The 115343-nt window shown below is 57.7% G+C and carries 98 protein-coding genes, 1 tRNA gene and 3 rRNA genes (2 of these 102 running past the window's edge); 56 read left to right on the top strand and 46 right to left on the bottom strand.

The features are described from left to right. From glmM to HSW_RS03220, 4 genes are all read left to right on the top strand, one after another. On the top strand, positions 1-277 hold the final stretch of the coding sequence (glmM, locus tag HSW_RS03205) for a phosphoglucosamine mutase (RefSeq protein ID WP_044000805.1). 1112 nt of this gene lie to the left of the window's left edge; the window shows 277 of its 1389 coding nt (coding positions 1113-1389); its start codon lies beyond the left edge, outside the window; its stop codon occupies positions 275-277. Positions 278-456: 179 nt separating this feature from the next. Further along, positions 457-1602: a cysteine desulfurase family protein gene (locus HSW_RS03210; RefSeq protein ID WP_044000806.1), complete on the top strand. Its 1146-nt coding sequence runs from the start codon at positions 457-459 to the stop codon at positions 1600-1602. Positions 1603-1747: 145 nt separating this feature from the next. Continuing rightward, positions 1748-2392, top strand: a complete 645-nt coding sequence (locus HSW_RS03215) for a hypothetical protein (protein ID WP_044000807.1) — start codon at positions 1748-1750, stop codon at positions 2390-2392. Between the two features lie 39 nt (positions 2393-2431). Then, positions 2432-2914, top strand: coding sequence for a PRC-barrel domain-containing protein (locus HSW_RS03220; protein WP_052346060.1), 483 nt, complete (start codon positions 2432-2434; stop codon positions 2912-2914). A gap of 174 nt (positions 2915-3088) precedes the next feature. On the opposite strand, the gene hemH is transcribed toward HSW_RS03220, so the two are convergent. After that, a complete protein-coding gene (hemH, locus tag HSW_RS03225) occupies positions 3089-4132 on the bottom strand; it encodes a ferrochelatase (RefSeq protein ID WP_044004053.1) in 1044 nt (347 codons plus the stop codon). A gap of 216 nt (positions 4133-4348) precedes the next feature. On the opposite strand from hemH, the gene era reads away from it, so the two are divergent. The 4 genes from era (at position 4349) to HSW_RS03245 (ending at position 7617) form a co-directional block, all read left to right on the top strand. Then, the gene (era, locus tag HSW_RS03230) at positions 4349-5248 is read left to right on the top strand and encodes a GTPase Era (RefSeq protein ID WP_044000808.1); all 900 of its coding nucleotides are present in this window, start codon (positions 4349-4351) and stop codon (positions 5246-5248) included. Between the two features lie 166 nt (positions 5249-5414). Then, positions 5415-6737, top strand: a complete 1323-nt coding sequence (gene der / locus HSW_RS03235) for a ribosome biogenesis GTPase Der (protein WP_044000809.1) — start codon at positions 5415-5417, stop codon at positions 6735-6737. Between the two features lie 25 nt (positions 6738-6762). Then, positions 6763-7122, top strand: a complete 360-nt coding sequence (locus tag HSW_RS03240; protein WP_052346061.1) for a hypothetical protein — start codon at positions 6763-6765, stop codon at positions 7120-7122. A 225-nt stretch (positions 7123-7347) separates the two neighbouring features. Next, on the top strand, positions 7348-7617 hold the full coding sequence (locus HSW_RS03245) for a hypothetical protein (protein ID WP_044000810.1): 270 nt from the start codon (positions 7348-7350) through the stop codon (positions 7615-7617). A gap of 107 nt (positions 7618-7724) precedes the next feature. Here the strand turns inward: HSW_RS03245 and HSW_RS03250 are convergent, their stop codons facing one another. The 4 genes from HSW_RS03250 to HSW_RS03265 all read right to left on the bottom strand — a co-directional run bounded on the left by HSW_RS03250 (position 7725) and on the right by HSW_RS03265 (position 11010). Next, positions 7725-8291: a hypothetical protein gene (locus HSW_RS03250; protein WP_044000811.1), complete on the bottom strand. Its 567-nt coding sequence runs from the start codon at positions 8289-8291 to the stop codon at positions 7725-7727. A gap of 362 nt (positions 8292-8653) precedes the next feature. After that, positions 8654-9457 carry an N-acetylmuramic acid 6-phosphate etherase gene (gene murQ, locus HSW_RS03255; RefSeq protein ID WP_044000812.1) on the bottom strand — a complete coding sequence of 268 codons (804 nt, stop codon included), beginning with the start codon at positions 9455-9457 and terminating at the stop codon, positions 8654-8656. 48 nt (positions 9458-9505) lie between these two features. After that, the gene (locus tag HSW_RS03260) at positions 9506-9796 is read right to left on the bottom strand and encodes a cytochrome b5 domain-containing protein (protein WP_052346062.1); all 291 of its coding nucleotides are present in this window, start codon (positions 9794-9796) and stop codon (positions 9506-9508) included. A gap of 29 nt (positions 9797-9825) precedes the next feature. Next, on the bottom strand, positions 9826-11010 hold the full coding sequence (locus tag HSW_RS03265) for a formimidoylglutamase (RefSeq protein ID WP_044000813.1): 1185 nt from the start codon (positions 11008-11010) through the stop codon (positions 9826-9828). 204 nt (positions 11011-11214) lie between these two features. On the opposite strand from HSW_RS03265, the gene HSW_RS03270 reads away from it, so the two are divergent. From HSW_RS03270 to HSW_RS03305, 8 genes are all read left to right on the top strand, one after another. Beyond that, positions 11215-13014 carry an AMP-dependent synthetase/ligase gene (locus HSW_RS03270; protein WP_044000814.1) on the top strand — a complete coding sequence of 600 codons (1800 nt, stop codon included), beginning with the start codon at positions 11215-11217 and terminating at the stop codon, positions 13012-13014. 135 nt (positions 13015-13149) lie between these two features. Continuing rightward, the gene (locus tag HSW_RS03275; RefSeq protein WP_081768236.1) at positions 13150-13911 is read left to right on the top strand and encodes a carboxypeptidase-like regulatory domain-containing protein; all 762 of its coding nucleotides are present in this window, start codon (positions 13150-13152) and stop codon (positions 13909-13911) included. 149 nt (positions 13912-14060) lie between these two features. Further along, positions 14061-14537: a MarR family winged helix-turn-helix transcriptional regulator gene (locus HSW_RS03280; RefSeq protein ID WP_044000816.1), complete on the top strand. Its 477-nt coding sequence runs from the start codon at positions 14061-14063 to the stop codon at positions 14535-14537. A gap of 182 nt (positions 14538-14719) precedes the next feature. Beyond that, complete coding sequence (locus tag HSW_RS03285) at positions 14720-17128, top strand: 3-hydroxyacyl-CoA dehydrogenase/enoyl-CoA hydratase family protein (RefSeq protein ID WP_044000817.1); 2409 nt, start codon at positions 14720-14722, stop codon at positions 17126-17128. Between the two features lie 39 nt (positions 17129-17167). Beyond that, a complete protein-coding gene (locus tag HSW_RS03290; protein ID WP_044000818.1) occupies positions 17168-17536 on the top strand; it encodes a four helix bundle protein in 369 nt (122 codons plus the stop codon). Positions 17537-17582: 46 nt separating this feature from the next. After that, entirely contained in the window at positions 17583-18761 is a 1179-nt protein-coding gene (locus HSW_RS03295; RefSeq protein WP_044000819.1) for an acetyl-CoA C-acyltransferase, read from the top strand. 372 nt (positions 18762-19133) lie between these two features. Then, entirely contained in the window at positions 19134-20921 is a 1788-nt protein-coding gene (locus tag HSW_RS03300) for an acyl-CoA dehydrogenase family protein (RefSeq protein ID WP_044000820.1), read from the top strand. 400 nt (positions 20922-21321) lie between these two features. Then, positions 21322-22746 carry a Glu/Leu/Phe/Val family dehydrogenase gene (locus HSW_RS03305; RefSeq protein WP_044000821.1) on the top strand — a complete coding sequence of 475 codons (1425 nt, stop codon included), beginning with the start codon at positions 21322-21324 and terminating at the stop codon, positions 22744-22746. Between the two features lie 106 nt (positions 22747-22852). Here the strand turns inward: HSW_RS03305 and HSW_RS03310 are convergent, their stop codons facing one another. Then, positions 22853-24037: a hypothetical protein gene (locus HSW_RS03310; RefSeq protein ID WP_044000822.1), complete on the bottom strand. Its 1185-nt coding sequence runs from the start codon at positions 24035-24037 to the stop codon at positions 22853-22855. Between the two features lie 695 nt (positions 24038-24732). Between HSW_RS03310 and HSW_RS03315 the strand changes: the two genes are divergently transcribed. Next, positions 24733-24972: a hypothetical protein gene (locus HSW_RS03315; protein WP_155832802.1), complete on the top strand. Its 240-nt coding sequence runs from the start codon at positions 24733-24735 to the stop codon at positions 24970-24972. Between the two features lie 128 nt (positions 24973-25100). Here HSW_RS03315 and recG read toward each other — a convergent pair whose 3' ends face one another. The 4 genes from recG to mutY form a co-directional block, all read right to left on the bottom strand. Further along, on the bottom strand, positions 25101-27200 hold the full coding sequence (gene recG, locus HSW_RS03320; RefSeq protein WP_044004056.1) for an ATP-dependent DNA helicase RecG: 2100 nt from the start codon (positions 27198-27200) through the stop codon (positions 25101-25103). Positions 27201-27286: 86 nt separating this feature from the next. After that, on the bottom strand, positions 27287-27883 hold the full coding sequence (gene gldD / locus HSW_RS03325) for a gliding motility lipoprotein GldD (RefSeq protein ID WP_044000824.1): 597 nt from the start codon (positions 27881-27883) through the stop codon (positions 27287-27289). Positions 27884-28029: 146 nt separating this feature from the next. Next, positions 28030-28455 carry a single-stranded DNA-binding protein gene (locus tag HSW_RS03330; RefSeq protein WP_044000825.1) on the bottom strand — a complete coding sequence of 142 codons (426 nt, stop codon included), beginning with the start codon at positions 28453-28455 and terminating at the stop codon, positions 28030-28032. 99 nt (positions 28456-28554) lie between these two features. After that, entirely contained in the window at positions 28555-29646 is a 1092-nt protein-coding gene (gene mutY, locus HSW_RS03335; protein WP_044000826.1) for an A/G-specific adenine glycosylase, read from the bottom strand. 199 nt (positions 29647-29845) lie between these two features. Between mutY and HSW_RS03340 the strand changes: the two genes are divergently transcribed. From HSW_RS03340 to HSW_RS03355, 4 genes are all read left to right on the top strand, one after another. Next, positions 29846-30148, top strand: a complete 303-nt coding sequence (locus HSW_RS03340) for an HU family DNA-binding protein (RefSeq protein WP_044000827.1) — start codon at positions 29846-29848, stop codon at positions 30146-30148. Positions 30149-30230: 82 nt separating this feature from the next. Next, the gene (locus HSW_RS03345; protein WP_231501349.1) at positions 30231-31154 is read left to right on the top strand and encodes a tetratricopeptide repeat protein; all 924 of its coding nucleotides are present in this window, start codon (positions 30231-30233) and stop codon (positions 31152-31154) included. A 406-nt stretch (positions 31155-31560) separates the two neighbouring features. Then, positions 31561-33168 carry an Rne/Rng family ribonuclease gene (locus HSW_RS03350; protein WP_044000828.1) on the top strand — a complete coding sequence of 536 codons (1608 nt, stop codon included), beginning with the start codon at positions 31561-31563 and terminating at the stop codon, positions 33166-33168. A gap of 229 nt (positions 33169-33397) precedes the next feature. After that, positions 33398-35734, top strand: coding sequence for an ATP-binding protein (locus HSW_RS03355; RefSeq protein WP_071883055.1), 2337 nt, complete (start codon positions 33398-33400; stop codon positions 35732-35734). Positions 35735-35737: 3 nt separating this feature from the next. Here HSW_RS03355 and HSW_RS03360 read toward each other — a convergent pair whose 3' ends face one another. Beyond that, positions 35738-36460, bottom strand: coding sequence for a LytR/AlgR family response regulator transcription factor (locus tag HSW_RS03360; protein WP_044000829.1), 723 nt, complete (start codon positions 36458-36460; stop codon positions 35738-35740). A gap of 398 nt (positions 36461-36858) precedes the next feature. Between HSW_RS03360 and HSW_RS03365 the strand changes: the two genes are divergently transcribed. After that, a complete protein-coding gene (locus tag HSW_RS03365; protein WP_044000830.1) occupies positions 36859-37050 on the top strand; it encodes a hypothetical protein in 192 nt (63 codons plus the stop codon). 271 nt (positions 37051-37321) lie between these two features. Here the strand turns inward: HSW_RS03365 and HSW_RS03370 are convergent, their stop codons facing one another. Further along, positions 37322-38002, bottom strand: a complete 681-nt coding sequence (locus HSW_RS03370; protein ID WP_044000831.1) for a porin family protein — start codon at positions 38000-38002, stop codon at positions 37322-37324. A gap of 91 nt (positions 38003-38093) precedes the next feature. On the opposite strand from HSW_RS03370, the gene gldB reads away from it, so the two are divergent. Then, complete coding sequence (gene gldB / locus HSW_RS03375; protein WP_052346064.1) at positions 38094-39119, top strand: gliding motility lipoprotein GldB; 1026 nt, start codon at positions 38094-38096, stop codon at positions 39117-39119. Between the two features lie 90 nt (positions 39120-39209). Further along, the gene (locus HSW_RS03380; protein ID WP_044000832.1) at positions 39210-40409 is read left to right on the top strand and encodes a glycosyltransferase family 4 protein; all 1200 of its coding nucleotides are present in this window, start codon (positions 39210-39212) and stop codon (positions 40407-40409) included. Positions 40410-40465: 56 nt separating this feature from the next. On the opposite strand, the gene nth is transcribed toward HSW_RS03380, so the two are convergent. From nth to HSW_RS03405, 5 genes are all read right to left on the bottom strand, one after another. After that, entirely contained in the window at positions 40466-41176 is a 711-nt protein-coding gene (gene nth, locus HSW_RS03385) for an endonuclease III (RefSeq protein ID WP_044000833.1), read from the bottom strand. Positions 41177-41297: 121 nt separating this feature from the next. Then, complete coding sequence (locus HSW_RS03390; RefSeq protein WP_044000834.1) at positions 41298-41528, bottom strand: hypothetical protein; 231 nt, start codon at positions 41526-41528, stop codon at positions 41298-41300. Beyond that, positions 41467-42102, bottom strand: a complete 636-nt coding sequence (locus HSW_RS03395) for an RNA polymerase sigma factor (RefSeq protein ID WP_044000835.1) — start codon at positions 42100-42102, stop codon at positions 41467-41469. The genes HSW_RS03390 and HSW_RS03395 overlap by 62 nt, the downstream gene beginning before the upstream one ends. 319 nt (positions 42103-42421) lie before the next feature. After that, positions 42422-42997 carry a DUF6799 domain-containing protein gene (locus tag HSW_RS03400; RefSeq protein ID WP_044000836.1) on the bottom strand — a complete coding sequence of 192 codons (576 nt, stop codon included), beginning with the start codon at positions 42995-42997 and terminating at the stop codon, positions 42422-42424. 60 nt (positions 42998-43057) lie between these two features. After that, the gene (locus HSW_RS03405; protein ID WP_044000837.1) at positions 43058-43477 is read right to left on the bottom strand and encodes a hypothetical protein; all 420 of its coding nucleotides are present in this window, start codon (positions 43475-43477) and stop codon (positions 43058-43060) included. A 213-nt stretch (positions 43478-43690) separates the two neighbouring features. Here HSW_RS03405 and HSW_RS03410 point away from each other — a divergent pair, with 213 nt between their 5' ends. Then, on the top strand, positions 43691-44971 hold the full coding sequence (locus HSW_RS03410) for an MFS transporter (protein ID WP_052346065.1): 1281 nt from the start codon (positions 43691-43693) through the stop codon (positions 44969-44971). A gap of 91 nt (positions 44972-45062) precedes the next feature. Here HSW_RS03410 and HSW_RS22470 read toward each other — a convergent pair whose 3' ends face one another. The 3 genes from HSW_RS22470 to HSW_RS03425 all read right to left on the bottom strand — a co-directional run bounded on the left by HSW_RS22470 (position 45063) and on the right by HSW_RS03425 (position 48161). After that, positions 45063-45809 (bottom strand): copper resistance protein NlpE N-terminal domain-containing protein, encoded by a 747-nt coding sequence (locus tag HSW_RS22470; RefSeq protein ID WP_052346066.1) that lies wholly within the window; start codon positions 45807-45809, stop codon positions 45063-45065. A gap of 201 nt (positions 45810-46010) precedes the next feature. After that, positions 46011-46619 carry a hypothetical protein gene (locus HSW_RS03420; protein WP_044000838.1) on the bottom strand — a complete coding sequence of 203 codons (609 nt, stop codon included), beginning with the start codon at positions 46617-46619 and terminating at the stop codon, positions 46011-46013. A 108-nt stretch (positions 46620-46727) separates the two neighbouring features. After that, the gene (locus HSW_RS03425; RefSeq protein WP_197031933.1) at positions 46728-48161 is read right to left on the bottom strand and encodes an alpha/beta hydrolase family protein; all 1434 of its coding nucleotides are present in this window, start codon (positions 48159-48161) and stop codon (positions 46728-46730) included. 403 nt (positions 48162-48564) lie between these two features. Between HSW_RS03425 and HSW_RS03430 the strand changes: the two genes are divergently transcribed. Next, positions 48565-49257, top strand: coding sequence for an SGNH/GDSL hydrolase family protein (locus HSW_RS03430; RefSeq protein ID WP_071883056.1), 693 nt, complete (start codon positions 48565-48567; stop codon positions 49255-49257). A gap of 133 nt (positions 49258-49390) precedes the next feature. Here the strand turns inward: HSW_RS03430 and HSW_RS03435 are convergent, their stop codons facing one another. The 5 genes from HSW_RS03435 to HSW_RS03455 form a co-directional block, all read right to left on the bottom strand. Beyond that, positions 49391-50398 carry an acetate and sugar kinases/Hsc70/actin family protein gene (locus tag HSW_RS03435; protein ID WP_044000840.1) on the bottom strand — a complete coding sequence of 336 codons (1008 nt, stop codon included), beginning with the start codon at positions 50396-50398 and terminating at the stop codon, positions 49391-49393. Positions 50399-50543: 145 nt separating this feature from the next. Next, on the bottom strand, positions 50544-51572 hold the full coding sequence (locus tag HSW_RS03440) for a hypothetical protein (RefSeq protein WP_044000841.1): 1029 nt from the start codon (positions 51570-51572) through the stop codon (positions 50544-50546). A gap of 90 nt (positions 51573-51662) precedes the next feature. Then, positions 51663-52328 carry a hypothetical protein gene (locus HSW_RS03445; protein WP_044004063.1) on the bottom strand — a complete coding sequence of 222 codons (666 nt, stop codon included), beginning with the start codon at positions 52326-52328 and terminating at the stop codon, positions 51663-51665. A 178-nt stretch (positions 52329-52506) separates the two neighbouring features. Further along, complete coding sequence (locus HSW_RS03450; protein WP_044000842.1) at positions 52507-52908, bottom strand: hypothetical protein; 402 nt, start codon at positions 52906-52908, stop codon at positions 52507-52509. A 19-nt stretch (positions 52909-52927) separates the two neighbouring features. Then, on the bottom strand, positions 52928-53452 hold the full coding sequence (locus tag HSW_RS03455) for a hypothetical protein (RefSeq protein WP_044000843.1): 525 nt from the start codon (positions 53450-53452) through the stop codon (positions 52928-52930). Positions 53453-53692: 240 nt separating this feature from the next. Here HSW_RS03455 and uvrA point away from each other — a divergent pair, with 240 nt between their 5' ends. The 4 genes from uvrA (at position 53693) to HSW_RS03475 (ending at position 58921) form a co-directional block, all read left to right on the top strand. Continuing rightward, on the top strand, positions 53693-56545 hold the full coding sequence (gene uvrA, locus HSW_RS03460; RefSeq protein ID WP_044000844.1) for an excinuclease ABC subunit UvrA: 2853 nt from the start codon (positions 53693-53695) through the stop codon (positions 56543-56545). Between the two features lie 201 nt (positions 56546-56746). Further along, positions 56747-57574 (top strand): tryptophan-rich sensory protein, encoded by an 828-nt coding sequence (locus tag HSW_RS03465; protein ID WP_052346067.1) that lies wholly within the window; start codon positions 56747-56749, stop codon positions 57572-57574. A gap of 68 nt (positions 57575-57642) precedes the next feature. Next, positions 57643-58407, top strand: a complete 765-nt coding sequence (gene tpiA / locus HSW_RS03470; RefSeq protein WP_044000845.1) for a triose-phosphate isomerase — start codon at positions 57643-57645, stop codon at positions 58405-58407. A gap of 133 nt (positions 58408-58540) precedes the next feature. After that, on the top strand, positions 58541-58921 hold the full coding sequence (locus HSW_RS03475; RefSeq protein ID WP_044000846.1) for a DUF6150 family protein: 381 nt from the start codon (positions 58541-58543) through the stop codon (positions 58919-58921). 97 nt (positions 58922-59018) lie between these two features. Here HSW_RS03475 and HSW_RS03480 read toward each other — a convergent pair whose 3' ends face one another. Both HSW_RS03480 and HSW_RS03485 read right to left on the bottom strand, forming a co-directional pair. Continuing rightward, positions 59019-59345, bottom strand: a complete 327-nt coding sequence (locus HSW_RS03480; RefSeq protein WP_081768237.1) for an OmpA family protein — start codon at positions 59343-59345, stop codon at positions 59019-59021. A gap of 14 nt (positions 59346-59359) precedes the next feature. Continuing rightward, complete coding sequence (locus tag HSW_RS03485; protein WP_044000848.1) at positions 59360-60061, bottom strand: hypothetical protein; 702 nt, start codon at positions 60059-60061, stop codon at positions 59360-59362. 168 nt (positions 60062-60229) lie between these two features. Between HSW_RS03485 and prmA the strand changes: the two genes are divergently transcribed. From prmA to HSW_RS03510, 5 genes are all read left to right on the top strand, one after another. Next, positions 60230-61066 (top strand): 50S ribosomal protein L11 methyltransferase, encoded by an 837-nt coding sequence (gene prmA, locus HSW_RS03490; protein ID WP_044000849.1) that lies wholly within the window; start codon positions 60230-60232, stop codon positions 61064-61066. Between the two features lie 208 nt (positions 61067-61274). Then, positions 61275-66494 (top strand): hypothetical protein, encoded by a 5220-nt coding sequence (locus HSW_RS03495; RefSeq protein WP_155832803.1) that lies wholly within the window; start codon positions 61275-61277, stop codon positions 66492-66494. Between the two features lie 244 nt (positions 66495-66738). Further along, positions 66739-67380 (top strand): glycerol-3-phosphate 1-O-acyltransferase PlsY, encoded by a 642-nt coding sequence (plsY, locus tag HSW_RS03500; protein ID WP_044000851.1) that lies wholly within the window; start codon positions 66739-66741, stop codon positions 67378-67380. A 5-nt stretch (positions 67381-67385) separates the two neighbouring features. Continuing rightward, positions 67386-67874 carry a DUF2199 domain-containing protein gene (locus HSW_RS03505; RefSeq protein ID WP_044000852.1) on the top strand — a complete coding sequence of 163 codons (489 nt, stop codon included), beginning with the start codon at positions 67386-67388 and terminating at the stop codon, positions 67872-67874. 64 nt (positions 67875-67938) lie between these two features. Beyond that, positions 67939-69303, top strand: coding sequence for a dipeptidase (locus tag HSW_RS03510; RefSeq protein ID WP_044000853.1), 1365 nt, complete (start codon positions 67939-67941; stop codon positions 69301-69303). Positions 69304-69502: 199 nt separating this feature from the next. Here HSW_RS03510 and HSW_RS22475 read toward each other — a convergent pair whose 3' ends face one another. The 3 genes from HSW_RS22475 to HSW_RS03525 all read right to left on the bottom strand — a co-directional run bounded on the left by HSW_RS22475 (position 69503) and on the right by HSW_RS03525 (position 71824). After that, a complete protein-coding gene (locus HSW_RS22475; protein WP_052346070.1) occupies positions 69503-70099 on the bottom strand; it encodes a porin family protein in 597 nt (198 codons plus the stop codon). A gap of 137 nt (positions 70100-70236) precedes the next feature. Then, complete coding sequence (locus HSW_RS03520) at positions 70237-70905, bottom strand: porin family protein (RefSeq protein ID WP_052346071.1); 669 nt, start codon at positions 70903-70905, stop codon at positions 70237-70239. 175 nt (positions 70906-71080) lie between these two features. After that, positions 71081-71824, bottom strand: a complete 744-nt coding sequence (locus tag HSW_RS03525) for a porin family protein (RefSeq protein ID WP_044000854.1) — start codon at positions 71822-71824, stop codon at positions 71081-71083. Positions 71825-72098: 274 nt separating this feature from the next. On the opposite strand from HSW_RS03525, the gene HSW_RS03530 reads away from it, so the two are divergent. Then, the gene (locus tag HSW_RS03530; protein WP_081768238.1) at positions 72099-73205 is read left to right on the top strand and encodes an acyloxyacyl hydrolase; all 1107 of its coding nucleotides are present in this window, start codon (positions 72099-72101) and stop codon (positions 73203-73205) included. Between the two features lie 201 nt (positions 73206-73406). Then, complete coding sequence (locus HSW_RS03535; RefSeq protein WP_044000856.1) at positions 73407-74057, top strand: DUF2306 domain-containing protein; 651 nt, start codon at positions 73407-73409, stop codon at positions 74055-74057. Positions 74058-74101: 44 nt separating this feature from the next. Here HSW_RS03535 and HSW_RS03540 read toward each other — a convergent pair whose 3' ends face one another. From HSW_RS03540 to HSW_RS03570, 7 genes are all read right to left on the bottom strand, one after another. Continuing rightward, the gene (locus HSW_RS03540; RefSeq protein WP_044004067.1) at positions 74102-75133 is read right to left on the bottom strand and encodes a quinone-dependent dihydroorotate dehydrogenase; all 1032 of its coding nucleotides are present in this window, start codon (positions 75131-75133) and stop codon (positions 74102-74104) included. A gap of 107 nt (positions 75134-75240) precedes the next feature. After that, entirely contained in the window at positions 75241-76779 is a 1539-nt protein-coding gene (locus HSW_RS03545) for a YifB family Mg chelatase-like AAA ATPase (RefSeq protein WP_044000857.1), read from the bottom strand. A gap of 187 nt (positions 76780-76966) precedes the next feature. Beyond that, positions 76967-77554: a D-sedoheptulose 7-phosphate isomerase gene (gene lpcA, locus HSW_RS03550; protein WP_044000858.1), complete on the bottom strand. Its 588-nt coding sequence runs from the start codon at positions 77552-77554 to the stop codon at positions 76967-76969. 15 nt (positions 77555-77569) lie between these two features. Beyond that, positions 77570-77971, bottom strand: coding sequence for a hypothetical protein (locus HSW_RS03555; protein WP_044000859.1), 402 nt, complete (start codon positions 77969-77971; stop codon positions 77570-77572). Between the two features lie 110 nt (positions 77972-78081). Further along, positions 78082-79926, bottom strand: coding sequence for an ABC transporter ATP-binding protein (locus HSW_RS03560; protein ID WP_044000860.1), 1845 nt, complete (start codon positions 79924-79926; stop codon positions 78082-78084). Between the two features lie 151 nt (positions 79927-80077). Continuing rightward, positions 80078-80437 carry a hypothetical protein gene (locus HSW_RS03565; RefSeq protein WP_044000861.1) on the bottom strand — a complete coding sequence of 120 codons (360 nt, stop codon included), beginning with the start codon at positions 80435-80437 and terminating at the stop codon, positions 80078-80080. Positions 80438-80449: 12 nt separating this feature from the next. Beyond that, the gene (locus tag HSW_RS03570; protein WP_052346072.1) at positions 80450-82351 is read right to left on the bottom strand and encodes a hypothetical protein; all 1902 of its coding nucleotides are present in this window, start codon (positions 82349-82351) and stop codon (positions 80450-80452) included. Between the two features lie 120 nt (positions 82352-82471). Between HSW_RS03570 and HSW_RS03575 the strand changes: the two genes are divergently transcribed. The 3 genes from HSW_RS03575 (at position 82472) to HSW_RS03585 (ending at position 84666) form a co-directional block, all read left to right on the top strand. Beyond that, positions 82472-83404, top strand: coding sequence for a GNAT family N-acetyltransferase (locus tag HSW_RS03575; protein ID WP_044000862.1), 933 nt, complete (start codon positions 82472-82474; stop codon positions 83402-83404). Further along, positions 83392-84102, top strand: coding sequence for a uracil phosphoribosyltransferase (gene upp / locus HSW_RS03580; RefSeq protein ID WP_081768239.1), 711 nt, complete (start codon positions 83392-83394; stop codon positions 84100-84102). The genes HSW_RS03575 and upp overlap by 13 nt, the downstream gene beginning before the upstream one ends. Positions 84103-84207: 105 nt before the next feature. Continuing rightward, on the top strand, positions 84208-84666 hold the full coding sequence (locus HSW_RS03585; protein ID WP_044000863.1) for a hypothetical protein: 459 nt from the start codon (positions 84208-84210) through the stop codon (positions 84664-84666). 89 nt (positions 84667-84755) lie between these two features. Here HSW_RS03585 and HSW_RS03590 read toward each other — a convergent pair whose 3' ends face one another. Further along, entirely contained in the window at positions 84756-86186 is a 1431-nt protein-coding gene (locus HSW_RS03590; RefSeq protein WP_044000864.1) for a DEAD/DEAH box helicase, read from the bottom strand. Positions 86187-86419: 233 nt separating this feature from the next. Between HSW_RS03590 and HSW_RS03595 the strand changes: the two genes are divergently transcribed. The 3 genes from HSW_RS03595 (at position 86420) to HSW_RS03605 (ending at position 87970) form a co-directional block, all read left to right on the top strand. Further along, a tRNA-His gene (locus HSW_RS03595) sits at positions 86420-86493 on the top strand. A 164-nt stretch (positions 86494-86657) separates the two neighbouring features. Continuing rightward, a complete protein-coding gene (locus HSW_RS03600; RefSeq protein ID WP_044000865.1) occupies positions 86658-87590 on the top strand; it encodes a PfkB family carbohydrate kinase in 933 nt (310 codons plus the stop codon). Between the two features lie 137 nt (positions 87591-87727). Next, positions 87728-87970 (top strand): hypothetical protein, encoded by a 243-nt coding sequence (locus HSW_RS03605; RefSeq protein ID WP_155832805.1) that lies wholly within the window; start codon positions 87728-87730, stop codon positions 87968-87970. A gap of 111 nt (positions 87971-88081) precedes the next feature. Here the strand turns inward: HSW_RS03605 and HSW_RS03610 are convergent, their stop codons facing one another. Together HSW_RS03610 and HSW_RS03615 are read right to left on the bottom strand one after the other, a co-directional pair. After that, positions 88082-88888, bottom strand: a complete 807-nt coding sequence (locus HSW_RS03610; protein WP_044000867.1) for a hypothetical protein — start codon at positions 88886-88888, stop codon at positions 88082-88084. Between the two features lie 172 nt (positions 88889-89060). Further along, a complete protein-coding gene (locus HSW_RS03615) occupies positions 89061-90794 on the bottom strand; it encodes a M61 family metallopeptidase (RefSeq protein WP_052346073.1) in 1734 nt (577 codons plus the stop codon). A gap of 233 nt (positions 90795-91027) precedes the next feature. Here HSW_RS03615 and rpmH point away from each other — a divergent pair, with 233 nt between their 5' ends. The 13 genes from rpmH (at position 91028) to rrf (ending at position 106235) form a co-directional block, all read left to right on the top strand. Then, positions 91028-91186: a 50S ribosomal protein L34 gene (gene rpmH, locus HSW_RS03620; RefSeq protein WP_044000868.1), complete on the top strand. Its 159-nt coding sequence runs from the start codon at positions 91028-91030 to the stop codon at positions 91184-91186. Positions 91187-91223: 37 nt separating this feature from the next. Beyond that, positions 91224-91658 (top strand): ribonuclease P protein component, encoded by a 435-nt coding sequence (locus HSW_RS03625; RefSeq protein WP_052346074.1) that lies wholly within the window; start codon positions 91224-91226, stop codon positions 91656-91658. A 96-nt stretch (positions 91659-91754) separates the two neighbouring features. Then, on the top strand, positions 91755-93467 hold the full coding sequence (locus HSW_RS03630; protein ID WP_044000869.1) for a S41 family peptidase: 1713 nt from the start codon (positions 91755-91757) through the stop codon (positions 93465-93467). Between the two features lie 76 nt (positions 93468-93543). Beyond that, complete coding sequence (locus HSW_RS03635) at positions 93544-93864, top strand: DUF6678 family protein (protein ID WP_155832806.1); 321 nt, start codon at positions 93544-93546, stop codon at positions 93862-93864. A 38-nt stretch (positions 93865-93902) separates the two neighbouring features. Beyond that, entirely contained in the window at positions 93903-94604 is a 702-nt protein-coding gene (tsaB, locus tag HSW_RS03640) for a tRNA (adenosine(37)-N6)-threonylcarbamoyltransferase complex dimerization subunit type 1 TsaB (protein WP_044000871.1), read from the top strand. A 24-nt stretch (positions 94605-94628) separates the two neighbouring features. Continuing rightward, the gene (locus HSW_RS03645; RefSeq protein ID WP_044000872.1) at positions 94629-95150 is read left to right on the top strand and encodes a DUF2480 family protein; all 522 of its coding nucleotides are present in this window, start codon (positions 94629-94631) and stop codon (positions 95148-95150) included. 258 nt (positions 95151-95408) lie between these two features. Further along, positions 95409-96725, top strand: a complete 1317-nt coding sequence (locus HSW_RS03650; protein ID WP_044000873.1) for an APC family permease — start codon at positions 95409-95411, stop codon at positions 96723-96725. 17 nt (positions 96726-96742) lie between these two features. Then, complete coding sequence (locus tag HSW_RS03655; RefSeq protein WP_044000874.1) at positions 96743-97585, top strand: ion transporter; 843 nt, start codon at positions 96743-96745, stop codon at positions 97583-97585. A 59-nt stretch (positions 97586-97644) separates the two neighbouring features. Continuing rightward, on the top strand, positions 97645-98934 hold the full coding sequence (locus tag HSW_RS03660; RefSeq protein ID WP_044000875.1) for a hypothetical protein: 1290 nt from the start codon (positions 97645-97647) through the stop codon (positions 98932-98934). A gap of 253 nt (positions 98935-99187) precedes the next feature. Next, entirely contained in the window at positions 99188-100480 is a 1293-nt protein-coding gene (locus HSW_RS03665; RefSeq protein ID WP_081768240.1) for a serine hydrolase, read from the top strand. 891 nt (positions 100481-101371) lie between these two features. Next, positions 101372-102884: ribosomal RNA gene (locus HSW_RS03675) — 16S ribosomal RNA — on the top strand. Positions 102885-103116: 232 nt separating this feature from the next. Beyond that, a 23S ribosomal RNA gene (locus tag HSW_RS03680) occupies positions 103117-106023 on the top strand. 100 nt (positions 106024-106123) lie between these two features. Further along, a 5S ribosomal RNA gene (gene rrf / locus HSW_RS03685) occupies positions 106124-106235 on the top strand. The 16S, 23S and 5S rRNA genes sit together here, the layout of an rRNA operon. 845 nt (positions 106236-107080) lie before the next feature. Here rrf and HSW_RS24070 read toward each other — a convergent pair. The 6 genes from HSW_RS24070 to HSW_RS03710 all read right to left on the bottom strand — a co-directional run. Next, positions 107081-107236 (bottom strand): hypothetical protein, encoded by a 156-nt coding sequence (locus HSW_RS24070; protein ID WP_155832807.1) that lies wholly within the window; start codon positions 107234-107236, stop codon positions 107081-107083. A 504-nt stretch (positions 107237-107740) separates the two neighbouring features. Beyond that, positions 107741-109153 (bottom strand): alpha-amylase family glycosyl hydrolase, encoded by a 1413-nt coding sequence (locus HSW_RS03690; protein ID WP_044000877.1) that lies wholly within the window; start codon positions 109151-109153, stop codon positions 107741-107743. A 93-nt stretch (positions 109154-109246) separates the two neighbouring features. Then, positions 109247-111361 carry a glycoside hydrolase family 97 protein gene (locus HSW_RS03695; protein ID WP_044000878.1) on the bottom strand — a complete coding sequence of 705 codons (2115 nt, stop codon included), beginning with the start codon at positions 111359-111361 and terminating at the stop codon, positions 109247-109249. 36 nt (positions 111362-111397) lie between these two features. Further along, positions 111398-112801: an alpha-amylase family glycosyl hydrolase gene (locus tag HSW_RS03700; RefSeq protein WP_044000879.1), complete on the bottom strand. Its 1404-nt coding sequence runs from the start codon at positions 112799-112801 to the stop codon at positions 111398-111400. A 170-nt stretch (positions 112802-112971) separates the two neighbouring features. Beyond that, the gene (locus HSW_RS03705; protein WP_081768241.1) at positions 112972-114177 is read right to left on the bottom strand and encodes a T9SS type A sorting domain-containing protein; all 1206 of its coding nucleotides are present in this window, start codon (positions 114175-114177) and stop codon (positions 112972-112974) included. A gap of 120 nt (positions 114178-114297) precedes the next feature. Beyond that, on the bottom strand, positions 114298-115343 hold the 3' portion of the coding sequence (locus HSW_RS03710) for a T9SS type A sorting domain-containing protein (RefSeq protein ID WP_044000880.1). It continues 118 nt past the right edge of the window; the window shows 1046 of its 1164 coding nt (coding positions 119-1164); its start codon lies off the right edge, out of view; the stop codon is at positions 114298-114300.

Below are 115343 nucleotides of genomic sequence, written 5' to 3' on the forward strand. Positions count from 1 at the left end.
CTCGTACCCGAACTACTTTATCTCGAAAAACAAGATTGAGCTGACGCCCGAAATCAATACCGATCAGGTGCTGGTGGAAATGGAGAAACGTTACGCCAAGCAGCCGGTAAATACCATCGACGGCGTGAAAATTGAGTTTGACAAAGAGTGGGTGCACCTGCGCAAGTCGAACACCGAGCCGATTATCCGCATCTACGCCGAGTCGGACTCCAACGCCACGGCCGACCATCTGGCCAATAAAATCATCGGCGACATCAAGGAGATTATCAGCAAATAGCGGCTGTAGCGCTACTTTTAGTACGAGAAGTGAGTTGTTTGCCAGGGCCCTACGGGGCCGGGGCAGATGGCTCACTTCTCCGCTTTTAGGCAGGCTTATGGCGGCGCAGCCCACCGGAATCCGCTATTTTTGCGGCACCATTTCCTTTCCATTGGTTTTCACCGCTTTTCGCCCTGCTCATGAACGTGTATTTCGATAACGCCGCTACCACGCCGCTGGACCCCGAAGTGCTGGATGCCATGCTGCCGTTTCTGCAAAACCACTTCGGCAACCCCAGCAGCATCCACGGCCACGGCCGGCAGGTGCGGGCGGCCATCGAAAATGCCCGGAAAACCATTGCGCACCTGATCAATGCCGCCCCGGCCGAAATCGTGTTTACATCCTGCGGTACCGAGGCCGATAATTATGCCGCCTTCGGGAGCGTATCCACGCTGGGCCTTACCCATGGCATTACCTCCGCGCTGGAGCACCATGCCGTGCTACACACCATGCAGGCGCTGGAAAAGCAGGGCATGCAGTTGAGCTACCTCCGGCACGATGCCCAGGGCCGCCTCGACCTGGCCCATCTGGAAGAGTTGCTGGCTACGCACCCGCGCACGTTTGTGAGCCTGATGCACGCCAACAACGAAATCGGCAACCTCAACGATATTGCTGCCATCGGTGATATCTGCGCGCAGCACAATGCCGTGTTCCACACCGATACGGTGCAGACGATGGGGCACTATAAGCACGATGTGCAGCAGCTGAAAGCCAACTTTCTGGTGGGGTCCGCGCATAAATTTCACGGTCCGAAAGGCGTGGGGTTCCTGTACCGCCGCTCGGGCCAGACGGTAAATGCCCTCATCCACGGTGGCTCGCAGGAGCGCAACCAGCGCGCCGGCACCGAAAACGTGTACGGCATTGTGGGGCTGGCGAAGGCCCTGGAAATTGCCTACCGCGACATGGCCGCGCATCAGCAGCACATTCAGGGCCTCAAAGACCGGTTTATGGCGAAGCTGCGCGCCGAAATTGACGGGGTAGAATTCAACGGCACCTCAGCCGAATCCGACCAGAGCCTGTACACGGTGCTGAGCGTGAGCCTGCCACCCTCTGACCTGAACGAGATGCTGCTGTTCAACCTCGACATCAACCACATATCCTGTTCGGGCGGCTCGGCTTGTACCAGCGGTGCCAACGCCGGCTCGCACGTGCTCAACGCGCTGGGCTGCGACCCGAACCGGGGCACCATCCGCTTCTCCATGAGCAAGTACAACACGGCGGAGGAAGTTGATTACGCCGTAACGCAGCTGGCCAAAATGTACCGCAAGGAGCCGCTGAAAGTATAGCCGGAATTCCAAAAAAACGTCGGTGCCCCGTCTTGCTTGCAAGGCGGGGCACCGACGTTTTTTGATTTGCCGATACGGGGAGCCCGCATCATATTGCAGTCTGCCCGCGTAAGGCACCTTCAACTACTTCCTGCATCCCGCTTCTATGGCCGACATCAACATTCAACGCAAGAAATCAACTCCCAGCCGCTGGCTGATTCTGCTGCTGGTGCTGGCCGCGCTGGCCGTGGCGGCTTACTTCCTTTTCCGGGCCGAAACCGCGCCGCCTACCGATGTGCCCGCCCCGGCCGGCTCCGGCATACCCGCCCCGCCAGATAGTACCACCGGCGCCGAAACCGGCCCCCGTCCGGCCACCGATGCCGTAGCCGACCTGGCCGCTGCCCCGGCCACGCCGGAGGTGCTGGCGGCCTTCGCCCAGGGCGATGCTGCCCAGCCTACGTATGGCCGCGAGGGGCTGCGCCTGCTGGCGGCCAACCTGGTAAGCCTGGCCGACCGGGACGACCTGCGCCGGCCCGCCATCCAGACCCGCCGCGACGACCTGACCAGTGCTATTAGCCGCCTGGATGAGGCCGGTACCAGCCTGCGCCCCGGCTATGTGGCTGCCGCGGCATTGGCTCAGGCTATGCAGCAGCAGAGCTATCCGGCGCTTGAAACGGAAGCCCGCGAACTGTCGGCTTTGGCTGGGAGTCTGAGTGGGCGTACTACCACGGCCGCCGAGCAGCAGCAGGTGCAGGACTACTTCACGCGGGCGGCGCGCCTTGCCCGGGCGCTCAACGAACCGCCCCAGTAAGCGTACCTGGCCTTTATTCTCTGCTTTTTCTTTGCTTCTATGGAACCCTCCACCGACCCCATTCCCTCCAGCCAGGGCCGGCACCTGCGCCGCCTGCGCGACCTAACCGAGTTTGAAGTAGCCGACGGCAACCCCGATGTGCGCGGCTGGGCCGTGCGCGGGGCCGACGGTCAGCAATTCGGTCAGGTGTTTGAGTTGATTGTGGATGCCGATGCTCTGAAGGTGCGCTATCTTGATATCGAACTGGACGAAAGCCTCAACATCAACGAGCGGGACCGGCATATTCTGCTGCCCATTGGAGTAGCTGCTCTCGACGAAGAAGCCGACAACGTATTTGTGCCTTCGCTCACGGCCCGGAGCGTGCTGGAGTATCCGCCCTACGTCGAAATTCAGATTACCCGGGAGTACGAGCAGGCCATGCTACGCGCCCTCAACCTGCCCCTGGCCGAAACCACCGAACCGGACTTCTACAACCAGCCCGGCTACGATGGCTCCCGCTTCTACCAGCGCCGGCTTCGGTAACAAGTCAACGGGATAAAGTCAAAGCCCAGCTGTCAGCCTGAGCCTGCGAAGGACCTTATTCCAATTGGACGGAAATCGTAATAACGACTCGTGCCAACATGATAAGGTCCTTCGCAGGCTCAGGCTGACAGCCGGGCTTTGACTTTTGACTTTACACCTTTGACTTCAAAAAGCCTAGTGCTGGCGCAGCATGTCGGCTACGGTTTCTACCCATTGCGGGTGGGTGTTGAGGCTGGGTACCAACTGCCAATGCTCTCCGCCGGCTTCCTCAAATAGCTCCTTAAATTCCTCGCCTACCTCAATGGTCGTTTCCAGGCAGTCGGCCACGAAGGCGGGGCTGAAGGCCAGCACGTTCTTGATACCTTTGGCCGGGAACTCCTTAATTACCTCATCGGTGTAGGGCTGCAGCCATGGGTCGCGGAGGCGGCTTTGCAGGCGACTCTGGAAGCAGGTGGTGTATTGTTCGGGCGAGAGTCCCAGAGCCTTACCCAACTGCCTCGACGTTTCGAAGCACTGGGCGCGGTAGCAGTAACGGTTGCTTTTGGTGTAGCTGGCGCAGCAGGAGCCCAGCTTGCAGTGCCCGTTGTGGCTGCCCTTCAGCACGTGCCGCTCCGGAATGCCGTGGTAGCTGAACACCACGTGGTCGTAGTCGTGCTTGGCCATTTCCTCCTTGCCCAGCGTGGCGAACGTGCCCACGAAGCCCGGCACCTCCACAAACGAGCTGATAAATGAGATGCTGGGCACTACCCACCACTTGCTCACAATCTCCATCACCTTCTCCTGTACCGAGCCGGTGCTGGCCGAGGCGTACTGCGGAAACAGCGGCAGCACGATGATGCGGTCTACGGCCGCGTCGCGCAGTTCCTGCAGCGCCTTCTCAATGCTGGGGTTCTGGTAGCGCATCCCGAAGGCCACCAGGTAGTTCTTGCCAAGCTTTTCCTGCACCAGCTTCTGCAAATCGAGGCCGTGGAACAGCAAAGGAGAGCCCCGTTCCGTCCAGAGTTGCTGGTAGATTTTGGCTGATTTGGGCGCGCGCAACGGTACCACCAGTCCCTGAAACAGCGGATACCGGATGGCGGCCGGCATGTCTACTACCCGGCCATCGGTCAGAAATTCGTTGAGGTAGCGGCGCACGTCGCCGGTCTGAGGCGAATCGGGCGTACCCAGGTTGACGAGCAGAACGCCGATGCGGCCGTTGGTAGGGGAGGTAGAAGGCATTTTATTGATCTGTTGGCTGTTAACCGCGGAGTGCAAGCCGGTGGCAGGAGAAAAAAGCCAGCGGGCCAGAAGCTCCAGCATCGGTTGATTGCGTCATTAACCGGCAAATCGGCTTTTTGACTTTAAATCGACCTGCAAAAGAAGCTAATAGCTGACAGCTAACCGCTAATGGCCTAAAATTACCGTACCTTTGCAGCCCAAATTTCAGATTCTGAAATGAATACATCTTCCAACCCGCACCGCGCTGGCTTCGTGAGCATTATCGGTAAGCCCAATGTGGGCAAGTCCACGCTCATGAATGCCCTGATGGGGGAGCGGCTCAGCATCGTCACCAGCAAGGCCCAGACCACGCGCCACCGCATCCTGGGCATCCTCAACGGCGAGGATTTCCAGCTGGTGTACTCCGATACGCCCGGCATCATCCAACCCAAATACGAGCTGCACAACGCCATGATGTCGTTCGTGTACTCTTCTTTGGAAGATGCCGATGTGATTCTGTTCGTGACCGACATCTACGAAAAGCACGACGAGGAGCCGGTGGTGGAGCGCCTGCGCAAGATGGTGGATACCCCCATTCTGTTGCTCGTCAACAAAATCGACCAGGCCGACCAGGCTGAGGTAGAAGCCAAGGTAGAGTACTGGCGCGAGCACCTGCCCAACGCCACCCGTGTGCTGCCCATTTCGGCCCTCGAAAAGTTCGGGACCGGCGAGCTGCTGGATCTGGTGCTGGGCTACCTGCCCGTGCACCCGCCCTACTACCCTAAAGACGAGCTGACCGATAAGCCCGAGCGGTTTTTTGCGGCCGAGATGATCCGAGAGAAAATCTTCAAGCTCTACAAAAAGGAGGTTCCGTACAGCTGCGAAGTTGAAATTGAGGAGTTCAAGGAGGATGAGGACATCATCCGGATGCGCTCCATTATTTACGTGGAGCGGGCCAGCCAGAAGGGCATCATCATCGGGCAGCAGGGCGCGGCCCTGAAGAAAGTGGGCACCTGGGCGCGCGAGGAAATGGAGAAGTTCTTCCAGAAGAAAGTCTTCCTCGAAATCCACGTCAAAATCAACGAAAACTGGCGCACCGACCCCAAAGCGCTGAGCCGGTTCGGGTACAATCAATAATATATGGTGCTTGGTTGTTAGTGCTTAGTGCCTGGGTCGTTCAGAGAAAGTAAAAACGGCCCAGGCACCAAGCACTAACAACTAAGCACTAAAATCCGACCTCACATTCACTTAACTACTCCGGGCACTGCCGAAACTGGTCGGGCCGGCGGCTGGAGTCAGACGCATGAAAAATACCATTGCCATTGTGGGCCGCCCGAACGTGGGCAAATCCACCCTGTTCAACCGCTTAGTAGGCCAGCGTAAGGCCATCATGGACAACGAGTCGGGCGTCACGCGCGACCGGCACTACGGCTACGGCGACTGGACGGGCAAGTACTTCACCGTGATTGACACGGGTGGCTACGTGCACAACTCCGACGACATCTTTGAAGGCGAAATCAACAAGCAGGTAAAGCTGGCTATTGACGAGGCCGACGTGGTGCTGTTCATGGTAGATGCCGATACCGGCGTGCATCACCTCGATGAGGAGTTTGCCAGCGTATTGCGCCGCTACCAGGGCAAAAAGCCCATCTACATCATCGCCAATAAGGCCGATACCAATGCCCGCGCCCACGCTTCCGGCGAGTTCTACACCTTGGGCGTTGGCGACGGTGAAATTTTCCCCATCAGCTCCCAGAGCGGCTCGGGCACCGGTGATTTGCTGGATGCTGTGGTAAGCCACTTCGAGGAAGAAGGCGTGGAGGAGCCCGACCTGGGCATTCCGAAAATTGCCGTGGTGGGCCGCCCGAACGTGGGCAAGTCCTCGTTCGTGAACCTGCTGCTGGGCACCGACCGTAGCATTGTGACGGATATTGCCGGCACCACCCGCGACTCTATCCAGGCGCGTTACAACGCCTTCGGCAAGGAGTTCATGCTGGTGGATACGGCCGGTCTGCGCCGCAAAACCAAGGTGCACGAAGACGTGGAGTTCTACTCCGTGCTGCGCTCCATCCGGGCGCTGGAGGAAGCCGATATCTGCGTGGTGATGCTGGACGCTACCCGGGGCATTGAGGCTCAGGATGTGAACATCATCGGTCTGGCCGATAAGAACCGCAAGGGCATCGTGATTCTGGTGAACAAGTGGGACCTCATTGAGAACAAGGAAACCAACACGGCCAAGGAGTTCGAGGCCAAAATCATGGAGAAGATTGCGCCTATTGCGTATCCGCCCGTGATTTTCGTGTCGGTACTCACCAAGCAGCGCGTGCACAAGGCCATTGAGACGGCCATTGAGGTGTACGAGAACAAGCGCCGTAAAATTCCGACTTCAGAGCTGAACGAGGTGATGCTGAAGGAAATTGAGAAGTATCCGCCGCCCATCCAGAAGGGCAAGCTGGTGCGCATCAAGTACGTCACGCAGCTGCCCACGCACAATCCGGTATTCGCCTTCTTCTGCAACCTGCCGCAGTACGTGAAGGAAAGCTACACCCGCTATCTGGAAAACCGCCTGCGTGAGAAGTTCGACTTTACCGGCGTACCCATCGGCATCGTGTTCCGCAAGAAATAGCAGGTAACTGATTGGGCTGGTGGAAATGAAAATTTCTTCCGCCAGCCGGGTTACCTTCTGCGGAAACTTCTATAAAGCTTCGATTTCCAGCATAAGCCACGAAATCGAAGCTCTTCAAACTGACATTCATTCTATTACATCCCCCATCATGAAAAAGGTATTGTTCCTCGCCCTGGCTGCTGTTTCGTTCTCTTTCGCTTCGTGCGACAGCAAAACCGAAAACGCTCAGGAAGCTCAGGCTGAAAATGTAGAAGACGCTGGCGAAGCTAAGGCTGACGCTATGGAAGATGCTGGCAACGAAGCCGGTGCTGACTCGGTAGAAACCACTACCGAAGCCAAAGCCGACGCTATGGAAAACGCTGCTGACGCAACCGACGCCAAGTAAGCTGGCGCGCCGCTCGGCGCCCACAAAAAAAGGCTGTTTCCCTCGCGGGGAGCAGCCTTTTTTTGTGTTGCAATGCGTGCGAAAAATAAGGATAAAAGAAAAGCCTGAAAAAAGTTAAGCATCGTCGGGTTACCTTTTCTGGTAGCGGCTTATAAAGCTCCGATTGACGGTGAAAGCCGGCCAATTACTCCCAACTGAATTTCCATCTCTCACATCCCCCTGATCATGAAAAAAGTACTGTTCCTCGCCCTGGCTGCTGTTTCGTTCTCCTTCGCTTCGTGCGATAGCCAGAAAGAAAACAACATGGAGCAAGCTGCTGACAACGTAGAAGCTGCTGGCGAAGAGAAAGCCGATGCTATGGAAGCTGCTGGCAACGAAGCTGGTGCTGACTCGGTAGAAAACGCTACCGAAGCCAAAGCTGACGCTATGGAAGATGCCGCTGATGCCCAGCCCAGCCAGGCTACTCCTGCTCCCGCTACTACTCCTGCTCAGTAATTACTGCAGCGTCTAGGACGCAAAAAGAGGCTCTCCGCTTGCGGAGAGCCTCTTTTTGTTTGTGGTGCCAGAAACTGGACCAAGTGTTGATAAGTTTGGCTATCAGCTTAGCCCAGGCGGCGCTGTAATAGGCTGTCTACTATTTCAAATAGCTTGCGCGGGGCATAGGTACGCCAGGGCATCTCGTCCAGCTGGCCGCCAAAATTGAGGTAGGAATCCACATTGTACTGGCGCATCTCGCGGATAACGTGCTCCTGAAAGTTCACGGCCGCAATCCAGCCGTCTTCTACATCCTCAAACCATTCCTCGTAATAGGAGTCATCGGAGCCGTGGAAGTTGAACACGTTTTCGCCGATGAGCACGAACTTGCGGATGCCTTCGTGCGTCATCAGGTCGATAATGTTACGCTTGAGCAGCATGATATCGTTTTCAATGGCGTCGTTCCACTCACCGATAAACTCCAGCACGGCCGTACCCAGGTCGTAATCCACGAACAGGATTTTCAGGTACAGCGTCTCCGAGTCGAGGCTGTCCCACTGCGGATGAATGTAGTAACCGTAAATAGTATTGACGTAGCTGTCGAGACTGTTTTCAGCTTCAAACAAAGGGGAGCGAGGGTCTTCGCTGGCCTGATATTGATCCAGCCAGGCGTAATGCGGCTCGAGAGTGTGCATAGAGAAACAGATTGCTTACAACACGAAACGGTAAGCAATGGCAATGTGTTCGGCTACGAGAATGTTCCGCAACAGAATAGCAGGTAAAGAGACACACCGCCAACAAGCAGTCCGAGGAAGCTGATAAGCAAAGCGCACACCCCCAGAGTCCAACGTTTGGCCCGCCAAGCCGACATACTGATGATAACTAGCACAAAAGCCAGAGGTAAAAGGATAATTCCACCGTCGCCCAGACTCATCAACGCATCACTCGGCTCTATTTTTAGGATAAGATAAACTAGTCCCGTTTGCGCTAAAGACAACGCAACAATAAGCCAAAGTGTGGTGGGACTGTAAGCTGGAATGACGCGCATACGTTGCGTTTAATCATTATACGCCACCAGCGCCGCCCGCACCGAGCCATGCTGCCGCAGCAGGGCGGCGGCTTCAGGTTGCGCAATACCCAGTTCGTCCATCAGCATTTTTTCGCCCCGGTCTACCAGCTTGGCGTTGCTGAGCTGCATATCCACCATTTTGTTTCCCTTCACGCGGCCCAGGCGAATGAAAGTGGCGGTAGTCAGCATGTTGAGCACCAGCTTCTGGGCGGTGCCGGCTTTGAGGCGAGTGCTGCCGGTGACAAATTCCGGGCCCGTCACTACTTCCACCGGAAACTCCGCCACGGCCGCCACCCCGGAATCAGCGTTGCACACAATGCAGCCCGTGGCTACGCCGTGCCGACGGGCCTGTTCCAGGCCGCCAATCACGTAGGGCGTCCGGCCGGAGGCAGCAATACCGACGACGATATCCTGCGCAGTGATGCTGTATCCCTCTAGGTCACGCCAAGCCTGCTCCGCGTCGTCCTCCGCATTTTCCACGGCCTTCCGGATTGCCGTGTCGCCGCCGGCAATGAGGCCGATAACCACGCCGTGGGGCACGCCAAATGTGGGCGGGCACTCCGAGGCATCCAGAATGCCCAGTCGCCCGCTGGTGCCGGCGCCAATGTAGAATAACCGGCCGCCAACTACCAAACGGGCCACGGTGGCTTCTACCAGGGCCTCAATCTGGGGCAGGGCCTTCGCCACAGCCTGCGGCACGGTTTGGTCTACGCTGTTAATGCCCGCCAGCAACTCCGCCGTCGAAAGGGTTTCAAGGTTGTTGAAAACGGAAGGACTTTCAGTGGTACTCATACGGGCAGAACAGGGAAAGGAAAACAGACTAACAGGCGGCCGGATGGATCAGATCAGCCGCCCGATAACTGGGAATTTATCAAAAACATTGGGGGTATGTGGGGCGTCTTGGTCCAGTTCCTTGGTCAGGTCCTGGCCGGCCCAGTGTTCGTAGTGGTTGCCGCGCTTCCAGAGGCGGGAGCGGCTTACATCGTAAATATTGCCGTGGTACGCTACCCAGATTTCGTCCCGGTCCTGCCCGTTGCGCAAAGCCAACTGGCTGCGGGTGTAGGTAGGGAGGTCGTTTTCTGTTTGCCGTTTTTCGTTGTGCGGACTGTTGGTAAAAGAGTGGTCATCCATGAAGCGAGCAACAAAAAGCGAAATACGAATCAACCCAGCAGTGCCTGCGTCAGAATCCAGCGGTGCGGCACGTCTCCCTGTGCCGCGTGCAGGTAGTCTTGGTAGCTACAGGGCACAATGCGTTTCATACTGCCCGTCATGTTTACCACTTCCATCCACCACCGGTCCGTTTGTTGCGACTTGTAGAACACAATCCGGTCGGGGCCTTCCTGCTCACTGTCTCCCAGCGGACTATAATCAGGCGGTCCGTGCAGGCCGGCCGCATAGCGCACAAAATTGGGGCCGCGGAAATCGGTTTCCCGGCGGCGGTAATAGTAACCCTCCACAAAATACCAGAGCATGGTAGCCAGCACCATGGATGCTAGTCCATGCGTGTCGTAATCGGGGCGGTAGCCGTAAAGGCCGAACGAAGTAAGCTGATCGTTGCAGCCCGCGTACCAGGCCAGCTTGGCCGCTTCCTCGTTGGTCAGCCCAAACGGATTGGCCGGGTAATAGCCGGGAGCATCATTCCAGCGCAGGGCCGCAATATCAAAGCTCACAAAATCAGCCTGCCGCAATAATGGTTCGGCCTGCCGGATATCGTCGCGAATCTGGCCTACACGCAGCGTTTCGAAGTGCAGCTTTTCCAGAGCCGTCAGTACATCGGGCGCCACTAGGTACTGCTGGTGGGCCAGTTGGGCGAAGTTGAACAGGAAGCTGGGCTCGTGCAGCAGCATCCGCCGCAGGTGGCTGTCTTCGGGAAAAGCCGAATCGGGTTCGGCCATGTCCACGCGCGCATCAATAGTGGCGAAGCATACGGGCCGATCCAGAGTTTCGTACGCCAGGAACTGACCATAATCCAGGTCGTGGGAGCCACCTAGCAGCAGCGGCACGGTGTTGTGCTCCAGCAAAGCCGCAATAATTTCGCGCAGACGCTGATATGTGTCTTCCAGCGTGAGGCCGGGTCGTAGGTTGCCCAGGTCCACTAAGCGGCAGGGTCCGGTGCCTTTCTGCAACCGGTAGAAGTGATGACGCACGGCATCGGCCCCATGAGCGACCGGAGTCCCGGCGGCACTGCCCCGCCATTCATCCAGCCCGATCAGGGCCAGATCAGCTGACCGCCAGTCCGGAAACGCATCCAGAAAGGGCGTGACGTAGCCGGCCAGGGTGGTGGGAGAGGAGGCGGATGCTACCAGCTCTTCGGCGAGCGGGTCAAAAAAGATGGCCAGATTCATCGTGCGCGGAGGGGGCGAACTCCGACAAAGCTACGCAAAAGCCCGCCACGGCCCTATCGGGGTTTTGCAGACAATAGGAGTTTTCCCGCGAAAAAAGTAGTTATTTAAGCGGTAGTTCCTGTCCGGCTTGCTCCCTGGCGCCGTAAGCAGGCTACTGTTGTTCTTATCTCCAGTTGCCCATCCCACCAACGTCTCCACCACCATATGGACATCCGCCGTACGTTCGACTTGCTGCCCCAGCTGCAGCAAAAGTATAACAAGCCTGACTGCTTTGCCTACAAGCTCAACGGCCAGTACACCCCCATCAGCACCGATACCGTCATTGAGAAAGTCAACCAGGTAAGCCTGGGCCTGCGCGGCCTCGGCATCGGCAAAGACGATAAGGTAGCCATCATTTCGATGAACCGGCCGGAGTGGATGTTTGCCGATTTTGGGATTGCGCAACTGGGCGCTACCAGCGTGCCTATGTACCCCAGCATCACGGTGGAAGACTACAAGTACATCTTCACCGACGCCGGCGTGAAGGCCATTTTCGTGTCAGATCAGAAGCTGTATGATAAGGTGAAGGAGGCCACTGAGGGGTTAGATATTCCCACCCAGAACGTTTTTACCTTCGATGAGGTCGGCGGCGCCCGCCACTTCAACGAGCTGCTGGAACTGGGAAAAAAAGGCAACCCCGCCGACTTGGAACCCCTGAAGGCCGCCGTGCAGCCCAACGACCTGCTCACGCTGATTTACACCTCGGGCACTACGGGCCAGCCCAAAGGCGTGATGCTGAGCCACAACAATATCCTCAGCAACTGCCGCAACGCCCAGCGCTTCGTGCCCGTCACGGAGAATGATAAGGCCCTGAGCTTCCTGCCGCTCTGCCACATATTCGAGCGCATGGTGACGCACATCTACCTGCTCAATGGCGTCAGCATTTACTACGCTGAGAGCATGGAAAGCATTGCCGAAAACTTGCGTGAGGTGAAGCCCGAAATCTTCACCACCGTGCCGCGCCTGCTGGAGAAGGTATATGATAAGATTGTGGCGAAAGGCCACGAGCAAACCGGCGTCAAGAAAAGCCTATTCTTCTGGGCCCTTAACCTAGGCCTGAAGTACGACAACCAGAAGGACGGCGGCTTCTTGTATAATACGCAGCTGGCTCTGGCCAACAAGCTCATCTTCAGCAAGTGGCGCGAGGCGCTGGGCGGCAACTTGCGCTGCATCGTGAGCGGGGGCGGAGCTCTTCAGCCGCGCTTGGCTCGCGTGTTCTGGGCCGGTGGCATCCGCGTGATGGAAGGCTACGGCCTCACCGAAACCTCGCCGGTAATTGCTGTGGGTGGCTATGAGCCCGAAAACAACATGATTGGTACGGTAGGCCCTATCATCGACAACACCGAGGTGAAAATTGCCCAGGACGGTGAAATCCTCACTAAGTCGGAGTCGGTAATGCTGGGCTACTACAACAAGCCCGAGCTAACGGCCAAGGAATTCGACGCCGACGGCTGGTTCCATACCGGCGACATTGGGGAGATGGTAGAAGGCAAATTCCTGAAAATCACCGACCGTAAGAAGGAGATGTTCAAGACCTCGGGCGGCAAGTACATTGCCCCGCAGGTCATTGAAGGTAAGCTCAAGGAGTCGCCGCTGGTAGAGCAGTGCATGGTAGTAGGCGACGGTCAGAAGTTCGCCTCCGCCCTCGTCATCCCTGCCTTCGACGACCTAAAGGGCTGGTGCAAGCGCAATGGTGTGGACTGCAACTGCTCCAACGAGGAGCTGGTGAAGAACGAGAAGGTGGTGAAGATGTACAACGAGTTGGTCAACAAGTACAACACCGGCTTCGCACAGTGGGAGCAGGTGAAGCGCATTGCGCTGCTGCCCCAGCTCTGGACCGTGGAAACCGGCGAGATGACGCCCACCATGAAGGTAAAGCGCAAAATCATCACCCAGAACAACCAAGAAATCATTGAAGGCCTGTACCAGAACGCCGAGAAGCCGGCCGGCGCCGGCGGCCACTAGGTCCGACGGCCGCAACTGCCTGGCCCCGAACGGCCCGCCTACCGCGTTGCGGTGGGCGGGCCGTTCGTTTTGGTGGGAATTGGCACGGTGTTAGATAAAGGATGAATAGTTCCTCATCCTCTAACTTTATTTTTTATGTCGCCTATGTTTCGCCCCTTCGTTACTCTGTCAGTGCTAGTTATCGGTGGTCTGCTGACTGCCTGCAATAATGAAAAAGAAGTGCCCGCGCCCACACTCGCGACGCTGACGGGCCAGGTGAGCGTAGTTGATGAGCTTGCCCAGCCCACGATGGCCGCGGGCGTCATCGTCACCGTCGGGAGCGGCGCGCAGCAGCGCACAACCACCACAGACGCCACCGGTGCCTACAGGCTGGCCGATCTGCCCGCGGCCAGGTACACGCTGGTCTTCACCCGCCCCGACGTCGGGACTCTCTATGCGCCGGTAGAGCTGAGTGAGCAGCAACGCAGTGCCACGCGCAATGTTGAGCTGGGGCAAATGTCCAGTACCCGCGTCAACTCCCTGACCTTCCAGGGTATCAGCATGGTCGGGTCGATGCAGGTAGTAGAGATTATGCGGGACGCAACGTGCAATGCGCAGAAGTATCCGGATGGGTACTTCGTGGATACGTACTTCGGTGACACTCCTACCGTTAGCTCTTCTAACTATAAAATCAGATTCGGGGGCGGGGCCAACGTCAACCCGGCGCGTTCCGCCTTCTCCATCAGCTCGCTGCGCGCAGCCGGCTTCGCCAGCGGCACTACGGTGTACGCTATATCCTACGGCGCCGCTAAACGCGACATCCGCTACGAGGCAGCGGTGCCAGCCAACGCTCCGAATGGTGTCACGTCCAACCTCAACGCCACGCCTTCCAACGTCGTGAGCTTCACGATGCCCTAAGCCCGGCCGCTGCCGCCCAATCCGGCCCGCCTACCGCCCTGCGGTGGGCGGGCCGCTTGCTGGATAGGGGAGTGCCAAATTTTTTTGGCTAACTTAGTATGCAAGCATAACAGTTTTCTGTATGTTTACCGGACTTGCAGTACCTCCCCATGACTCCCGAAGAAACCGTCGATTATAACATCAAGGTTGCCTGGCACGCCATTTCGCGTATGTATAATACGCAGGCCGCCAAGCACGACATCACCACGAGCATTGGCTTCGTGCTGCTGAACATCGACCAGGAAAACGGCACGCCCGCTACCAAAATTGCGCCGCTGCTGGGCCTCGAAACCCGCTCCCTGACGCGCATTCTGCGCTCGATGGAAGAAAAGGGCCTCATCTATAAACAGGCCGACACCCAGGACAAACGCTCGGTGCGCATCTTCCTGACCGAGGAAGGCCTGCGCGGCAAGGAAATTTCCCGCCAGACGGTGCGCCACTTCAACCTGAAGGTGCGCGACAAAATTCCGCAGAGCGAGCTGAACGTGTTTTTCAAAGTAGTAGCTCAGATTACGGGCATGATTGAGGGCAAAACCCTCTACGACGACTTCAAACTGAAACCCCTGCGCTCCGAGTCGCCGGCCTAGCCGAGCGGTTAGCTATTGGCCCCTGGCTGATAGCTTTCTTGTTTTCCACCGGTATTGCCCGTGGAAACGTAGAAGCAACAACTCGGCATGACGAGTACTTTCAACCAGACGCTGGCGGCTTGTGGCTGACAGCCTGGAGCTTACATAAAACTTATTTCTTCCCACCTCATTCCTCCCCACGAATGAACCGTACCATCAAAAAAGTAGCCGTATTGGGCTCCGGGGTGATGGGCTCGCGCATTGCGTGCCACTTCGCCAACATCGGTGTGCAGGTACTGCTGCTCGACATTGCGCCCAAGGAGCTGCTGCCCGCCGAGGAGGCCAAAGGCCTGAAGCTGGACAACCCGGCCGTGAAGAACCGCATCGTGAATGCCTCTCTGCAGGCGGCCGTGGCGGCCAACCCCTCGCCGCTCTACCGCAAGCAGGACGTGAGCCGCATCAAGACCGGCAACTTCGACGACAACCTCAAGGACATTGCCGGCTGCGACTGGACGATTGAGGTGGTAGTGGAGCGTCTTGACATCAAAAAGGGCCTGTTTGAGCGCGTAGAGCAGTTCCGCAAGCCCGGCACGCTCATCACCTCAAACACCTCGGGCATTCCGATTCATATGATGACGGAAGGTCGTTCCGACGACTTCCGCAAGCACTTCTGCGGTACGCACTTCTTCAACCCGCCCCGCTATCTGAAGCTGCTCGAAATCATCCCGACGCCGGAAACCGACAAGTCGGTGGTGGATTTCCTGATGCACTACGGCGACCTGTACCTGGGCAAAACCACGGTATTGGCCAAGGATACCCCGGCCTTCATTGCCAACCGCGTGGGCGTATTCGCCATCATGGACGTGGTGCAGGTGATGAGCGAGCTGGGCCTGACGGTGGAGGAAGTGGACAAGCTGACCGGGCCGGTTATCGGCCACGCTAAGTCGGCCACGTTCCGCACTTCCGACGTGGTGGGTCTGGATACGATGATCAACGTGGCCAACGGCCTCGCCCAGAATCTGCCCAACGACGAAGCCAAGCACGTGTTCCAATTGCCCGACTTCATCAAGAAGATGGCCGAGAACAAGTGGCTGGGCGATAAAACCGCCCAGGGCTTCTACAAGAAAGTGAAGGGCGCCGGTGGTAAGTCGGAAATTCAAGCCCTCGACCTGAATACGCTGGAATACAAGCCCAGCGCCAAGGTGAAATTTGCCACCCTGGAAGCCACCAAGCCGATTGAAAAGCTGGCGGACCGCTTCAAGGTGCTGGCCGCCGGCAAAGACAAGGCTGGGGACTTCTACCGCAAGACCTTCGCGGGCCTGTTTGCCTACGTGAGCAACCGGATTCCGGAAATCACCGACTCGCTCTACAAGATTGACGACGCCCTGCGCGCCGGCTTCGGCTGGGACCTGGGCCCCTTCGAAACCTGGGATGCCCTGGGCGTGCAGAAGGGTCTGGAGCTGGCCAAGGCCGAAGGCAAAACCGTAGCGCCGTGGGTAGAGGAGATGGTAGCCGCCGGCCACACCGCCTTCTATAAAGTGAGCGAAGCGGGCGTGAAGCAGTTCTACGACATCGAGTCGAAGAGCTACCAGGCCATTCCGGGCATGGAGAACTTCATCATTCTGGATAACCTGCGCGCCACGGGTAAAGTGCTGTGGAAAAATGCCGGGGCTTCGGTGCTCGACATGGGCGACGGTATCCTGAACGTGGAGTTCCACTCGAAGATGAACGCGCTGGGTTCCGACGTAATCCAGGGTTTGCTGAAAGGCGTGGAGCTGGCCGAAAAGGACTTCCGCGGCCTCGTGGTAGGCAACGACGCGCCGAACTTCTCGGCCGGTGCCAACCTGGGCCTCGTGTACATGTTTGCGCTGGACCAGGAGTACGACGAGCTGAACCTGATGATTGCCCAGTTCCAGCAGGCCATGATGCGGATGCGCTACAGCAGCATTCCGGTGGTGGGCGCGCCCCACGGCCTGGCCCTGGGCGGCGGCTGCGAGCTGAACCTGCACTGCGACCGGGTGGTAGCGGCGGCCGAAACCTACATGGGCCTCGTGGAATTCGGCGTGGGCCTGATTCCGGGCGGCGGCGGCACCAAGGAAATGACTTTGCGCACCGCCCTCAAGTACGAGGAAGGCGAGCCGGAGTACAACCTGCTGCGCAACGCCTTCATGACGGTGAGCACCGCCAAAGTATCCACCTCGGCCCACGAAGCCTTCGACCTGGGCTTCCTGCGCCGCGGCGACGAAGTGGTGGTGAACTCCAACCGCGTACTGGCCCAGGCCAAAGCCGCCGCCATTGAGCTGGCCGAGGATGGCTACACCCAGCCGCTGCAGAAAACCAACATCAAGGTGCAGGGCAAAGGCGCCCTGGGCATGTTCCTGACCGGCGTGCACGCCATGAAGGAAGGCCGCTACATCTCCGACCACGACGTGAAAATTGCCAACAAGCTGGCCTACATCATGTGCGGCGGCGACCTGAGCAGCCCCACCGAAGTATCGGAGCAGTACCTGCTGGACCTGGAGCGCGAAGCCTTCCTCAGCCTCACCGGCGAGCGGAAAACGCTGGAGCGGATTCAGTCGATTCTGACGACCGGCAAACCGCTTCGTAATTAGAACTGAGAATTGAGAGCTTAGAACTTAGAGTTGTTCTGTATGGTAAGTCGGCATCGTTTTCGGGATTTAAAAATCTGGCAGAAGGCGATGCTGATTACCAAGCTCACTTATCAATGCTGCGTGCTGTTTCCGCCTGACGAACGGTTCGGGCTAACCTCGCAGATGCGCCGGGCTGCTGTTTCTATTCCTTCAAACATTGCTGAAGGAGTTGGGCGTGGTTCAGCAAAAGATTTCGGACAGTTTCTTTCAATTGCCACCGGTTCAGCCTACGAGTTAGAAACCCAGTTTCTGCTGGCGGCTGAGTTCGGATACTTAGATGAAACCCGATTACAAGCCGTGGTAAGTGAGTTGGTAGAACTGCAAAAGATGCTCTACGGCTTTCAAAAAAGTCTTCAATCTGAGAACTAACCACCAGAGTCTAAGCTCTAAGTTCTCACCTCTAACTTCTACTAACATGAACGCATATATCGTAGCCGGTTACCGTACGGCCGTTGGCAAAGCCAACCGTGGCGGTTTCCGCTTCACCCGTCCCGATGACCTCGCCGCCGACGTCATCAAGCACTTGGTGGCCTCGGTGCCCCAGCTGGACCCAACCCGCATCGACGACGTGATTGTGGGCAACGCCGTGCCGGAGGCCGAACAGGGCCTGCAGATGGGCCGTCTGATTTCGCTGCTGGCTTTGCCGATGAACGTGTCGGGCCTCATCGTGAACCGCTACTGCGGTTCCGGCGTGGAAACCATTGCCATGGCCGCCGGTAAAATTGCCGCCGGCATGGCCGACTGCATCGTGGCCGGTGGTACCGAAAGCATGAGCCTGGTGCCCACCGTGGGCTGGAAAACCGTGCCCAACTACAAGCTCGCCCAGCAGCATCCTGATTACTACCTCGGTATGGGCCTCACCGCCGAAGCCGTGGCCCAGGATTACGGCATCACCCGCGAAGACCAGGACCAGTTTGCCTACAACTCGCACCAGAAGGCCATCAAAGCCATCCAGGAAGGCAAGTTCAAGGAGCAGATTGTGCCCGTAACCGTGGAGGAAACCTACCTCGACCAGGCCACCGGCAAAAAGAAAAACCGCTCGTTCGTAGTCGATACCGACGAAGGCCCCCGCGCCGATACCTCCCTGGAAGCCCTGGGCAAGTTGCGCCCCGTGTTTGCCGCCAACGGCTCGGTAACGGCTGGTAACTCCTCGCAGACTTCCGACGGGGCCGCCTTCGTCATTGTGATGTCGGAGCGCATGGTGAAGGAGCTGAACCTGGAGCCGATTGCCCGCATGGTGACCTACGCCACCGAAGGCATCGACCCGCGCATCATGGGCATGGGCCCCATTAAGGCCGTGCCGAAGGCGCTGCGCCAGGCCGGCATGAAGCTCCAGGACATCGACCTGTTTGAGCTGAACGAGGCCTTCGCCTCCCAGAGCCTCGCCGTGATGCGCGAGCTGGACATGGACCAGAGCAAAGTGAACGTGAACGGCGGCGCCATTGCCCTCGGTCACCCGCTGGGCTGCTCCGGTGCCAAGCTCAGCATCCAGCTGTTCCACGAGCTGCGCGCCCGGGGCCAGAAGTACGGCATGGTAACCGCCTGCGTAGGCGGCGGCCAGGGCGTAGCTGGCATCTACGAATTGCTGAAGTAGCACACGCTTTAGCTTGTGCCGTGGGCGGCCCGAAGCCCAGCTTCGGACGGAAAACTCAGCCGCTCACGGCACAAGCCAAAGTTCCGGTAACTGATTTGTCATCCTGAGCGGAGAGAAGGACCTTATCACGCCAGAACGAATCGTTATAATGCGATAAGGTCCTCCGCTCCGCTCAGGATGACAGACGGTTGACAAAGATTTCCCCGCTGATCCGGGGTTTTCTTTTCGTGAACTAGTCGGCAAGCATAACAAATTTTTGTATCTTTCGGTACGACAAAACAACGGAGCTTACTTGCCGGTAAATAGTAGGTAAGCCGAGTAGTTCCTCTTCTTTTTGACTTCGAATTTTCCCACATCAACCCTCACCCGGTCATGGAAGTAACCAACCAACTTGTGAAAGGCGGCGAGTTTATCATCAAGGAAACCGACGCCCAGGACGTATTTACGCCCGCCGATTTTTCGGAGGAGCAGAACATGATGCACCAGACCGCTCTCGACTTCGTGGAGAAGGAGGTGACGCCGCTGCTGGACCGCCTCGATAACCACGAGGAAGGCCTCATGCGCGGCCTGATGGAAAAGGCCGGCGAGCTGGGCCTGTTCGGCGTGAGCATTCCCGAGCAGTACGGCGGGTTGGACATGGACTTCCCCACGTCGCTGCGCGTGACGGAGGGTGTGGGTGGTGGCCACTCGTTCCCGGTGGCTTTCGCGGCCCACACCGGCATTGCCATGCTGCCTATTCTATACTTCGGCAACGAGGAGCAGAAAGCCAAGTACCTGCCCGGCCTCACCAACGGCGAGCTGATGGGTGCCTACTGCCTCACCGAGCCCGGCTCCGGTTCCGACGCCCTAGGCGCCAAAACCAAAGCCATGCCCACCGAGGACGGCGAGCATTACGTGCTCAACGGCCAGAAAATGTGGATTACGAACGGTGGTTTCGCCGACGTATTCATCGTGTTTGCCCAGGTGGACGGTGATAAGTTCACCGGCTTCATCATCGAGAAAGAAACGCCTGGCCTGAGCCTCGGCAACGAGGAGCACAAGATGGGTATCAAGGGTTCCTCGACCCGCCAGGTGTTCCTGTCCGACGTGAAAGTGCCGAAATCGGCGGTGCTGGGCGAGATTGGCAAAGGCCACCTCATTGCCTTCAACATCCTGAACATCGGCCGCATCAAGCTGGCGGCCGCTTGCCTGGGTGCTACCAAAATGGCTTCCACGCTGAGCGTGAAATATGCCAACGAGCGGGTGCAGTTCAAGCTGCCCATCAGCAAGTTCGGCGCTATCAAGTACAAGCTGGCCCAGCAGGCTGTGCGGATCTACGCCGTAGAATCGGCTATTTACCGCGCCGGCATGGACATCTACCGCATGGAGCAGGAGCTGCTCGGCAAAGGCCAGAGCCACAACGAGGCTCTGCTGGGTGCCGCCCGCGAGTTTGCCGTGGAGTGCGCTCTGCTGAAAGTAGAAGGCTCGGAAGTGCTCGACTACGTGGTGGACGAAGGCGTGCAGATCTACGGTGGCTATGGCTTCTCGGCCGACTACCCGATGGACCGCGCTTACCGGGATTCGCGCATCAACCGCATCTTCGAGGGCACCAACGAAATCAACCGCATGCTGCTCGTGGACATGATCCTGAAAAAGGGTCTGAAAGGCGAGCTGGATCTGATGGGCCCGGCCCAGGCCGTGCAGCAGGAGCTGATGGCTATTCCGGACTTCAACTTGGAAGAAGAAACCGGCCTGTTCGCCGCCGAGAAAAAGACCATTGCCAAGCTGAAAAAGGCCATCCTGATGGTAGCCGGTACGGCCGTGCAGAAGTACATGAACTCGCTCGCCAAGGAGCAGGAAGTACTGATGAACATTGCCGACATGGCCATCAAGGTGTACACCGCCGAAAGCACGCTGCTGCGCGTGGAGAAAGAAGCCGCCGCTAAAGGCGAGGAGGCCGTTTCGACGCAGATCGACATTGCCCGCGTGTACCTCTACGACACCGTGGATCAGGTGAATAAGTTCGGCAAGGACGCCATCGGCACCATGACCGAGGGTGACGAGCAGCGTCTGCTGGCCATGGGCCTAAAGCGCTTCACCAAAGCCGACCTCTACAACGCCAAAGAAGCTCGTCGCCGCATCGCCGACAAGCTGATTGCCGCCAACGAGTACGCCTACTAAATCACGGATTTAGCCGGATTCATCGGATTTCGCGGATGTTGCGGGCGGTGCTGGCAGGCGCTTCCTGCGAACCGTGAAACCGATGAGAATCTGAGAAACCGCAAGCCGCTCCCGTTTCGGGGGCGGCTTGCTGCGTTTTGGGCCGGTTGTCATTCCGACCGAAGGGAGGAATCTGGGTGGGGCCGCCAGAACGAGGTAGAGACGCGACACTTCGCGTCTCGTCGTTGCTGACTTTGTTACGGTCGCTGCCTAGCTGGCGGTATTCCGGTCGTTCAACGCAGAGACGCGAAATGTCGCGTCTCTACCTCGTTCTGGCGGCCTGAAAAACATGACTCAGCACAACGCCAGCGGCCGGGCTGCCGTTTGCTGATACATCTCCCACCTTCAACTCCATCCACTTATGGCCAACGAACAGGTACAGGGCAAAGACTTTTACGAGAGCGTGCTGCGGTTTTACGACCACGCAGCCAGCTTCTCCAAGCTCGACCCCGGCATTATCGCCCAGATCCGGGCCTGCAACAGCATCTACAAGGTCAACTTCCCAGTGGAAGTAGACGGCCACGTGCAGGTGTTCGAAGGCATCCGGGTGCAGCATAGCCACCACAAGCTGCCCAGCAAGGGCGGCATCCGCTACAGCGTGTACGTGGATGAGGAGGAGGTAATGGCCCTGGCGACCCTGATGACGTTCAAGTGTGCCCTGGTGGACGTGCCCTTCGGCGGTGCGAAAGGCGGCGTGAAAATCAACCCGCGCACCACGCCCGTGAATATCTTGGAGCGCGTGACGCGGCGCTACGCCACGGAGCTGATCAAAAAGAACCTCATCGGTCCCGGCATGGACGTGCCGGCCCCCGACTACGGCACCGGCAGCCGCGAAATGGCCTGGATTGCCGATACCTACCAGACATTCAAGTATGGCGACACCAATGCGCTGGGCTGCGTAACCGGCAAGCCGGTGGGGCAGGGGGGCATCCGGGGGCGGACCGAGGCCACGGGCCTGGGCGTGTTCTACGGCCTGCGCGAGTTGCTGCTGGACGAGCCGATGCTAGCCAAAGTGGGCCTGAGCAGCGGCGTGGCCGGCAAGCGTATCATCGTGCAGGGGCTGGGCAACGTGGGCTACTACGCGGCCAAGTTCTGCCAGGAAGCCGGCGCCCTCATCATCGGTATTGCCGAGCGGGAAGGCGGCGTGTTCAGCGAAGCCGGCCTCGATGTGGAAGCCCTGTTTCAGCATCGCCAACAAACGGGCTCGGTACTGGGCTTCGCCGGGGCCGAGGACGTGGCCGAGTCGCTGGACCTGCTGGAGCGGGAGTGCGACGTGCTGATTCCGGCTGCGCTGGAAAACCAGATCCACGAAGGCAACGCTGACCGTATCAAGGCCAAAATCATTGCTGAAGGCGCTAACGGCCCCACCACCCAGGCCGCCGAGCAAATTCTACTGGCCAAGGGCGTCATCATTCTGCCCGACCTCTACCTCAACGCTGGCGGCGTAACGGTATCGTACTTCGAGTGGCTGAAAAACCTGTCGAATGTGCGCTTTGGACGCATGGGCAAGCGGGCCGAGGAAGGTGCAATGCGCCGGCTGGTGGAAACCATTGAGCGCACCACCGGCAAAATCATTAGCCCCCAGGAGCGCCAGCTCATCGTACACGGCGCCGACGAAATCGACTTGGTACACTCCGGCCTCGAGGACACCATGATTACCGCCTACCAGTCCATCCGCAAGGTGATGGACGACGTGGAGGGTATCACCGATCTGCGCACCGCCGCCTTCTACAGCGCCATCGAGAAAATCGGCGTCAGTTACCAGTCGCTTGGCATCTTCCCGTAAGCCAACAGGAACATCCGCTCACGAAAAAGCCGCTTCTGAAGAATCAGGAGCGGCTTTTTCATTGGAACAGATCTGCGGCATCAGTGCCATCTGCACCATCTGTGATTTATTTAACCACAATCTTATTCAGCATGAGGGCCGCTGATTTTTTGCTGGGGCGGCTCACGCCGATGAGGGTTTTGGCATCCAGCCAGGCCGTGAAATCCTTCACATAGGAGGGGTTCTGGTCCGAGGCCACGTTCAAACCCAAGCCTTTCGGCTCCGATACCACGCCCGTCTGCACGTTCACGCGGCGCAGGTACAGGTCCGATTTGTTCTTGAGCTTCTCCCAGGTCACCACCTGCACCTCGGGCCCGAACACGGCCGCCCGGTAGCCAATGCTGCTGTAGCCTTCCGTGGCGGGAGCTACCTGGTCCTTACCAATGATGCTGTGCCAGGTGGGCGTCTGAAACTCGTTGTAGCCGAATAAATGCAGTTCGCGGGTGTGGCCGGGTGAGTCGTCGCCGCCTTCCTCATACTTCTTCTCGGCCGCCACCACCAGCTGCTTGTCGTCGGTGAGCAGCAGGTCGGTGAGGTACACGTCTTCGAGGCGCTTGGCGGTGCTGCCGTTGGCTTTGTTGACTTCGGCCAGGTACTCGGGCGAGAACTTGAACTCGGGTGCGAATTTCATGTCGCCCTCAGCCGAGAAATCAAACTTCACCACTTTCAGGCTGTGATAAAGGCCGGTTTCCCGCTCGTTGCAGATGGCAGCGGCGTACAGCGTGTTATCGGGTAGCAGGCGGAAGCGGGAGTCAAACACGTTTACCACCTTGCCTCCGAATGTACCGCCTACCGATACCGACATCACCTTCACGTCGGGCGAATCGTTGCGGTAGCGGCGTACGGTCAGCTTTTTCATCTCGTCACCTACCAGCGTAACCAGTTGGGAGCCGTCGTTGCCCACGTGTACGGTGGTAGAAAAGAAGCCGCCTTGGTCGTGGAAATCATAGGTGCGGTCCTTCAGCTTGGTAAGTTTCTCGTCGTATACGCTGGCGCTGATAGCTTTGATTTGGGCACCCTGCGTGAGGTAGCGCCATACTACTAGCTTGGTGCCATCGGGGGAGAAGCCAGCACCCGGACGACGGTCACGCGCCCCGGCTTCCGTGAGTTTTTTGACCGGGGCCTTCTGCCCGCTGGCTATGTCCAGGGAGTAGCCGATGAGTTGCTGCGCGGCACCGGTATTTTGGTGAACCAGTACCGTGACCTGCCCATTACCCCGGCCGAACCCATCAATAGCTTCGCCGGCCGCCAAGGGTAAGGTTGTGCTCCACAGGCGTTTTATATCTGCATCATACCGTTCAACGGCATACTCCGTGGCCGACTTATGCGCTAGGATTACGAATCCTCCCCCTGGCAAAGCCAGCGTCTTGCTGCTAACTCGTTGGTTGTACCGGTCCTCAGTCTGCTCTGGTAAATAGCTGAAGGCAGCTGACTTAACTCGTTGTGCTAAAGCCTGAGTCCCATTAGAAAACAACGTGGCCAGACAAAAACCAGACGTGAACAAAAACGAAAAACGCACGGGCAAAGACAGTTAGGTGAATGAGCGGACTCAGCGCATAAAAATGTACTCTCCAAAGGTATCCAACTTCGGCCGCACTCCGTACACCCCCCGCTTTGCAACGATATTCAAAGGCCTACAAAGAGAATATTCATGCTTTTTTAATGCCTAAAAGGCTTTATGTGAGGGCTAAATAGATTCTTTTTGCCGGAAATAAAGCCTGTGGCTCGCTTTCCGAATAGTGGAGAGAAAAGGAAAATATGTATATATAAAATGTAAATTTTATATATACATTGTCCTGTTTTCCCGCTCATTATAAAGCCGCTGATAGTGTTGTAAAGGCTTTTTTCTTGTTTTTTTTGTATTTGTTTCAGTCGTTTCTAGGATTCCAGCCTTCTTGGTCTGAAATTTGTCGAACGCCCGGAACTGCTTAAAACCGGTAGCCCTCTATGAAGTCTTTACTACGTTTCTCTCTTATGCTTTCGCTTGTTGTGATAGGTAAGATCAATCAATCCGCCTCTGTAACTGCTTCTGTAGCCAAGGCCGGTAATTCCACCCTGCAGCTGCCTGTGCAGAACGCTTCATTCTTTCACCACACTACTTCCGTCAAGCGAAAGATTGAGGGCGGTGGATCGCGCTTCTGGCAAGCTACCGCCCCGGCTGCCGTGACAGCAAACACCATGGAATAGGGTCCACATCAGGCGAATTTTTGTAAAAGCCGCCTTTTTCACGGCTCACTGTTTTCAACAACGGCCCGGCTCCAACTACAACAGTTGGTCGCCGGGCCGTTGTTTGCACGTAATACTTACGGTGGCGCTTAGCTGATGCGGCTCCAGTTCACAGCTGTAGCAGGTAAACTCTCGATGTGGCGGCGGATGGCCTGGTTTTCGGGCTTTACCAGCTCGGGGTCCTCGGTCAGGATGGCTTGGGCAGCGGCGCGGCTTTCGCTCAGGATGCGGCCATCCTTGGCCAAATCGGCAATGAGCAGGTCGAGGACACCGCTTTGCTGGGTACCCATCAGGTCGCCGGGGCCGCGCAGCTTCAGGTCGATGTCGGCAATTTCGAAGCCGTTGTTGGTGCGCACCATCGTTTCGATGCGGGTGCGCGAATCCTTGCTGAGCTTGTAGCCGCTCATCAGGATGCAGTAGCTCTGGTCGGCACCCCGGCCTACGCGGCCGCGTAGCTGGTGCAACTGCGAGAGGCCGAACCGCTCGGTGCTTTCAATCACCATCACGGAGGCGTTAGGTACGTTCACGCCTACCTCAATTACGGTGGTGGCGACCATAATCTGGGTTTCGTTTTTCACGAAGCGCTGCATTTCCGCGTCCTTCTCGGCGGCGCTCATGCGGCCGTGCACGATGCTGATCTGAAACTCGGGGAAGGCCCGCGCAATGCTTTCGTAGCCGTCCATGAGGTCTTTGTAGTCGGCCATCATTTCGCTTTCCTCAATGAGCGGGTACACGATGTACACCTGCCGGCCCAGCTTGATCTGGTCGCGCAAAAAGCCGAACACCTTGAGGCGGTTGGAATCGAAGCGGTGCACCGTGACGATGGGCTTACGGCCGGCCGGAAGCTCGTCAATCACTGACACGTCCAGGTCGCCGTAGAGCGTCATGGCCAGGGTGCGCGGAATGGGCGTGGCCGTCATCACCAGCACATGCGGAATAACGTGGGGGTTTTTCTGCCAGAGCTTGGACCGCTGCGCTACCCCGAAGCGGTGCTGCTCGTCCATGATGGTGAGGCCCAGGTTTTTGAACTGCACTACGTCTTCGAGCAGGGCGTGCGTGCCCACCAGCATATTCATCTCGCCAGAGCGTAGCTGCTCGTGCAGCACGCGTCGCTCGGCGGTGCGGCTGCTGCCCGTAAGCTTCCCGATTTTCAGCCCCAGCAAGTCGGCAAAGCCCTTCAAGCCCACGTAGTGCTGGTCGGCCAGGATTTCAGTGGGGGCCATCAGGCAGCTTTGGGCGCCGTTGTCGGCGGCCATGAGCATGCTGATAAAGGCCACAATGGTTTTGCCCGAGCCCACGTCGCCCTGCAGCAGCCGGTTCATCTGCTGGCCGGCGCAGAAGTCTTTATAGATGTCGTGGATGACGCGTTTCTGGGCTCCGGTAAGGTCGAAGGGCAGCACGTTTTTGTAGAAGTGCACCAGCGTGGGTACTTCCTTGAAAACCTGACCGGCCAGCGTGACTTTGCGCTGGTCGCGCTGGCGTAGCAGCTTAAGCTGCACGTAAAACAGCTCCTCAAATTTGAGCCGGAAGCGCGCCGTCTGGAGCAGTTCGGTGCTCTGCGGAAAGTGAATCTGCTGAATGGCCGTGGCCTTGTCCATCAGCGCATACTGCTGAATCAGGGCCGGTGACAGGGTTTCCTGTACCTGGGGCAGGGCAATCTTCAGCAGATCGGCCACCATGCGCATGATGGCCTTGCTATCGACGCGGTGGTAGTTCTTGAGCTTCTCGGAGGTGTTGTATACTGGCTGGAGGTAACTCTGACCAACCTTCTGCTCAGCTACTTCCTCCATCTCCGGGTGCGCCATCTGGGGGCGGCCATTGAACATCGTGGGCTTGCCGAACACGATGTACTCTTGGTGGTTCTTAATCACCTTTTCCAGGTAGTTCACGCCTTTAAACCACACGAGCTCCAGCTCGCCACTGGCGTCGGCTACTTTGGCTACCATGCGCTTCTTGGGGCCCTCGCCCACCACTTCGCGGTTGCGCAGAATGCCCTTCACCTGCACAAACGGCAGGTCGTCGTGCAGGTCACAGATGTTGTAGAACTGGGTGCGGTCGAGGTAGCGGAACGGGTAGCGCTGGATCAGGTCGCCGTACGTGAACAGATTAAGTTCCTTTTGCAGCAACTGCGCCCGTTGCAGGCCCACGCCCCGCAGATATTCTAGTTTGGTCTGAAAGAAGTTACTCAAGGGAAAATGGCTGGATTGCTGAATGGCTGAAGGGCTTTCGCCCTCTATCAGGTAGGCAGCCATTCACCAGTTCAACAATTTGACAGTTACTTGTATTTCAGCGTATTCAGCAGCCGTACCACATCCTGCTTCACGTACTCAATCACCGGGGCCAGCGAGTCGTTGGCGGTGGCGGTACGGAAGTAGAGTGCGCCCCGGAAGAAATGGCGGGTGCTATCGGTGGTATAAAACTGAAACTGGCTGGGTACCTCACCCTGCAGCTCAAATACGGCTACGCGCATACCGTGAGGCGTTTTGAGCATGGTTTCATCAATGGCCGTAGCCTTGATTTCGTGCTTGCTGGTGAGTTTGCGGGCGTCTTCCAGCAGCTTGCTGTACAACTGCGGCCGGCCCTTCAGGTCGGCGTAGGTAATCTGCACGTTGGCCTTGAGCTGCGGGTAGTACACATTGATCCAGTTTGGCTGGGCCAAGTAGGAGGAGTCGCGCAGAATTTTGGCGTGGCGCGAATACTCGAACGTGTACGGCCGGCCGGGGGCCAGCTGCTGGTAGGCATGCGGCGGCAGGTCGATGCGGTTGTAACCTTTGGGTTTGGGCGTGAAATCGGGTGCCGATGTGCAGCCGGCGGCCAACGTCAGCAACGTGCTTACCGCTGCAGCGGCGCGCAAAAAGAGGGAAACGGCCATGCGGAAGCGGGACGAATGAAGCAGTAAAGGTAGCCAAGAAACTGGCGCAACGCCCATCCGTTTTCGTCGGCCCAGAAAACTCCGCGCAACGAAAACCCCGCCAGAACGCGTAGTTCCAACGGGGTTGTTGATAAAAAAAAGGCTGATTAAAACGGCAGTTGGTCCAACTCCGGCTCCTGCTGGAAAGTAACCGGTGCTTCGGCCGCCGCTGTTGTAGCAGCTGGCTGACCCTCGGTGTGCGGGCGGCCCCCGAGCAGGGAAATCTCCTCGGCCACAATTTCCGTCACGTAGCGTGTCTGGTTGTCCTTATCCTGGTACTGGCGGGTGCGGATGCGGCCCTCCACGTACACCTGCTGACCTTTGCGCAGGTACTTTTCGGCCAGCTCAGCCAGTCCACGCCAGGCAGCAATAGTGTGCCATTCGGTGCGCTCCACGCGGTTGCCCTGCTTGTCCTTATAGTACTCATTGGTTGCCATGGTAAAGTTAGCTACCGAGTTGCCACCTTCCAGATGCCGTACTTCGGGGTCTTTGCCCAAATGGCCAATCAGGATGACTTTGTTTACGCTTGCCATACGCTTTACGGAGAAGTAGTTGAGAGTAAAAAAATAGAATTTGGGTACTGTCCTATAAAGATAGTAAATGTGATATTATTTGCCAAATATATTAGATGCTTAAATGTCTAAATTGCTAATGTAATTAGTTATAAGAATGGACTTAGGGAGTTCCTCAATTTCTGTCGCACGGTATGGTGCCAGGCTGGTTGCAGCTAGGCTAGCGGGTGGCAGCGGTTCGCTCAGCCACACCGTGTGAAACTTCGCCTCTACCTTCTGGTGGCTCAGGACGTGACGCAGCGCGCCCGTCGGCTCCTCGGCCCAGTTGGCGGCCACGCAGCCACCAAGGTTTTCCACTACCTGCACCACGTCCACTACCGGCAGCTCCGCCGATTCGGTTTCGTGCAAAGCAAAGTCATAGAGACCCTCCCAGATATCCTTGGGGCCGCGCTTACGCAGGTATATCGTATCGGCGTAGCGGAGCACCAGGTAGTGGAAGTAGCGGGTGCGTGCGGCCTTGGCTTTGCTTTTCACCGGCAGTTCCTGTACCATGCCGTGTTGAAAGGCAAAGCACTGCTGTTGCAGCGGGCAAAACAGGCAGTCGGGCTTAGCTGGGGTGCACTGAATGGCCCCAAATTCCATAATAGCTTGGTTGAACTCCGCCGGTTGATCGGCCGGAATCAGCGTATCGGCCAGTTGCTGAAACACTTTGCGGCTGGCCGGCGCGGCAATATCTTGGGTGAAGCCAAACACCCGCGCTAGCACCCGGAACACGTTGCCATCAAGCACCGCCACCTGTTCATCGTAGGCAAAGGAGGCAATGGCCGCGGCCGTATACTGGCCCACGCCCCGCAGCTTCAGCAACTCTTGGTACGAGCCGGGAAACTGCCCGCCGTATTCCTGCACCACCTGCTGAGCTGTATGGTGCATGTTGCGGGCTCGGGAATAATAGCCCAGGCCCTGCCAATGGCGCAGCACCTCATCCTGTGGGGCAGCTGCCAGGTCCTGCACGGTAGGATAAGTCGTGACGAAATCCAGGTAGTAGGGGAGGCCCTGTTTCACGCGGGTTTGCTGCAGAATCACCTCCGATAACCAGATGGAGTACGGGTCGCGGGTGTGCCGCCAAGGCAGGTCGCGGCGGTGGCGGGGGTACCAATTGAGCAGAGCGGCAGCAAACCAAGAAGTAGGAGCGGCTGTTAAGAGAGAAGGCAAGGCTTTGAGAAAGAATAAGTTGGATGCAACGCAGAGGTTAAAGCGGATTGCAGGAAAACGGTTTGTAAAACCAAAAAAGGGGACTACCTTTGTGCCCCTCAAAACGTAGGCAAACTCTTACCGGGCAAGTGCTTACGTTTTAAGGATGGCATGATTTTGCCGAACAGAATATTTTTCACTCCCTAGTACACTTACCAGCGTGACTAAAGCAGAAGTAATTGCCGAAATTGCCGACAAGACCGGCATCGAGAAAGCAGACGTTTCGGCTACCGTAGAAGCCTTCTTCAAAGTCGTGAAGGACTCCATGGCAGATGGCAACAACATCTACGTGCGTGGCTTTGGCTCTTTCGTAAACAAGAAGCGCGCTAAAAAAGTAGCCCGCAACATCTCGAAAAACACGTCGATTATCATCGACGAGCATTTCATCCCCAGCTTCAAGCCGTCAAAGACCTTCATCGGGAAGATCAAAAACAGCAAGAAGATCAAAGAACTGGCTGCCTAAGCACCCATTGTTGTAATATTGCCGGCTGTGCCGCCGGGAATTCCCTTTTGGAACCTCGGCGGCCAGCTTTTTTTTCGTGCTGATGGCAACTACCACTTCTTCTTCCAAGCATCAAGTACTTGTGCTGGCCCTGGCGTTTGCGCTGGTGGCCGGTTTGTTTTTGTTGCCGAAGGTAATTGTGAAGCCAAAGGAAGGGAAGGGCACCCTGGCTCAGACTGCGGCCCGTACCGCCAACCGTGACAATGGGGCGGCTGCACCATCCACGGCTGGTAGCGGTCTTGATGAGCACGGCCACCCGGCCGGCAGCCACGACGAAGGCGGTACCGCCGAACAGCCCCACATGACTATGCCTGCCGCTCAGCGCCGCGAAATCAGCACGCTGGTAGGTAAGTTTACGACCGAGGCTGATCAGACGGCTAAGTTGCGCCTGGCGCAACAGCTGGCTGAGAAGTATAAGGCCGTAGAGCGGTTCGATAGCGCCGGGTACTACCTGGAGCAGGTGGCTATGGTTCGCCCCGGTGAGCAAACTTGGAAGCGCGCTGCCGATGAGTATTTTGAAGCGTATAGCTTTGCTACCACCGAGGAGCGCCAGAAGCTGCTGGGGTCGAAGTGCATGGAGCTGTACGAAAAGGTGTTGAAAAACAACCCCGACAACCTCGATGCCAAGACCAATCTGGGCATGGCCTACATGTCCAGTGCCAATCCGGTGCAGGGCATCACGCTTATCCGGGAAGTTCTGACAGCTGACCCGCGTAACGAAAAAGCCTTATACAACCTTGGCTTACTGGCTATTCAGAGCGGACAGTTCGATAAAGCCGTCGGTCGTTTTCAGGAGTTAGCGAAAGTAAACCCCGAAAACGTCAACGGACAGTTTTATCTTGGCGTCACGTTAGCCAAAACCGGCGCGAAGGAAGAGGCCAAAAAAGCCTTCCTGAAAGCCAAAAGCATCAGCCCCGATCCGGCCTTGGCCGCCTCGGTGGATGAAGAGCTGAAAAAGCTGCAATAAAGTAGTTGTCGGCTGCTGATTGGCAGTTGTTAGATTTTTCCGACAACTGCCAACCAGCGACTACCAACTAGCAAAACAAATCATTCAACCACTTAACCCACATCAACATGCCCTGCGGTAAAAAGAGAAAGCGTCATAAGATTGCCACTCACAAGCGGAAGAAGCGTCTGCGCAAGAACCGTCACAAGAAGAAGTAAGCCCTCCCGGGGTTTGCTGGCGGAATTTTTTCAGTAGAAAACAGCTCCGTCTATCTCTCACTTAGGTTCTCTGAGAGTGGCCATAAGTTTGCTTTCCCCGTGGCTTGGAAGGGAAGCCGGTGCCTTGCGCGCTGGCTTCCCTTTACGGGTTTCGGGGGCAGCGGCAACAGGTGCACTCTTGGCAGCAGCCATTCTAACCGCTTAATCCATTGAGTAACGAATTAATCATTAATTCTACTCAGGACGGAGAACGGATTGCCCTGCTACAGGACAAGCGGCTCATCGAATATCATTTCGACCGCAACGACACCGCCTACTCGGTTGGTGACATTTTCCTGGGTACGGTCAAGAAAGTTATGCCCGGTCTGAACGCCGCGTTCATTGACATCGGGTACCAAAAAGATGCCTTTTTGCACTACGGCGACTTGGGGGAGAATTTTCCTTCCTTGGTGAAGTGGGGCAAAGGCGTCCAATCGCAGAAAATACCCGTCGGCCCCCTGAAAACTTTCGAGTTTGACGGGACGCTCGACAAAGTCGGCAAAATCGACAATGCCTTGAAGAAGGGCCAGCAGCTGCTGGTACAAATAATCAAGGAGCCGATTTCTACCAAGGGGCCGCGCCTGTCCATGGATATTTCCATGGCCGGCCGTTACCTAGTGCTGGTGCCGTTTTCCAACACCATCAGCGTATCCAAGAAGATTGTCAGCAAGACGGAGCGGGAGCGGCTCAAGCGGCTCATTGCTTCCATCAAGCCCGACAATTTTGGCGTGATTATCCGCACCGTGGCCGAGGGCCGCGAGGTGGCTGAGCTCGACCGGGATATGCAGAATATGGTAGAGAAGTGGAACACCTTGTTCCAGAACCTGAAGGCGGGGAAACCTAACGACAAGATTCTGGGTGAGTTGGGCCGCACCTCCTCCATGCTGCGCGACATGCTCAACGAGTCGTTCGATGCCATTACCGTGGACTCGGCGCCGATGTATGAAGAAATGCGCAGCTACCTGCAGCAGATTGCGCCCGATAAGTTGGGACTCCTGAAGCTGCACACCGGCAAGGTGAAAGTCTTTGAGCAGCACGGTATTGAGAAGCAGCTGAAAACGCTGTTTGGCAAAACCGTGACGGTGCCCAGCGGCGGTTATCTAGTCATTGAACATACGGAAGCTCTGCACGTTATCGACGTAAACTCCGGTAACAAGAGCAACCAGGAAGGCGACCAGGAGGCTACAGCCCTGCATGTGAACCTCGCGGCCGCCAAAGAAGTAGCCCGACAGCTTCGGCTGCGTGACATGGGCGGTATCATCGTGGTCGATTTCATTGATATGAAGTCGGGCGAGAGCCGCAAAAAGGTAGAGGATACCGTGCACAGCATCATGAAACATGATAAGGCCCGGTATACCATTCTGCCCATCACCAAGTTTGGCCTGCTTCAGATTACCCGGCAGCGCGTGCGGCCGGCCGAAGCCATTGTAACCGGCGAGGTGTGCCCCACCTGCGGCGGTACGGGCAAGATTTCAGCTTCCATCCTCGTGACGGACGAAATCGACAACAGCATTGACGACCTGCTGGTAGCTCAAAACCAGTCGGGTATTACGCTTTCGGTGCATCCTTTCCTACATGCATACTATACCAAAGGGTTAGTAAGCCGGCAGATGAAATGGTACCTGAAGTATTACAAGTGGGTGAAGGTGATGAAAGACACCAGTCTGGGGCTCACCGAGTACCGCATCGAGGACGAGCACGGCGAGGAAATCGAGCTGCATTCGGCCGCGGCGGCCATGAGCCGGTTGCAGGACCGGGAACTGGAAATAATTGACTGACGGATTTTTTCTGCGAGAAAACTCCTCCTGATAGAAGAAAAGCCCGCTTTGCTGGATGCAAGGCGGGCTTTTTGTTGTTCTGCCGAGCCGTTACCGAGAGAAGGTGGTGCTCCCGTCTTTCAGCCATTGGAAGCGGATATTAGGATAGCAAAACGGTTCATTCAGCCAGAAATGCCGGCCGTTCGGCGAGGTTAAACGTACTTTCGACGTAGCACCTTACCCTTCTGCAATGGATTCGTTACTCCCGGTATCCCCTGATCTTCTAAACGCGGCGCAAGCGCACGAGCGGATTCAGGCGTTGGAACAGGAGCTGCGCCAAGTGAGAGCAGAGGCTCGCACAGTCGAAGCCCGTTTGGGGCAACTGGTAAACCACCTGCAGGAAGGAATTCTGCTGACCGATCATACGGGGCATATTGCGCTGGTTAATGAACGGTTCTGTGCGCTGTGGGAGTTAGAGGAACCGGCCGACTACTGGTTAGGTCGTAGGTGGGAGGAAATGGCCGCTGTGATGTTGCCGCTGGCCGCAGACAGTGTCATGTTTGAGCAGCGGGTGCATGCCTTGCGGGCGGCTGGACAGCCAGTGTTTAATGAGCTGATAGAACTGCAGGACGGCCGTGTGCTGGAGCGTGATTTTGTGCCGGTGCGGCAGATAGATGGGCTCAATGCCCGGACCCTGATCCGGTTGCGTGATGCTACGGAGTACCAACGAGCCACGGAGCAGCTACGGGCGGTAGCCAGTATTCCAGGGCAGAACCCCAACCCTATTTTCCGCATTGACGCCGACGGGCAAGTACTGTATAGCAATACGGCGGCCAATGTGCTGCACGCCAGTCTAGAGGAGAAGGACCAGAACCGCCTGTTTACAAAAGCCCAGCGGCTTGCAGCGGCAGCCCTAAGCCAGAATACGCCCTGGCAGGTAGATGTTCCGGTGGGAGCCAGCTTTTATGCGGTATTTGTGGCTCCTTTCCCGGAGGAAGGTTACGCGAACCTGTATCTGGTGAACATCACCAAGCGTATGTTGGCGGAGCAGGAGCTGAACCACGCCAAGGATGAAGCCGAAGCTGCCGTGCGGGCCCGGGAAAACTTCTTGGCCAACATGAGCCACGAAATCCGGACACCAATGAATGGGGTGCTGGGAATGGCTGCCCAGTTGGGCAAAACCCGCCTCGATACCCGGCAGCAGGATTTGCTGCGTATCATCCGGACTTCCGGCCAGCACTTGCTCAGCATTATCAATGACGTGCTGGACATGGCTAAAATCACGTCGGGTAAGCTGGAATTCGAGCAAACGGCTTTCAACCTCTGCGACTCAATGAATGAGGCGCTACAGCCGCTTATGCACCAGGCCATTGAGAAGGGAATTACTGTATCGGGCACTTTACTGAAGGAGTCGTGCCCGCTGCCGTGGGTGCTAGGCGACCCATACCGCATCAACCAGATCCTGATAAACCTCATGGCCAACGCCGTGAAGTTTACGGAGCGTGGCGGGCACATTAATGTAGTAGGCCGTCAGGTAGACTCAACGCCAGAAACATTGACGGTAGAGTTTGCCGTGACAGATACAGGTATCGGTATACCAGAGTCGCAACGGGCCCGGATTTTTGAGGGCTTTACCCAAGCCTATGCCGATACTACCCGGCACTTTGGCGGAACCGGACTGGGGCTTAGTATTTCGCGGGCCATTGTGGAGCAGCTGAACGGGGTGCTTACCGTGGAAAGTGAAGTAGGCAAGGGCAGCACATTCCGGTTTCAGCTGGCTCTGCCGCGCACGCCCGCCGTGGTGGAAGCTCCTGCTATGTCATCTTACAATACCGGCGCGTTGCATGGTCGGCGCGTGCTGCTGGTAGAAGACAATCAGATTAACCGCGACGTAGCCCGTATGCTGCTGGAGGAATGGGGCGTTGTGGTGGATGAGGCTGAGAATGGCCAGCAGGGCGTAGATATGTATCAGCAGCAGCTCTACGATGCCGTATTAATGGACATTCAGATGCCGGGTATGAGCGGCTTGGATGCTACAGCCATTATCCGGCAGCTGCCCGATGCCCGGCAGGCTAACGTCCCGATTCTGGCCCTTACGGCCAATGCCTTTCGGGCTGATAATGCGCGGTACTTGGCAGCTGGTATAAACGCCTGCCTGGCCAAGCCTTTTGAGGAGGCAGAGTTGTACCAAGAGCTGAAAAACCTGCTACAAGAGCCAAACACGCCCGCTGTTACCACGCTCAGCTATGACCTTACCAAGCTCCGCGCTCTGTCGCACGGGCGGGAGGCGTTTGTGGGGAAGATTATCCGCTCCTTTCTGGCGAATGTACCTGTCAGCATCGCACAGCTGGAAGCTGCCGCCGCCAGCGGCGACTGGCAGCAGGTTGCTGCCCTCGTGCATCACATCAAGCCCGGGATAGAATCATTGGGCGTACGGGAGGTAGCCGGGGCACTGCAGCAGCTGGAGCAGTTGGAAACCGGTCACGGAACAGAGGCCCGGCCTTTGCACGAAGCGGTGGCGCGCCTCGTGGCCCAGGTAAAGCGTGCGTTACACGAACTACGCCAGGAGTTGCCTGCCAACTCGTAACGCCTACAGCCCCCGCAACTGGCTGTAAAATGCCTCCTGGTACGATTTGCCCACGGGTACTTCGTATTTCCCGAGCGCCAGCATGTTATCTTCAATGGCATCGATGCGCTGGGTGTTGATAATATAGCTACGGTGAGCCCGCACGAAATGCGCGAACGGCAGCCGGTCGGCCAAGGCTTTGAGCGTGAGGTACACAATGTGCTTTTGCGTGTCCGTGACCAGAATAGAGTAGGTCGACATGGCTTCGATGAATAGTACGTCATCGAAATTGAGACGGAGCATGCGCGTGCCCACTTTAATGAACAGTTCGGAGCCTTTCGCTTCTACGGAGGCAGCAGGGGCGGGGCCGGTCTTAGGCTTCTGTCGGTCTAGCACCCGGATAATGGCCTGCGTGAAACGGGGCAGATTTACAGGTTTTACCAGGTAGTCAGCTACCTGCAGCTCGAAAGCATCCACGGCAAAATCCCGGTGGGTGGTAACCATAATAATGGCTGGGGCTGGTTGAGGCAGCAGGCGGGCCAGTTCCAGGCCAGTCAGGTGGGGCATTTCTATATCGAGTAGCAACAAATCGGCGTTGCCACCCTCCCGGAAATACTGTAAGGTTTCCAGGCTGCCAGGTAGCGAGGCCACGAGTTCCAGCTCCGGTGTGAGCTCCACCAGATGCTCCAGCGTCAGGCGGTTGATTTCGTTGTCATCAACGATGACACAGGCAAAAGGTGCGGGCATATGCGCATAACTAAAAGGACGCGAAAAGAGCCTGATGGGACCGGGGAAAATCTCAAAAAAGAATAGTTGCCAGCTCTTTACTATATGGCTTGCAAGATAAGCTCAGCGGGACACAGGAGCCGACTAAGGCTCGACGCATCTGGCTGAACCCAGATGTTAGCTCGATGAATGCCGCTTGATTCTGGGTTGCGCACAGGTCCCGTCAGCCCTGTTGATTGATGAATAGCGAAAATCTTTCGGAGAGAAAAGACGGCAGTTCGGTAAGCTGGGCTCCGCGTTGGGCTGCTACCGGCAAAACAGGGCACGGCTAGCGGGTAAAGTTGAGACGTCTTCCACCTTGAAGATGCTCGCTACTCCCTTATGCACCTGCTGCCACGAAACAAATTCTCTACGCCTTATTGCTGCCTTTCTCGCTGATCTGCAGCGCCCAGACGGCCCTGCTGCCGGTGCCCCAACGCGCGGCCCTTGTCGCCGCCAATGCGGCACTCAATGCTCGTTTCCTGCAACTAACCTGCTACCTCACCGACGTACTCCGGTTGTCCGGCAAGCAGGCCCGCGAGGTCCGGCGCGCCACGCTCACGGAGCTGTAACAGCAGAAAACCACAACCTCTGAGCGGGCCGTAACAAAATATGATGCTGCGCTGCTACGGATTATGAACGCGGGCCAGTACAGGGTCTTTCGGTGGCTGTAGGACCGCCAGCCGGTCGCAAATCTGCTCCTCACCCCCATTGCTGCTAAAGTCGCGCAGCGGTAAGAAACCATTGCTTTCAGATACTCATCCGCCACTTACTGCAACACCCCGCCCGCAGTGCTGGAAAGCAGCTGCGGGCGGGGTGTTGCAGTAAGTGGTTAAAGTCGGATTAGAATTTAATCCCCAGATCCAGCGCAAACTCGCTGTTCTTTAGCTCCACGTCCTTGAAGCCTCGCTCGTCACCGAAGTAGTTGTCGATGTTGAGCAGGCCCCGGTGGTAGCTCAGGCCGGCCAGCACTTTGGTGCTCTGGCCCAGCTGATACTCCACGCCGAAACCCGCCCGCAGACCGGCATCCGGCACGATGACGTATTTAGACGCTTTGGTTTCGACGTTAGGCGTGTTGGATCCAGGGTCGGTGAAGCGCTTTTCTCCATCAATACGGCCGGCAATGGCAGCGTTGAGCGAGCCGCCTAGCTGGAAATACAGCTTGGTGTCGGTAGCAATGTCGTTGGTGAACAGTTTTACTGTGAGGGGCACCTGCAAATACTGCAGCCCGACTTTCTGCTCCACCCGCACGTTGCGGGCCGGATCAAAGTAGCTGATGGTGCCGCCTTTGCCCGTAAGTTCCAGGCCGGTGCTGAAGGCGTAATTCTGGCCGAAAAAGTAATCCACTATAATCCCGCCCCCGATGCCGAGCTTGGATTGCTCGTTCTGGAAGCCGTAGGCGGCGGGCGAGTCGGTGCGCAGGTGCGTAACCGATGGAGAAACCTTTAAACCAATTTCAACCTGTGCGGAGGCCGCACCGATGGTGACGCCGCTAACAAAGAGGGCAAGCAGGGCTTTTTTCATGATAGCTACGGAATTACGATGAGGGGAAACACGAAGCCATGGCACTCGGCCGTTGGGATTTGGCTAATTTCGCCCCAAAGATAGAAGCGTGATGCATATTCCTGCCCGTTTGCGTACCCTGGTGGCCGTACTGGCCGCCACCACTGGGCTGCTGGCCTGTAGCCGCAGCCAGGAAAGCTGTGAATTGAACCCCGAAGTAGCCAAAGTTTCGGCCCCGGTAAACCTGGAGCGACTGGAGAAACCTTTCTTTCAGATCAAAACTACAGCCGATGCTGACCGCTTTTTGCGGGACAATGGCCTGTTTGCCCGGCAGTTTCTGCAGAGCGGACAGTATCCGGTGGGGGTATTGGCTGCCACGCTCACGCGGTTGGCCACCAATGTAAAGCTCCAGCAGCTGGGCACTCAGGCAGATACTACTTTCAAGGCCACTCAGCTGGAACAGCAGCTACGGCCCATGTTTCAGCACATTCGCTACTCCTTCCCGAAGTTTCGGGTGCCGCCCGTCAAAACCTTCGTGAGCGGCCTGAGCCAGGATTTGTTCGTAAATGACAGCCTCCTGGTACTCAGTACCGATTTTTTTGTGGGTCCTAAAGCCAGCTACCGGCCCAATGTGCCAGAGTACATCAAGCGGCGCTATACCAAGGAGCATCTGGTGCCTACCGTGGCGCTGGCTATCAGCAGCAAGTACAACCAAAAGCAGCTTACTAACCAAACCATGCTGAGTGAGATGGTGCAATTTGGCAAGTCGCTCTACTTTGCTGAGCAAGTGCTGCCCTGCACGCCCGATTCGCTTATCATTGGCTACAGTGACCGGGAAATGGCCGGCGTGCATTTCAACGAAGGGAAAATCTGGGCGCATTTTATTGAGAAAAACCTGCTCTATAATACCGCCCCATTCACCATTCAGAAGTACATCGGGGAGCGGCCCAACATTCCGGAAATCGACAAGACTTGCCCTGGCCGGGTAGGGGCGTGGATTGGCTGGCAGATTGTGCGTAAATACATGGCCGAAAACCCTGGTGTAACACTTCCGCAGCTCATGGCTGAGAAGAATGCCCAGCGCATCCTCAACGCCTCCCGTTACCGGCCCAAGGTGAACCGGGGCAAGGTGAGTTAGCGCGCAGAATGAGACTCAACGGGAACCGTATTTTAGCGAGGAGAAGAGCTGCTCACAATCCATAGCTCAGCATTCAGCCCTCACCAGTAGATGCACATTGCCGTTTTCAGCCAGTATCATACCAACCCCGACTGCCCCGCTACCAGTCGGCATTACTCGTTGCTGACGCAGCTGGCTAAAACGCACCGCATCACGCTCATTACCACCCGTACCTGGGAGCAACAGCGCCTGACCCGAGAATTTCCGTGGGTGCCGGAAGGGGTGGAAATGCGGGCCGCTGCGGTGCCCTATGACAACCGCATGGGTGTGGCCCGGCGGGCTTTATCATTCGGGCAGTACGCGGCGTATGCGCTGCGGGAAGGACTGCGGATAGACAAACCCGACGTTATCTGGGGCATTAGTACGCCCCTGACGGCGGCGTGGGCGGCCGCTCAGGTGGCCCGCTGGCGGCGTGTACCGTGGGTGTTTGAAGTGCAGGATCTATGGCCTTCTTTTCCTATTGCTATGGGCGCGGTGCCCAACCGGCTGGCGCAGCGCAGCCTGTATGCCCTGGAGCGCGGCCTGTATCAGTCGGCCCAACATATTTTGCCCCTTTCGCCTGACATGACCGAATACGTGCGGCAGTCAGGCATTCCTGCCGAGAAGCTTACCACCGTGCTGAACGGCACCGATTTGGATCTGGCGGCGCAGGCAACGGACGTGGCCGTGGAGGAATTGCGCCGGCAATGGGAGTTGCAAGGGTGCCGGGTAGTGCTCTACGCCGGCACCTTCGGGCGGGCGAATGATATTCCGCTACTGATAGATGCCGCTGTTCAGTTAGCTCCGATGTGCCCTGAGGTAGTGTGGCTATTCATGGGGCACGGGTTTTACGATGTGCTGCTGGAACAGGCTGCGCTGCGCTATTCATTTATCCGGGTGGTGCCGCCGCAGCCGCGCCACGCAGTTTTCACCTGGTTTAAGTTGGCCGATGTCTCAGTGGCTTCCTTTCTGGGCCTCCCAGTACTGGATGCTAATTCACCCGCCAAGTTCTACGACAGCCTAGCCGTTGGTACGCCAGTTATTGTCACGAACCCCGGCTGGACGAAGCGTCTGGTAGAGCAACAGCAGTGCGGCTGGTATTCTCCCGCCAGTGATGCTACCGCTTTAGCGAAGAAGCTAGCCCACCTGTTTCAAGTTCCTGAGGAACTGCGGGCGGCCGGTGCGCGGGGCCAGCAAGTAGCCAGTACTGACTTCGACCGCCAACAGATAGGCAGAACGGTGCAGCAAATTCTGGAAGCAGCCTACCTATAAAGGGAACTTATAAACTTGCTATGACTACTTATATACTAAGTTGTGCCTTTGGATAATTAATGCTGACTTTCAGAGGGCTTTATGGCTTTTTTGACCGGAAGTTTAGCAGGTAAAGTATCCTGCTTACTCACCACATCCGCGTAGTATTTGCACCAGCTGGTGAGCGGGCATACAGCACATTTGGGCGAGCGGGCCACGCAGATGTACCGGCCGTGCAGAATCAGCCAGTGGTGCGCCTTGGGCACCAGGGCCTCGGGGATGTAGCGCACTAATTCCTTTTCCACCGCCAGCGGTGTGGTGGCCGTTTTGCTTACGAGGCCCAGCCGGTGCGACACCCGGAATACATGGGTGTCCACAGCCATGGCGGGCTGGTTGTAAATCACCGAGACGACTACATTGGCCGTTTTGCGCCCCACTCCAGGTAGCCGCTGCAACTCCTCAATCGTGCTGGGTACCTCACCTCCGAAATCCTGCACCAACATGCGGCCCAGCCCCGCCAGGTGCTTAGCCTTGTTGTTAGGGTACGATACGCTGCGGATAAACAGAAAAATATCTTCTGCCGAGGCCGCTGCCAACTCGGTCGGTGTGGGAAACTGTTGCAGCAATGCTGGCATTACCTGATTTACCCGTTTATCGGTGCATTGAGCGCTGAGCACTACGGCTACAATCAGTTCATAGGGGTTGGAATACAGCAGTTCGGTTTCCGGCTCAGGAAAATGCGTGGTGAAGTACTCCAGGAAATGACGAAACCGTTCGGGCTTGCGCATGAGGATAGCTAAGGGACGTGAAGCAGCCAATGAAGCCGGCAGAGCGCAAAAAAACGCGCCGCAAAGTTACCATCCTAGGTAGCTTCGCGGCGCGTTTCCTCTCGTAAGTAACTATAGCAGGCTATTCTTTTCGCAGAAAGGTGCGGGAATATTGAAGTAGGGCGTCGGTAGTACGCTGGCTGGGCGTTCTGGACAAACCGTTCAGGGCACGCTGGGCCAGCAACAGGTCGGCACAGGAAGCGGCTAATTCGGCGTCGTGTAGCAAGGCGTTTTCTACCTGCTGCTGCTCCTTAGCTGGCAATTCGTTGTACACGTACCGGAGCAGTGTCTCGTGGGTAAAGGTTTTGATCATAGAAAACGGGTTGTGCGGCCATTTTTTTCCGCAGGTTGATCAGCGCATAACGCATCCGCCCCAGCGCAGTATTAATGCTGACCCCCGTTGCATCGGCAATTTCCTGGAAGCTCATGTCGCCGTAATGGCGCATAATCAGGACTTCTTTCTGCGCCGCGGGCAGCTCCTGAATCAGTTCCCGAAGCCGGGCGTGGGTTTCATCCCGCGTCATGGCAGCTTCGGCTCCCTCTTCTGCCAACGACAACGAGTTGAACGCATGACTTGTTGTATCAAGGTTCAACAAAGGACTGCGTTTTTCACGCCGGAAGCAGTCGATGGCCAGATTGTGCGCGATGCGGCAAATCCAGGACGAAAATTTCCCTTCCTCATTGTAGCGGCCGCTCTTCATGGTATGAATGGCCTTGATGAAGGTATCCTGCAACAGATCTTCCGCCACGTCTTCGTCGCGGACAATGAGCATGATAGTAGTGAATACGCGGGCTTTATGCCGCTCAAGCAATTGAGCGAAGGCATTCTCCTGGCCGGCAATATAAAGCGAGATGAGAGCGGAGTCGCTCGGCTGCATGGTTTCCATAAAGACTACGAGAAGTAAGGGACGTAGAGCTTTAGGCCATAGAGTGCAGTTGCTGGTAAAAACCAGGGTGAAGAAAGAATGAAGAACTCGCTGAAATCAAATGTAGAGAACCGCGAAGCGAAACACAATGGGTAAGCGCGGGAAATGCCGGAATTTTTTTGGGTAATCGAAAAACTGAATAGTAGGTATCCTGAATTTAGGATATACTATTGCTACTGTCCCGGCAGCCAGCAGGCCGGTAACGAGGCAAAAAAGGCTGGTTTTTACCGGGAGAGGAAAAACCAGCCAGTGCTGAAACACCAAAGCAAGAACCGTGCTTCTATGGCCGGAGCTGTTGGCTGAGCTGTTGAATGCGGACCTCTGATTCGGGGGTGGGGGCAGTACTGGATGCGGCGGCAGTGGCCCGCTCATTCAGTAGTACACTGAGCTGGCGCAGCTGCTCCAGCCGCTGGGCAGTGCGCTGCAGCATTGGGGCCAGGGCCGCCAGGTTGGTAGCCGTTGGAATACTGACGATAGTGGTGCCCGCCGAACCGGTCGTTTGCTCATCGTGCCGGGAAATAGCTTCGGGCGTCATCATATCGTCGCGGTAGATGACTACGTCGCCCTGCATATTCACGGCCTTGCCGTTCTCCAGCAGTTGGCGGGTCCCGTTCCTGCCCACCATGATACCATCGGGGCGCAGTGTGAGGCCGTTAGGGAAGCGCAAGGGGGCTGAAAGGGGCGACGTTTGCCCGGCTTGCAGGCGGAAAATCTTGCCGTTGCGCCGGAAGGCCCCATCCTTAAGCTGAGCGGTGGCAGCAACGGCAGGCGCGGTCTGGGCGAGGGTCGTTGCTTCGGCCGCCAGCAGTAGCCCGCCCAGCAGGGCATATCGAAGGAAAGTGGAAGGGTGCAGCATACGTGAAAACAATACGGGAGTGGGGTATGAACCAGACGCAATGAACTACTTCCGTAGGTATCAGGCGCTGTCGTGATGCTGGCGGCCGTTGAGCCAGGCCAGCGCGGTAGTTTCTTCGGTGAATAGGCGCACATGTGCTGTTTCATCGAGCACCATAGGGGAGCCGGTTGCCTGTTCCTCGGGGCTGAGATGCCCGGCGGCCACCAGAAACGCCAGATACACGCGGCCTCCCAGCGTAGCTGCCAGGCCGGGCACAAATTCGGTGAGTACCCAGTGCGTATCATCTTCGCTGGCAGGACCCCGCCTGCGCAAATCGAGCAGCCAGTACCGTGTGGGGCGGGCTGCCGCCAGAGCCTCATAGCTCTGTTGCAGCTCCCGGGCCGAAACCGGCCGCAGCCACCGCCCGGTCAGTACTCCCTGTTCAGGCCGGTAGTGGAACTCAACAAACTCGGCAATGGATGTGGGAAAGGAGGCTGGCATAGCGGTAAAATGAATGAGACACCCAGGCACCACGCATACTGACGCGTAATTGAGCGACGTACATGGTACATCGGTATACGTCAAACAGCCTGCAACGGCTTGCCGGGCTTACGAAGCGGGTTCCCGTGCTTTACAAAAGTGCCGTGGTTGAGCTTAGCGGGCGGGTGGGGCGGCCTACCTTTGCAAGGCCGCTGCTTCCCGGCTCTCCGCTTCATGTCAGTACCCGCCTCCGATACCCCTCGCCACGACCCGTACGCCGCCCTTCACATTCCGGACTTTCGCAAGCTGATTTCGGCGCGGGTGTGCCTCACGGTTGCCACCCGGATTCAAGGGCTGGTTATCAGCTGGCAGATTTTTCGGCTGACCGATGATCCACTGGCGCTTGGCCTGATTGGGCTGGCTGAGGCCATTCCCAGCATCGGGGTATCGCTCTACGCCGGTCACGTAGCCGATTCAGTTCGCCGGAAGAACATTATCATCGCCTCGGTGGCTACGCTGTTGCTGTGTGCGGTGGCCCTGGCGTTGCTTTCGTCTCCTAGAGGGCTGCAGCTGCTGGCGCGGGATTCTTATTACACGCTGCCGCTGTATAGTGTCATCTTTGTGAGCGGTATTGCGCGGGGCTTTCTGGGGCCGGCCTTGTTTTCCTTTATGCCCCAACTGCTGCCCGACCGGGAGCGGCTAGCCAACGCCGTAACCTGGAACAGCACCACATATCAGGCCGCCTCGGTGCTGGGGCCGGCCATTGGGGGGTACCTAGTGGCGCATCTGGGGGTAGCCAACTCTTATACGGTGGTTGTAGTGCTGTTGGGTCTGGCTTTGCTGCAGTTTGCAGCTATTGCCTCGCGGCCGTTGCCGGAGCGGGTAGGGGAGAAGCTGGGCCTGCGGGATAGTATTCTGAGCGGTCTGCGTTTTATCTGGCATAACCAACTGGTGCTGGCAGCTCTTTCGCTGGATTTATTCGCGGTGCTTTTTGGGGGTGCGGTGGCCTTGCTGCCGGTATTCGCGGTAGATATTCTCAAAGTAGGCGCGGCCGGACTGGGGCACCTGGAGTCGGCGCCGGCGGTGGGCTCGGTACTGATGGCTGCTTTCCTGACCTACTTCCCGTTGCGGCGTCATGCCGGCCGCAAGCTGCTGTGGGCGGTGGCGGGCTTTGGGTTGGCCACCATTGCGTTTGCGCTGTCTACCAACTTCTGGTTGTCGCTCTTCCTGCTGTTCCTGACCGGTGTTTTCGATTCAGTTTCGGTGATTGTGCGTTCCACCCTGTTGCACACTTTCACCCCAGAGCACATGAAAGGCCGTGTGTCGGCCGTCAACAATATCTTCATCGGCTCTTCCAACGAAATCGGCTCCTTTGAGTCGGGCTTAGCGGCACGGCTGCTGGGAGTGGTCAATTCCGTCGTGTTCGGAGGGATTATGACTATTGGCGTAGTTGGCCTCACGGCACTGCGGGCCGACAAACTGCGCCAACTGGATATGACACCTGAGAAAAAATGATAACCTGAAATGAGGCTCCCCTTCAACGCAACCGGCCCTGACACCACCATATGTCAGGGCCGGTTGCGTTGTTAAGCGGTAATTCGGTGCTTTATCTTACGGCCTGCGGGCAAACAGGATCAGGCTTCATTTCCAAAACCTTGTCGACTACCAGTGCTTCCTCCGTACCGGTGCCGAATTGGACCGTTTGTGTTTTTACAGTAGCTGAAACGCGCAGAAATACCGGCTGGCCGGCCTCCTTGCGGGTGTTGCCGTACTGGCGCTGCAAATCGGGGGTGAGGCCGGTAGGCGCTAGGGCGTATTGTTTGTCGGAGCCGCATTCCACAAAAACGGCCGCGTTAGCCTCGGCCGTGTAGAGGCCCGTGAACTCGCGGGTGGTGCCTGCTTCATTCAGGTTGCCATCAGACTGGTAGTTGAGGGTGTAGTCGGCGTTGGCGGCCTGCATGAGCTTGCCATCGGCATCCAGCAGCCGCAGCTTACGAGCCGCCTCTACCTGGTAGCGACGCACCGGGTTGTTGCCGCTCGGGGCCAGCGTGACTACCTGCCCGCGCACCCGCCACGGCCCCCGGCGGTAATTGGTCGGATCGGGGCGGCCGAGGTAGACTTCCTGAAGCTCGTAGAGGCTGTCGGGCTTGAGCGTGAGACGGGTGGCAATGCCCCGGCAGTCGTTGCAGGGAACCGTATCGGTGTAGACTCCTGCCAGGGGAGTGGCTGCCGCCCCGGTGTCTTTGTCGGCGGCCGGATTATCGGGACCGGTACCGTAGGGCTGCTCGCGGCCCTGGCAGGCACTAAACAGCAGGCATATGATGGCGGGTACAAAAAAGCGGGAAGGTTGCATAAAAATCGGCTGGTGAAGGAATCAGTTCCTACGCAGCCACCTTCTGAATAGATGCACAAGGAGGAAAGGCCGTCTTACGCAAGCTAAATGTGGATAAGTATGTGGATAAGTGTGTTCTTATGCACATTTCTGGAATTATGCAAGTTGCTTTTGCTGAAACTTGTGGGTATCAGCCAACTGCAACCTGTGTAAAACGGGCAGCTAGGCCCGCATCGGAACCAGAATAAAGGTGCCCCGTAGGCAGCGCATAAAGCCGTGGCGGCGGTTGTCCTGATTAAGGTCGCGGCGTTGGTAGCGTCCGTTCAGAGAAACCTGCCCCAGCACGAGAATGGTGTAGCCTCGGCGTCGGACTAGGTAGCGCCGCTGGCCGTCGGCCCGAACCGGCAGGTAGCGTTGCTCGAACTGCTGAGTGGCTTCCCAAGCAGCCAAGAGGGATTGTGCATCGGTGCCGGCTGCGCGTGCCTGCTGGTAAAGGGCCGCCAGGCGGATATCAGTAGTGTAATGGGCTTCCGGATGCTGACGCACCACCAAATCGTGGACCTGCCAAAGATGTTTCATAGCATTTTTCTGCAATAGAATCTCGCCGCAGTGCCGGCAGATGTGTTCCTCAGCGCTACATACCAACTGGCCCGGCTCCCGTGAATTGGGGTGCCGCTCCGGTAGCACGCGCCGCTCCCGCAGTACCTGCATCAGGCCAGAGAATAACTCGCCCTCACTCACGCCATACTTGTGCCGCAAAATGTCGAGCGTGTGCCGGCTGAGCATTTCGAAGGAAAGTAAATCGTGCAAATCGGCGCGCAGATCAGGCATAGCAGGGTATAAACCCAGCCAGCAGCGCTGGGTTCCGTTGGGGCTACCAAAGGGCAAAACAAAAGCGCCGAAGCTTGCTTCGGCGCTTTTGTTTTGCAGTAGCTCTAGTTAGCGACTAGCCTGAGCAGTTTTAGCCGATTTCCTGGCTCCTTTGGGCGCGGCAGTCGTTTTTTCGGGTGTGCCGCCCGTGGTGGGCAGAGCCTGGGGCTGTTCCGTATTGGCGAATATCCATTCTCGGACCACATTCAGGGCCTTGGGCGAAAACACGGGTTGCTGCTCACCATTTACCAGCGGCCAGTCCTTCATTTCGGGCTGATACCAGTGATTAACGCCGGTGAGCTTTACGGATTTTACTTTGGCATTTTTCAGGCCCTGTTTCAATGGCGCCATGTTCCGCTGCGGATCAACCTGCAGATCAATGGAGCCGCCCAGCAGCAGAACCGGGCACTTCACAGCGGCCAGGGAGCGGGTGGGGTCAAAATCAAGAAAGTAGCGCGACCAAGGCGAGGTAAGCTGGATGGCGCGGGCCCGCGCCATGTGCGGGTCGAGGTCGGTGTTGTTGAAGCGTAGAGTGGCGGCTACTTTGCCCCGGGCCTGATTGTCGTTGGGGGTCTGGCGGATGATTTCCACCATCTCCTTGTGCAGGTCCAGCGCCGCTTTTACCTGGGCCGGGTTAGAGCCAATGAGGCGCATGATTTCCATCTGCTGGCGCATAATCACGTCGCGCCCCGTAATACCGTAGCCTGACATGGACACCACAAAGGCCGGAGTGGCGGTGGCCTGCTCGGCAGCGGCAGCCAGCAGGGCTACGTTAGCTCCTTCGCCGTGGCCCATCAGCCCCACGTAACGGTTGTCGATGAGCGGGAGGGCGCGTAGGTATACCATGGCGGCCTGGGCATCTCCCACCAGATCCACGGTAGTAGTAGAAAAGTAGTTGCCCTGTGATTTGCCCATTCCCCGGTCATCAAAGCGCAGGACGGCAATGCCCCGCCGGGTCAGGTAATCGGCTAGTGACCCGAACATGCGGTAATCCTGCTGCTCCACGTCACGGTTCTGGGGGCCATTATCGGATAGTAGCACCACGGCCGGGAAGGGGCCGGGGCCAGCCGGAATGGTGAGAGTACCAGCCAGTCGGATGTTGGCTTCCAGGTTGCTGAACATCACGTCCTGCTCGCGGTATGGCGGGGTAAGACGGGGCTTGGTGGGAGCGGCGACTGGCTTGCTGGCGGTGAGGCGGGTGAGGGTCAGCGGAGCCGTAAGGCCCGGCTGCGTCCAGGTACCCTGAAGCACAGTGCCCCCGTTCTTGATTTTGCCCACAAAGCGGCTGCCGGCCTGCTCAATACTCACCTTCAGATCGAGGCCCTTCACGGTTACCTCGGCGGGCATCCGGCTGATGCGCTGTTGGGGTGCATCGAGAGCGGCGTAATATGCGCCATTGGAAAGCGGCACAATGGTAATAATAAGCGTGAGCTGACCGCCAGGAACCTTGAGCGGACCTTGCCACTGCCCGTTCAATACGGTAGGCGGATCAGCGGCGGCCAAGGCGGCCGCTGGTAACCAACAAAGCAGCCCAAATAAGAAAAATATGAGTATGAATTTCTTCATAAAGTGAAAATCAACAAGGGTATTCTACTGCCGTAGAGGCAATAAGAGAATGAAAATATCAAACTTGACGCATACATCCCAACCCGGGTTACGCTGGCCGTTCAAGAATGTGCCGCAGAAGATAAAAAAGCATAAAAAACTTTTGAACGGCGCTCAGTAAAAGGCCCAAAAAGTATTCGGCGGTGCCTATACTCAAGCAAGCGCAACGGTAACCTGGTGCGGGCCGGTTTTCGTAGCACACGGAGGGTTGGCGCAACCTGTTTCCGTTGGCCTCCGACCTTACCCAACGCCTGCTTGCCGGCCGCAGCCGCTTTATAAGCTTTCCATCCTTTTGTTTGCAATGTCCACTACCGCTTTCCACCGCTTTCTGTACACCGGCCTGCTGCTGGCCGTAGCCAATTGCACTACCACTGTCCAAGCCCAGGTGCAACCCGTTAACCCTGCCCAGTGGACCGCTGAGCTGCGCGCCTTTGCCCACCAAGACAGCCTCACGCCGCCACCTGTTCGCCCCATCCTGTTCTACGGCAGCTCCTCGGTGCGCAAGTGGGAAACACTACGGCAGGATTTCCCGGGCCGGCCGGTGCTTAACCGGGGCTTTGGCGGCTCCCGCTTCCCCGATGCGCTGTACTTCTTCGATAACCTGGTAGTGGCCTACCAGCCCCGGCAAGTGGTGCTCTACGAGGGCGACAACGACATTGGGTCCGGAGCCACGCCGCAGGAGGTATTTCAGTCGTTTCTGGCGTTCGAGAAGCTGATGCAGCAGAAGTTGCCTAAGGTGCCGCTGGTGTTTCTGGCCATCAAGCCCAGTCCGTCGCGCTGGGCCCTCTACCCCAGCGTGCAGGAAGCCAACCGGCTCATCCGGGACTACATTGCGGCTCACCCAATGCATCTGCGGTACGTGGATACGGCCACGCCCCTACTCGGCCCCAACGGCAAGCCCGGCCCGCAGTTCTACGTGTCCGACAGCCTGCACATGACGCCCGCCGGGTATGCGGTGTGGCAGCGGGTGGTGAAACCAGCATTGAAGAAATAAGGCAGCCCAGTTTTACTTCCTACGAGTTGGATGTATGCTATCAGAGTATAGTCGTCACTTTTGCCCGGCTAGCATACAAACGAGAAGGGCCGACAGCTACAGCTGCCGGCCCTTTCTGTTGGGGAAAAGAAGTCTATTTGCTTAGCAGAAACCCAATGGTGAAGTTGGCGTCCCAGTCGAAGACGAACTGCTGGCAGCCGGTGGCTTCCTGCACAGACCGGTAGATGTTCTGACCGGCCTTCGATTTGGCGTTATCGAGCTTGTAGGCGTCGGCGGCGTTGAGAACGGTGTACCGTTCGTCGCCTTTACGGGTCTGCTTAGCCAGTTCATACGGAATGCCCCCGATGATAAAGCAGGTTTTCCGTAGTCCGGCAGGCACCTGGCCGGCTTTGGCTTTCACGTCGGCGGCCACCGCCGCGTCGTCGGTACCGTTCTGGAAGTATTTGGCACCATAAGTTTCCAGGGCCTTGGGTGTACCGTTTTCCAGCCAGGAGATTTTCGTGTTGCCGGAACCGATATCCACCACAAACGACTTATCGGCGTAGTCACGGGGGAGTACGGAGCGCAGGGCCAATTGGCCTTCGCGCTCCGGCGTTACAGTGTTTACCACGTAGCCCAGCCCCTTCAGCGCCTTGATGATTTTCTGGGTTCCTTCCGCTTTCAGTGCGCCCGAGCTGACCACGAACTGAATGTCGCGGCCGGGTACGCCAAAGTCCAGCATCTTGGCAATGTAGGCTTTCAGGCCTGTGCGGATATCGTTGTCGGAAGCCATGTTTTCGATGGCCAAGCTGGTGCCGAACTCCGCCTTTTCCAGCTTCCAGTTCTTCTGCTCATCAATGCGCACAATGAACGAGTTGAAGCCGCTGGCCCCCAGTTCCACCACGCCTTTCAGCTTGCCATTGACGGGCGCCGGAGCCGCGTAAGTGAAAGTCGTCGGTGCGGCTGCGGTGGTCGTGGTGCTGATCGGGCTGCCGTCGGCCGCCGTTGGGGTACTGCCCGGCGTGGTTATTTCGGTGGTCGTGGCCGTGGCAGGGTCCGGCTTCAGCATTTTGTCGCCGAGGAAATAGCGGACGCCGAAATACGCGGCCACCAGCACAATGGCCGTGATAATGAGCCGGCCGGCTAACGTTAGTCGTTGCATAAGTAGGAAGGGAAAGAGTGGTGTTTGGCTTGTCATGTCGAGCAGAGCGAAACAGCTCGCGTGCTGACGTTGTACTGGTGGTAAGTAGTGCTGCGGATGAGATGCTTCGGCTGCGCCTCAGCATGATGTTCTGGTGCCAACAAGCTCAGTCCAGCAGGCTGCGGTAGTTGGCGTCTTTGGCGGGGAAGGTTTCGCCGGGGCGTGGGGCGGTAGGGGAATTAACCGGGTTGGTATCCAGGCTCACTAGCTTGAATTCGCCTTTGTTGTAGGCGTCCAGCATAGCTTCGCCTTTGTCGGAGAGGATGCCGTTCTGCACGTCCACGGAGTTGATGAAATCCATCGATAAATCCATGGCCCGCTTCATCTCGCCCAGCTTCTGGCTCATGTCGTCCTGGATGTATTCCATCGACTCATCGAAGTAAAACTTCTTGTCCGGGTCGCCCTTGAAGATGCTCACGGCGGTGCGCAGGGCGCTGGAGCTTTCCTTCACAATCTTGTACTCCACCTCCTTCAGGCGCACCTTGATTTCGGTTTCCTTGATGATGTAGTCGGCGCTTTGGTTCACCTTTTCCATGAAGGCCAGTACCATCTGCATGTTGCGCTGCAGGGGGAGCAGCTTCTGGTTCATGTCCTGCAGGCCGGCGCCTTCGATGGTGGCCAGGGAAGCCGTTTCCTTCATACCGGGCCGGTCGAGCATGGTGCTGGCTTTGTTGGCCTCTGCGAATTTCTGCTTGATTTCGGCGTTGTTCTCGTTAATTTTCTTGTTCAGTTTCACCAGTTGACCGGCCAGGGTATCAATCTGTCCCTGCATCTTCTGACGCTTCTGCTTCAGGTCATCAATGTAGATCTTGAGGATGGCAATGGGGTTGAGCTGAATCACGAGGCCGGCAATTTTGCGCATCAGCGTCTTGAACAGGAAAAACGTGGCCGTGCGCACGTCGCGGCTCGTGACCAAGAACACCACCACGCCCAGCGCCCCCAGCAGAAACGCCAGGTGCAGCGTGTTGGTAGCCACTTTTATCAGGAACTCTACAATCTGGTTGAAATAGAACAGGCCCGTGCCCGCCAGTCCGGCCAGCACCACCAGCCCCAGAATACCCTCAGGGCGCGACCAGAACGAACGTTTTTCCACGTCCGTCCCACCGCCCAGCTGCGAAAAATCAGGAGTTGCCATGAAGAGGTGAAATGGTGAGTTAAGGTTGAGATGGCGCAGGAGTCGTGCGTTTGTCATTGCGAGGCGGAGCCGAAGCAATGACAAACTCTCCTACCGCAGGTGCTGCGCTATTTTGGTGAGGTCGTCCTTGATTTGCTGGGTGAAGTGGGCGTAGGTGGCCTCGTAGTTCTGGCGGTTTTGCTGGAGCTTGCCGCTCTGCTCCGTTATTTCGCCCCCAATGGCCGTGAGCCGCTCCGTGTTGGCGGCCACCTTCTGCTGAATCTCAGTGAGCTGCCGGGCCAGGGCCTCGTTTTCGGTCTGCAGCTGCTGCTGCTCGGTCTGGAGGCCTCCCACGCGTTCCGCAATGGCGGCTTCCACGCTCTTGCCAAACGCCTCCCGGTCCTGGTTCAGGGTGGTGAGGTACTGGTTGGCGGTGCTGCTGAGTTGGTTTACATCCGTGGAGCCGCCCAGCGCCTTAAAGCTGGCCCAGGCTGCCTGAAACTGCTTACTCTCACTCAGCTCCAGGCCCGCCAGCCCTCGCAGCGCCTCCCGAAACTCAAAGTAATCGGGGCCGGGCAGGTTGTGTTTGGCTAGTACGTTGGCAAAATGCTCGGCAAAGCGCGGGTCGATGGTGCCGGGCGGGAGGGGCGCGCGGGCCGGAGCCGCGCCGGCCGGGGGCGCGGGGCTACCGGCAGCCGGCTGGCCGAGGGTGGTAGGTTCGTCCTTGAGGAAAAAGCCCAGGATTTTGCGCCCGAGGGTATCGTCAGCTTCTGCCATGTGCATCCGGCGTGAATAGTGGATACACAATGTTACAGGTTTGGCGGATTAGTTGGCCAGAAGATAGAACGCATGGACGGTTGGAGCCACAGTGGAGGCCATGGCCGTGTCAGGCGTGAAGCCCCTTGCCGGTGAGGATCTGCGGCCGGCATTGTGCAAAGCGCCCCGTCTGCTTTGGCTACCGGCTAATTGTTCGGCCCGCGTGGGTGCCGCGCCACGTCTGGTGTAGTTCGTAGCGTTCCGGGTCTGTGTGGGGGTAATCGGCCCCGCCTTTATTCCAGATTTCTACGTGGTGTATGAGGCCGTCCTGCAAATGAATGGTGGCGTCCGCAAGCAGGGATAGTTCGATAGAGCATATTTCAACTTCGTCCAGCATTTCGGTTGAAGTGCCTGCGGTGTCGCCAGGAATAGCCAGATGAGGTATCGGGCGGTCGGCTTCCATATAGAAGAAGGCTCCCATGCCCGTATGCTCGGTACGCAGCAGGGTAAGGTGCGTGACTTGTTGCCTCAGCAGGCTGCCCGCCGGGTGTTCATCAAACGCGAGGTCGAAAATATCCAACAGGTAGCGGGAGGTTAGCATGTCAAGGGCTGGGCACGAGTTACGCTGCGCTAAACTCCCGCCAGTTGGTGGGGCTGGGCGTAAAGTGCTCGTTTGTGCCGAAGTGAATTTCGTGTTCGTGAAAAAATAGGAGCGCCCAAGTCAAGGATTGATCAAATACAGTTAAGTCATCTGCAATAGGGTAGTAAAAGCTGTCGAAGTATTTGATGAAGATTTCCCAGGGAACAATCATAGCGTCCTCCTGTGACCACGTCAGAAAGACAAGTTGGTCAAAAGGAAGTCCTCGCTGGTAAAGCCACTTCTTGATTTCCTTCTCATTGTCTGTCAGCACTTCAATACTATGGGCCGTTCGGAAAAATCCTTTCTTGAAAGGTATGTCGCCGTGCAGGTCTATCATGTCAATATAATCTGATAAGAATTTTGCTGCTGCTTTACTCAGTGGCCGCAGTAATTCAAGATGCTGATCTGGAAGCTTATTATACTCCTCTTCGGTGAAACGCCACTTCAACTGAAAGTTATCCAGCGGAATAATGTGCTCGTGAATTGTATCAAAGTCTACTTTCATACTGTAATGTCATTATTCTAAACTGACCGTTGCTAGCTGGCTACTTAGTTGTTCCATCTGGTGTTAGCCCTGCGTACACAAGGTAGTAGCGCAAAGTGTACAGACAGCAGTGTGCTTGTTGTTGCTCGGCGTCTTTGCTCATATTACGTCAACCATCCCAGCCGGCCCCGCCGTACCTTCGCCTGACCTAAACCGCGCCCAGGGAAACCAAACCCCGGGCGGCGGCTGTTTACCCGTTCTATGGCTGACAACTCCGCTCTGCAAGTAGCCGCCCCCGCGGCCGACCCCATTGACCAGCTCGACCCGCGCGAGTTTATCCTCATCAAAAACGCCCGCGTCCACAACCTCAAGAACCTGAGTGTGGCGTTGCCGCGCAACAAGTTCATTGTGGTAACGGGCCTGTCGGGCTCGGGTAAGTCGAGCCTGGCGTTTGATACGCTGTACGCCGAGGGCCAGCGCATGTACGTGGAGAGCCTCAGCAGCTACGCCCGCCAGTTCCTGGGCCGCATGGACAAGCCCGACGTGGACTACATCCGGGGCATCTCGCCGGCCATTGCCATCGAGCAGAAGGTCAGCATCAAGAACAACCGCTCCACCGTGGGCACCAGCACCGAAATCTACGACTACCTCAAGCTGCTGTTTGCGCGGGTGGGCCGCACCTACTCGCCCGTGAGCGGCGAGCAGGTGAAGAAGGACAACGTGGCCGACGTGGTGGATTACCTCATGCGCCTGCCCGCCGATACCCGCGTGATGCTGCTGGCTCCCCTGCAGCCTGCCCAGGACGGCCGCCCGATGAGCAAGGAGCTGGATTTGCTGCTGCAGAAAGGCTACAGCCGGGTAGTAGTAAACGGCGAAACCGCCTTCATCGAAGAACTCATTGCCGAGGGCCAGCCCGAAGTGAAAGGCGAAGTCTTCATCATGATTGACCGCGCCGTCATCATCCCCGGTGACGAGGACCTCACCTTCCGCCTCGCCGACTCCGTGCAAACCGCCTTCTTCGAGGGCCACGGCAGCTTGCTGGTCAGCGAGCAGGCCAGCACCGCCACGGAGCCGACCACCAAGCAGTTCTCCGACCGGTTTGAGCTGGATGGGGTGGTGTTCGAGGAGCCGAGCGTTAATTTCTTCTCCTTCAACAACCCCTATGGCGCCTGCCAGACCTGCGAAGGATTCGGCTCGGTGCTGGGCATTGATGAGGATTTAGTAATCCCAGACAAGAGCATGACGGTGTACGAGGGCGCCATTGCCCCCTGGCGCACCGACAAGCAGAGTGAGTGGCTGAAGCCGCTGCTCAAAAACGGCATCCGCTTCGATTTCCCGATTCACCGGCCCTACAACGAGCTGAGCGAAGCCGAGCGCACCCTGCTCTGGAAGGGCAACAAGTACTTCGACGGCCTCGATACCTACTTCAAGTGGGTGAGCGAGCAGACGCACAAAATCCAGTACCGCGTGCTGCAAAGCCGCTACCGGGGCCGCACCACCTGCCCCGACTGCCGCGGCACGCGTCTGCGCAAAGACGCCCAGTACGTCAAAATCCAGGGCCAGAGCATTACCGATCTGGTACTGCTGCCGGTGAGCCGGGCGCTGGAGTTTTTCCAAACCCTCGACCTGCCCGAGCACGAAGCCAAAGTGGCCGAGCGCCTCGTGACGGAAGTCACCAACCGCTTGGAGTACCTGAACCGGGTGGGGTTGGGCTACCTCACCCTCAACCGCCTCAGCAGTACGCTCTCGGGCGGGGAAAGCCAGCGGATTTCGTTGGCTACTTCGCTGGGTTCGGCGCTAGTGGGCTCCATGTACATTCTCGATGAGCCTTCGATTGGCCTGCACCCCAAGGACGCCGAGCAACTGATTGGCGTGTTGCGCTCCTTGCAGCAGCTCGGCAACACCGTAATTGTGGTGGAGCACGAGGACAAAATGATGGAGCAGGCCGACCAGATTATCGACATCGGGCCCGAGGCCGGCTCGGGTGGCGGTATCCTGCAGTTCCAGGGCACCTACGCCGAGGTCTTGACCTCCGACACCTACACCGGCCAGTACCTGAGCGGCCGCATGGCGGTGGAAGTGCCCGAAACCCGCCGCCCCTGGCGCAACGCGCTGGAGCTGACCGGCGCCCGCGAGAACAACCTCAAGAACGTATCGGTGAAGTTTCCGCTGAACGTGATGACGGTGGTAACGGGCGTATCGGGCTCCGGCAAAAGCACGCTGGTGAAGCGGATTCTGGCCCCGGCCCTGCTCAAGCAGCTCGGCGGCGGCGCGGGCGAAGCCACTGGCAAGTTCGACCGCCTCACCGGTGTAAACGGCCAGGTAACGCACGTCGAGTTCGTGGACCAGAACCCCATCGGCAAGAGCAGCCGCTCCAATCCCGTCACCTACGTAAAGGCCTACGACGCCATCCGGACGCTGTTCTCCGACCAGCCGCTGGCCAAAGCGCGCGGCTTCAAACCCTCGCACTTCTCGTTCAATATTGATGGGGGCCGCTGCGAGGTGTGCCAGGGCGAGGGCCAGGTGAAGATTGAAATGCAGTTCATGGCCGACATCTACCTGACCTGTGAGGCCTGCGAGGGCCGCAAGTTCAAGCAGGACGTGCTGGACGTGAAGTTCCAGGACAAGGCCATCAACGACGTGCTTGACATGACCATCGAGGACAGCATCGAGTTCTTCAAGGGCCAGCCCAAAATCGTGGAGCGCCTCAAGCCGCTCGACGACGTGGGACTGGGCTACATCCGGCTGGGGCAGTCGGCCAATACGCTGAGCGGCGGCGAGGCCCAGCGCGTGAAGCTGGCCTCATTCCTGACCAAGGGCAACACCCTGCAAAACGATAAAATCCTGTTCATCTTTGACGAGCCCAGCACCGGCCTGCACTTCCACGACATCAACAAGCTGATGACGGCTCTCAACGCGCTGGTGGAGCAGGGCAACTCGGTCCTCATCATCGAGCACAACATGGACATCATCAAGTGCGCCGACTGGGTTATTGACCTTGGCCCCGAGGGTGGCACCAACGGCGGCCACCTGCTCTTCGAAGGCACACCCGAGGACATGGTGAAGCTCAAAGACACCAACCACACGGCGCGCTTCCTGGTAGACAAGCTCTAAATCACAGACGGTGCAGATGCAGCCGTAGATGCCGCAGATTCGTTCCGGCGTATTGGATAGGTGATAAAAAGGATTCGGGCATAGTCAGTTCAGCACTACCAGTACTGAATTGGCTATGCCCGAATCCATCCGACATCTTTACAGCAAAACCGTAGAGCGACTCAGCGCTATCTGCGACTTCATCTGCACCATCTGTGATTTATGAATACTACCACTTCTACCACAGCTGCTTTTGATGCCCTGACGGCTCCTACCGAAAGCTGGGCTTGGCGTTGGGCCGCTTCGGCGGCCATTGTGGGCAACATTGCGCTGAACTATGTGTCGCAGCGGTTTCCCTTTAACGGGCAGACCAATGCCGATGTATCGGGCAAGTACCCCACGCCGCTCACGCCGGCCGGCTACGCGTTCAGCATCTGGGGCGTGATATTTCTGAGCCTGCTGGTATATGCTGTGTGGCAGCTGCTGCCGGCCCAGCGCCGCCACCCGCTCCCCGATGCCGTGGCCCGGCCGCTGGTGCTGGTGAACGGGCTGACAGGCCTGTGGCTGGTGGTGTTTGCCTATGAACTACTGCCGCTGAGCGTGGTGGTGATGCTGGGCATTCTGGCCGGCCTGGCGGTGGTGTACGGCCGCGTGCGGCACTTTGCGCGCCGGGGCGAGGCTCCGGTTTGGGTCAATATCCCCTTCGGCTTATACTTGGGCTGGATTTCGGTGGCGCTGGTGGTGAATGCCACCGTGGCGCTGGGCACCCGCTGGCAGGTGAGTGAGGCGAAGGGTATCGAAATAGCAATTATTCTGGTTGGCATTGTGGCCGGGCTGGCCCTGAATGTAACCAAGCGGTTCCGGGAGCTGGCCTACCCGGCGGCCGTCACCTGGGGACTGGTGGGTATTTGGGCCGCCCGCCGCGCTGCCGATGATACCCTGGTATTGTCTTGGATGGCGCTGGCGGCGGCCGGGCTGGTAACCGTGGCGGCGCTGGGGCTGGTGTGGTGGGGTAGGGAGAATAAGGCGGTAGTTGTGGGTAGTAGGTAGTGAGAACAGGAACGTCATTCCGCATTCCCTAACTTGCGGGCCAACCCCCAACCTCAACCCTTTCCGCAATGCGTAAGAATATTGTCGCCGGCAACTGGAAAATGAATACTACCCTGCAGGATGCGCAGGCCCTGATTTCTGAAATCGTGCACATGGTGCAGGACGAAGTAACCGGCTCGGCCGTGGAAGTGGTGGTGTGTCCGCCGTTCCCATTCCTGTCGGCCGTGGGTAAGCAGCTGCCCGAGGGCGGCCGGTTCCACCTGGGGGCCCAGAACTGCCACCAGAAGGAAAGCGGCGCGTTTACCGGCGAGGTGTCGGCCAAGATGCTGCAGTCGGTGGGGGCGGAGTACGTGATTCTGGGCCACTCGGAGCGCCGCCAGTATTTTGGTGAGGATGATGAACTGCTGAGCCAGAAGCTGAAAGCCGCTTTGGCCGCCGGCCTCAAACCCATTTTCTGCGTGGGCGAAACCTTGGAAACCCGCGAGGCTGACGAAACCTTCAACTACATCAGCAAGCAGTTGAAAGACGGCCTGTTCCACCTCAGCAACGAGGAGTTCGACCAGGTAGTTATTGCCTACGAGCCCATCTGGGCCATCGGGACCGGCAAAACGGCCACCAGTGCCCAGGCCCAGGAAGTACACGCCTTCATCCGGGAGCAGATAGCCCGCGCCTACGACGCCGAGGCGGCCCTGAACACGAGCATCCTCTACGGCGGCTCGGCCAACGCCCAGAACGCCCGCGAGCTGTTCAGCCAGCCCGACGTAGACGGCGGCCTCATCGGCGGTGCCGCCCTCAAGTCCCGCGACTTCACCGAGATTATCAAGTCGTTTTAGGGGTCATTGCGAGTGAAGCGAGGAATCTGAGTTCCCCTCTTGTGAGAAGCTCAGATTCCTCGCTTCACTCGCAATGACAACGAACTTATTTCGGCCGGATAATTGTCCAAGGCATACTCCCTAGCCATCTGCTATGCTTTCAACCTTGCTTCTCTCCGGCCTCTTGGCTCTTAACCCGTTTGCGCCCGCGCCCCATGCGCCGCTGACGGCTTCGGCCGTTGTGGCTTCCGTAGATGGGTGCCGGATTTTCGGCTCGGTGTTTCTGGAAACTGACCCACGCCGGAAGGGCCAGTGCTTCGGGGTAGTGTACCTGGAGCCGGAGGAAGCCTTTGCCGACGTGCTCATCTATCCGGAAACCAACAAGCTCTTCGCCGACAAAGCTGGCCTCTGGTACTTGGCCGATTCGCCTCACTTCGCCGATTACGCCCTGTTCGTGACGGATAACCGCAACCTGGCTGACTTCTCCATTCACTACACGAAAGTGCGTAGCTACGCCGGTTGCCGGAAGCAGTGAGTTAGCAGTGCGCTATAAGAAATGAGAGGTGAGACGTTTGTTCTGAAACCCAGTTGGGCCGACAGAACGAATGTCTCACCTCTCACTTCTACAATAGCTACAGCTTCACCAGTTCCACCCGGCGGTTTTTGGCCCGTCCTTCTTCCGTGGAGTTGTCGGCCAGCGGTTTGGTCTGGCCGAAACCGGCAGTTTGGAGGCGACCAGCCGCAATACCTGCTTGGGTAAGCTCGGTCACTACGGCACTGGCGCGGTCATCAGAAAGCTGCTGATTACGAGCCGCAGTGCCCACGTTATCGGTGTGGCCCTGTACGGCCAGGCGCAGCTGCGGATTCTGCCGGAGCAGCGCCAGCACCTCTGCCACCGTGGCCGCCGACTCGGGCTGGAGGGTGGCTTTATCCGTGTCGAAGTTGAGGTAGAGGGCTATGTGGCCTTCCGTATCTAGTTTTTTTTTAGCTCCTCGGCCGGTAGTACCGTGGCCTGTTGCGGCATAGCGGCGCGCTCCGTCACAGTGAGGTTATAGTCCCCGTCGCTGCCCAGCGGCGTTACCTGCGCCCATACTTCTTTGTCCTTCTGTCGGATGACGTAGGTGCTGGTTTCGTGGTCGGTGCTGACGCTCCATTTGCCGTGCTTGTACACCGCATCCGAGCCGATTTTGTCAATGGCTTCCTGGGGCACTTTGCCCGCAAATACCTTCACGGCTCCCAGACCGGTGAGCAGGGTTTCATAATTGCGCTGAATCATCAGCTCGGACGCCTTTTTCTCGCCGTTGCTTTCGTCGAACAGCCGCTGCGACACTTTGCCTTCTATCGGCACCAGGTTCTTGCCATCATACACGTAGGCCATTTCGAAGTCGTAGTCCTCGCTGTTGCTGGTGTTGACTTCGTAGCCTTTCAGCGCGCTCAGGTAAGGAAAGCCGCCCAGGTTGGCCGCCGAAACGGGTACAGTATTGATGTCGAAGGTGGCTGCCGTAGCCGTAGCGGGCGTGGCCTCGGGCGTTTCTTCGGGTGCCGGAGCCGCAGTGCTGGTGGTAACGGTTTGCGTTTCGGTGGTGGTTTCCTCGGCTTTGTCTTTGCTGCCGCAGGCAGAAAGCGTGGTGGTAACGGCGAATACGAAGGAGAGGTAGCGCAGTGTGCGTTTCATAGGAGGGGAGTGGACTTGGTTGCTCAAATAAAGATATTTTTATATTAAAATAGTCTGATGCAAACCGGTGGCGGGCGGTGGCGGGTATGGGTAAGCCGGTTTTTTGGCCGAACTTTACCCGCCCGGTTCAGCCGGTTTCCCCGATTTTGCCTTTTTACCGAACGACTGATGGATTACGTTGAAGTGCGCGTGCAGGCTCCCCGCGAGCTGTCGGATATACTGGTGGCCGAGCTGGCAGAAGTGGGCTACAATACCTTCGAAGACAACGACGAAGGCTTCTGTGCCTACATTGATGAGGACCAGTTTTCGGCCGATAACGTGGCCGAAATCATGAGCCGCTATGAGGGTATGGGCTCCGTGGGCTACGAGCACCGCGTGATTACCCGCCAGAACTGGAACGCCGAGTGGGAGAAGAATTTCCAGCCCCTGGTTATTGCCGACCAGGTATCGGTGCGCGCGCCCTTCCATGAGGCCCGGCCCGAACTCAAGCACGAAATCGTGATTATGCCGCGCATGTCCTTCGGCACCGGCCACCACGATACCACGGCCCTGATGATTACCAACCAGCTCCACATCGACCACCAAGGAAAGCGGGTGCTGGATATGGGCTGCGGAACCGGCATTCTGGCCGTCATGGCTGTGCAGCTGGGTGCCGATTACGTGCTTGCCGTAGATGTGGAGCCCTGGACCGCCGAAAACGCTGCCGATAACGCCCTCGAAAATAACGTGCAGGACAAAGTGGAAGCCCGCCTCGGCGACGTAACCGCTTTGGAAGGAGAGGAGCCCTTCGACCTGATTCTGGCCAACATCAACCGCAATGTGCTGCTGGAGGATATGGGCGCATACGCGCAGTACCTCAAGTCCGGCGGCCCCATCCTGTTCAGCGGCTTCTACGAAGATGATCTGCCGCTTATTCGCGAGGCTGCCGAGAAAGCCGGTTTTCAGTATGAAAGCCATCTGGTGCAGAACCACTGGGTATCGGCCGTGTTCCGGCAGCCTGCCTAGCAGTCTGGTCCGGATTTTGAGGCATATCGCGCAGCCTGGGTTTTATAGCCCGGGCTGCGCTGTTTCTGGGGCAAACCGGCTGCTACTCAGAATTGAACGAAAGCCGGGCAGAGTATGATTGTGAGGAGGCGGGCATCCGAAGCCCTCGGAAAGTGCCGGGTTTTCCTGAAATTGTAGGCGAGTAATCAGGTTTCTGCGAAATAATTATATGAAGCACTTTGCTTTTAGATGGGTTTGCGCGGTGGTGTTGGGCATGGGGCTGAGTGCGCCGGCTTGGGCCCAGCAAAAGCCCCAGGCTACTAAGCCCGGCACGGCCCCGGCGGCTCCGGCCCTTCCCAAATTTGCCGGTAAGCTCAGTGCCGAGCCCGCTCAGTTTCTGGTGGATGTGCAGTCGATGATGGCTACTACCAACAACGCGGCGGCCAAAACGGCAGGTGCGCGGCTGCAGCAGGCCTGGGCCACCAACAAGCTCACGAGCGTGCAGCAGGGCTACATCATTTCCCTGAGCCAGTACATGCTGGGGCGTAAGTTCCGGCCCAAGCCCCACTTCGAGCAGTTTTACACGGCCATTGCGGCCGGGGTATTGGTGCAGAACTTCACGGAGCAGCAGATGACGGAGTTTCTGGACGTGACGGGTAAAACCCTGGAAAAGGAGCAGCCTGCCGATGCCGAGAAATTCCTGGCCAGCGCGTCGCTGTTTCTGGATACCAGGTTTCTGCACCGCTCCCGGTACAGCACCCTGCAGGTAGTGGGCGGCTCGTTCAGCTTTGCCTACAACAAGCAGGATATGCCCCCGATGGCCCCGCCGGCTCCCGCGCCGGTTGCGCCAACCACGCCCGTGGCCACTACGTCTAAGCCCATCAACACCAAAAAGAATAGCGGCTGGGGCAACGAAGACCCCTGGGCCAGTGCTGACGACGGTTGGGGCGGTACTGCCAAAAAGCCGGCCGGTACGGCCGCCAAGCCCGCCGACTCCGGCTGGGACGCCACGGCGCGGCCTTCCTATGATACCTACCTGACGCCGCCTACCCGCGGGCCGGTTATTCTGCTCAAGGACGCCGACCTGTTTCTGGCTTCACCCTCTGACTCCGTGTATATCCGCAAGACCAGCGGCGCGGTGGTGGGTACTACCAATCGGTTTGTGGGCTACGGCGGCGAGTTTGCTTGGCAGGTGAACGGCAACCCCGCCTCGGTAGCGTTGGCCAGCTACGATTTTGACTTGGCCAAGTCGGAATTTGTGGCGAATCCCGTGACACTGACTTACGCGGCCGTGCTGGAAACGCCTATTAAGGGCTGGTTTGCCTACAAAAGTGTGCAGCGCAAGCCCGGCGCGAAAGATATGGCGTATCCGCGCTTTATCTCCAACACCAACGATGCGCGGGTGAAGAACATCGGAGACAATATTCGCTACTTCGGGGGCTTCTCGCTCACGGGCAACCGGGCCTTGTCGGCGTCTTTGGACGGGGCGTTGTCGCGCATTATTGTGGACGTGGATGGCAAGCCCAAGTTCCGGGCCTCCTCCCGGGCCTACGTGCTCGGCGACTCGGTTATTACGGCTCAGCACGCGGAGGTTTCCATCTTTCAGGATAAGCAGGACTCGCTTACCCACCCCGGCGTGCAACTCAAGTATAACAAGACCAAGCAGCTACTGCAGCTGACCCGCGAGGCCGGCCTCTACAAATCGACGCCGTATTACGACTCCTACCACCAGATGGAGGTAGCCACCGAGCTGTTGACCTGGCCCGTGCGCACCCCTTATATCGACTTCAGCATCCTGACCGCCAAAAACCAGGTCACGGCTAACTTCGAGTCGAAGGAATTCTACACCAACACTCGCTACCAGCAGATAAAGGCCATTAACAAGCTGCACCCGCTGCAGATGGTGGTAGGCTACAGCATGGAAAACGGCAACAAGCGGTTGTTTACGGTGCAGGACGTGGCTACTTTCCGCAAGCTCAAGCCCGATAACGTGCGCTCGGCCGTAGCTGGCCTAGCCCGCGACGGGTACGTGGCCTGGTACCCGCAGACGGAGCAGATTGTGCTGCTGCCCAAGGCCCTGCACTACGTGAATTCCTCGCGCGGCAAGAAGGACTACGACCACATTGCCATCAAGAGCCTGTCGCCCTCGGGTAAAAATGCCACGCTCGACCTGAACACTAACGACCTCATTGTGCGGGGCGTGGACCGCTTCAACTTCTCCGACGACTCCGTGACGGTGTTCGTGAAGCCGGATTCCAGCATTATCCGCATCCAGAAAAACCGGGGCGTGCAGTTCAACGGTACGGTAGTGGCCTCGGCCTTCATCTTCAAGGGCAAGGAGTTCAAGTTCGATTACGACGGCTTTTACATTGATCTGGTCAAGATTGACTCCATCATTGTGAAGGGCAAGGGCTCGAAGGGCTCGGTGATGAAGGCCCGCAAGGACGTGGACTGGACCCTGACCAATAAGAAAAAGAACTCGGCCGGCCGCCTCTACATCAACGCGCCCAACAACAAATCGGGCCGCAAGAAGCTGGGCGCCTACCCCTCGTTCGATGCCAGTACCGGCGCGTACGTGTTCTTCGATAAGCCGGAAGTGCTGGGCGGGGCTTACGATACCACCATGTACTTCGATATTCCGCCCTTCAAGCTGGATTCGCTCAACAATAAAAACCGGGCGGCCGTGGGCTTCAAGGGCACCTTCGTAAGCGGGGGCATCGTGCCCAACTTCAACACCAAGCTGAGCATGCAGGATGATGGTTCGCTGGGCTTTGTGTACAACGTGCCCAAGGATGGCTTCCCGCTGTATGGCGGCAAGGGGCGACTCTTCAACAAGGTGGCCATGAGCAACAAGGGCTTCCAGGGCATCGGCAACATCAAGTACCTGACCGGCGACTTCCAGAGCGACCAGTTTATTTTCTATAAGGACTCCGTGGTGACGGTGGGCAAAACGGCCACTATTCTGCCCGGTCCGCTTAACGGGACGGAGTTTGCCAAGGTGAACTTCCTGCCCGGCTACCAGATGAAATGGGCCGTGAAACAGGACTCCATGTACCTGACCACCCAAGATAAGGGCGAGGCATTTAAGGTATACGATACCACCTACGGCTTCAAAGGCACGCTTACCTACACGCCCGGCGGCCTGCTGGGTGATGGCCGCATGGATGGGCCGCAGTCGTTTATCCGCTCCACCTCGTTCGTGTTCAAGCCGACCCGCTACACGGGCTCCAGGTCTACGCTGAACATTAAGTCGGCGGAGGTGAACAAGCCGGCTCTTACGGCCAATAACGTGAGCTTCACCTACGATCTGAAAGCGGGTAACACCGAATTCGCCCGCGAATCGGACGACACCAAATCCAGCATTGAGCTGCCGTATTCGCAGTACCGCACCACGCTTTCGGGCGGCAAGTGGGATTTCAAGACGAAGCTGGTGAAGCTGCGGCTGGCGCCCGGGGCCGACTCGTCCCGGTCCTTCTTCTACAGCACCAAGCCCGAGCAGCGCGGCCTCAAGTTCCAGGCCGCCACGGGCCAGTACGACCTGAGCCGCTACCGGCTGGTGGCCGGCGGCGTACCGCGCATTTCCTCGGCCGATGCCTGGATTATGCCCGACTCCAGCAAGGTGTACATTCTGCCCAACGCCGAGATGCGCGCCTTCCAGAACGCGGGCATTGTGATGGATACTCTGCGCAAGTACCACAACCTGTATAAGGGCGAAATCCGGGTGCTCTCGCGCACGGCCTTCAGCGGCAACGCCCTCTACAACTACAAAACCACCGCCGACTCCTTCGCCATCAAGTTTGCTAACTTTCACGTCGATTCCACGGCTATGGCCATGGCCTCGGTGGGCCGCAAGGGCGGCGTAGCGAAGGGCCTGCTGAAGCGCGGGCCGGCCGGCGACGAGACGGAAACCCCACCCTCGCCGCCCACGCTGGCCGTGGCCACCCTGGCCGCTACCGACAAGTTCAACCTCGCGCCCCGCATCGGGTATCGGGGCGGCATCACCATGAACTCGCAGAAGAAGGGTTTCACCTTCGACGGGCAGGCCAAGCTGAACTTCGTGAAGTCGGCGGCAGCTTCCGAGTGGTTTGCGGTACAGGACACCATCGACCCCAAGGCCATCCGCATCAAGCTCAACAAGCCCAAAACCGAGGATGGCACGCCTATGCTTTCGGGCCTGTTCATGAACGACGGGACCAACAAGATCTACCCGCTGTTTGTGGCTCCCAAGCCCGGCGTGACGGATATGAACCTGTTTGAGGTAGACGGTACGTTGCGCTATAACCCTAAAAGCCGGGTGTATACCATCAGCCAGCACGACCCCGCCGACCCCGATGTATATGAGGGCGCGGTGATGAGCCTGCAGGACTCCACCGGTCAGCTGAACTTCCGGGGTAAGCTCAACCTTATCAACTCCAACAAAGACTACACCCTCACGGCCGCCGGCCTGGGTACGGCCAAACCCGACAGCAACCTCTACGACCTGGATACCTTCCTGGCCTTTGATATTGTGCTGCCGGAGAAGGCCCTAGAGGCTATGGGCACCGACCTGGCTACTAATGCCAAAGGGGCGCCCGAGGCCCTTACCGGCTCGCCGGCCCAGCTCTACAAGATGGGCGAATTTGTGGGCAACAAGGTGGTGCAAGACTACAGCACCCGCAAGGGCGGCTACGTGCCGCTCCAGAAGGTATCGGCCAAATTCCTGCACACCATCGTGCTGAGCCAGGTGAACCTGCGCTGGAACGACAAGCGCAAGGCCTGGTACTCGGTGGGCAAGATTGGGCTGGTGAGCGTGGGCAAGAAGGATATTAATGCCCTGATTGACGGCTACATCGAAATCAAGAAGGAAAGCACCGGCGACGCCGTGGAGCTGTACCTGGAAGCCGAGCCCCAGACGTGGTACTACCTCAAATACTCCAACAACGTGATGCTGGCGAAGGCCCAGCACGGCTCATTTGATGAAATTATCGGCCTCAAGGCTAAGGGCGACTACAACACGGCCACCGAGTACGGCTTCTATCTGGGCGACGACATGGAGGTGCAGACCTTCCTCAACCATTTCCGCAAGGACTATCTGAACGAGACGACCAAGAAGAAGATCAATATCACCCAGCCTGAGCCTACCGGCAACTTCGATTTCGACCAGGATGCTAGCAAGAAGAAAAAGAAGAAGAAGGATCCGGTAGAAGAAGCCCTGGAAGCCGACCCCAACGCCGCCCCGCCCGTGGAAGAGCCTACCAGTAAAAAGAAGAAGAAAAAGGACGAGCCAGTAGAAGCCGCTCCGGCCCCTGCCGCCGATGCCGCCCCCGCCGAGGACACCGGCAAAAAGAAGAAGAAAAAAGACGAAGCCGTAGAAGCCACCCCGCCCGCCGATGCGCCGACGGAAGAGCCCAAGAAGGAGTCAAAGAAGAAAAAGAAGAAAGATGCCAACGACCCCTTCGGCGAAGAGTAATCACAACGCCCCGGCCGCCCAGCGGCCGGGGCGTTGTATTTGAGCCTAACTATGGAACGGTCATGCTGAGCTTGTCGAAGAATCTCTACCGCTTCGTTGCTGTGGTAATCCACCGACCGAAGCGGTAGAGATGCTTCGACTTCGCCTCCGGCTACGCTCAGCATGACCGTTTGATATTCCTCAACTGCCCGTGCCCCGGCTCCGTATCTTTACCCCATCGACTGAACCGCTACTCCCTTCCCGCATGAATCTCCCCTTAGTGCTCGGCCTGCTGGTGGCCGCTTACCTCATCGGCTCCATCCCAACGGCTTTGTGGGTGGGACGGGCGTTTTTCGGGCTGGATATCCGGGAGCATGGCTCCGGCAACTCTGGGGCCACCAACACCTTCCGGGTGCTGGGCAAAAAGCCCGGTTCCTTCGTAATGGCCGTGGATGTGCTGAAAGGCTGGGTAGCTACCTCGCTGGCCACGGTGATGCTGAACCAGGGTGCCATTCTGCCTTCGCAACTGCTGTACTACCAGCTGGCTTGTGGGGTGCTGGCGGTGGTGGGGCATATTTACCCTATCTGGGCCGGGTTCCGGGGCGGCAAGGGCGTGGCTACCATTCTGGGTGTGATGCTGGCCATTGCCCCGGCTACCGTGGGCGTGTGCATTCTGGTGTTTGTTGCGGTGCTGCTGGTGTCACGCTATGTGTCGCTGAGCAGCATGTCGGCCGGGGTGGTGTTTGCTTTGCTCCAGTTGCTGCCCCCGTTCCGCCCCGATAACCAGCTGCTCGTGTGGTTTGGCTTCGTGGTGGCCGGGCTGCTCATCTACACCCACCGCGCCAACATCCAGCGCCTGCGCGCCGGCACCGAAAGCCGCGTGCCCATGCCCTGGGATAAGAAGTAGGAAGGATGAGCTACCAATGTGCCTGTTGCGGTAGGACACACGAAGAATTGCCAGACATTGGCTCAGCAATGCCTTACATGATACACGACGTCTCGGAAGAGGAACGGCAGGACCGGGTTGTGCTGACGGCAGATATGTGCATCTTGGATGACGAGCATTATTTCATTCGAGGAGTGCTGGAAATTCCGGTGCATGAGCAGGAGCAAACATTGGGCTTTGGCGTGTGGGTGAGTCAGAAAGCAGAGCATTTCCATGCTTATCGTGAGCAGCCTGACTCGACCGATATAGGGCCGTTTTTTGGCTGGTTCTGCACCGAAGTCAACGCATTTTCACCTACCATTCTGCTGAAGTCAAAAGCGCACTTCATCGGAAACGGGCAGCGTCCCAGTATTGAGTTGGAACCTACCGACCATCCGCTGGCCGTAGCGCAGCGGGAGGGCATCAGTTTAGCCCGCGCTTGGGAAATCGTGCACGAGTACCTTCCGAAGGAATAAGCTGCTTCTACCGCCGCGCCTTTCTACCTTTACCCCCGCATTTCCAACCCCAAAACCACCCCGCATGGCTTCCTACCTCGAGCAGAACCAGCAGCGTTTCCTCACCGAACTCATCGACTGGCTCCGTATTCCGTCGGTTTCCGCCGACCCCAAGTTTCACGGCGACGTGCTCAAGGCCGCTGAGTACCTAAAGGCCCGCTTCCTGGAAGTAGGCCTGGAAAACGTGGAGCTGTGCCCCACGGCCGGCAACCCCATCGTGTACGGCGAGAAAATCATTGACCCCGCCCTGCCCACGGTGTTGGTGTACGGCCACTACGACGTGCAGCCCGCCGACCCCTACGAGCTGTGGGATTCGCCCCCGTTCGAGCCCGTTATCAAAGACGAGAAGATTTACGCCCGCGGCGCCTGCGACGACAAAGGCCAAGTGTATATGCACGTAAAAGCCCTGGAAGTAATGAACCAGGACGGCGGCCTGCCCTGCAACATCAAGGTAATGATTGAAGGCGAGGAGGAAATCGGCTCCAACAACCTCGGCATCTTTGTGCGTGCCAACAAGGAGAAGCTCAAGGCCGACGTTATCCTGATTTCCGACACTGGCATGCTGGCCAACGACGAGCCCAGCATCGAGGTAGGCCTGCGTGGGCTGAGCTACCACGAGGTGGAAGTAACCGGCCCCAACCGCGACCTGCACTCCGGCCTCTATGGTGGCGCGGTGGCCAACCCCATCAACGTGCTCTGCAAGATGATTGCCAGCCTGCACGACGAGAACAACCACATTACCATCCCCGAGTTCTATAACAACGTGGCCGTCCTCACCGACGACGAGCGTGCCGAGCTGAACCGCGTGCCGCACTCCGACGACGAGTTCAAAAAGAGCATCGGCCTGCCCGACACCTACGGCGAGCAGGGCTACACTACCGTGGAGCGCATCGGCATCCGGCCCACCCTGGACGTGAACGGCATCTGGGGCGGCTACACCGGTGAGGGCGCCAAAACGGTTATTGCCTCCAAGGCCTACGCCAAAATTTCGATGCGCCTGGTGCCTAACCAGACCTCGGAGGAAATTACCCAGCTGTTCCAGCAGCACTTCGAGCGGATTGCGCCCAGCGGCGTGACGGTGAAGGTGAAGCCCCACCACGGCGGCGAGCCGGTGGTAACCCCCACCGACTCGGTGGCCTACAAAGCGGCGGCCGACGCCATGGAAACCACCTTCGGTAAGCGCCCCATTCCTACGCGCGGCGGCGGTTCCATTCCCATCGTGGCCATGTTCAAGAGCGAGCTGGGCCTGGATACCGTGCTGCTCGGCTTCGGCCTGGACTCCGACGCCATCCACTCGCCCAATGAGCACTACGGCGTATTCAACTTCCTGAAAGGCATCGAAACCATCCCGCACTTCTACCGCAACTACGCGGCGGCCGTGAAGGGCTAGGCAGCCATTTGCCCGTATATAAAAACGCCCGGCTACTACCACAGTAGCCGGGCGTTTTTGTGTGGAACGGTGTAGAGACGCGACACTTCGCGTTTCCTCGTTGCTGACGTTGTTTGGTGAAACGGCGCGGCTCCAGCCGTTCAACGCGGAGACGCGAAGTGCCGCGTCTCTACACCGCTCCTGAATCAACGAGTCCCACCTAATTCCCCTGGAACGAATACGTCAGGTACAGCTGGAAGGCACTGTTGCGGATGTTGTTCTGCACCTCGGTGGTGCCCACCAGTACCGATTTTTCGATGTTCGTGATGCCGCCGTTGTAGCGCAGGCCCACGCCCAGGCCGGTTTTGCGCTGGTAGCCGAGGCCGAACAGGTAACCGGCATCCACGGTGTTGTAGCTAGGCTTCACATCAAGGCTCTGGTTGTCGGTTTTGCGGCGGGCGGCGACCAGAAAGCCCACCTGCGGGCCGGCTTCGAAGAATAGGCCATCCACGTTGACGTGGAAAACCAGCGGCACATCCACGTAATCGAGGCGGGTGGTTACCTCGGGGGAGGAGGGGAGCTTGGCACCCTTGCGGGAGTAGATGACCTCCGGCTGAAAGGCAAACAGCTTCGAGAGGCCAATATTGGCGAAGCCGCCGGCCTGAAACCCGACGGCGTTCTTGTAGCTGTCGGCCTGCTCGCCCACGAAGTTGGAGAGCGTACCACCGGCCTTCAGCCCCAGGGATACGTTGCGCTGTGCCTGGGCGGCGCCGCTCAGGCCGGTGAGCAGCAACAGGGAGAAAAGAGCTTTCTTCATGCGAAAAGGAAGGAAGAACGAAAAGAGAAACGGAGCGCGAAGCTACGCGCAAATGCCGTGGCAACTACGGAAACCCACAAAAACGGCCTCCCTCCGAATGGAGAGAGGCCGCTGGATAAGCTGGTTAGAAGCCCGGCCTATTTGCCTGGCAGCAGGAAGCCCACCGACGCCTGAAACACCGAGTTGCGGGCGTTACGCACGTCGGCGTCGCCGGTGTAGCCGTCCTTGGCGAAGTCGGTGAACGAGCCGTTGTAGCGCAGACCCAGCATGAAGCCGTTGTCGGCCTGGTAGCCCAGCCCGGCCGCGTACCCGATTTCGTTGCGGTTCACGTTGTCGAGGTTAGCCACGCCCTGGCGCTGGAAGGCCGTGTTGCCATTGACGGACACGCTGGATTCATCCTTCACTTTCAGCAGGTAGCTGTACTGCGGGCCGGCCTCAAAATAGGCACCACCGGCGCGTACTTTCAGCAGCACCGGCACATCAATGTAATTGTAGGTCCGGTCGCCGTCATACTTGTACTTGAGGCCGCCCACGGTAAACTCGTCGTCGGCGTAGGTAAAGCCTTTCTGCGAAAACAGCACCTCCGGCTGCACCGACAGGAAACCGTCATCCAGCAGGCCGATGTTCAGCATAGCTCCGCCGTGAAAACCGAATTTGTTCTTGTACTGGTCCTCGTTCGTCAGATCACCCGAAATGTTAGAGAGGTTGCCGCCGCCTTTCAGGCCGAAGCGGATACCTTGCGCCTTCGATTCGGAAACGGCAACAGTGGCCAGCAGGGCCGCAGCGGCCAGTAGTGACTTTTTCATGAGCGTAGCAGAAGTTAGGGGTGGTGAGGGAAAACAAAAAAGTTCACGGCCGGAGTACGAAAAGTGTGCCAGCCTGCTGCCTTAACGGCCGTAATCGGGTAAAGGCGTATACATCAGCTGAAAAAAATGGCTGCATCCCCGTAGGAAAGCAGCCATTCTGGGCATTCAAGTCCGGTTATTTGGTCGGAATCAGGTAGCCGAGCTGCAGGGTGAAGGCGTTGTTGAAGGCCTTCGGCTCGTTGTCCTGGTCTTTGGTATCAATGAGTGAGTTGAAGCCCCGGGCGTAACGCAAACCCAGGCTGATGCCGCCGTCGGTCATGTAGCCCACACCAGCCACGCCGCTGATGTCGAACTGAGCGAGGTCAGACTTGTAGGCGTCGTCGCGGCTGATACCGGTGTAGTCCAGAAAGGCACCGTTGTTCTCCACTTTGTCCTTGTCGCCGTTGGTGTACTTAGTGGTCGTCTGCGACTTATTCTTGGAGCCGAAGAGGTAGCTTACCTGCGGACCCAGCTCGAAGAACAAACCGCCAGCGTTGATTTTAGCCAACAGCGGTACATCCAAGTAGTGCAGCACGCGCTGCTGCTCCTGCTCTACCGACTTCACGTTAGCCGCCAGATTCGTGGTTTGCTTAGTCTGAATTTCGTAGCCCTTGCGGTTATAGAGCAACTCGGGAGCAAAGGAGAAAAACCCGTCCGAAGACAGTGGGATGCTCACGCCCACGCCGGCGTTGTAGCCCAGCTTGTAGTCGCCCAGGTCGGTGCTATAGTTAGCGCCGGTAATCTGGCTCACGTTGTCGCCGGAAATGTTGGAGTAGGTACCGCCTACTTTCACCCCGATGCGGAAGCCGCCGGCATCCTGAGCGTTTACAACGGAAACGGAGGCAACGCCCAAAGCGGCCAGCAGTGCAAATTTTTTCATGACAATAGGGGGATTTGAACGCACAGATCAACAACCACTTCACCGACCACAACAGCCACGTTCCTCGTGGTTTTCAGGGGCTCATAGCGTAAAGCAGCACCGTAGGGTTGCAGCATAAATCATATTTTCTCTGGAATTCACCAAAACGTAACAGGCGCGTTTCCAACTAACTGCTACAGTGGCAGCGGGTTATCAAACAAGATAAAACAGGTGGTTTCCGGGGGGCTACCAAGTTGATTTCGCTACTTTTGGCGTTCAGGCTTGCAGTTTTTTTATGATGATTCGGTACGGATGGCTACTGGCCGGACTGCTTTCCGGGACCGGCTGGAGTGGCCTGCGGGCACAGACTGCCCCAGTCGCGGCTCCGCTGGTACTGGGGGCCTACGCGCAGGGTGGCTTCATTCTGGCCCACACGCCTTCGGTGCAGCATCTGGCTGTGTCGCACCCCACGGGCCTGGAGCTGAACCTGCAGCGCCAGACCAACGGCGCGGCTCCCTGGCACGCCTGGTACAAGTACCCGAAAGTAGGGCTGGCGCTGGTGTATTACGATTATCACAATGCGCGGCTGGGCCGCTCCTACGCGGCCAGCGTGTACGTGAACAAATCATTCTGGCGCACCCGACGGCAGGAGTTCAACTTTCGACTGGGTACAGGCCTGGGCTACTTCCCGGTGCGTTTTGAGGCCGCAACCAACCACAAAAATACCCTCATCGGCTCCCGGCTGAATGCCACGCTCCAGGCCCGCCTGGAGTATGACGTGGCCCTGACGGAACATCTGGGCCTGCTGTTAGGGCTTGGGCTGAACCACTATTCCAACGGGGCCACCACCAAACCCAACTTTGGTATAAACCTGCCTACCGTGCTCCTGGGCCTCAACTACCATCAGCAACGCCCACTGCAGCCGCTCAACACCAGCCCCACGCCAGAGCCCACCGATGTTGGGCGTAATTTTCTGAATATAAGCACTTCCGTGGGGTGGAAACAGCGCAACGAAACCGATAACCAGCACTACCTCGTCAACGCAGTGACCCTGGCCGTGGGCCGGCGCATAAACCGCAAAAGCAACTTGGTAGCCGGGCTGGAAGGCTTCCACGACCGGAGCCTGACCGCGCAACTCCGCGACACGGCCCGTACGAGCGACCAATTGCCCGACGTGAAAAAGGCCGGTGCTTACGTGGGCCACGAACTGCTGTTCGGGCGGTTGGCTTTTGTGTCGCACCTTGGGCTGTATTTCTACAATCCGTACAAATCCAACCGGTTTTACTACGAGCGGCTGGGCATTAAATACCATTTTACTGAGCGGGTATTCGGCAACATTGACCTGAAAGTACATGGTGGAGCCGCCGACGTAATTGAGTGGCGACTGGGGCTGAAGCTGTAAGGCGGCACGGGTGGAAAACGTAGGTCAGGACGCGAGATGCTCCTTGCTGCATGACGTGTTGGCTGCATAATTGGACGCAGCTGAGCGGCGGTAAACGGCAGTTCAGGGGAGGAGTCCGACGCTTGGGTAACTCCGAATGGCAGTTGCTGCGCCGCCACGCCATCTTGCCTGCACAACTTCACCTTTCGCAACCTCACTGCTATGGAGACCTTTCTGCTTCTGAACCGCTGGCTGCACATTGCGGCTGGTTTTACCGGCTTCTTCGTGGCTCCGGTGGCGCTTGTTGTGCGGAAAGGAGGGTCGGCCCACCGGTTCTGGGGGAAGGTGTTTTTCTATGCCATGCTGGTGGCGGGTACCACGGCTATTGCGTCGGCCAGCTTCAAAGGGCTGACGTTTTTGTTGCTCACGGGCGTGTTCAGCTTATATCTGGCGCAGTTCGGCTACCGCTCGTTGCGGCACAAGCGCATAGGCCAAGGCCAGCAGCCCGGCTTCTACGACTGGGCAAGCGCACTACTAGGCTTGGCGGTGTTTGCCGGTACGCTGGGCTATGGGCTGTGGGCGCGGCCCTTCAATGTGGTGATGGTGATCTTCGGAGCCATTGGCCTTATGACAACCGGGCGGCAGCTCTGGGCCTTCCGGCGGCCAGGGCCCTGGCCTGCCGGGCAATGGCTGCGCAACCACATTTCGGGCTTCATGGGCTCCTACATTGCGGCGGTATCGGCGTTTTCCGCCACCAGCCTTAAGTTCATTCCGTTCCCGCTCAACTTCCTCTGGCCTACGTTGGTGCTGGTGCCCGTCCTCATATGGATGCAGCGCCGCCATGTGCCCAAAGGTGAAGCGGTGCAGTTATAAAGTTGTCCTTCGGGTGCTTCGCGCAACTCGCAATGACAGCCGGACTATTTCACCAGTTCGCCGTTGATACTTCGCACGAGGCCTGGGCCTTCGTAAATAAAACCGGTATAGAGCTGCAGCAGCACCGCGCCGGCTTCCAGCTTTTCACGGGCATCTTGAGCGGAAAAAATTCCGCCCACGCCGATGATAGGCAACTGGCCTCGGCTGCCCTTACTCAAGTAGCGGATTACCTCGGTGGCCCGCTGGCGCAGGGGCTTGCCACTGAGCCCCCCGGCTCCCAGCGCGGCTACCTGGGTTTCGGGGGTGGAAAGACCGGCCCGACTGATGGTGGTGTTGGTCGCAACCAGGCCATTGAGGTTGGTTTCGCGGGCGATGAGTAGGATATCATCAAGCTGCGAATCGGTGAGGTCGGGCGCAATTTTGAGCAATAGCGGCCGGGGAGCCGGTAATGCTTGGTTGCGTTCCTGCACCTGCTGCAACAGCTGAATCAGCGGCTCCCGCTCCTGCAGCTGCCGCAGGCCCGGCGTGTTCGGCGACGATACATTCACCACGAAATAATCCACCACCTCATGCAGGGCCTCCACGCAGGCCACGTAATCGTGCGCAGCCAGCTCGTTGGGCGTATCCTTATTCTTGCCGATGTTGCCCCCGATAATTAGGTCTTGGTTGCGGCGTTGGCGCAGGCGGGTGGCGGCAGCCTCGGCTCCAAGGTTATTAAAGCCCATCCGGTTCACCAGCGCCTTATCCTGTGGCAGCCGGAACAGGCGTGGAACCGGGTTACCGGGCTGGGGCCGGGGCGTCACGGTGCCAATTTCCACAAAACCGAAGCCCAGCGCGCCCAGCTCGTCGGTCAGCTCGGCGTTCTTATCGAAGCCGGCCGCCAGCCCTACCGGGTTGCGGAACCGCAGCCCCAGCACGTCGCGCTCCAGGTTGGGGTGCTGAAAATCGTAAAGCCCCCGCAACACCGCCGCCGCCCCCGGCAGCCGGTAGGCCCGCTTCAGGTTGTCAAATACCAGATGATGAGCCTTCTCCGCATCCAGGCGAAAAAGCAGGGGCTTAACCAGCGAGTCGTATATCACGCCGCAAAAGTAACGGTGATTTGGTGAGTTGGTGATTTAGCGCGTTTACTGCTTGCGCGGTGCAAAAGATAAACGCGCTAAGTCACCAACTCACTAAATCACCATTACCCCGCCCAGCCTTCCCGGTCGAGGCTGCGGTATTGGATGGCCTCGGCTAGGTGCGGGAGCTGGATGTGCTCGGAGGCAGCCAGGTCGGCAATGGTGCGGGATACTTTCAGAATCCGGTCGTAAGCGCGGGCCGAGAGGCCGAGGCGCTCCATAGCCGTCTTGAGCAGCGTAATACCGGCCGGGTCAATCCGGCAGATGTCCTTCACCATCTGGGAGGGCATCATGGCATTGGAGTGGATGTCGGGAAATTCCCGGAACCGCTCATTCTGCCGCTGCCGGGCCTTTTCCACCCGCTCCTGAATGGTGCGGCTGTCCTCGGCGCGGCGCGTTTCCGTCATCTGGTCAAACGTAACGGGCGTTACTTCCACATGCAGATCAATGCGGTCCAGCAGCGGGCCGCTCACCTTGTTGAGGTAGCGCTGCACCACGCCGGGGCCGCACACGCACTCTTTTTCGGGGTGATTGTAGTAGCCGCAGGGGCAGGGGTTCATGCTGGCAATGAGCATGAAGTTGGCCGGAAAGTCGATGCTGAGTTTGGCCCGCGAAATGGTCACGCGGCGTTCTTCCAGCGGCTGACGCATCACTTCCAGCACCGTGCGCTTGAACTCCGGCAGCTCATCCAGAAACAGCACGCCGTTGTGAGCCAGGGAAATTTCGCCCGGCTGCGGGTTGCCGCCGCCGCCTACCAGGGCCACATCAGAAATGGTGTGATGAGGACTGCGAAACGGCCGGGTGTTAATGAGGGAAGCATTGGCCCCCAGCTTGCCGGCCACCGAGTGAATTTTGGTGCTTTCCAGTGCCTCCTGCATGTTGAGGGCCGGCAGAATGCTGGGCAGACGCTTAGCCAGCATGGTTTTGCCCGCACCGGGCGGCCCAATCATTATCACGTTGTGGCCGCCGGCCGCCGCAATTTCCAGGGCCCGCTTGATGTTTTCCTGGCCCTGCACATCGGCAAAATCGGCGGCATACTGATTAGCCGCCTGCTGAAATACGTCGCGCGTATCGATAACCACTGGCGTAATCTCTTGGCGGCCTTCCAGAAAGTCCACCGCTTCCTGCATGGTGTCCACCGGAATAACATCCAGGTTGTTCACAATGGCAGCTTCCTGGGCATTCTCGCGAGGCAGAATAAAGCCTTTGAAACCCTCTTTACGAGCCTGAATAGCAATGGGTAGTACGCCCCGAATAGGTCGCAGAGCCCCATCCAACGCCAGCTCGCCCATAATCACGTACTCCGCCAGCCGCTCGGTCGTCAGCTGCTGGGAGGCATGCAGAATGCCCAGCCCGATGGGCAGATCGTAGGCCGAGCCTTCCTTGCGGATATCGGCTGGGGCCATGTTCACGACCACCTTAGTGCGCGGCATCCGGTAGCCCCGAAACTTGAGGGCTGCCTCCACCCGCTGCTGGCTTTCTTTGATGGTATTATCGGGGAGGCCCACCACAAAAAAACTGGTGCCCTGCGAAACGACGACTTCGATGGTAATGGTATAGGCGTTAACCCCTTGCACGGCCGAGCCGAAGGTTTTGGTAAGCATAAATAGCGGAGGTAAAAATGTGTCGGAGGGAAGATACGCAACGGCCTATATAAAACGGCTATCCTACTTAAAAGCGAAAGACCTCCCCACGAAAGAAGGGCTGTCACACTAACGACTAGCTCTTTCGTGGGGAGGTATTTCGTCCTCGCTTGACGCGTGACGCGCTCAGGATGACAGGAGCTGAGTGTTACTCGTCCACCAGCTGCTCGATGAGCATGATCATAATGTGAATAGCCTTAATGTGGATTTCCTGAATCCGGTCGGCGTAGCCGGCGTGCGGGGCCCGGATTTCCACGTCGCTGAGGCCGGCAAGCAGGCCACCATCTTTACCAGTGAGGCTGACCACCTGCATCCCGGCGGCACGGGCGGCCTCGGCGGCCCGCAGAATGTTGGGCGAGTGGCCGCTGGTGCTGATAGCCAGCAGCACGTCGCCGGGGCGGCCCAGGGCTTCCACGAAGCGGCTGAACACGTACTCGTAGCCAAAATCATTGGCCACGCAGCTCATGTGCGAAGCCTCGGTGAGGGCAATGGCAGCTAGGGCGCGGCGGTTCTGGCGGTAGCGGCCCGAGAGTTCCTCGGCGAAATGCTGGGCGTCGCAGAGGGAGCCGCCGTTACCGCAGGTCAGGACTTTGCCACCCTGGCGGAGGCTGGTGGCTACCAGGCGGGCCGCCTGCTCAATGGCTTGCAGGTTGGCAGGATTCTGCACAAACCGGTCGAGGACGGATTGCGCCTCCGTTAGCTCCGTGCGAATAAGGTCGGTAAGCGAAGATGACACGAGTAAAGAAAAGTGTTAGGCCAACGGTTGGTTGGCGGCATCAGTCGGAGGAATGGTAGGAGTGGGGGCTACGTAGCCTTCGGGCAAAGTAGTAGTGCCGGTACGTGGGGCTCCCATTGGGCCGGTAGTGTTGCGCTGCTGGTCCAACTGGTGGTCGTAGAGGCGGGCTTTCAACTCGTTGATTTTGCCGTCGCGGGCGGCCACATCCCGGCGAAGCAAAGTGCTGTCGAGGTTTTCGGTGATAAGCTGCAGACCCAGCAAAATTACAGCAGCTACCAGCAACCCGAAAAACAGACTCTCTGCAGAGCCAGCCATGCTAGTAAAGCTACTCCGGACAGACGGCAACAGCAGCACTAATAAGGCCAACAGCAGGAACACCATTACCAGAATTGTAACCAGACGTTTGAGAGCAAGCATGAGCGCAGAGGGGTTGTGGTGAAAAGAAATCAGCTCATCATACGACGAAGCCCGGTTTTGGGACTAAATATAGGCTTTTGCTAGTGCTTTGAGCAGTTCCAGAGTTGAGCTTAGGCCAAGGCGGCGTTGGTGGTCTGCATCATGTTCAGGCGCTGGTAGAGGCCGCCCTGGCGCAGCAACTCGTCGTGGGTGCCACGCTCAGCAATACGGCCGTGCTGGAGCACCACAATTTCATCGGCGTGCTGCACGGTGCTCAGGCGGTGGGCAATGACGAGGCTAGTGCGGTTCTGCATCAGGCGCGTCAGGGCTTCTTGCACTAACTTTTCGCTTTCGGTATCAAGGGCCGAGGTTGCTTCGTCGAGAATGAGAATGGGCGGGTTGCGCAGAATGGCGCGGGCAATGCTCAGGCGCTGCCGCTGCCCGCCCGAGAGCCGGCTGCCCCGGTCGCCAATCATCGTCTGGTAGCCCTCCGGCGAGGCGACAATAAAGTCGTGGGCATTGGCAATACGGGCGGCTTCCAGTACCTCTGCCTCGGTGGCTTCGGTGTTGAAGCGGATGTTGTTGAAAATGGTGTCGTTGAACAGAATGCTCTCCTGGGTGACGATGCCCATCTGGTCGCGCACAGAGTGAATGGTGCAGTCGCGCACGTCGTGGCCATCAATGAGCAGCTGGCCGCCAGTAGGGTCGTAGAAGCGAGGAAGCAGGTCGGCCAGGGTGCTTTTGCCGCCGCCGCTGGGGCCCACCAAGGCCACGGTTTTACCCTTCGGAATAGTCAGGTTGATGTCCTGCAGCACCGGCACGTCGCCGTAGCCGAACTGCAGGTTGCGCAGCTCAATCTGGTGCTCGAAAGCGGGCAGCAGCTTAGCTTCCGGCTTGTCACGAATAGCCGGTTCTGTGTCAATAATCGACAGCACCCGCTCCCCGGCTACTAGTCCGCGCTGAATGTTGCCGAACGAGGCCGACAGGGCCTTGGCCGGCGTGAGCACTTGGGAAAACAGCACTACATAGCCGATGAATGTTTCCCCACTCAGGCTCGATTGGCCACCTAAAATCAGGGTGCCCCCAAAATACAGCAGCCCTGCCACCACCGAAACGCCCGCAAATTCCGAAAACGGCGACGCTAGGTCGCGGGTATTATCGATGGCGCGGGAAGTGCGCGCATATTGGTCGTTCTGATCCTCAAATTTGCCCTTGATATACTCCTGCGCATTGAATGCCTTAATGACACGAATGCCGCCCAAGGTTTCATCAATCACCGACAGCATAGTGCCCAGTGTACTCTGGCTCTGCTTGGCCTGGTTGCGCAGCCGCTTGGCAATGGTAGCAATGATGCCGCCCGAAATGGGCAGCAGAATCAACGTAAATAACGTGAGTGGCAATGAAATGTGAAACAGCACCACGAAATAGGCAATGATGGTGAGCGGCTCCTTGATAACGGCCGTCATGGTATTCACCACTGAGGTTTCCACTTCCTGCACGTCGGAAGTGAAGCGCGACATCAAATCCCCTTTCCGCTCGCCCCCGAAAAACCCCAGCTGCAACCCGATAATGCGGTGGTATAGGTCGCGGCGCAGGTTCTGGATAACGCGGGCGCGCACTGTAGCCAGCAACCGCAGGCTCAGGTAGCGGAATACGTTGCTCAACAGTACCGATACCACCACCACGCCACACACGAAGGCCAGGGCACCTAGTTTGCCGCGCTGTGCCAGCACCTCAGCAAAAAAGTAATTGAATGTGTCGGTTACCCAAGTAATAGTAGGCGCAAAATCCGGAACCTGAGTCGGGGCTTTCAGCGGCACCTTATCCGTCTTATCAAACAGCACGCTCAGCAGCGGAATGATGAGCGTGAAGTTGCCGATGCTGAAAAAGATGGTCAGCACGGTATACAGCAGGTATTGCGGCAGAAAGGCGGCCCAGGGGCGGGCGTATTGCAGAATGCGGAGGTAGGTCTTCATCGGAACGGGCAAAGGTACGGCATCAGGCCGGGTGGGCCATCGGCCCGGCTAAGGCGGCGGCGCGGAGTGTTGCTTAGTAGGGTAAGACGCGAAAAAGGGCCCGATACCGTAGGTTCGGACCCTTTCCCAGGCACATCCACTTCGTTGGGTGCTATTCGGCGTTGAAGATGCTGATGACTTCAATCTGGCCCACAATATGGCGGTTGAATTCGGCTAGCTCCTCGGCTGGTACCCACAGTTCATTATGCTCCCGGTTGCCTACGTTTTGTACTGGGAATGTGTCGGCGTAATCGGCGTCTACGGCAAACCGCAGCACGTAGCCCACGCCGTAATAGGGCACGTTCCAGTCGCGGGCAATCTGGGCGGCGTACTGCTCATTCAGTACAGGGTAGAAGAACGGCTGCTCCGGCAGGCGCGGCGGAAACTCCAGCCACCCCGAGGCGGCAATCAAATCCAGCTCCGCCTGATTAACGGGCCGGTACAACAGCGTAGTGGCCGAATCGTGCCGCATCCTAGTAATGGCTTAAAACTCGTGCAGTCGTTGGGCAATGTTCCAGCGTAGGGCAATGGAGGCCAGAGCACCGCCGTCGGCAGTGAAGGCCGGGGCCGGAGCACCACCCTCAAACGTGCGGTGACGGTAGACGAATTTGCCATCGAGCCAGAAGTTGTGGGCCGCCTGCCAGGTGGCCGTTACATCACCGTGGAACAGGTATGACGTAATGCCGTCGCCCACCCGGAAGTCGTATTCCCGCAGGTTGCCATTCGCATCAAGCGGGCGGTTGGTGTAGGGCAGCAACACGTTGGAGCCATAGTTCTGGCCGGCGGGGTCGAGGCCCTGCTTTACCAAGAAACCTTTGGCCACCACGTTCAGACGGGGCAGCGGCTGGTAGCTGGCAATGCCAATCAGCTCCCACAGGTTGGCGCCCATCGGGTGGGCCAAGGGCTGGGCATCGTGCTGGTAGTTGCGGTACTTGTCTTCGTGCTGGTAGAGGTACGGCCGAATGTAGTTGAACTCGCCCTGCAAGTCGAAATTGCGAATGCCGGCCACGTTGATATACTTTGCCCCCAGCTGAATGCCCTGCTTGTTAGCCCACCAGCCGTTGCCGCTCCGGATCTGGCTCAGCACAAACTCATCCAGAATTATCTGGCCATAGAGCTGCACCCGGTTGCGGATGTTCCACTTGAAATCAGCTCCCAGCAGCGCGTTGTCCTCGGAGCCGGTACCCTGTTCAATGGCCCTATAGAAGATGATGGGATTGAGGTATTGCAGTTCGAAGCCGCGCTTGCGGGGCTGCACTACGGGTTGCCCGTTCACCAGCACACTATCAGTAGTGGAGGAGTAGCCGCTGTACACCACGCTTTCAAACACACCCACGTTCAGGTTGGGCTTGATATCGAAGCTCAGGTGATGCAGGGCTAGGTATTTACGATCATAAGAGGCATCCACATTGGGAGCATCGGCCACCATCTGGGCAAACAGGTTCTGGTAGTGAAACTTCCAGATGCGGGTGTTTACCTTCAGAAAGAGATATGGCGCGGAGTAATCGGACAGAATCAGGCTGCGGTAGCCGTTGCCGATCTGGTTCCGGTCGTGGCCCAGCTGCAGACTGACGTGGCGGCCGGCAGCATACGTCAGGTAGCCCCGCGCCGACAGGTAATCATATTGGCCGGGCGTGTTCTTGAAGGGTTTCCAGAAGCCTTCGTGCGGCACGGCGTTGTCGCGCTCAATACGCTCCTGCACATACAGCGGCACAGCCATCTGGTTATCGGCCAGGAAGGTGTAAAAGCCCAGACGCTCATCAATGGTGCCCTCCACCTGCACGCCGCGCGTGTTGAGGAAGCTGTAGCTTTTGTTACCGTCACTGTTACCCAGGCTCAAGCCCAAAACCGGATTCACCCGCAACGAAAATTCTGGCTGCGCTACGCTGTACAAATCGGAAGGCCGCCCGTACAGAAAACCCAGAATCGGTTTTCCCCGCTGATTAATGGCGGAGTCCTGCTGGGTATTATGCCAGTTGTCGCGCAGCAGATACCGGATGTTGAAGCGGTCCTGCCGTGAGAGGCCCGCCGTCGAATCCTGCAGCATGCGTTCGGCCAGTCGGGCCACGGCGGTCCGGGTATAGGGCCGGATGGAGGTGTGCGGGTCGCTCAACGAATCGGGGCCGTGCAGAATCACATACCGGTCAATGAGGCGGTAGATATCGGCATCGAGGGGCACGTAGGTGCTGCCCATGGTGGTTTTGCGGAGGCGGCCGGTCTGGGGCTGCTCGGCGGTGGGCTTGGATGGCTTCGGCGGCTTGGGCGGCTCGTCATAGGTAAGCCAGTTGCCCTGGCCGTCGGTGGGGCGGGTAGGAGTGTCCTGGGCGGCGGCCGGAGTAGCCAGCAAGCCGGTCAGGCCCAGTGCAAACAGGTAGGAATTTCTCATAAGCAGAGCCATGTACGCCAAAGCAGGCGTTGGGGTAGCAAACCTACGGAGTTTAGGCAGGATTGGGCGGCGGGCCTCTGCCATAACGTACGGAAGAGCCTCGGCAGTACCTTTGGGCCTATGGCTCTCCGTCTGCTGCACTATTCTGAAATTGACCTAGCCGCCTGGGACGAATGCGTGGCCCGGGCTCGGGAGGTAGTGCCTTATGCTCATAGCTGGTGGCTGCACGCCACTGCCGGCCACTGGGAAGCCGTAGTAGAAGTAGAGGCAGACGGCCGGTACCGAGCCGTGTGGCCCCTGCCCGTAAAGCGGCGGCCCTGGGGCCGGGAGGTGTATCAGCCGCCGTTTACGCAACAGCTGGGCCTGTTGGTCGCAGGGGAAGAAGTGTCGGTAGCAATGTTGCCGGCAATGGCCCGCTGCTACACTCGCTTCTACACTCAACTTAACACGGCCAACGGCCTGCCCATGCTGCCGCCGGGCACCAGCGTGCAGCCCCGCCAGACGTATCACCTGTCTCTGGCCGCGCCGGCCGGGCATATCCGGGCCGGCTACTGCGCCGACTACCGCCGCCGCCTGCGCCTGAACGAGGCCGCGCTCCAGCCTTTACGTGCCCAGGAAGCCCGGAATGCTGAGCCGCTGCTCACGTTGTTTCAGCAAACCCAGGGGGCAGCAGCCGGCCTGAAACCCCGCCACTACACGGTATTGCGCCGCTTGATAGCCGTCCTGGCCCAGCGGCAGCTGTTGGAGCTGCATGAGGTGCACCACCCCCAGACCGGCGCTCTGCTGGCCGGGACGCTGTTCGTGCGCTACCGTACCCGGCTGATTTATTTATTCGCAGCGGCTTCCGTAGAAGGTAAAAAGGCTGCGGCTCCGTTAGTACTGGTAGATGCCGCTATAGGCCGCCACGCGGACACCCCCGACCTTGTGCTCGATTTTGAAGGCGGTATGATACCGTCAATTGCTCGTTTTTTCGCCAATTTCGGGGCCGGGCCTGTTCCGTACGCGGCCCTATCCTTCACCCAACGACCCTGGTATCTGACATGGATGCGCTGACGCCCCTTCCCGCCGATTCTTTCGCTACTGCTGCTGAGGCCGCCGCCGCTAATCCCCGCGTGCACGTAGTTTGTGCCGAGCCCTCCATTGCCAACCACTTCCTGGCGGAGTTGCGCGACGTAACAGTGCAGCAGGACTCGTTGCGTTTCCGGCGCAACCTGCAGCGTCTGGGCGAAATCATAGCCTACAAAATCAGCTCGCAGCTTAGCTACACCGACCAGACCGTGCGCACCCCGTTGGGCGAATCGAGAGGGAAGCTGCTCCACGATTTCCCGGTGCTGGCCACGGTGTTGCGGGCCGGTTTGCCATTTCACCAGGGCTTTCTCAATTACTTCGACCAGTCACCTTCTGCCTTTGCGGCTGCTTACCGCATTGAGGGTACCGCCCAGGTACAGGTGCAGGTCGATTACCTGTCGGCTCCCAGCCTCGATGAGCGGGTACTGATTTTGGTCGACCCGATGCTGGCTTCCGGCAAATCCCTGGTGCAGACGTACCGGGCCATGCTACGCTTCGGCACGCCCCGTCAGGTTCATATTGCCGCCGTTATTGCCAGCCCGCAGGGTGTGGAATACGTGACCAGGGAAGTGCCCGAAGCCACTCTCTGGGTGGCGGCCATCGACGAAAAGCTAAACGAGCAGGCCTACATCGTTCCCGGCCTCGGCGACGCAGGCGACTTATCGTACGGCAGTAAGCTGTAAGAATAAGGCAGCTGCGAAACAAACACGTAACGGACCGGAACTAACCGACCGGCGTTGGAACTGTTATCTTCACTCTACTTCACTTCCTGTAGACTCTTTCCCATCGTGCTACCTGCCCTGCTTAAATACGCCACCGTTTTTGCCATTGGCATGTTCAAGTTTGTGGCCGCCCCGTTAGCCGGCGTAGCAGCCGGGCTACCCATGCCCCTTGTCTGGGGCCTTTCGGTGGCCGGTATGATGACAACGGTTATTCTGATTTCGGGGCTGGGTCGGCAGTGGGCCCTGCATTTGCGCCGCCGCCGCGAGGCCAAAGGCAAGCCGCTGTTCAGCCGCCGCAGCCGCACGGTGGTGGGTATTTACCGCCGCTTCGGGATGGTAGGCATTGCGTTCCTGACGCCCATTCTGTTCAGTCCGGTGGGCGGTACCGTTATTGCCACGCAGCTGCACGTCCCGCGCTGGCGGATTCTGCTGCATATGGCCTGGAGCGCGGCATTGTGGGGCTTTACGTTCACTTTGCTGGCCAACAAGCTACTGCAGCTGGCCATTTTCAGCCATTACCGGTGAGGGTGAAATGGCGAGTTGGCCGCTCGGCATGCGCTTTATGCGCCAGCAGAACAGCCAATTCGCCATTTCATTACTTCACAATTTTACCTCTATTTACTACGCTTGGCGCGGGCACGGCCCTGGGCGGCGCGGAAGGCTTTAGAGGAGTGCGACGACGCTTTTCCTTTTGAAGGATTAGCCTTCTTGCCTTTCTGGCTGCGGTTGGGGCCCACCTGAAACTCCCGGCCGGTACGTTTATCAATGGTTACGCCGGGCTTAATCCACTCCTTCCGCTCGTGGAAAGCACCTTGGAAGCTCGGGTCCTCGCGTTTGCGCCGCTCGTCCTTCTCGCGGTCCATGCTTTGCTGCTCATCGAAAGAGGTTTTGACTATTACCACCTCGGGTGGCATCGGTACCACCGGAATTTGCTGCCGAATCAGTTCCTCAATGCGCTGCATATGGTGCATTTCGGCCTCGTTGGCGAAGGTAATGGCCGCTCCGGTGTGCTGGGCCCGGCCGGTCCGGCCAATGCGGTGCACATAGTCGTCGTACACCAGTGGCACATCAAAGTTGATAACGTGCGACACCTGCGGTACGTCAATGCCCCGGGCGGCCACATCAGTAGCTACCAGAAAGCGAATTTCACCGGCTTTAAAGGCTTCCATGGCGTTGATGCGCACGTTCTGGCCCTTATTGCCGTGAATGGCGCGTACCTCACCGTGCGCTTTGCGCTGCAGGAAGCTGGCTACGTTTTCGGCGTGCTCCTTGGTACGGGTGAAAATCATCACGCGCTGGAAGGTGTCCCAGTCCAGCAGCAAGTACTCCAGCAGGTTGATTTTGGTAATCAGGTTGGGTACTTCATACAGCGTCTGGCTCACATTCTGGGCCGAAGTAGCGGCCGGCGTCACTTCCACCCGCAGCGGGAACTCCAGAAATTCTTCGCTCAGCGTGGTCACCTTGTCAGGCATGGTAGCTGAGAACAACACGTTCTGACGCTTGCGCGGAATCACCTCCAGAATGCGCCGGATCTGGGGCATGAAGCCCATATCCATCATCTTGTCAGCCTCATCCATCACTAGGGTCTTCAACTCCTTCAGCACTAGCTCACCGCGCAGATACAGCTCCATCAGGCGGCCGGGCGTGGCAATCAGAATATCGACGCCCTTGGCAATGGTTTCAATCTGGGTTTTAGGACCTAGGCCGCCGTAAATGGCGAAAATGCGCAAATCAGTATAAGTGGCCAGCTTCTGCAGATGGCTCTCCAGCTGCATAGCCAACTCGCGGGTAGGAGCCAGCACCAAAGCGCGCGGGTGAGTGCCTTGGGCATATTTCACCTTCATGAGCAGCGGCAGGCCAAAGGCAGCCGTTTTGCCCGTTCCCGTCTGCGCAATGCCTAGCACATCGTGGCCGGCCAGCAGCAGCGGAATCGTCTGCTGCTGCACGGGAGTCGGCTCGGTGAAGCCCGCCTCCGCTACTGCCGTAAGGAGTTGCTTGTTGAGCTTGAAATCGGCGAAGGTGAGCGGCTGCGGCGTATCGGACATGATGAAAGCGTGTTGTAAACCACAAAGGTACGCGGAATCCGGCCGGGTTCGTTTGCCTAGTATAGGCAGCGTAACCTATACAGTATTCTGTGGGGCATAGTGTTGCGTGCTGTTTCGTGGACGTCCGCTCCGCATTGCCTGACAGCGGGTTAGCAGCCGGCTCGAAAAAAACCGCATGATTTTTTTGCAAATCCCCCGGCTAGGGCTACTTTTGTGACACAATACCCAACACGGTAGATATAGCTCAGCTGGTTAGAGCGTCGGATTGTGATTCCGAAGGTCGTGGGTTCGAGCCCCATTATTTACCCACAATACTTCAAAAAAGGCCTCTCCTCCTCGGCAGAGGCCTTTTTTATTGCTGTTCCACTGCCGTTGTCTGGCTTTTTCCGCCCTTGGCGGAAGGATTCGGGAGCGGCGGGTGTTGCAAGCACGTAATAATAGAAACCTGAACCACTTTTCCCTTTTGATTCTATGAGTCTGGTTGTTATTGGCACGGTGGCCTTCGATGCCCTGGAAACGCCCTTCGGCAAAACCGACAAGATTGTTGGTGGCGCCGCCACGTACATCGGCTTGTCGGCCTCGTACTCCGTGAAACCCGTGAAAGTGGTAGCGGTAGTTGGCGACGACTTCGCGCAGTCGGATATCCTGTTGCTTCAGGAACACGGTGTGGATACGGAAGGGCTGCAGATCAAACAGGGCGAAAAGTCGTTCTTCTGGTCGGGCAAGTACTCCAACGACCTGAACTCGCGCGAAACGCTGGTAACGGAGCTGAACGTGCTGGCTGATTTCGACCCGATTCTGCCCGATTCCTACCAAGATTGCAAGTACCTGATGCTGGGCAACCTCACGCCCCAGATTCAGCGCCTCGTGATTCAGCGCCTCGTGAACCGTCCCAAGCTCATTGTGATGGACACGATGAACTTCTGGATGGACGTGGCCATGGACGAGCTGAAAACGACTATTGAAATGGTAGACGTGCTCAGCATCAACGATGAGGAAGCCCGCCAGCTTTCCGGTCAGCACTCCTTGGTGAAAGCCGCTAAAATCATCATGGAGATGGGTCCGAAATACCTCATCATCAAAAAGGGTGAGCACGGCGCGCTGCTGTTCCACAAAAACCAGATTTTCTTCGCCCCGGCTCTGCCGCTGGAAGAAGTGTTCGACCCCACCGGTGCTGGCGACACCTTCGCGGGCGGCTTCATCGGCTACCTGGCCGCCACCGACGACATCAGCTTCGAGAATATGAAGCGTGCCGTGATTCACGGTTCGGCCATGGCCTCGTTCTGCGTGGAAAAATTCGGGACGGAGCGCCTGCTAAACCTGACTCAGGAAGAAATTGAGGCCCGCGAGCAGCAATTTGCCGACCTCGTGGCGGTACTGCCGGCCACTGCCACCGTGGCTTAGTGTAGCGGTAGCCAGCAAAAAAAACCTCATCCGTAGCCGGGTGAGGTTTTTTTATTGGCCGAATTTTATGGCAACCCCAGAGAAGCTGGTGCGGTAGAAGGAATATTCATCCACCCGTAAATCCCACGGCCATGAGCATGAGCAAAAAACAAACCGACCTGACCAACGATAAAACGTCCGTCAACCCGGCAGCCAATACGAAAAAGAAAAGCACCCAGGTGCAAAGCCCTAATACCACCGATGTATCAGCCCACGGCAACACCACCGATGGCAACTCGGCCGGCTCGGGTGTTCACAATATTCGCAGCAATCCGCAGGGCAATAATCCTGCTTCCGTGAACAGCGGCAAAATAGGCAAGGGCGGTGATGCCAAGCACTAGGCGTTAGAAGTGAGATAGATAGAAATGAGAAGTGAGACTTTCATTCCAACACCCGACTTGGGTTCTGGAGCGAAAGTCTCACTTCTCATTTCTATCTATCTCACTTCTTTATCAAGGCACTACCGTTAGCCTAACTACGCGGGTATCGACATCCCCTTTGTCGAAGAAATCCTGCTCGAAAAGGATGGTTTTGCTGTCGAGCCAGCGGGGTTGGGTGCAGCCCCATTCGGTTTGCCGTTCCCAGAGCAGGCGCGGCGCTTTGTCATCAAGGCTCCAGAGTTGCAGGCCGCTGGGTTCAAAGCGGGCCAGTACATCGGAGTTGCCGCACACGAAATGGCGGCCATCGGGAGCAATAACGGGCGGGGCCATGAGCTGGGTGCGGCGGCCGCTCCGCTGGTCCACCAGCATGTAGTAGCCGCCTTCATATAGATGTACCGAAACCAACCATTGGTGGATGCTGGGCAGTGTGGCCAGATACTCATACGCCACGTTGCGTTCATCCTCGGCCGGATTGTTCACCAGCCGTACTTCCGGGGCGGCCGTCGGGCGCAGGCGCAGGGCCCGGCCGGTGCGCTGCACGCGGGCACCCGCCTTGGTAAGCCGGTTGCGTTCCTCGGCGGCGAAATCCAGAAATGAATCTTCCTCAGTGGCCGAAGCTGGCTTGGCTGCCACCCACTCGGGGCTTTGCAGCCGCTCGTACACGGGCCGCATAGCTGGGTAGATATGTAGCACCCGCCCCGGCAACTGCACCAGCGTATCGAGGTGTTGAAGCCGGTAGATGCGGGGCGGTTTGGGAGCCGGTAAAGGTGGTAATGCTACACTGGGCCGCGACTTTTCGGTGGGCTGCATGCGCAACGAACAAGCCGGCAGTGCCACTACCAGCGGCAGGGCAGTAGCTACGGTACGAAACCGAAACATGAGGAGTAGTGTAGACTTGGATCGAAAGGCGCGTCGTTGTCGGGTGGACAGAGAGCGAAAAGAAAAATGCATGCGGAGAGTTCCCGAAAGCACAAACCCGACAAAAAGTTTGCGCGGCTCCGGCAGCCGGGACTAATACGTTAGCTGCAACGGCCGAGATGTAGTCGAAAAATTAAAAGTCCTGCTTAAGCCACTGCCGAAAGCTGGCCTGCTGTTCTGTAGTAGCGGTAGGAACCTTTTCGATGGTGATTTTCTGCCAGAACCTAAGCGCCGCGTCGGCCGCCAGCGTAACAGTTAGCAGGCGGTTCTGACGGAATACGGTTACCTCGTGGTGGTCGGCTCCGTCGCTGAGCAAGGTGTGCAGGTTCATATCCACGCGGCGGCCGTTGATGGCCACAATTTCGTCGTCTACGGTGAGGGCCAAGGCGGCGGGGGCACCGGGCAGGATGTCGGTTACTTCGGTCCGCTCATTCTTGACCACTGTCCGGAAGCCATACACCCCTTCTGAGGCCGACGCGTTTTCCTCAATGCGCAACCGGCAACCCACAAAGCCCAAAACCCGGTTCAAAGGCTCCTCCAGCGGGGCCGTGCCGTAGATGAACTTGTCGAAATACGCCTGCATGTCGCGCCCGGCCACTTCCTGCACTAGGCGGGTGTAGTCTTCTTCGGTGTAGCCCACGCCGGTCTGGCCGAACTCCTCCCACAGGCGGCGCATCACGTCATCGAGGCTGCGCTGGTGGCCCGAGAGCTGCCGCAGCGTGAGGTCGAGCAGTAGCGCCACCAACGCGCCCTTGTGGTACACCGATACTTTGCGGTCGGGCACGCCGGGCTTGTAGCCATCCAGCCACAGGTCCATGCTGGCATCAGCCACCGAGAGGTGGTAGCGGCCGTAGTCATCGTAGTGTTTGCGCAGCACCATGTTCAGCTCGGCGAAATACTGCTCGGCGGTGCGTACGCCGGCCCGGGCCAGCAGGTACTCGCCGTAGTAGGTGGTAATCCCCTCGGCAATGAAGCAAGTGCGGAAATAGTTTTCGCGGGCGTAATCGTAGGGCTGCATCTCGGCCGGCCGGATGCTTTTGATGTTCCAGGCGTGAAACAGCTCGTGGCAGCTCACGCCCAGCAACTCCTTATACAGGCCTTCGGTCATCAGCAGCTCCGCCGGCCCCAGCACAATGACGGTGGAGTTGAGGTGCTCCACGCCGTGGTAGTGCTTGTAGGGCAAAATCTGGTTCAGAAAGTGATAATCCTGCGCCGGAAACGAGCCGAACAGCTGCAGCTGCTCCTCGCTGAATGCCCGGAAGTCCCGCACCAGCCGCGCCCAGTCCACCGGGCATTCCCCCTGAATCCAGATATAGAAGGGCAGACCCTGCACCTCGTAGTTGCGGTACTGCAGCGTGGGGCTGGCAATGAGGGGCGAGTCGACCAAGTGGTCGAAGCTGCGGGCCTCCAGCAAGTTGGGGCCGCGCTGGGGCAGGCCGCAGGCCAACTGCCAGCCCTCGGGCAGGTCCAGCAGCAGCTGGCAGGTTTCCTCCTGGCGGCTGTCCACGTACATGAGGGCCTGCACCGGATTCAGGTACACCTGGGTTTCATCGAGCCAGGAGCCGCCGGCATCCATCTGGTGGGCGTAGAAGTTGTAGCGCACCCGCACCGTGCGGCCTGCCGCCCCGCTCAGCTGCCACCGGTCCTTCGTGATTTTGCGCGCCGTCAGGGGCTCGCCGGAGGCTGCATCCTCTAATACCACGTGTTGCAACTTCTGGGCGAAGTTCTGCAGCTCGTAGCGGCCTGGCCGCCACGCGGGCAGCTGTAGTTCCACCGGCGCTTCGGTGCCCGCGGGCACCGCAAACGTCATCTGAATCTGTAGGTAAAAGGTGAGCGGGTTCTCGAAGGAAACGTGGTAGTGAATCATGGAAAAGCGGGTTCGGCAATGGCCGGTAAACCTGACGTAAAGCTACGCATTACGGGGCGGCTGTCGGGGTAAATTGTAGGGAACCATAGGAAGATAGAAGATGGAAATCAGGCGGCCACTTCGCTAACCAGCAGACAGGAAGGCCAGAAAAAGCCGGGTAAAGCATTGTCAATTCCGAATCATCCTGTTACCTTTGCCGGCCTAAGTTGTAACAAGAGTCACTTACCCATACCATGAAACGTACTTTTCAGCCCTCGCAGCGCAAGCGCCGCAACAAGCACGGTTTCCGCTCGCGCATGGAAACCGTAAACGGCCGTAGCGTAATCGCTCGTCGTCGTGCCAAAGGCCGCAAGCGCCTGACCGTATCTGACGAAGGTCGTCATAAGCGCTAAGCCGCTGCCGGCGGCTGAATGGCCGCTGCTCCCGCCGATGACGACTCCTGTTTCAACGCCGGGCGCGCGCTCCTACTCGTTTCCGAAAGAAGAACATCTGTGCCGAAAGAAGCTCATTGAAGCGCTTTTCGGGCAGGGTTCTTCTTTTGGTTTATACCCCCTGCGACTCACTTGGCGGGCCACCGAAATGCTCACCACCGAGCCGCCGCAGGTGCTGGTGAGCGTGAGCAAGCGCAACTTCAAGCGCGCCGTCGACCGCAATTATCTTAAGCGGCTGCTGCGCGAGGCCTACCGCCTCAATAAGTATCGGCTACTGGAAGCCCCTGGTGGGCATCGGGTGGCCCAGTTGGCTATTATCTATACCGGCAAGGAAAAAAAGCCCTTGACGCTTATCGAAAAGAAATTAACTTCAGGGCTGGAGCGTTTGCTGACCGAGACTGGTGCAACTGCGGAGGCAGGAGCGGGGTCTTGACAACAAATGCGCTGGGGGGCAGCTTTTCAGGTGAGAAACGCAAACCGACCCTCCGGCCTACCGTTTAGGGTCGTACAGTTGCCTTCAGCCCCTTTTATGCGCAAAAAATCCTTGGCCGTGGCTGCCCTGCTGGGCGGTGCCGGTCTGCTCGTATCCTTCCGCGCAGCTACCGACAATGAGCGGTACTTCGAAATCGCCAAGAACCTCGACATCTTCGCCACCTTGTTCAAGGAGGTGAATACGTATTACGTGGATGAGATACCGCCGGCTAAGCTGGTGAAGACGGGCATCGACGCCATGCTTAAGTCGCTGGACCCGTACACCAACTACATCCCGGAGGACGACATTGAGGACTTCCGCACCATGACCACCGGCCAGTACGGCGGGATTGGGGCGGTAGTGCAGAAGCGCAACAACAAAACCGTGGTGCAGGCCGCCTACGAAGGCTACCCGGCCCAGAAAGCCGGCCTGCTGCCCGGCGACGAAATCCTGACCATCAACGGCGTGAACGTGGACAAAAAGTCTAACGCCGATATCAGCAAGCTGCTCAAGGGCCAGGCCAACTCTCAGGTGAAACTGATGGTGACCCGCTACGGCCAGGATGCCCCGGTGGAAATTACCATTACCCGCGACAAAATTCAGGTGGACAACGTGCCGTACTACGGCATGCTTACACCTGAAATTGGCTATTTCCAGCTCTCGGGCTTCACCGTGGATGCCGGCAAGGAAGTGCGGTTGGCCGTGGCTAAGCTGAAGGAGCAGGGCGCCAAAAAGCTGATATTCGACATTCGGGATAATCCCGGCGGGCTGCTCAACGAGGCCGTGAACATCTCCAACCTGTTCGTGGACAAGGGCAAGGACATCGTGAGCACTAAGGGCAAAGTTTCTGACTGGAACAAGACTTATAAGGCTCTGGATATGCCCTTGGATACGCAGATTCCGATGGTGGTGATTACCTCCAATCGCTCGGCTTCGGCCTCCGAAATTGTGTCGGGCGTGCTGCAGGACTACGACCGCGCCGTGCTTGTGGGGGAGCGCACATTCGGGAAGGGCCTCGTGCAGGCTACCCGTCCGCTGAGCTACAACTCCCAGCTGAAGGTGACGACGGCCAAATACTACATCCCGAGCGGCCGCTGCATTCAGGAAATCGACTACTCGCACCGTGCCGACGACGGCACGCTGGGCAAAGTGCCCGACTCGTTGCGCACGGCCTTCAAGACGCTGGCTGGCCGCACCGTGTACGATGGCGGCGGCGTGGCTCCCGACGTGGAAGTGGTGGACCGCGAAATTGCCGATATCACGCGGGTGCTGCTCCAGAAAAGTTACCTATTCGATTACGCCACGCGCTACCGCTCCGAGCACGCCACTATTGCGCCCGCCCGTCAGTTCAAGCTCACCGACGCCGATTACCAGAAGTTTGTTGAGTACCTCAAAAACAAGGACATCAATTATAGCACTGATGCTGAGAAGGCACTGGCCGACCTCACCAAGAAAGTGAAGGACGAAAAGCACTACGACGACGTGAAAACCGAGTTGGAGGCCATGCGCCGTAAGGTAACCACCAATAAGGCCAATGACCTGCTGCGCTTCAAGCCCGAAATTCGGGAGTTTCTGGAGCAGGAAATTGTTTCGCGCTACTACTTTCAGAAGGGAGGTATTGAGGCTACTTTCGACGACGACCCCAACATCCTGATGGCGCAGACCGTGCTCAATGATGTACCGCGCTACTCGGCGCTGCTGCGCCCCGGCACCCTGGAGGCCAAAGCCCGCCCTGAAGCCAAGCGCAGCACCGCCGGCGGCCGCCAGTAAGCCAACAGATAATCCAAACAGAAAAAAGCAGCCCGATATTGGGGCTGCTTTTTCTGTTTATCATAGCTTGTCAATGATGAAAGTTTCGATTCTCATAGACCAACTGACTGGTAAGTATAGAGTTGCGGTTCGAGGTAAGTTGCTCAATGATGAGAGCGTTTCAGCGTGGTCTTCTTGGTTTATAATACCGGTCAATAACTACATAGAAGCAGGAAGCTTTGGCCCTTACCCAGTCCGCGAAGTAGAATGGATAGAGATTAACCCGTTTGTGGTGGAAGTAATAGGCCGCCTGATTAAGCCTCGCATACACAGTTTTGAGCAGGAGATACGAGAAGCATTAGAGGTAGCAGAAGTACGTTTCGAGTTCGTGGAACTGGTATTTCGTGTCTATCTATAGTAGAAAGACAGCGGAAATGAAGTAGTACCTTTGCCGCCATGTCCAGCTTGCTCCTTTCCCTTGAAACCTCGTCGCCGGTGTGCTCGGTGGCGCTGCACCACCTCGACACGGGCCAGTTGGTAGGCCAAACGGAACTGCGGCTGGAAAAGTCACACTCCTCGCATCTGAGTCTGCTCATCAGTCAACTGCTGGATAACACGTTGCACACGCTGCAAGACGTAGCAGCCGTGGCCGTATCCGATGGCCCGGGCTCCTATACCGGCCTGCGCATTGGGGCTGCTGCGGCCAAAGGGTTGTGCTACGCGCTTGATATTCCGCTGCTGGCCGTGAGTACGCTGCATAGTCTGGCCCACCAGGTGGCGGCTGTTACGGCCCGGTCTGAGCACTACTTATATTGCCCTATGCTGGATGCCCGGCGGATGGAGGTATACGCGGGCATTTATCAGGCCGATGGCACCGAAATGCTGGCACCCACGCCTTTGCTGCTCAATGAAACAACCTTGGTCGAACAATTGGCCGGGCAGTCGTTGTTATTCTTTGGAAACGGCGCGGCCAAGTTCCGCCCGTTGGTAGCTGAAAACCCACACGCGGCTTTTCTGACTAATATCGAACCCTCGGCTATTTCTGTGGGGGCTTTGGCGCTGAAAGCTTACCGCCACCAGGAATTTCGCAGCGTGGCCTACTATGAGCCGTTTTACTTGAAAGAGGTATATACCACCACACCGAAAAACAAGCAGTAAAGGCAGTTTTGCCAAGAAATAATCATGGAAGAATTTGTGAACCGAGTGGCCAATTCCGGCTTGGTGACCTTTAACCTCGAAGAGTTCATTCATCCCGGCGAGCGGGTGGTGTATGATATCAAGGACAACCTATTCCACGGCCTGATGCTGCGCGAAAAGGACTTCCGTGAGTTCATCAAAACCCACGACTGGACGCAGTACGACGGCCAGAACGTCGCCATCATCTGCTCAGCCGATGCCATTGTGCCCACTTGGGCATACATGTTACTGGCCGGTAAGCTCCAGAACCACGCCCACCGCTACGTGTTCGGCAACCTAGAGGCCTTGGAGCAGGAGTTGTTTCAGGAGGCCATTGCTGGGGTGGAGGTGGAGCAGTTCCGCGATGCTAAGCTGGTTATCAAAGGCTGCGGCGAAAAACCGGTGCCTACCTACGCCTACGTGGCCATTATGCAGAAACTGCTGCCGGTAGCAGCCAGTATCATGTACGGCGAGCCGTGCAGCACTGTACCGCTCTACAAGCGTCCCAAAGATAAAGTCAGCGCGTAGCTGCCGGAAAATCATGCATCAAACAGGCCCGTCGGGAATACCGACGGGCCTGTTTGCGTACACGCCCGATTGCATGACAAATAAGGATGGCAGAAGCAGCTGTTTTTGGAGCTTGTTTTTCGAATTCTGAAAAATAAGCTCCAAAAACAGCTGCTAATTCCAACTCAGCCGGCTTGTTGGCAAGTTGGCGGAATACTTGGCGAGAAAGCCGTCGGCCGGCCGGAATGTGCATCTTTGACCGGCAAACCCCTTCTGTGCATGGTATCAACTTCGGCTTCCCCTTATAAAATCAGCGTCCTGACCGGCGTGGCCCTAGTGGTGGCCAACATGGTGGGCACCGGCGTATTCACCAGCTTGGGGTTCCAGGTAGAAACCATCCAGAGTGGTTTTGCCCTGCTGATGCTGTGGGTAGTGGGGGGCATTATTGCGCTGTGCGGGGCCTTATGCTACGGCGAGCTGGCGGCGGCCATGCCCCGCTCGGGCGGCGAGTACCATTATCTGTCGCGCATTTACCACCCGGCTTTGGGCTTTCTGTCAGGCTGGGTGTCGGCCACGGTGGGGTTTGCAGCCCCGACGGCGGCGGCGGCTCTAGCCCTGGAGCGGTACGCTGGCAGCGTGGGGCCTGCATTGCCGCCACGGGTGCTGGCTGTTACGGTAGTGGTGATGCTTACGGCCGTGCACGCCAGTAGTCGTAAGGTGGGCAGCCGGTTGCAGGTAGTGGTTACGGCTGTGAAAGTGGCCGTGCTGGTTGGGTTCATCGGGGCTGGTTTGTGGCTGGCTCAGCCCCAACCGCTGGCTTTCCTGCCGCAAGGTTCCGCTGATTGGCAACTGCTGCTAAGTCCGGCCTTTGCTGTGTCCCTTATTTTTGTGTCGTATGCCTACTCGGGCTGGAATGCGGCGGCCTACCTGACGGGCGAGGTACAAAACCCGCAACGCAATCTGCCCCGGATTCTGCTCACCGGCACGGCCATTGTGTTGGTGCTGTACGTGGGGTTGAACTTCATCTTCCTCTATTCTACGCCCATTGCCCAACTGAAAGGGCAGGTGGAAGTCGGCTTTGTGGCAGCTGCCTCCCTGTTTGGGGCGGCCGGCGGGCGACTGATGGGCGGCCTGATTGCGGCGTTGCTGGTTTCCACTGTCAGCTCCATGGTGTTTGCCGGGCCACGTATTGTGCAGGCCATGGGTGAGGATGTGCCGGCACTGCGGTGGCTGGCTCGGCGTAGCGCCGCCGATGTGCCGGTGCGGGCTACTCTGTTCCAAGGTGGGTTGACGTTGCTGTTCGTGTTGGTTTCGTCATTTGCCCAAGTAGTGGTGTACGCCGGCTTTATCCTGAACCTGTTCACGTTCCTGACGGTGCTGGGGCTGTTTATCCTGCGGTTGCGTGAGCCGGAGCTGCCCCGGCCTTACCGAGCCTGGGGCTACCCCGTTACACCGCTGCTGTTTCTGCTACTCAATGGCTGGACGCTTTGGTTCATTGCCCGCGACAAGCCCATGGAAACGCTCTACGGCCTGGGTACGTTGGTAGTAGGCCTGCTAGTGTACTGGCTGAGCCAGCACCGCACGGCCAAGCACTAAATCTGCCTGTTCCTGTCATGTCCAATCGAGCCCCTGAGCTGTCCCAACCCGTCTGGAAGCAACGAGTCTATAAGGTTGTTTTCGAATCGGACACCCGGGCCGGGCGCAATTTTGATGTGGCCTTATTGGTCGCCATTGTGCTGAGCGTGGTGGCGGTGATGCTGGAAAGTGTGCAAAGCCTTAGTGCGCAGTACGGTACTTTTCTGCGCGCTGTCGAGTGGGTTTTTACGGGCTTGTTTCTGCTGGAATATATCGTGCGGCTGCTGGTGGTGCGCCGGCCGTTGTCTTATGTATTCAGCCTACTGGGAATTATCGACTTCTTAGCCATTGTGCCCACACTGGCCAGTTTGCTGATGTTTGGTAGCCGCTACCTTATCGTCATCCGCACGTTGCGTCTGCTGCGGGTGTTCCGTATTTTCAAGCTGGGTCAGTTTGTGGGGGAGGGGGAGTTTATCGTGACGGCCCTCAAAGCCAGCCGCTTCAAGATTCTGGTTTTTCTGGCCGCCGTACTCACGCTGGTTACCGTCATCGGAACGCTCATGTATGTGGTGGAAGGCGGCCAGCACGGGTTCAGCAGCATCCCGAAGAGTATTTACTGGGCCATAGTCACGGTAACGACCGTAGGCTACGGCGACATTTCGCCCGTCACCATTCTGGGGCAGACGCTGGCTTCGGTACTCATGATTATGGGTTACGCCATCATTGCCGTGCCTACAGGTATTGTTTCGGCCCAGATGGCGGGAGCCGCCAAAGGTGCCCCGGTTGTTCCGCCCTATAAGCAGGTCGTTTGTCACGTCTGCCAGGCTCCCGACCACAAGCCCGAGGCAGAATACTGCTGGCGGTGCGGCGAAAAACTGTAGAAACGCTATGTAAACCGGCTTTTATTACCTTTCGCCTCTCCTCCATCTCATTTCGTTCTATGCGCCTTTCCCCCGTCCGGCTTCTGCTGCCGGCCTTGGTTGTCACGCTGGCTGCCTGCTCTGAGCAAAAAACGGCTCGTCAGGAGCAAACTGCTTTACCCACCGCCGCCCCCGATACTGCCACGGCCCCGCCGGCCATCCCCCCCAAATCAGCCACCCCCGATACGGCCGCTCTGCATAACGTGGCTGCGTTTCTGGCGGGCCTGTCCGTTAGCCGGCAAAGTGAGTTGCGCCCCCTTACTACCCAGCCTGCCTGGCAGGCCTACGCCGCCGACCAGGCCAAAAGCTGGACTAACTACCACGCTACGCGCACCGCTAAAATTGAGCAATGGGCCGCTACTGAGCTGGATTCGGTGCGTTCAACCAGCCCCACGGTATTTTACCCCTTCAGTGGCCCCGATTTTCTCAACGTCGTCACCATGTTTCCCACCAGTACTACCTACGTGCTGATGGGATTGGAGCCGATTGGTACGGTGCCGGTCCCCGCCACGCTGGAAAACCCCAAGCTGTTTCCCGCCTTAAAGGCCTCATTGTGGTCGGTGCTGAACTTTAGCTTTTTTCGCACCAACGATATGGCTGTGGAGCTAAATGCTAAAAAGCCCGACAGTAACACGCTCAGTAAAGCCAATTCTATCGTAAAAACGGCTGAAAAGGCAAACCAGCGCGTCAACATTGGCGGTGTCGTGCCGCTGCTGCTGCTCTTTGCTACCCGCACCGACCACCAGGTAGAGGCCTTGCGCTACGTTCAGCTTACCCCCGAAGGCCAGCTCACCGACGCCGACTCGGCTACTGTGCAAAAGCCTGGCCTCAACGTAGTACCCGGCATGGAAGTAAAATTGCGTACTAGAACTGGGGAGGAAAAAACCGTAGTGTATCTCTCCGCCGACCTGAGCGACTGGAAGCTGGGCAAAACCAAAGAAGCCGCTCTAAAGTACGTGCGCAGTCTAGGCCCACTCACTACCTACGTGAAGTCGGCCACTTACCTGATGCATAAAAGCTACTTCAGCAAGGTGCGTAACCTCATTCTGGAGCGCAGCAATTACCTGCTGCAGGATGATTCGGGCATTGCCATGAAATACTTCCGACCCACCGACTGGCAATTCACCTACTATGGCACCTACAAGCGGCCCATTAACCTGTTCGCTAAGCAATACCAGCCGGCACTCACCGCTGCCTACACCGATAAAGCCAATCCGCCGCGCCCTCTGCCATTCGGCACCGGCTACAACTGGCGCCAAAACGATTCCAACCTGTTGCTGGCTCGGCATCGGGAACCAGTGCAGCCGTAGCTACACCTATATATATAGCAGCCGTAAGTACTCCTACTGTATATAGATGTGCCGTTGTCCCCGACTGCCAAAGCTACTGCTGATGCAGTCTGTAATCCGGCCCGCAGCGACTGTGGTTAGAGGGAAGGCCGGTTTCTAAACTGTCAACAGAAAATCAAGCGTACCTGAAAGCTACTTCTCATCAGGGAGTAGCTTTCGTCGTTTTCAGCCGCTGGCAAGTGGGCAGGGGAGGGGTTTTGCCGTATCTTCCTTTATGATTCGATTCGCTACGCTACTAGTAGCCGGGGTGCTAAGCACAGTCCTTGCCCTTTCTCCAGTTGACTTGCGGCCCACTCCCGTAGCCGCCGCTACTACTGACAGCCCGCTGCTGGATAGTCTTCTACATTCCGACGCCCGCCTGCTACGCGTCGTCAATCGGGCGGAAAACTACGAGTTGCAAATCATCTACACCCAAATCAACCGCGACGCGCAGCTACGCCCCACCTTCGTACAGCATAGCTTCCGGCTCAATGCACGCCAGTACTTTAATCCGGCCAGTCTAGTGAAGCTGCCCACGGCCGTTTTGGCCCTCGAAAAACTCAACAACCTGAACCGGCCCGGCCTCACGCGACGCTCACCCATGCAAATCGGCGTGGCTTTCCGCTGCCAGACGCCCGCGTCCTACAATCCATCCCCCGACTCTGACCGGGTGAATACTGTCGGCAATTACATCAAGCGGATGCTGCTCGTCAGCGACAACCAAGCCTACAACCGTCTCTACGAATTCCTGGGGCAGGGGCCGCTCAACGCCCGCCTGGCTGAGCTGGGCTTTCCCGAAACGCGCATCGTCCGCCGCTTTGCCCCCTGCGATACTGCTGCCAACCGCCACACCAACCCGTTGGAGTTCCGCAGTGCTGCTACCGGCGAAACGGTGTACCGGCAGCCCGCGGCATACAATGCCCGGGCGCTCACGTTTCCGCTCGGCCGCATCACCAAAGGCCGTGCCTACCAAGTCGGTGGCCGCATCGTCCCGCAGCCCTACGATTTCACCACGGCTAACTACCTCCCGCTACAGTCCATTACGGAGCTGCTCCAAGCCGTTTTGTTTCCTGAAGCACTACCCGCCAACCAACGCCTGCACATCACTCCCGACGATTACGCATTTCTGCGCTACTACCTGCATCATACGCCGCACAGCTCTTTATATAGTATGTATACCGGCAGCCGGTATTTCGATGCATACAAGAAGTACTTCTATTACGGCCGCCGACCAACTGCCGCTCAGGAGGCTGGCCTGCGTATCTACAATATAGTAGGCATGTCCCACGGCTACTTGGCCGATGTGGCCTACTTCACTGATTCCACCCGCCAAACAGAATTTATGCTGAGTGCTGTACTATATGTAAATCAGGATGGCATCATCAATGACGGTGCCTATGAATACGAAACAGTAGGATTGCCGTTTTTGGCGGCTCTAGGACAAACCATCCGGCAATACGAAGCATTGCGTCCGCGCAGTGCCCGCTCCATACCACTAGATTTTACCAATCCGGAAACGATCCGTTAGTCAAAGAACCTATAATGGCAAAAATAATCTATCTGATACTGTGGGAGAAAGGGGATTTCAGCGGGCCTTGAACGGGTTTTTTCAGTGGTAGGTTTGGAAGTAGCGGTAAAAGCCCGCACTTTTGCACTCCCAATCCGAAACGCGGAAGGGGCCGCTGCCAATCTTCGGGCCACCAGCGCGCAAGTTCTTCTTTGCCTCCTGGCTTCTTTCTACAGCTCGCAGCTTTCCTTCGAAAAAGCGAGTTGAAAAAAAGTTCGCCTGCGGGATTGCAAATGGCAGCGAGAAAGTGCTACCTTTGCACCCCGCTTCAACCGGAGGCGCTTTACCCGAGTCCGACACGAAAATTTTTTTCGGTTGCACTCTTGGAAAAAGGCAGAAAAGAAGCTTACCTTTGCAGCCCGGTTCTGAACGAAGAAACGGGCGCTGGGAATCGGAAACGAAGAAAAGGCTAAAAACTTTTTTCGTTCGGGTTCTTGGAAAAAAGCAAAAAGCTCACTTACCTTTGCACCCCGCTTCAACCGGAAGCTGCTGCTGAAAAACGAATCACTTTCGAATCACGCCTCGAAAAAAGTTTTTCGGAAAAGGCTTGCAGGATGAAAAAAGCTGCTTACCTTTGCAACCCGCTTCGATCGGAAGGGGCTTACAACACGAATACTTCGCCGCTTACGAGCGGCACACGGTAGGGTCCAACGGGGCGCTGCACACGTTCTTTGAATGACTGGAAAAGACAAAAACGGTAAGCAACTTCGCTTCTGAGCAATCAGGGAAGAAGTTGAGATTACAGGTTTTCAAGCGAATCATGGGATGAGCCCACAAACAGCTCGTCAAATATACCGGGTCGGATCAGCACTTGACATCAGCCAGTTTTCGAACTGGTGAAGAGAATTTCTTACAATGGAGAGTTTGATCCTGGCTCAGGATGAACGCTAGCGGCAGGCCTAATACATGCAAGTCGAACGGGTGTAGCAATACACTAGTGGCGCACGGGTGCGTAACGCGTAACCAACCTGCCCTTGACTGGGGGATAGCCCGCCGAAAGGCGGATTAATACCGCATAAACCAACAGTGTGGCATCACACAATTGGTAAAGATTTATTGGTCAAGGATGGGGTTGCGTGACATTAGCTAGTTGGCGGGGTAACGGCCCACCAAGGCGACGATGTCTAGGGGACCTGAGAGGGTGATCCCCCACACTGGCACTGAGATACGGGCCAGACTCCTACGGGAGGCAGCAGTAGGGAATATTGGGCAATGGGCGAGAGCCTGACCCAGCCATGCCGCGTGCCGGATGAAGGCCTTCTGGGTTGTAAACGGCTTTTCTCAGGGAAGAAAAAGAGGATGCGTCCTAAACTGACGGTACCTGAGGAATAAGCACCGGCTAACTCCGTGCCAGCAGCCGCGGTAATACGGAGGGTGCAAGCGTTGTCCGGATTTATTGGGTTTAAAGGGTGCGTAGGCGGCCCGTTAAGTCCGGGGTGAAAGCCCACAGCTCAACTGTGGAACTGCCCTGGATACTGGCGGGCTTGAGTCCAGACGAGGTTGGCGGAATGGAAGGTGTAGCGGTGAAATGCATAGATACCTTCCAGAACCCCGATTGCGTAGGCAGCTGACTAGGCTGGTACTGACGCTGAGGCACGAAAGCGTGGGGAGCGAACAGGATTAGATACCCTGGTAGTCCACGCCGTAAACGATGGATACTCGCTGGTGGCGATAGACAGTCACTGGCTTAGCGAAAGCGGTAAGTATCCCACCTGGGGAGTACGCTCGCAAGAGTGAAACTCAAAGGAATTGACGGGGGCCCGCACAAGTGGTGGAGCATGTGGTTTAATTCGATGATACGCGAGGAACCTTACCTAGGCTAGAATGCGCGTGACCGGTTCAGAGATGAACTTTTCCTTCGGGACACAAAGCAAGGTGCTGCATGGCCGTCGTCAGCTCGTGCCGTGAGGTGTTGGGTTAAGTCCCGCAACGAGCGCAACCCCTACATTTAGTTGCCATCAGGTTAAGCTGGGGACTCTAGATGGACTGCCTGCGCAAGCAGTGAGGAAGGCGGGGACGACGTCAGGTCATCATGGCCCTTACGCCTAGGGCTACACACGTGCTACAATGGACGGTACAGAGGGTCGCTACACAGTGATGTGATGCCAATCTCACAAAGCCGTTCTCAGTTCGGATCGAAGTCTGCAACTCGACTTCGTGAAGCTGGAATCACTAGTAATCGCGTATCAGCAATGACGCGGTGAATACGTTCCCGGGCCTTGTACACACCGCCCGTCAAGCCATGGAAGTCTGGTAGACCTGAAGCTGGTGCTCCGCAACGAAGCCAGTTAGGGTAGAACAGGTAACTGGGGCTAAGTCGTAACAAGGTAGCCGTACCGGAAGGTGCGGCTGGATCACCTCCTTTCTGGAGCTTGTTCGACTCGGTTGACAAGTTGGGGCTCTCCTCCCACGATTTCGTTAAAATCTGTATTCCTTACCGAATACGTCTTTTCCATCATTCTCACTGTAGCCCAATTGGGGTTGCATACGTTCTTTGACATAGAGGAAAACAGAGTTTAAGAAAAAGAAGAGAACAAACGCGTGATTAACCTATGGTTGGTCACCCGAGCCGGTGTAGTCTACGGACTGCACCTCTACGAGAAGTAGACAAGGGCACACGGGGGATGCCTAGGCTCTCAGAGGCGATGAAGGACGTGATAAGCTGCGAAAAGCTACGGGGATGGGCACATACCAGGTGATCCGTAGATATCCGAATGGGGCAACCCCCTTGGTTGAAGACCAAGGATCTGTGCTCTTTTAGAGGACAGAGGCAAACCCGGGGAACTGAAACATCTAAGTACCCGGAGGAAAAGAAAATAACATATGATTCCCCCAGTAGTGGCGAGCGAACGGGGAGGAGCCCAAACCGGGTTGGTTACGGCCAGTCCGGGGTTGTAGGACCTCAACATCTGATTATTTAATCTTAGCCGAACGACGTGGGAAAGTCGATCAGAGAGGGTGAGAATCCCGTAGGCGAACTGATTAAGTACGGTAGAGGATTCCTGAGTAGGGCGGGGCCGGAGAAACCCCGTCTGAATCCAGCGGCACCATCCGCTAAGGCTACATACTCCTGAGAGACCGATAGTGAACTAGTACCGTGAGGGAAAGGTGAAAAGAACCGGGAATACCGGAGTGAAAAGAACCTGAAACCGTGTGCTTACAAGCAGTTAGAGCCTTTTAGTGGGGTGATAGCGTGCCTTTTGCATAATGAGCCTACGAGTTACTCCTCTCTGGCAAGGTTAAGTGCTTGAAAGCACGGAGCCGCAGCGAAAGCGAGTCTGAATAGGGCGCAGAGTCAGAGGGGGTAGACGCGAAACTTTGTGATCTACCCTTGGGCAGGTTGAAGGTTGGGTAACACCAACTGGAGGACCGAACCAGTTTCCGTTGAAAAGGATTTGGATGACCTGAGGGTAGGGGTGAAAGGCCAATCAAACTGAGAAATAGCTCGTACTCCCCGAAATGTATTTAGGTACAGCGTCGGCGTTGAGTTACTGGGAGGTAGAGCTACCAATAGGACTAGGGGGTGTCATAGCCTACCGAATCCTGATGAACTCCGAATGCCCAGTAATATAGCCGGCAGTGAGGCGTGGGGTGCTAAGGTCCCATGCCGAGAGGGAAAGAACCCAGACCATCCGCTAAGGTCCCTAAATTCGGACTAAGTTGAACAAAGGAGGTCCACTTGCTTTGACAGCCAGGAGGTTGGCTTGGAAGCAGCCATTCCTTTAAAGAGTGCGTAACAGCTCACTGGTCGAGCGAGAGGGCATCGATAATACACGGGCATCAAGTCCGGTACCGAAGCGATGGATTTACGCTATGCGTAAGTGGTAGGGGAGCATTCTAGTCAGCGGTGAAGGTGCGTCGTCAGGCGAGCTGGAGCGGCTAGAAAAGCAAATGTAGGCATGAGTAACGATAAAGGGGGTGAGAAACCCCCTCCCCGATAGACTAAGGTTTCCTGCTCAACGCTAATCGGAGCAGGGTTAGTCGGGACCTAAGGCTACGCCGAGAGGCTACGTCGATGGACAGCTGGTTGATATTCCAGCACTTATTCTTTGGAGTGATGCAGTGACGCAGAAGTGAAAGTACCGCGAGCGGACGGAAGTGCTCGTTAAAGGGTGTAGGTATAGAGTTGGTAGTCAAGTACGCCGATTTTGCTGAAACCTGATAGTACCTAGCGGCCTCGGCCAATGGGATAGTGTACCTAATCAGACTGCCAAGAAAACCTGCTAAGCGTTTACTGAAGAATAACCCGTACCGCAAACCGACACAGGTAGTCAAGGAGAGTATCCTGAGGGGCTCGAGTGAATCACGGCCAAGGAACTCGGCAAAATGGTCCTGTAACTTCGGGAGAAGGGACGCTTCCTCGTAGCAATATGAGAAGCCGCAGTGAAAAGGCCCAGGCGACTGTTTAACAAAAACACATGGCTTTGCGAACGCGTAAGCGGAAGTATAAGGCCTGACACCTGCCCGGTGCCGGAAGGTTAAGAGGGGAACTTAGCGCAAGCGAAGGTTTGAATCGAAGCCCCGGTAAACGGCGGCCGTAACTATAACGGTCCTAAGGTAGCGAAATTCCTTGTCGGGTAAGTTCCGACCTGCACGAATGGTGTAACGATCTGGGCGCTGTCTCAGCCGTGAGCTCGGTGAAATTGTAGTCTCGGTGAAGATGCCGAGTACCCGCCACGGGACGGAAAGACCCCGTGCACCTTTACTATAGGTTGACATTGCTGCTGGACAACACATGTGTAGGATAGGTGGGAGACTATGAGCCAGGGCCGCCAGGTCTTGGGGAGTCAACGTTGAAATACCACCCTTGTGTTGTTTGGCACCTAATCTGGAAAACGGAGACAGTGTCTGCTGGGTAGTTTGACTGGGGTGGTCGCCTCCAAAAAAGTATCGGAGGCTTTCAAAGGTCTGCTCAATCCGCTTGGTAACCGGATGTAGAGCGCAATAGCAGAAGCAGGCTTGACTGTGAGGCCTACAAGCCGAGCAGGGTCGAAAGACGGATATAGTGATCCGGTGGTTCCGCATGGAAGGGCCATCGCTCAAAGGATAAAAGGTACGCCGGGGATAACAGGCTGATCTCCCCCAAGAGCTCATATCGACGGGGAGGTTTGGCACCTCGATGTCGGCTCGTCACGTCCTGGGGCTGGAGAAGGTCCCAAGGGTTCGGCTGTTCGCCGATTAAAGTGGCACGCGAGCTGGGTTCAGAACGTCGTGAGACAGTTCGGTCCCTATCTGTGGTGGGCGTAGGATATTTGACAGGACCTGACTTTAGTACGAGAGGACCGAGTTGGACCAGCCGCTCGTGTACCGGTTGTGACGCCAGTTGCAGTGCCGGGTAGCGACGCTGGGATGAGATAAGCGCTGAAAGCATCTAAGTGCGAAACTCACCTGAAGATGAGATATCCGATAATAAGAGCCGTCAGAGACGATGACGTTGATAGGCCCTAGGTGTACAGTCAGAAATGGCATAGCCGAGGGGTACTAAGTGCTCGAACACTTCTGTAGCCAGCAGCTACCTCCTTTCTTTTTCTTAGACTCTGCCTCTATGTCGAATACGACAGCCGCCGGGTGTGCGAACACGCACCCGGGCCGGGCTGACTTGATAATGGTGGCTTTAGCCCGGGTGTTCACCTCTTCCCATTCCGAACAGAGTCGTTAAGCCCCGGAGCGCCTATGGTACTGCCTTCACCGGCGGGAGAGTCGGTCGCCGCCAACCTTATCATCCAAACTGCCTCGCAGCGTTCCCTCACCGGAATGCGCGAGGCAGTTTGCGTTTATAGCCACCCCCCCAGCCCGCGCTCCGCAGGCCCGTTGTCCCAAGCAAGCTGCCAAGACCCGGGACTATAGAAAGATTATCAATCCCTCACGAAGAAGGAAATAATTAGAGCTTATATCGATCAGTGGGTTAGAAATTGATTTTGGGTGAGTAATAGATTGTGCAATCCACAGCAGAACAGTATCACGGTATCGCGCATTTATTCTCGACCCGGCCGCGAAATGTCTCCCGCACTACCTGCCAGCGGTTGCACAGGCGAATAGTGTGCTCCACCACCACGCGTTAGTGGCTGGCTTATTTATCTGCGTTTTTTGCTCGGCTGCTCGCTCTTGGCCCCGGAGCTCCTTGGCGGGCTGGCGCACGTGCACGGCAGCGGGCTGATGGCCTTGGTAGTCGGCGTGCTGGTCCAGCACGATGCCTTCAGGAAATGCGTATGCCTCCTCGTTACAAATGGCTTTGTCGTGCGCGCTGCCAGTACAGGTAGCGCTCAGAAATAAGGTATGCTTGTTGGGGAGTAAAAAATGATCGTTCTATGCAGTGTATCTTTTTTTACCCAAGTAGTGGGCTCGTTGTGTGTCGGTATCAGTGCTACGCAACATAGGCCGCTCGGTAGCATAGAGCAGCACGTGTGGCGGGTTAGCAGGCCTTGGTCCAGAGGGTGGCCAACTCGCCCAGCTGGGCCAGGGCCTCGCGCAGCTAGGGTAGGCTCCGGTGCAGCAAGGCGTTGGTCTGGGGCTGCGTGAGGCCGAAGCTGGCCGCGTGCGCGGCTTGCAGTTGGTTGATTTTCAGGTGGCTGAGCGCGCCAGCACCAAGTCCTCAGTGGCAGCAAACGCGCTGTCGCGCGGCAGCGCCCGGAAGGCCCGCTGGCGCATGGTGGCCTGCAACGTATAGTAGCGGCGGGCATGCTCGACCACGACGGCAAACACGGTGTGCAACTGCAAGCCGTAATGCGCTTTTGGACAGGTCCATTATGGCTTGCAGGTGACCTTTGCGGGCCACAACAGCGTCATAGGTCATGTGGCAAAGGTCAACGATACCCCGTTAGTCGGTATAAACTCTATTAGATAACTATCGGTTTGAGTTGCATAAGGTGTCTGGTTAGAGCTACACGATGGGTTACCATAGCGCAATAGATGAAGGGCCTATCTATTAATGAATGTGAACTTTCTAAACAGTCCAGCTTGGGCTACTGTCAAATAAAGCAAGGGGCACTTACAATTTCTGTAAGTGCCCCTTGCTTTATTTGACAGTAATGTGACCAGAAAGTTGTGTCTATACGATTACCCTTTGAGGCGTATATGGCTAGTGTATTTGTGACCTAGTTGGGGAACCTGCAGTGTACTGTACCCTCAGGTCAGCGTAGCCAGTAGCTACAGCACCAGTGAACTAACAAACTGTCCACTCTGGTGAGTGCTGAAAGTAGCCTAGGTAACGAGTTGGGGCCATTACTTCTTCAGTATCAGATAACCATATGCCGGTAATGAAACCTGGGTGCCTACCGCCACGGATCCGCCCTGAAGAGCGTTGGTCCAAGTGGTGTTGGCCAGCGTGGTGGGGACGGTATAGGTTTGGGCAGAGTTGCGTACGTTCACCAGCACGAATGCCTGTTCGGAACCAGCGGTTTTGGTAAAGGCACATACGCTGGCGGTGCTGTAGGCAGTGGGGGTGCCGATGCGCAGGGCCGCGCTGGCTGCGCGGGCTGCCAATAACTGTTTATAGGCGCGCTTTACATCAGGGTTCTGGCCCCAGGCCACTTTCACCGAGGTGAAAGGAAAAGGAATAGCTTGGCTCATGCCGGCTTCCTGCCCGTTGTAAATCATAGGAACGCCCTTGTAAAGTGCCGTGATTACAAAGGCCGACATGGCCCCGGCTTTGCCTCCGAACAGCGCTACTGGTGTGCCATCGGAGCCATTTACGTCGTGATTGGTGATGTAGCGTACGACTTGCTGGGTGCCTGTAGCCCCAGTATACTCGCTGGCGTTCAGTGCATCGAAGGTGGTAGCGGCGACTCCGTTGCGGTATACCTGATAGATGCCGCCGTAGAAGTTGAAGCCGAAGTTGTAATCGAAGCCGGAAGTGAAGTTGGCGGCGCGGGTACCCTCCGCCAACAGCAGCAACTTGTGGGTTTTGATGTTGCGCAGTGTGTCGGAAGCCTGCTTCCAGAAGTCGTTGGGCTGGAAGTCGGCATAGTCAAAGCGGAATCCATCCACGTTGGCCGTGTACACCCACGACTTCAAGGCCGAAATCATTTCCATACGCATAGCCGCGTTGCCGAAATTGAGCTGTGCCACATCGTTGTAGGTGGTGCCATTGTTGGAGACGGGCATGATGGCGCCGGCCGCGTTTTTCTGGTACCAATCAGGGTGTTGGGTAATCCATGGGTTGTCCCAACTGGTGTGGTTGGCCACCCAGTCCAGCATCACGGCCATATTGCGCTGGTGCGCGCCATCAACCAGCGCGCGCAGGTCAGTCAGGGAGCCAAACTCGGAGTTAACGGAGCGGTAATCCTTTACGGCATAGGGCGAATTAACCGATTTGCTATCGGTGCCAATGGGGTAAATCGGCATCAGATACAGCACGTTCACACCCAGGTCCCGGATGGAATCCAGCCGGGCCGTGACGCCCGCAAAGTTACCGCTCTGGCTGAAGGCGCGCATGTTCACTTGGTACATCACCGCATCCTCGCGGTTGGGGACGCCCGTGAACGGGGTGCCGTACTGGGGTGGGGTGGGGTTAGTGGTCGGCGGGTCCGGAGTAGGTGTGGGAGCTACCGGGGTATCCGGTTTACAGGAACCTAGTAGGCTGGCCGCTACCACGAGGACCAAGCTGTTTTTATACGCAGTTTGAAGTAAAGACATTGTGGGAAGAAAATGGGTTACGGTGAGAATGGGTGGGTAGACCCTTCGGAAATGCAGCAGGGCCACCCCATGCGCATGTTCACTACATTGGGCTTACTTGCCTGCTGGCTTAAGGCTGATGGCGGCGCCACCTCCGGCAGCCAACTGCAGCTTCAGTACCGATTTGCTGTTGACTTTCTGCTTGCGGATCTGGTAGGCCTGCGGGTTTTTATTCCAGCTGGCACCTTTGCCATCGGCGTAGATGGTAGCTTCGTACTGCTGGCCGGGCGTGAGGAAATCGAGCTTTACGACCTGCTGACGCGGGTTTTCGTCGGTGATGCTGCCTATGTACCACTCCTCCTTGCCTTTAGCTTTACGGGCCGTTGTAATAAACTCGCCGGGCTCGGCCAGTAAAATGCGGGTGTCATCCCAGTCTACAGCTACGTCCTTGATAAACTGGAAAGCGTCGAGGTGTTGCTCATAGGCTTCGGGCAGATCGGCGGCCATTTGCACGGGGCTGTACATCGTCACGTAGAGCGCCAGCTGTTTGACCAGCGTGGTATGCACCTGCCGGCCCTTGTTCTGGGCGGGGTTCCAACTCTCCAGCTTAATCTGGAAGATGCCGGGCGTGTAGTCCATGGGGCCGCCCATGAGGCGGGTAAAGGGCAGAATGGTTTCGTGCTCGGGCAGGTTGCCGGTACTCCAGGCGTTGAACTCATTACCCCGGGCCGCTTCCGAAGCCAGCCAGTTAGGGTAGGTGCGGTGCAAGCCGGTGGGTCGCACCGACTCATGCATATCCACCATCAATTGGTTCTGGCCGAGCAGGGCGGCCGTGTGGTTGAAGTGGTTTACCATCCACTGGCCGTCGTGGTGCTCCCCACGCGGAATGATGCGGCCCACGTAGCCGGTTTTTACGGCCGCGTAGTTGTGCTCCTTCATGAAGCGGTAGGCGGCATCCTGGCGCCGCTCGTAGTTGGTCACAGAGCCGGATGTTTCGTGGTGCATCATCAACTGCACGCCTTTGGCGGCTGCGTACTGCTGCAGCTCCGTTACGTTGAAATCGGGGTAGGGCGTCACGAAGTCGAACACCTCTTCCTTCCAGTTATTGGCCCAGTCTTCCCAGCCCACGTTCCAGCCTTCAACCAGCACGCTCTGCAGGCCATGCTGGGCAGCAAAGTCAATGTAGCGCTTCACGTTGGCGGTGTTGGCGCCATGGCGACCGTTGGGTTTGAGGCGGTTCCAATCGGTGCCGGCCAGCTTGATGTTGCTGGTGTCAGCGTAGTTCCAACTGGCTTTGTTGACGTGCATTTCCCACCATACGCCCACAAACTTCTGGGGCTTGATCCAGTCGGTGGTCGGGAACTTGGTAGGCTCGTTCAGGTTAAGAATCAGCTTGCTGGCCAGCACCTCGGGCGCCTTGTCCGATACCACAATAGTGCGCCAGGGTGTGTGCTCGGGGGCCTGCAGGTAGGCTTTGGCGCCGGTAGCATCGGGCACCAGCTGGCTGCGCAGCCCGTAGGTTTTGGTATCCACGTTCAGGAACATGGCCGGGTAGTTCACCAGCGCCGCCTCGTGGATGTTTACATACAGCCCGTCGTCCGATTTCAGCATCAGCGGGGTTTGAATCCGGTTCGGGGCAGCTTTCTGCTGAATGGCCTCGATAGGCGTGGTGTTGACCTCACTCAGGCGCGTGGTGCTGTAGCTGTACTCGTTGGAGTCGTAGTCGCCGGGAATCCAGAAGGCCTTATGGTTAGCGGGCAGGTTAAACTCGGTCAGTTCCTCCTGCACCGTGAAGTAGCTCAGGCCGGGCTGCTGGGGCACCTCGTAGCGGAAGCCCACGCCATCGGAAAATACTCGGAACACTACATTGAGGCGGCGGCCGGGGGCCTGGGGCTGGTGCAGGTGCACCGTCAGTTGCTGGTAGTGGTTGCGGATGGTTTTTACCTCGCCCCACACCGGGTTCCAGCTCTCATCCACGTCCTTGGTTTCGGAGCCGGTTACTTCCAGCGGCCCATCGAAGCCCTTGCCATCCGCCAGCGTGAGGCCCAGTCGGGAGGATTTGATGACGGATTTCGGGCCGAACTGCACCGTGTACGTAGGCTGGCCGTTGGGACTGAGGGCAAACGTCAGGCTGACTTTATCGAGACGGGCGGTAAGCGGAGCTGTGTTCTGGGCGGTGGCGGGTAAGCCTGTTGCCAGCAGCAACACGACTATTAACGAGTTCTTCATTCAGGTAAATATCGGGGGTGGAGCCGCTGTGGTTGGTTAGCGGCCGGACTTCCCGGGTTGGGTTTGCAAAATCAGGTACTGGTAGGGCTGCAGCGACACGGTACCCTGCACCGGCGTGGTTTGCCCGTCCAGGGCATTTTTCCAGGTAGTACGGTTCAGCGCGCCCGGCACTGGGTAACTCACCGCTACGTTGCGAAGGTTCACCAATGTCAATACCTTTTCCGGACCACTGGTTTTGGTGAAGGCGCACACATCGTCGGTGCTGTAGGAGGTCAACTGGCCGTTGCGAATGGCTTCGTTGCCGTTGCGCAGCTGGATCAGCTGCTTGTATTCCCGGGTCAGGGCCGGGTTGGGCGTCCAGTCGATGGGCCGGCGTGGCCCCATAAACGGCACCCGCTGATTATAGCCCACTTCCTGGCCGTTGTAAACCATGGGCACGGCATGCATGTAAGCGGCCACCACAAAGGCGGCCATAGCACCCCGCTGGCCGCCAAACAGCTGCTGCGGCGTACCGTCCCAGGCGTTAATGTCGTGGTTAGAGGTATAGCGCACCATGCGGGCGTTGACCGGGGCGTTGCGGTAGTTAGCCGTATTTACTGAGTCGATGAGCTTCACGCTACGGCCCTTGGAGAAGATGTCTCCCTTCAGCACGTTCATAAACCCGAAATCGTAGCACAGGTCGAAACCATTTTGTAGGTAGTATTTCTTCTTGTCGCCCTCGGCCAGCAGCAGTAGTTTGTGTTTCGGAATGCTGCGCAGGTTGGCCAAGGCTTCGGTGAAAAATGCCTGTGTGGGACCATCGGCGTAGTCGAAGCGGTAGCCGTCAATATTGGCTTGCAACACCCAGTAGCGCAGAGACTGGATCATGGCGGTGCGCAGCTGGGCATTCTGAAAATCAAGCTGCACGATGTCTTTCCACTCCGGTATTGGGTTGGTGAGGTTGCCGTTGGCGTCGCGCACGTACCAGTCGGGGTGCTGGGTTACCCAGGCATGGTCGAAGCTGGTATGGTTGCCCACCCAATCTAGCATTACGGCCAAGCCGCGCTGGTGCGCGCCGTCCACCAGCTCCCGCAGATCGGTGAGGGTGCCAAACTCCGGGTTCACGGCCGTATAGTTCTGCACCGCGAAAGGCGAATCCACCGCCTTTAGCTTGCCGATGGGGAAAATGGGCATCAGGTACACTACATTCACCCCTAGTGCCTTAATGGAATCCAGCCGGGCCGTCACCGCCTTAAAGGTGCCCTGCTGGCTGAAGCCCCGCATGTTCACCTGGTAGATGGTGGCATTCTGGCCATCGGGCACCCCGGCAAACGGCTTACCGTACTGTTTGGGGTCGTGGTAGGCCGCGGCAGGAGCCGACGAGGGTTGGGCAGTAGCGGACTCAAGGTTGCCCAGCGAGAACAGCGCAGCCACTAAGGAAGAAAAAACGGTTTGCTTCATACAATCGGAACGAAGAAGAGACGCAACAGGCGCTGACTCACCGTGACGGAGGAAGTGGAGGCTGCGTAACGTGATGCGACTCCCGCCGCTCAACCATTAGCCTTTTCCTGCGGCGTCTCTACTTTGTTTGTTCATTCAAAAATCTGTTCAGCAGTACTTCTGCTGCCGGGTTACCGCTGCACTTCTATCCGGCGGCTGCTTATGCCGGCGGCAGTTTGCAGGCGCAGCAGGTATACACCCGGGGCCACGCCGGCCAGCCCCACCTTGAGCGTGCTGCCGGAACCGTTTTGCTCGGTTATTACCTGGCCCAGCATATTGAGCAGAGTAGCTCGCACGGTGCCAACCGGACTGGTCAGCCCGCTCAACTGCACTGTGAGTTGGTTGGTGGCGGGGTTAGGGAATACTGCTACGTCAGGCGCGGCAGCTGGCTTAGTCGTAGCCGTAGTGGGCGAGGTCACCTGTTGATAGGCTATCTGCTGCAATGCCACGGCATGGGCCGGCGTAATGCCGAGGTCGGTAGCTGCCTGCTCGCTGGCTCCTAACGTGCGCGGGTCCACGTTGGTGAGCTGGTAGAAGAGCACCAGCGCGCTGAGGTAACTTCCCCATTTGCTGGCGTGCACCTGGTCGGAGGCCCACAGGTTGATTTTGCTGGGGTCGGGGGTGTAGGAGTTGCGCGTAGCCACATCCGCCGTGATGGCGCGCAGCCAAGCGTCGCCCACTGGGGCCACGGCGGCATAGCGGCCGTTGGTGATAAACGCCTGCTGGTAGCTTTTACGCAGGTCCTGGGCCATCGAGTCGATGGGCAGGCCGGCGTAGCGGCTGCCGGCCGGGTAAGTAAAGTCGGGGCGGGCCCAAGTACCGTAGAGGTACACCTGCGCGGTGGGGCTAGCCCCGTGGATGGCCTGCTCCAGCAGCGTGGAGTAAGTGTAGAATAGCTGCCGGTTGCCTCCGCGGTTTGTGGGGGTGGGGCGGGTGCTTTGTTCCTGTAGGACTACCTTGTCCCAGCCCGGCTGCGCAATAACCGAGAGGGCGCTGGTGTGATGAAACTCCAGTGACTTGCCGCTCACGGCCTCAATATGCACGTCGTAGTTGAGCCCGGCCTGGGTTGTGAATTTCTTGAAAATGCCCGGTACGCCGCCGAAAGCCGCCTGCATGCCCGCATCGTGGGCGCGGGGGTTGGTAGCGGGTAATCCGTAGTTCACATCCGTAATAGCGGCGGCGTTGTAATTCAGCGCCGGCGCGTACTGGCCGTGGGTGAAACTGTTGCCCACGAACAGCACGCGGGTCTGGGCCGAGGCCGTGGCTCCCAGACCGAGTAAGGCAACTGCCAGCCCGGTCATGCGCCAGGCTCTTAACGGGGTAAAAGGAAAAAGCATAGTAGGAAGGAAAGGACAGGTGGGAGCGTATGGTTAATTAGGGAGCTGCCGCAAAGCTTTTGCTGCCTACTAAGCGGGCCACGCATTGGGTACCGGCCCAGCTTAGCAGGCAGTGAGAAGCTAGCGGGTTACGGCCAGGCGGCGCGTAGCCAGCTTGTCGCCTACCTGCACTTTCACCAAGTAAGTACCCACGGCCAGGTCGCCGGTGGCTACGCGCAGTTCATGAAAGCCAGGGCTCTGCTTGTCGTCCAGCAGCGTCCGGACCTCGCGGCCCAGCAGATCCAGCACGCGCACGGCTACCGGCTGGGCACCGCCCTGCACTTGGTAGGAAATGGTAGAGCTGCCTTGCGTGGGGTTCGGGAATATGCTCATGGCCACTACCGCGTCATCGGCCTTGCGGCTGCTAAGCACTACCACGACGTTGACCGAGGCGGCCTGGGTGCCGGCCAACGCCGTGAAATCGGGGTTGAAGCCCAGGTTGTTGTTGCCGTTGCCGGTCACTTCCGGAATGACATCCGACGACCAGAAGGCGTCGCCGCTCACGTAAGCAGCCATTACTTTCACGATGGACGCGCCCGAAGGCAGGCCCAGGGAGGTGCGGTTGAACTCATATTCGAGAGCGTAGGAGCCGGCCCCGCCGCCGTTGGCGTTGCCAGGGTTGGTGGTGATGTCGCCGGTAGGAGCCAGGTAGGCCACGCGGGTGCCCGCAAACAGGCTATAGAGGCCGGTGGTCTGGGAGGCGGGCAGGGCACTGGCCACGCCGTTGCTGGTGAGTGTGGTGCTCAGCCCATCACCCAACGACTTGGCTACGGCCGAGGTAGCCGAGCTGTACACGGCCGCCTGCACATCGTAGCGGCCGGTGGTGGCAATGGCCGCGTCGGCTTCCAGCTCGAGCTTAGTCCCTCCGATGCTGCCGCCGGCAAACGTGCCGAATACCGTGGTAGCACCCGCAATACTGGGCAGGGCGGTGCCCACTGGTACGCCGGATTTATTAGGGAGGTCCATATAGAGCTGGAAGTTGTTGCCGCCCGCCTCAATGGTGCCCGCCAATCCAATGTAAAGCTTGGTGCTACTATTGGCCCCGTACATGCGCAGCAGGCCCGCATTGCCAAAGCCCGCGCTGCCAATGTGCGCCGGCGTGAAAGCCCCCAGAGACGTGTACTTCC

Origin of the sequence: Hymenobacter swuensis DY53 (assembly GCF_000576555.1) — a bacterium.
Taxonomy (GTDB): Bacteria; Bacteroidota; Bacteroidia; order Cytophagales; family Hymenobacteraceae; genus Hymenobacter; species Hymenobacter swuensis.

What these genes read in the sequence shown, in the direction of transcription:
- HSW_RS03210 (WP_044000806.1), top strand. Translation starts at nt 457, where the DNA reads ATGAACGTGTATTTCGATAACGCCGCTACCACGCCGCTGGACCCCGAA.
- HSW_RS03215 (WP_044000807.1), top strand. Translation starts at nt 1,748, where the DNA reads ATGGCCGACATCAACATTCAACGCAAGAAATCAACTCCCAGCCGCTGG.
- HSW_RS03220 (WP_052346060.1), top strand. Translation starts at nt 2,432, where the DNA reads ATGGAACCCTCCACCGACCCCATTCCCTCCAGCCAGGGCCGGCACCTG.
- hemH (WP_044004053.1), bottom strand. Translation starts at nt 4,132, where the DNA reads ATGCCTTCTACCTCCCCTACCAACGGCCGCATCGGCGTTCTGCTCGTC.
- era (WP_044000808.1), top strand. Translation starts at nt 4,349, where the DNA reads ATGAATACATCTTCCAACCCGCACCGCGCTGGCTTCGTGAGCATTATC.
- der (WP_044000809.1), top strand. Translation starts at nt 5,415, where the DNA reads ATGAAAAATACCATTGCCATTGTGGGCCGCCCGAACGTGGGCAAATCC.
- HSW_RS03240 (WP_052346061.1), top strand. Translation starts at nt 6,763, where the DNA reads ATGAAAATTTCTTCCGCCAGCCGGGTTACCTTCTGCGGAAACTTCTAT.
- HSW_RS03245 (WP_044000810.1), top strand. Translation starts at nt 7,348, where the DNA reads ATGAAAAAAGTACTGTTCCTCGCCCTGGCTGCTGTTTCGTTCTCCTTC.
- HSW_RS03250 (WP_044000811.1), bottom strand. Translation starts at nt 8,291, where the DNA reads ATGCACACTCTCGAGCCGCATTACGCCTGGCTGGATCAATATCAGGCC.
- murQ (WP_044000812.1), bottom strand. Translation starts at nt 9,457, where the DNA reads ATGAGTACCACTGAAAGTCCTTCCGTTTTCAACAACCTTGAAACCCTT.
- HSW_RS03260 (WP_052346062.1), bottom strand. Translation starts at nt 9,796, where the DNA reads ATGGATGACCACTCTTTTACCAACAGTCCGCACAACGAAAAACGGCAA.
- HSW_RS03265 (WP_044000813.1), bottom strand. Translation starts at nt 11,010, where the DNA reads ATGAATCTGGCCATCTTTTTTGACCCGCTCGCCGAAGAGCTGGTAGCA.
- HSW_RS03270 (WP_044000814.1), top strand. Translation starts at nt 11,215, where the DNA reads ATGGACATCCGCCGTACGTTCGACTTGCTGCCCCAGCTGCAGCAAAAG.
- HSW_RS03275 (WP_081768236.1), top strand. Translation starts at nt 13,150, where the DNA reads ATGTCGCCTATGTTTCGCCCCTTCGTTACTCTGTCAGTGCTAGTTATC.
- HSW_RS03280 (WP_044000816.1), top strand. Translation starts at nt 14,061, where the DNA reads ATGACTCCCGAAGAAACCGTCGATTATAACATCAAGGTTGCCTGGCAC.
- HSW_RS03285 (WP_044000817.1), top strand. Translation starts at nt 14,720, where the DNA reads ATGAACCGTACCATCAAAAAAGTAGCCGTATTGGGCTCCGGGGTGATG.
- HSW_RS03290 (WP_044000818.1), top strand. Translation starts at nt 17,168, where the DNA reads ATGGTAAGTCGGCATCGTTTTCGGGATTTAAAAATCTGGCAGAAGGCG.
- HSW_RS03295 (WP_044000819.1), top strand. Translation starts at nt 17,583, where the DNA reads ATGAACGCATATATCGTAGCCGGTTACCGTACGGCCGTTGGCAAAGCC.
- HSW_RS03300 (WP_044000820.1), top strand. Translation starts at nt 19,134, where the DNA reads ATGGAAGTAACCAACCAACTTGTGAAAGGCGGCGAGTTTATCATCAAG.
- HSW_RS03305 (WP_044000821.1), top strand. Translation starts at nt 21,322, where the DNA reads ATGGCCAACGAACAGGTACAGGGCAAAGACTTTTACGAGAGCGTGCTG.
- HSW_RS03315 (WP_155832802.1), top strand. Translation starts at nt 24,733, where the DNA reads ATGAAGTCTTTACTACGTTTCTCTCTTATGCTTTCGCTTGTTGTGATA.
- gldD (WP_044000824.1), bottom strand. Translation starts at nt 27,883, where the DNA reads ATGGCCGTTTCCCTCTTTTTGCGCGCCGCTGCAGCGGTAAGCACGTTG.
- HSW_RS03330 (WP_044000825.1), bottom strand. Translation starts at nt 28,455, where the DNA reads ATGGCAAGCGTAAACAAAGTCATCCTGATTGGCCATTTGGGCAAAGAC.
- HSW_RS03345 (WP_231501349.1), top strand. Translation starts at nt 30,231, where the DNA reads ATGGCAACTACCACTTCTTCTTCCAAGCATCAAGTACTTGTGCTGGCC.
- HSW_RS03355 (WP_071883055.1), top strand. Translation starts at nt 33,398, where the DNA reads ATGGATTCGTTACTCCCGGTATCCCCTGATCTTCTAAACGCGGCGCAA.
- HSW_RS03360 (WP_044000829.1), bottom strand. Translation starts at nt 36,460, where the DNA reads ATGCCCGCACCTTTTGCCTGTGTCATCGTTGATGACAACGAAATCAAC.
- HSW_RS03370 (WP_044000831.1), bottom strand. Translation starts at nt 38,002, where the DNA reads ATGAAAAAAGCCCTGCTTGCCCTCTTTGTTAGCGGCGTCACCATCGGT.
- gldB (WP_052346064.1), top strand. Translation starts at nt 38,094, where the DNA reads ATGCATATTCCTGCCCGTTTGCGTACCCTGGTGGCCGTACTGGCCGCC.
- HSW_RS03380 (WP_044000832.1), top strand. Translation starts at nt 39,210, where the DNA reads ATGCACATTGCCGTTTTCAGCCAGTATCATACCAACCCCGACTGCCCC.
- nth (WP_044000833.1), bottom strand. Translation starts at nt 41,176, where the DNA reads ATGCGCAAGCCCGAACGGTTTCGTCATTTCCTGGAGTACTTCACCACG.
- HSW_RS03390 (WP_044000834.1), bottom strand. Translation starts at nt 41,528, where the DNA reads ATGATCAAAACCTTTACCCACGAGACACTGCTCCGGTACGTGTACAAC.
- HSW_RS03395 (WP_044000835.1), bottom strand. Translation starts at nt 42,102, where the DNA reads ATGGAAACCATGCAGCCGAGCGACTCCGCTCTCATCTCGCTTTATATT.
- HSW_RS03400 (WP_044000836.1), bottom strand. Translation starts at nt 42,997, where the DNA reads ATGCTGCACCCTTCCACTTTCCTTCGATATGCCCTGCTGGGCGGGCTA.
- HSW_RS03405 (WP_044000837.1), bottom strand. Translation starts at nt 43,477, where the DNA reads ATGCCAGCCTCCTTTCCCACATCCATTGCCGAGTTTGTTGAGTTCCAC.
- HSW_RS03410 (WP_052346065.1), top strand. Translation starts at nt 43,691, where the DNA reads ATGTCAGTACCCGCCTCCGATACCCCTCGCCACGACCCGTACGCCGCC.
- HSW_RS22470 (WP_052346066.1), bottom strand. Translation starts at nt 45,809, where the DNA reads ATGCAACCTTCCCGCTTTTTTGTACCCGCCATCATATGCCTGCTGTTT.
- HSW_RS03420 (WP_044000838.1), bottom strand. Translation starts at nt 46,619, where the DNA reads ATGCCTGATCTGCGCGCCGATTTGCACGATTTACTTTCCTTCGAAATG.
- HSW_RS03430 (WP_071883056.1), top strand. Translation starts at nt 48,565, where the DNA reads ATGTCCACTACCGCTTTCCACCGCTTTCTGTACACCGGCCTGCTGCTG.
- HSW_RS03435 (WP_044000840.1), bottom strand. Translation starts at nt 50,398, where the DNA reads ATGCAACGACTAACGTTAGCCGGCCGGCTCATTATCACGGCCATTGTG.
- HSW_RS03440 (WP_044000841.1), bottom strand. Translation starts at nt 51,572, where the DNA reads ATGGCAACTCCTGATTTTTCGCAGCTGGGCGGTGGGACGGACGTGGAA.
- HSW_RS03445 (WP_044004063.1), bottom strand. Translation starts at nt 52,328, where the DNA reads ATGGCAGAAGCTGACGATACCCTCGGGCGCAAAATCCTGGGCTTTTTC.
- HSW_RS03450 (WP_044000842.1), bottom strand. Translation starts at nt 52,908, where the DNA reads ATGCTAACCTCCCGCTACCTGTTGGATATTTTCGACCTCGCGTTTGAT.
- HSW_RS03455 (WP_044000843.1), bottom strand. Translation starts at nt 53,452, where the DNA reads ATGAAAGTAGACTTTGATACAATTCACGAGCACATTATTCCGCTGGAT.
- uvrA (WP_044000844.1), top strand. Translation starts at nt 53,693, where the DNA reads ATGGCTGACAACTCCGCTCTGCAAGTAGCCGCCCCCGCGGCCGACCCC.
- HSW_RS03465 (WP_052346067.1), top strand. Translation starts at nt 56,747, where the DNA reads ATGAATACTACCACTTCTACCACAGCTGCTTTTGATGCCCTGACGGCT.
- tpiA (WP_044000845.1), top strand. Translation starts at nt 57,643, where the DNA reads ATGCGTAAGAATATTGTCGCCGGCAACTGGAAAATGAATACTACCCTG.
- HSW_RS03475 (WP_044000846.1), top strand. Translation starts at nt 58,541, where the DNA reads ATGCTTTCAACCTTGCTTCTCTCCGGCCTCTTGGCTCTTAACCCGTTT.
- HSW_RS03485 (WP_044000848.1), bottom strand. Translation starts at nt 60,061, where the DNA reads ATGAAACGCACACTGCGCTACCTCTCCTTCGTATTCGCCGTTACCACC.
- prmA (WP_044000849.1), top strand. Translation starts at nt 60,230, where the DNA reads ATGGATTACGTTGAAGTGCGCGTGCAGGCTCCCCGCGAGCTGTCGGAT.
- HSW_RS03495 (WP_155832803.1), top strand. Translation starts at nt 61,275, where the DNA reads ATGAAGCACTTTGCTTTTAGATGGGTTTGCGCGGTGGTGTTGGGCATG.
- plsY (WP_044000851.1), top strand. Translation starts at nt 66,739, where the DNA reads ATGAATCTCCCCTTAGTGCTCGGCCTGCTGGTGGCCGCTTACCTCATC.
- HSW_RS03505 (WP_044000852.1), top strand. Translation starts at nt 67,386, where the DNA reads ATGAGCTACCAATGTGCCTGTTGCGGTAGGACACACGAAGAATTGCCA.
- HSW_RS03510 (WP_044000853.1), top strand. Translation starts at nt 67,939, where the DNA reads ATGGCTTCCTACCTCGAGCAGAACCAGCAGCGTTTCCTCACCGAACTC.
- HSW_RS22475 (WP_052346070.1), bottom strand. Translation starts at nt 70,099, where the DNA reads ATGAAGAAAGCTCTTTTCTCCCTGTTGCTGCTCACCGGCCTGAGCGGC.
- HSW_RS03520 (WP_052346071.1), bottom strand. Translation starts at nt 70,905, where the DNA reads ATGAAAAAGTCACTACTGGCCGCTGCGGCCCTGCTGGCCACTGTTGCC.
- HSW_RS03525 (WP_044000854.1), bottom strand. Translation starts at nt 71,824, where the DNA reads ATGAAAAAATTTGCACTGCTGGCCGCTTTGGGCGTTGCCTCCGTTTCC.
- HSW_RS03530 (WP_081768238.1), top strand. Translation starts at nt 72,099, where the DNA reads ATGATGATTCGGTACGGATGGCTACTGGCCGGACTGCTTTCCGGGACC.
- HSW_RS03535 (WP_044000856.1), top strand. Translation starts at nt 73,407, where the DNA reads ATGGAGACCTTTCTGCTTCTGAACCGCTGGCTGCACATTGCGGCTGGT.
- HSW_RS03545 (WP_044000857.1), bottom strand. Translation starts at nt 76,779, where the DNA reads ATGCTTACCAAAACCTTCGGCTCGGCCGTGCAAGGGGTTAACGCCTAT.
- HSW_RS03555 (WP_044000859.1), bottom strand. Translation starts at nt 77,971, where the DNA reads ATGCTTGCTCTCAAACGTCTGGTTACAATTCTGGTAATGGTGTTCCTG.
- HSW_RS03560 (WP_044000860.1), bottom strand. Translation starts at nt 79,926, where the DNA reads ATGAAGACCTACCTCCGCATTCTGCAATACGCCCGCCCCTGGGCCGCC.
- HSW_RS03565 (WP_044000861.1), bottom strand. Translation starts at nt 80,437, where the DNA reads ATGCGGCACGATTCGGCCACTACGCTGTTGTACCGGCCCGTTAATCAG.
- HSW_RS03570 (WP_052346072.1), bottom strand. Translation starts at nt 82,351, where the DNA reads ATGAGAAATTCCTACCTGTTTGCACTGGGCCTGACCGGCTTGCTGGCT.
- HSW_RS03575 (WP_044000862.1), top strand. Translation starts at nt 82,472, where the DNA reads ATGGCTCTCCGTCTGCTGCACTATTCTGAAATTGACCTAGCCGCCTGG.
- upp (WP_081768239.1), top strand. Translation starts at nt 83,392, where the DNA reads ATGGATGCGCTGACGCCCCTTCCCGCCGATTCTTTCGCTACTGCTGCT.
- HSW_RS03590 (WP_044000864.1), bottom strand. Translation starts at nt 86,186, where the DNA reads ATGTCCGATACGCCGCAGCCGCTCACCTTCGCCGATTTCAAGCTCAAC.
- HSW_RS03600 (WP_044000865.1), top strand. Translation starts at nt 86,658, where the DNA reads ATGAGTCTGGTTGTTATTGGCACGGTGGCCTTCGATGCCCTGGAAACG.
- HSW_RS03605 (WP_155832805.1), top strand. Translation starts at nt 87,728, where the DNA reads ATGAGCAAAAAACAAACCGACCTGACCAACGATAAAACGTCCGTCAAC.
- HSW_RS03610 (WP_044000867.1), bottom strand. Translation starts at nt 88,888, where the DNA reads ATGTTTCGGTTTCGTACCGTAGCTACTGCCCTGCCGCTGGTAGTGGCA.
- HSW_RS03615 (WP_052346073.1), bottom strand. Translation starts at nt 90,794, where the DNA reads ATGATTCACTACCACGTTTCCTTCGAGAACCCGCTCACCTTTTACCTA.
- rpmH (WP_044000868.1), top strand. Translation starts at nt 91,028, where the DNA reads ATGAAACGTACTTTTCAGCCCTCGCAGCGCAAGCGCCGCAACAAGCAC.
- HSW_RS03625 (WP_052346074.1), top strand. Translation starts at nt 91,224, where the DNA reads ATGACGACTCCTGTTTCAACGCCGGGCGCGCGCTCCTACTCGTTTCCG.
- HSW_RS03630 (WP_044000869.1), top strand. Translation starts at nt 91,755, where the DNA reads ATGCGCAAAAAATCCTTGGCCGTGGCTGCCCTGCTGGGCGGTGCCGGT.
- HSW_RS03635 (WP_155832806.1), top strand. Translation starts at nt 93,544, where the DNA reads ATGAAAGTTTCGATTCTCATAGACCAACTGACTGGTAAGTATAGAGTT.
- tsaB (WP_044000871.1), top strand. Translation starts at nt 93,903, where the DNA reads ATGTCCAGCTTGCTCCTTTCCCTTGAAACCTCGTCGCCGGTGTGCTCG.
- HSW_RS03645 (WP_044000872.1), top strand. Translation starts at nt 94,629, where the DNA reads ATGGAAGAATTTGTGAACCGAGTGGCCAATTCCGGCTTGGTGACCTTT.
- HSW_RS03650 (WP_044000873.1), top strand. Translation starts at nt 95,409, where the DNA reads ATGGTATCAACTTCGGCTTCCCCTTATAAAATCAGCGTCCTGACCGGC.
- HSW_RS03655 (WP_044000874.1), top strand. Translation starts at nt 96,743, where the DNA reads ATGTCCAATCGAGCCCCTGAGCTGTCCCAACCCGTCTGGAAGCAACGA.
- HSW_RS03660 (WP_044000875.1), top strand. Translation starts at nt 97,645, where the DNA reads ATGCGCCTTTCCCCCGTCCGGCTTCTGCTGCCGGCCTTGGTTGTCACG.
- HSW_RS03665 (WP_081768240.1), top strand. Translation starts at nt 99,188, where the DNA reads ATGATTCGATTCGCTACGCTACTAGTAGCCGGGGTGCTAAGCACAGTC.
- HSW_RS03690 (WP_044000877.1), bottom strand. Translation starts at nt 109,153, where the DNA reads ATGTCTTTACTTCAAACTGCGTATAAAAACAGCTTGGTCCTCGTGGTA.
- HSW_RS03695 (WP_044000878.1), bottom strand. Translation starts at nt 111,361, where the DNA reads ATGAAGAACTCGTTAATAGTCGTGTTGCTGCTGGCAACAGGCTTACCC.
- HSW_RS03700 (WP_044000879.1), bottom strand. Translation starts at nt 112,801, where the DNA reads ATGAAGCAAACCGTTTTTTCTTCCTTAGTGGCTGCGCTGTTCTCGCTG.
- HSW_RS03705 (WP_081768241.1), bottom strand. Translation starts at nt 114,177, where the DNA reads ATGCTTTTTCCTTTTACCCCGTTAAGAGCCTGGCGCATGACCGGGCTG.